Origin of the sequence: Bacillus sp. RB3 (assembly GCF_030164735.1) — a bacterium.
In the GTDB taxonomy this organism is placed as follows: domain Bacteria; phylum Bacillota; class Bacilli; order Bacillales; family Bacillaceae_G; genus Bacillus_A; species Bacillus_A cereus.
In genome coordinates, this window is the sequence record NZ_JASNGE010000013.1 from 1 (window position 1) to 115343 (window position 115343).

Here is a 115343-nt window from a genome sequence, read left to right on the forward strand (position 1 = left end):
CCTAATGGTATCTTGAATTCCTCCTAAAAAGGGCTGCAGATACGACTGCATGCCCTTTTATTTACGTTGCTTCTCTATATTGAATAAAATAATTAAAAACTAAAAATGTAATATTACATATTTTTTCTGTTCAGATTATGTTAGGATTTACTTCATAGTCGAATTATGGTTTCGTATCTAATTCAGCAATATGTGAACTGTTTACCTAAAGAAAAGACACCCAAAAGGTGTCTTTTCTTCTTTTAATCTAAAAAACATTTTTTTTTCAGTAAGATCCAATTATCCCTCTAACCTAAACCTCATAATTAAAGGCAATTTAATCATGGTACTCAAGAGTTTTCATCCATTTCAATATACCTATAGCTTAATTTAAAATCACATTTCCAGCACTATATTTGCTTTCCTACAGATTTTCTGTCTTGTTCTTAATTCTGTCAAAATCCTCATGTAGCTATACAAAGAATATATGCTACTATGATATTAAGAAACTATGCGTTCCCTTAACCCTGTATCCGGCCCTGTATTTATTACAGGGTCTTTGTTTATTTTATTTACTTTTATTGGCTTATAAAGGTTAATACACAACCAATTTCAATTAAAACCGTTTAAATGTTAGTTAGAATTTGAAATAATATATCTATTAACTTTTTTAACAAATGTAATCTAATATTAAATTTCTAAATCTATACTGTACTATACACCAGTTAACACTATATAAATAGTATCAACTATCTTAATTGAATATTAGTAATAGTAAGTATAAACATTATCAATTTACTACATCTTACATTTATGTAAAAATAAATACATGTTAAGCTTTTTCAAAATCTTTCCCCTAATAAAGATTTGAAGTAGCATTTCATGATTCTCCTTACTGTTAATATGCCTTAAAAAAGAACCCTATAGGGTTCTTTTTCTTCTCATTATAACCTCAGTAAGTCCATGCAAAAAGGACTGCTAATTATTTGCAGCCCTTTTACACGTTAATATACACTTGTATTACATGCTTAAAACTTTATTGTATTAGGTATTTATACCAACTAAACATGCCATTATCATTTAGATATATAACACTTCAAAGTTTAGAAGTATACAATAACAAATCTTTCCCAACTTCCAGCTACATAACTAGTAGCTGTTAATTCTCTACCACCATTTGCTGATATATATCTACCATTACTTAGTGCTTGTAATACATATATCCTATTGTCTCCACCATTATATAAGATAAACTTTTCCCATGCACCAATTGATGTACGATCTGCTACTACTCTACCATTTGGCTCAAACAAAACATACTTCCCATTACTTTTAGTTTTTAAAGCGTACGTATATAATTCCCCAGTCGGAATTAATTCGAATTTCTCCCATTCATTAACTGCATTACGATTTGCTATTATATTTCCCGAAGGCTCAGCCGAAACATATTGTAAATTTGCTGCCTGTATAGCAACTGTCCAACTTCCATTTTACTTTAAAGGTTTAAACAATTGTGACCACATTTGTTTAAACCTCCACAATTTTTTCTAAGCTATTCTCTAAAAATCTTATTTTTCGTTGTAAATAAACCTGATTGGTACTCTTTATGCAAAAGAAAAGATGGAACCTTTAATTCAACTCCACCTTTTTTCGAAATAAAAAGCATCTAATTCTATTTGAATTAGATGCTTATATTTAGTCCTTAAACCTAATATTCTAAACTATTTACGCGTTTGTAAATCTTTTTTTATTACATCCCAGAGTGAATTATCTTGACGCATCGGTTTACCCTCTTCATCCCATTTTATTTTTTCTGTTCCCAATTCATAATTCATCCCTGTCCATGTGTCTTCACGGAATGCATAGAATGATTTATGCCATCCTTTTTGGTTAAAGATAGAAATAAGATCTTGCATGTATTGGGTAGCACCTGGAACAGTACGGTTAATTCCAAACTCCTCTGCAATAATTCGATTAGATGGTACATGATTTTTCTTAGACCATTGTTGAATTGGCTTCAAAAACTTCTCTAATCCCTGTCTATTCCACATTACAGGTTTCTCTAAATCCCCTACTTTTACTAATCCTGGATATTGATATTCCTTGTTTTGTTTTTCACCTTGGCTCGTTAATTCATATGGTTCATACATATGAAATGCGTATAGTGTTTTTTTATCCTCTACTGGTTTTAAATATTTAAAGGCCCATGGAGTAGCATATAAACCTGAATCTAAAATAATCGGTGTTTCTTTGTCCACTTCACGAATGGAGTTAATCACCTTTTCATAAAATCTGTTTAAATCAGCTGTCGTTCCTTTTACTTTTGCATACCATTTCTCGTAATCTTCCGTCCAAAAATCATTATATCTATTATTTTTAGCTGTTTCTGGATGTGGTTCATTTATAATATTATAACCAACCACCGCGGGGTGATCTTTTAGTTCCAGAGCGAGGTCCTTCCAAAATTGACTTGCTTGTTCTTGATACTTCTCTTCTTCCCACATTCTGTCGTCATTCTTATTATTATTAAATTGGCGCCATCGATCACCGGGTAAGGATAACATTGTAAGAACGACTTTCATTCCTTGTGATTGTGCGGCATCTAAATCCGCCTTTAATTTTTCTAGATCTTCCTTTACTAATCCCCGATAGTTATCTGCATTACCTATCAGAAAATCCTTTCCAGAAGTATCTGGTTTATCCTCAAATAGAAAATCTTTATCTTTTGCCCATTTATCAGGTGCTAAACGTACATATTCAATATTAGCTTCTTTTGCACTTTTATAGTTTTCAGGTAATGACGTACTATTCATGAAATTAGTACCCTTTCTTTTCGAATCCCAAAAACTAATTTTTGAATCGCCCTTGTGGTATGTATCAGCTCTTACATTCATTTCCTGTACTCCAAAACTCATCATGCCTAATAACGCAACAATTGGCAAAACTTTTTTCACAACTTTTCCTTCTTTCTCTTTATATTTAACACACATAACATACCTTTGTTTTGTTACAGGAATATGGCAATTTTCCAAAAATACCTTTTAAATTTATACATTGGTAGTTCATTCATAAAAAAAGAAAGAGATAATTAGAACGTTGCTTCATTTTAAAAGAAACAAAAAAGGAATCCTTTACGGATTCCTTTTTGCAATGCACTCTTTTTCAAATGGTACATTTTGCACCTACTTTTAGTATAACTTATAATTCCTATAAAATAAATAAGATTAACTGAAATTTACTTCAAATTGTGATAAAAAACATAATTAAGAAACGCAGATAACTAAATATCATCCCTTTATTAAATAAAAAAGATTAAATAATTCCCCCTCCAAACTAGGACCCCTTTGCACTTTTTTACAAATATTGTTATAATTAGATAAACTAAAGCATTATCCCATTAACAAAGGGACTCCATAATTGGAGTCCTTTTGTTAATTAGCTATTAAAAATGATAGCATGTGATTATTGTATAATTTCTTCCTTTTTTAGATCTGCATATTCTTCTACGAAATCCCATAAACCTTGCTTTTCGAAGTAAGAAATACTTTTTTCACTTCTTCTAAGAGTTTAATTGCTTCATCTTCATTAAGAGAACGTAAAATATTGAAATGATATACATACTCTTCATTTCCTAATTCCATACAAACTGCTAATCCTTTTTCAATAAGTTCTTTTACAATATTTGTTTTTCTTAGCTTATAGTGTTCACGCGCTTGTAAGAACACTGCTTTAAAATGGGCAATATTCTTCTCTGTGACTTCTGATAAATGACGAATTGCTAATTTAGATAAATTTTGAGTTGCATATAATAGTCCTAGATTATGCCTTACTATTAAAATCAATTTTTCTTCATTATGTTTTTGCAAAAGGTCAATGGAACGATTGAAATGTTCTTCCGCTTTTTCAAATTGCTTTAAGAATATACGAGCTGTCCCTAATGCGGTTTCACAAGAAGCAACTTTCACCTCATATCCCATTAGCCCTAAATACAAGGAATATAGATACTTATTTTACTTTCAAAGGCTGAAACCTTGCTGCATAACTACTGAAAATAAAGTGAAAAGACGTTCAAATCCATATGGATAGATCGTCTTTTCACTTTATTTCATACATATACTGATTTTTCACTTATTCATTTTGTATTGTACTTAAAAAACCAATAAATTCATCTTCATTTACAGGTTTACTGTAGTAATAGCCCTGAATTAGATAACATGCATTACGTTGTAACACTGTTAATTGTTCCTTCGTTTCTACCCCTTCCGCTATCACTTTCATGTTTAAAGTATGAGCAAGTGAAATAATGGTTTGTATAATTTCATCTCCATCAGTAGAAGTTCCAATCCTATTAACAAATTCTCTTGGAATTTTCAAAGTATCAATTGGATAAAGAGGCAGATACGCTAATGAAGAATAACCTGTACCAAAATCGTCAATTGATAAATGTACACCATATGATTTTAATGCTTTTAACTTCGATAAGGTTTCCTTTTCATCTACCATTGCTATTCGCTCTGTTAATTCCAAATCAATCGAATTAGCAGGTACTCCTATCTCTTCTATGGTAGATATAATGGTTTGAACAAAATCTTTCTGTTCAAACTCTATAGCTGATAAATTTATCCCCATCTTTAGATTTGAAAAGCCCGCAGAATGCCATTCTTTCAGTTGTTGACACGCTTTCTGTAACGTCCACTTCCCAATTGAAATAATCTGCGCCGTTTCTTCTGCGATAGGTATAAACTCAAAAGGAGAAATCAGTCCAAGCTCTGGATGTTGCCAACGTATTAAAGCCTCTGCACCAATAACCTTACCTGCCTTACTATCAATTTGTGGTTGATACAATAAAAACAACTCATTATTTTCAATTGCATTTGGTAAATCCTGTTCTAATCGTAATCGACGAGTTACTTTTTGAGATAATGTCTCGTCATACATACAAACAGCATTGTTACCTTTTTCCTTTGCGCTATACATAGCGATATCAGCGTGTTGTAAAAGTGTAGTAGTATTTATTCCTCCAAATGGATACACTGCTATTCCTATACTAAGAGATAAGTAAAAACTATGCTGATTTACTACAAATGGTTCTTCAGTTATACGAAATAGAGTTTTACACAAATCCAATAGCTGTTGCTCTGTTTGGTTATGGACAATGATTGCAAACTCATCACCACCTATTCTTGCTAGAGGAATAGTCGGTGACAGACATGTCCTAAAACGTTTGGCAACTTCTTTTAAAACCTTGTCACCAATCGAATGACCCAATGTATCATTAATAGTCTTAAAGCGATTTAAATCAATATACAGGAGCCCAAACTTATCCTGTGTTTTTTGTGCACGCTTAATAGATCTATCTAATTCTTGTTGGAAGAATATACGATTTCCAATCTCCGTCACTGTATCATGGAATGCAAGGTAATTTATCTCTTCCTGTTGTTGTTTCATCCTTGTTATGTCTTTTACCATTACATAGCTCCCAAAGGTTTGTCCTTCTATCATAATAGGAACTATAGTGACATACCAAAAGAGTATATCCTTCTCATTGTTATTTTTCACACGTAACTGTAGTGAAGATGAACTACATCGTTTCCCTTTCTTTATAGCTGCTTCCAATTCAGATTTATCTTCATCTAAAAAAATAGAGAAGCACTCTTTCCCTATCAATACAGCACTTTCTTTTCCTAATAACATACTTCCAGCCTGGTTTATATTTAATACGATACCGTTTGAATCAATCGTTAAAATAGGATCCGGATGATACTCATATAATGACTTAAATCTCTCTTGATTTTTTACTAAATCATTAGATTTGTTTATTAAATCCCTTGTTCTTTGAGATATTGTTTGTTCTAATTGGTTATTAAACACTTTTAATGTTTCAGTTAAATCTTTGTTTTGCATTCGTACGATTGTATGACGAATCAGTACAAATACAAAAGCAATACAATTTCCCGTAATTAATGTAGCTGAAGAAGTTTGCTCTTTCAAAGTAAAGCCAATTAAGACTGCAACTGCAAGATAAGGGAATATACCAAGAAGTTTCTCTCCAAATGTCGGATTAATAATAAAATAATTTCTTTTAGAAGAAGTATTCTTTGGGATTGTAGCAGCAATAGCGATAAATAATAGGAAAACTCTATACAAACACCTTAAAAATATAACTGAACGCTCTGACAAATCACCTTGTAAGTAAAAATACAAATAGTCCGTAATAGCCAATCCAGTTAATACTAGGATAAAAATAAACAATTTACTTTTTGCATTGAAAATAGCAGGTCGAAAGATCAGTGTAACTCCAAGTAATAGAAGCAATAAATCTATAATCGGAAAAATAAATGAGAGAAACACATCTCCAATTGATAAGAATAAAATATTTGCAGATGGTTTATTAAATAGGTACCACTCTAATGTAAAAATAGCAGTAACAACAATGCATAAATCACAAAGTAAATACGCTTTCTCCCATTTGTTACATTCCATCATAATTTTATAAAAGAACGCAAAAAGAAAGAAGAATAAGAAAAACAGTAGAAATACATCAGAAATATTAAAATTTTGTATTGGTAATTCTACATTAAGTACTTGAAAAGCGGATATGAAATTTCCTATCAAAAAACACCCTATTGCAATAGTAATGCAAACCCAGAATACTCCTAACTTAATTTTTTGGGATAATATAGAATACAGTAATGAGATAAATACAGTAGTTTCAACGACTAAAGATGATAGTCGGATATTAAAATCTGATACGAAATAATGATTCGGAAAAACAAATAAAAATATAAAGCAAAAGCTTATATAAGTTATTAAAGCCAATATCAATACATAAAATTGCACATATACATGTTTACGCAATGGATTCACCTTCTTGATTTTTCTATACTTTTATTAAAAAATGGCTTGATGGTGGCACAAGTCCTACTAATTAAAATGTGTGCTACCTATTATCCATATTATGACCTTTTTAAAAGATTTCTTTCTACACACAACAATCTTATTAACTTTTTGTAGATGTTTACAATTATCAATACTGAGGATTCTAAAAAGGATAAGCTGAAAAATGTAATTTTTTAAGTATTTGAGCATCGTAAATTTGGCGGGTACAACTTATCTACTCTTTACATATGAGATAGAATCTACTCCTCTATTGGATTATAGTTGCTATCTGTCACACTTAAAAAGGAATGAAAATATACTATCATTAAAATAGAAATTCAAATTAGTTTACGAAACTAACTGTAACTATTATAGTTACACAAAAAGTTGATGTCAATTTCATATCCTCCCTTTTTAACGGACAAAAGACATGACCTATTGAACAAAAATGTGATGTTTATAAAAAGGGCGGTAAAGTTTTATCTCCTTACTCAAAGAATTATAAATGATTTAGAATTAGATGAAATTGAAGCTAATATTGCATCTCCCTAAAAAGAATGTTACTCTAAAAATAGAATTATGAAAGGAATGATGGATGAATAATGATTAACTAATTTATATTTTAAGTTGAATTTTATAACTTCAAACTACAAAATATAGGGTTAGTCTATCCATTTTTAAAATTCAGTTCATACTTTATTTGTCATGATTCAAATGATTAATAAGTACTTATTAAGTATAGACGAAAGACTAATCCTTCCGATTACAAATTGGGGGATTTTTTTATTCCCGTTTGTCTTAGTTGAAACTTACTAATTGTTAAATGTACTTCACAAATAAAGGAGCGAGAAAAATGAGTACTTCAGATACTATTGTTACACATGTAATGCTCTATATAAGTCGTTAATATCCATCAAACTTATATAGAGGAATTAAAAAATGGATGGATGTTCCGACTTTATATGAAACGTTTCGATATATAAAGGAGGAATTATTATGTCAATGATAAAGGTCCAAGACTTAACTTTTTCATACCCAGGTAGCTTTGATAATATTTTTGAAAGTGTAAACTTCCAAATAGATACGGATTGGAAGCTAGGATTTATTGGTAGAAACGGACGAGGTAAAACGACATTCTTTAATTTATTGTTAGGGAATTATGAGTATAGCGGGAAAATCCTTGCTTCAGTAGAATTCAATTACTTCCCCTACTCTGTTTCAGATAAGAACAAATTCACTCATGAAATCCTTGAAGAAATTTGTCCCCAAGCCGCAGATTGGGAACTTCTACGTGAGATATCCTATTTAAATGTTGATGCTGAGGTCATGTACAGACCATTTAAAACATTATCAAATGGGGAACAAACAAAAGTGTTGCTTGCTGCACTGTTTTTAAATGCGGGTCAATTTCTATTAATTGATGAGCCAACAAATCACTTAGATACAGATGCACGAAAGATAGTCTCCGATTATCTAAGGAAGAAAAAAGGATTTATTTTAATTTCACATGACAGAATCTTTTTAGATGGGTGCGTTGACCATATCCTATCTATTAATAGAGCAAATATTGAAGTTCAAAGTGGTAACTATTCTTCTTGGAAGTTAAATTTTGATAGACAGCAAGAACACGAGAAGGCTACAAATGAGCGTCTACAAAAAGACATAGGGCGATTAAAACAGTCTTCCAAACGTTCAGCAAGTTGGTCTAATGACGTAGAAGCTTCAAAAAATGGAACGAGGAATTCAGGTTCTAAGTTGGATAAGGGGTTTGTAGGACATAAAGCAGCCAAGATGATGAAAAGAGCAAAAAACCTTGAATCAAGGCAACAAAAAGCTATTGAGGAAAAATCAAAATTACTAAAAAATGTGGAAAAAACTGAGTCATTAAAATTGGAACAATTGCAATTTAAATCAAATGAATTGGTTACTTTAGTTGACGTGTCCGTTAAGTACAATGATCAAATTGTGAATGAGCCGATTAGCTTCATAGTTGAACAAGGTGACCGAATTGTACTTGATGGAACGAATGGGAGCGGAAAAAGTAGTATCCTAAAACTAATTCTAGGACATCCGATACAGCATACAGGCTTAGTTACTTTAGGTACAGGACTCATAATTTCCTATGTCCAACAAGATACTTCTCATTTGAAGGGATCACTATCAGGCTTTATTGAAGAGCACAAGATTGATGAAACCTTATTTAAGTCCATCCTAAGTAAGATGGACTTTGACCGAATTCAATTTGAAAAAGATATATCTCATTATTCTGGTGGACAAAAGAAAAAACTGCTTATCGCTAAAAGTTTATGTGAAAAAGCTCATATATATATATGGGATGAACCACTAAATTTTATAGATATCTATTCCCGCATGCAGATTGAAGAACTTATTCAACAATTTAATCCCACAATGGTTATTGTTGAGCATGATAAAATATTTCAACAAACAGTTGCAACGAAAACTATATCTATGTAGCTCAAAACGAATACTTGAAAATATAATCATTAACTTGAGTCTTTGAATTATAAAAACTTTAATGAATTGATAAAAAAAGCCTAATTTCTCTACAATACATTGAGAAATTAGGCTTTAAATAGTAATAATAGAATTCATAAACACTGAATAATTTACACATTAGGTTTATCTGTTAATGCAGTAACAATCCTGTCCACTAAGTTTTCTGGCATCCATTCATGATTTGTATCATTCGTTTCATTTGGTCCTAAAAAATCAATAAACTTTTTAAACTTTGGAAATAAAACAATAGAAGTGATCCAATGTATTGTATGATTTATGGAGAAGAAATGAAAAACTCCTTGCTTTTCACCCTCCTGTAATATTTCTTTTAACTGTTCAAAATTACCTATAAAATATGGTTGCTATTTTAAATGCCATTCACGCTTAAATATAGGAGTCTTCTTGGCTAAAATGATAAAAATAAGCACATCTTGTTATAAAAACAGATGTGCTTATTTTTTAATTTCTATGCATTTTTACGTTTTAAGAAAATCACTCCACCAACAATTAACAGTAATGCTCCTGCAGCCATAGAGATCCAACTTGTAAGATTAGTACCTGTTTGCGGTAACCATCCAATTTTAGATTGAATTTCTTTCTTAAGTTGTGGTTGTTCTTTTACTTGCTCGTTAGGTTGCTCTGGTGTTGTCGTATTTTTACCTGAATTTGGCTGTTCTGGTTTTGGTTGTTCCGATTTTCCCTCTTTAAATTTCACTGTTTGTCCCTTATCTTCAATTTCAGCGTGAATAGCTACTAATATATTATCTTGATACAGTTCTTCAAATACTACTACTTCTTTACCTTGTAATGCAGAAGCATTGAAAGTGAAGTCTAATGTGATAGAACCATTCTTCTCTTTAGCAGTAAACTTAGATTCTACTGTTACTTCTTTACCATCAACTAATAATGGCTTGTTTGTTGCTTTATCCACTAGTTTACCTTTTACTACGTACTCTTTACCCACGATTAAGTCTTTGTATTCCACTTTATCTTGGATTGTTACAGATTTAGAAGCATCTAACTCTTTAGAACCATCAGCTTTGTTTGTTGCTGTCGTTTTAATAAAAGGTTCTACAAATCGAACTGTTTGACCTACATCGTTAATGTCAGCATGAGTTGCAATTACTTGCCCTTCATGTAATAAGTCTTCGAACACAACTACTTCTCTTCCTTGCTGTTCAGCACCAACAAAAGTAAAGTCTAATGTTACAAAACCGTTCTTTTCTTTTGCAGTAAATTTAGTCTCAGCTGTTACTTCTTTACCATCAATTAGTAATGGTTTGTTAATAGCTTTGTTCATTAATTTTCCTTTTACAGTGTACTCTTTACCAACAACTAAGTTAGTGTACTCCACTTTATCCTGGATTGTGATAGAATCCTTTGAATGAATCTCTTTTCCACCATCAGCTTTGTTTGTTGCTGTCGTTTTTACTGATGGCTTAACGAACTTAACTGTTTGACCTTTATCATTGATATCAGCATGTGTCGTAACAACTTTTCCGTCTTTCAGTAACTCTTCGAATACTACTACTTCTTTTTCTTCTAAACCAGTTGCATCAAAAGTGAAATCTAGTGTAATAGAACCATTTGCTTCTTTTGGTGTAAACTTCGTTTCAACAGTTACTTCTTTACCATTTACAACTAATGGTTTATTAGTCTCTTTATTCATTAATTTACCTTTTAAATTGTACTCTTTACCTACTTGTAGGTCTTTGTATTCCACTTTATCTTGGATTGTTACAGACTTAGACGTGTGCATTTCTTTTGTACCATCTGTTTTATCAGTAGCTGTTGTTTTTATTGAAGGAATCTTTTCATCTTTGACAATGTGTTTAATGATTTGACCATTCTCTTTAATTTCAAAAGAGAACGTTTCTTCATTTAATACATAACCTTTTGGTGCAACAGTTTCTTTATATGTGTATTTTCCAAATGGTAACTTTTCAAATTTAGCGATTCCTTTATCGTCTGTTTTTCCTTTTACTACTTCTTTTCCTGCTTCGTTATAAATCGTAAATTCTGCATTTGGAAGCTTGTTATTTCCATCAGCTACATCTACCTTTGTAATTTCTAGATCACCTTTGATAAGATGATTAACTGCCAATAACTCAATAACCTTTCCATGTTCCTTTATTTCGAACATAATCGGTTCTTTAACAAGAACGTAACCATTTGGAGAAGCCTTTTCTACAAATGAATATTTACCATACGCTAAATCTTTGACGTTAATCTCACCATTTTTATCTGTCTTATATTCCCCAACTACTTTTCCACTTGCATCTTTTAGCTCGAATGCTGCACCTTCTAATTTTTTACTAATATCTTCATTATCTACTTTTAGTAATTTTACACTACCTTTCACTTCGGTATTTTCCACTGTAAAATTAAGTGTTTTATTGTGCTCTTTAATTTCAAAAGGATACTTTGTTTTATTTCCAATATATCCATTAGGTGTTTTTGTCTCTAAGAAATAATATTTACCATACGTAAGATCTTCAACGTTTGCAATTCCATTTTCTTTTGTTACTACTTTTTTCACTTCTTTTCCATCTTCAGTGAAGACTGTGAATTCAACATTTGGTAAAATCTTTCCTGAATCACTAAGCTTTTTAATTTCGATGTTACCTTTTACTTTGTTATTTACTATTTGGACAGCTCCTGTTTCCCCTGTCTTAACTTCAATAGTTTGTGGTTTATCATCTGAAACATAGCCTGTTGGTGCTTTAATTTCTTTTAATGTGTAAGTACCAATTGGTAAGTTGTTTAATTCTGCCATACCATCAGCACCAGTCGTGATTTTTCCGACTGATTCATTATTTGCATTAAAGACCTCAAATACTGCACCAGCTAAAACTTCTCCATTTTCTCCAACCTTTTTAATTTTTAAAGAACCAGCTGCTTCCCAATTTACTGCAAGATCACTACTAAGCTTTTCTTCATTTCTCTCTAATAGTACTGTAGCATTCTGAACAGTATCCGTACCACGATAAGCAATTGCTTGAACTTTAGTTAAATTAGCAGCAACACTTAAATTAAATTCACCCGTTTTTGTATTCTTAGGAATTTGGATACGAAATTTTTCTCCAACTGAAAGCTGATCTTTCACTTCTCCATTTTCACTAACAATTCTAACTCCATTAGGTGCATTTTTCGCTACTACCTTATAAGAACCACTCTTAGCATTTGTTTGTACTGAATATAGATTTGTTTCGAAGAATTCACCCTTTAATTCTGCTTTTTGCTTTTCAGCAGGAATCACATTCATAAAAACATCTTGAGTCTCTTCACTATTGTTAGCATTACTAATAATAGCCTTAGCTGCTTTTTCAACATTTTTATTCTCATGTTTTAATTCATTTACATCGAGTTGACCTAATGCATTCCAAACCGCAAGTTGCGTTGCATAATGCGCTTCATTTTTATTAGCTACTCCCAGCTGTTCAGCACTTTTTTGCGGGAAACCATTTAATAAGACTCTATATACTACATTATCTGTTTTCCCCATTTCAGGAAGATCTTCACCATTTGGTGATTTTAATCCAAGGGTTAAGCAATAAGCAATTTGACCACTTGAATTTTTAATCATTTCAGTGCGAATGTACTTACCTAGACTATTACTATAACTCCAGTCCATTGAATATTTCTCATGCGTCATAACCTCTGCACTAGCCCTAGGTAAAAATACATTAAGGAATAATGCCAGTACTGATAATAATGTAAAAACTCTTATAATGACTCTCTTACCCAATTTTGTAACCTCCCTAGAATAAATTAATCCGAGTATATATCGCAATATCTAAAACATTCACGATCGACCCAATTATCATTATAAAACAATAAATTACAAATATTAAATAATTTTAATAAAATAGTCAAAAAATTTACACATTTTATTATTTATCAAGTTTTTTAACGAATTTACTATATACAAATTCTAAAACACGCCTACAATTTAAAAGACAAATATGTATGTTAAATATATAAATAGCAATTCCTTTACTCCAGTTATTAAGCTTTCCCCTATTAAAAATAGCCTTTTCATTTTCTTGTTAACCTGAGTAATTTATACACCTCTTTTAATCTATTACACTCCTCCATTTAAATATAAAGGTGACTTCTCGTTCAAATAATAAAGCGAAACTTTAATCCGCCCGATTCCCACCTAACTTCTTTGCTTTCATTGAATTTTTGGGCGGGAGTCTTACTGCCCAAAAATAACGGGATATATTATGCAATATTGCATTTGATAATCTTTTTCATTGTAACTATAATGATTACAGGGTTACTATTAATCTAATATTCTACATGGAGGTTTTATTATGTTTAAAAAAATTATTGTATCTTCTATGGCGCTTACTATGTTCGGTGGAGCTGCAACTATGCTAGAGGCACCTACTGCTCAAGCAGCTTCTTATAACTCAACGTCATCCTCTTACTTTGATGTCACTCCTGAAGAGGCCGTGGCTTTCTATCAATCTCAAGACTATAAAAAATTAAAAGTATTTTTGGATGACTTTGAAGCTAGAAACCCTTATACTCCAGGTGGAGGCTACGCTCAAGGGAGTGTACGTATGCAAAAATTCAACGATGCTCTTAGAGATGCCAAATTAACAAATGTCTACCAAGAATTTATTAGAATCTCATACTACAATCATTATCCAGAACCAAAATAATAACAACGGATTAAATGTTTATTATTTCTATAACTTAGCCTAATTTTAAATGTATAACCTAAAAATAATTACTAAAAACCACTCATATAAGGGTGGTTTTTCTATTTCCCCATATAATTTAGCGGAATGTTACATCATCTTTATTTTAATATCTTTTATAGTAGACATTCTCTCGTTGACACAATCTAGTAGGTTAGCAATGGGGATATCAAAATATATTTATAATTATTTTCTGTTTAATAGCAAAAAACGAACACCCTCTCACAACTAGATAAGGTGCTCGTTTTCATTTTTATCGGTAATTCTCAATTCATTTTAGCTTCTTTCCAATAAGCAAAGATTAAATTAACTTAAAAACAAAGCGTTTTAAATTTAATTCATAGATCTTACTGAAACTTGGAATTGCCCCTTAGAACCATCATCATTTGAAACGTAAATTTTATATGTTCCATTCGGTAATGGAGATAAAGCATTCCGTACATTTGTAACATTAATTTGTTGTTCTCCAGGTTTTATATAACCACCAACAATTAGCTCTGTATTTGGACCTTTTACACTATATCCCATTGTATTTTGACCATTATTTTTCATAGAGAAGCTTAAGTCAGTACTCCCATCATATACGAAAGAAGTTACAGCCTCGCCACTATAATTCATTGTTTGGGTTAATAATAAGTCTGCAGAAACATGTTCAACTACATGAATTGGATCATTCGTTTTGTGTACTTCTTCAGCATAAGTATTATTCCCTAACACACCAAGTGTTAATGCTGAAACTACTCCACAACTAAGCACTAGTTTATTTAACTTCATTTTAAGTTCCCCCTTGATGTTTGTATTCTATTACCATCATACATCCTTTTTTAAGTGCGTTTTTATGTAATAATTCATATCTATAAACCTATATATTTTAACTTTTCGCCTTAATAGTTATTGAGAAAGCCACATAGATAAAGCTACAATATTACACTTCATAAAAAACATGTAAATTTTAAAGTCTTTTTCTAACAAAGTTTTATACGAGTAAGTACCAAAATACTCAAATAAATAGCATTTCTATTTCAGATAAAATGTACTAATAAAATTTTTCTAAAATTTCACTTTGTAATTTGATATATTCCATGTTAATATAACGAAGGCTACAAAACAGGAGTCACCACGCATATCATTTTCACAGAATATTCATGCTTAAAAAGACTTATTTTATCAGTAACTCAATCCAAATTTCACCTATACAAAAGTTAGTTTATGATTTCATATGTACATAAATTTAAATAGATTTTTTATCTATTATTTTTTTCTATTTTCCTTATCAATTTTAATACGAGTAATATAACAGCACTTTTCAAGTACCCTTCCTTTTTTAGATAAAAAGTCTACTAATACTAAACATCTATGTCCAACTCATACATAATTCTACTTACAAACTATCGGAGATGCAAAACTATGGGAATTTCTACTCTTTTATTAAATACCTTTATTATAATAATTTGTATCCTTAGCTATCACGTATTTTGGCTAGAGTTTAAAGAGAAAATAACATGTAATAATATGTTATTTTCTATCCTTTCCTCCATTGCTATTATTTTTTGTATGACTTTTCCTTTTCATTTACATGTGGGATTTATTTATGATTTACGTTTTATTCCTATAATATTAGTTTTTCTATATGGAAATACAAAAAACATTGTTTTTATAGGAATTTTATATCTTTCTTACCGGTTTTACTTAGGCGGAAATGGCGTTCTTCCATCATTTATTATCTTTACTATCATTTCTGTTATAACAATGCTCTTTCGTTACTTATTACCTATGTATTTTAAAGAAAAAAAGATATTATTAAGCTTACTTCTTATTTTAGCATGTACAGCTTCCCTTTCTATTTGCGGTATTGTAACTCAAATAAATACAGGAGGTAAAATAGACTCTACTCTCATAGAATTTTTATTAAATTATATAGTCATTAATATTTTCACAGTATTATTATCAGTTTATTTTATAGAGGAAATGATTGAGAAATATAAAATGAAAGAAAAACTGCAACGGGCTGAAAAATTTTATATAGCTAGCGAACTAGCAGCGTCAATTGCACACGAAATCCACAATCCACTAACCACGGTACATGGATTCACTCAATTATTAAATGAAAAACATGCCTCTAAGCTATCTCAGGATCAATACTTAGAAATCATGTTAATTGAAATGCAGCAAATACAATCTACTATTAATAACTATTTATCTTTAACCAAACCACAGAATACCCTAAAAGAAAAAATAGATATTAATCACATTTTAAATCAGGTGAAAGATACTATTTCACCACTCGCTCTATCATACAAAGTTGAAATCAAACAAAATAGTACAGATTCCTTTTATATAAATGGGGACCCCGAAAAATTCAAACTCTGTCTAAACAACATCATCCAAAACGGAATTGAGGCTATGAAAAATGGTGGATTATTACAAATAAATATACAAAAAGTAAAAGGAAATATCATAATTGATATTATTGATTCAGGAATTGGGATGTCATCTCAACAAATAAAACGAATTGCTTTGCCATTCTATTCAACAACAGAAAAAGGAACTGGGCTTGGTACTATGATTGCTTATAGTATTATTAGAGAATTAAACGGAGATATAGAAATAGAGAGTGAATTAGGTAAAGGGACACGCTTTTCTATTAGTATCCCTTGCTAATGTGATAACAATTTTCTGTTTAGTTAATTACATAAATGAATTTTAAGAATCCCGCTAGCTAGCTTACTTATTAATTATCTTAAATTCATATGCGTTAATTAAATATAATAAGGATCAGAGCCTATCTATTGTTACAGATACACTCTGATCCTTTAGTTTAATTCAATTAAAAACACTTAATATTTATAACTTTTCTTACATCGTGATGAAATACTAGTTCATCGATTTTATCTTATTTACTGATTAGATTGGTTTAATATAAATATAACATCTCGCGACACTTAATTTGTTATTATCATTAGAGACATTGCCTGCAGTTGTTTTTTCATTAAAGTACAGACCTTTTTCCATTCATTGAACAAGATAACTCCCCTTTTACTACTTCACTTCCACCGTATAATTCCCTGTCCCCCCGCCATACTGATACACATGTAAATAATACTTCCCTGGATACGTATAGTAGCTACCTACTAGTTTATTCCCTTGTTGCTGAGCATACGTAACATAATTATTTAAATCTGCTTCAGAATAAAGTACCCAGTTCATTCCAATATTATTTTCATTCGTTACGTTAATTTGAAGGTTTTTAGCAGTCTCCACATTAATTTCAAAGAAATCAATTGTATCGCCATTTCCTAAACTAGCACGTAAAACTTGATTTAACTGCAATTTGTTTGCTGTTTGGAATGAGTTATTCGGTTCTTTTTCTACACTGTTATCTTCTTTCTTTTGAACAGTTACAGTCGCTGTAGCAGTATTAGTTGCTCCTTTATCGTCTGTTACCGTTAATTTCGTCGTATACGTTCCTTCTTTTGTATATACGTGAGTTGGATTTTGCTCATTACTTACTGCTCCATCACCAAACTCCCATTTATACGAAGTAATTTTCCCGTCTTCATCTTTTGATCCGTCGCTTGTAAATGAAATTGCTTCATTTACATTTCCGCTATACGGACCGTTTATAACTGCAACTGGTGCTTTATTCTCTGCACCTTCTTCTGTATTAATACCGTGGAACACAACATCATATTCAAATTGTCCTGATGTATTCACGCGATAATTTACAAAGTATGCTGTTACTGTTTTATAGCCTGTCCATTCCTTTGCACTTAAACGTTTTAACGTATCATTAACGTTTTGTGTAATTGTTTTCCAATCTTCATATTCTCCTTTTGCTGCAGTTCCTGTATATGTTCCTTGTAGTGTGAATGTATTAAAGAACTGTGATTTATTTTTCTTCACTGATACATTTTTCAATTTTGCTTCCGCTGTTATTTCTGCTGCAATATCTGAAACTGGCTTCGATGCATGATTCGCTAAATAATCGTCTGATACTAATGGCACATTATATTTCTCACGATTATCAACTAGCATTTGCATATAGTCCTGATATTCTTTATTTAAATTCGCATCTTTACTTAATGTAGAGCGATATGCATCATATACTGTTACATCATTTTTCCTAATAAGATCATGTATTTTATCGAACATATCATATCTCTTATTGTACATATACGATTGTAAAGCAAAGGAATAATTATAGAAATCCCACGTTCCATACTTTGCATTTAACGTTCGCTCTGCCGTATAACGCTCTGCTGGATTTGAAGATAATCCTCCTATAATACTCTTTCTCGGTACAACATTATCCGTTCTCGTTGCCCCTGCAAAAAATTCAGCATTTCCTTCTTCAAACCAAGATAATCTTTCATTTTCATATATTTTCCCTTGTCCCCATAACCCTGGTACTTCATATCTACCTTGTAAATAATGCGTGAACTCGTGTCTGAATAATTCTTCTAAACTATAAATACTTTCTTCTGGCGTACGCTCATAAGTAAAGAACGTACCTGTTCCTTCTATATAAAGACCACCGTTATTCGTTTCATAACCGTACAATTGACGATTAAATTGATATTCTGCTGGGCTATTATAAATAACCATCGTTAATACATCATCAGGATTTCCTTTTTCTAAAGGTTGATCACTTTCAACCGTACGATGGAATTGTGCCTTTACTTCTTTTGCCGCCCAATATAAACGTTTTACTTTTTCTTCTGTCACTTTATCTCCAGCTTTTAAAACAATTGCCCCATCATCAAACGTATACGTTTTTGGCAAATATTTTTTCTTTCCATCTTCTCTTATTTGATCTAAATTCACCACTTTACCATTTGCATCTTTTCCGCCATAATTCGTTGCAATTTGCTCAGCAGCTACGAAATATTGCTCCCCTAAATACGGATACATTTTCATCGCATCTGTTACAACTTGTAACCCTTTAGTTCCTGTACTATGGAACATACCGAGTCTACCTGTATAATAAATGCCATTATTAATAAGCCAACCGTTTTTTGCTGTAATCGTTCCCATTAATGCAAAACGACTTAATTCATTAATATAACTATCTATTTTCTGATACCATACTGTATCTTTCGGTGCTTTCCTCGTATCGTACAAATACGATTGAATGTCGTAATCAACACCTTGCATAATATCGTAAATAGCATTTCCAGCTGAAAGATTATCTACTAATGTAGAAAAATTATCATTATATTGTTTAAAAATCTTTGCAGCCGATGTTATCGTTTCCACATCACTCGAAGCGTTTCCTATTAACTTTCCGTATGATGATACCACTCTATTTTGCTCTAATGTACCCAGCTTAAAATTTGAATTGTTAGCCATCGCTTTTAATGCAGGTAAGCATTTATCATGATAACTCCGTTCATTTAATTTACTAAGTTCCGAATTATAAAATCCTAAATAAAATCCTGAACGTAATACCTCTACTAATGTCTCAATCCCTTTTGAATCATCCTTCGTATAGGCTTGTCCTTGCTGCTTCAATTTATCAATAATCGTCTGCATCCTACTATCATTTTGATAGAATGCTAGACTGTCTGTATTAAACTGAAATAGCCCCGTAATTTGCTCCCAATCAATTGTTACAAGTAAATCTACTAACTGCTGATTGCTTAATTGATTTAATTCGGCAATTGTATAAGTTTTCGCTACAGCTAATTGCTTACTTTCTTTTTTCACCTCAGGTGGTCTTTGTGATAAATCGGCAAATTGTAACCTTTTCTCAAAAGACTTGCTTTCGAGCACTTTCGATGAATGAGCTAATTCTTGTACTGGTAGTTGTACACCGACTGGCTCCATTTTGAGCACATTTCGATAAGAAACTTGCTCTCCCTTAGTATCTTCTGCCAAACTTACCCCTTGAAAACTCCCTAACATTAAACTAGCAAAACTTACCCCTACTAACATTTTCTTTGAATAGCCTTTCATGCTCTCCCCTACCTTACATTTTTAGTGTCCCGCTCCATTATTTTACTATTTTTACTTTTTGTCCTGTATTGAGAAAAAATAAGGTAACGTTCACACATGTATCCATTCCATATAAAATTAACGCTTGACTTTCCGTGCATTTTATATCAAAAAAGATAGATAATAGCAAAATTCCTGCTACATCTATCCTCATTTTCAACACTATGATTTTAACTTTATAAATGTAACTTCCGGTAATGTTTGCATGTGCTGAATAAACTCATTCTTTTCTTCTGACGATATATTTTTCAGTTGCATCCCTACCTTATAAACAGTTTCTGTACTTTGCTGTGAAGCTTCCACCTCATATGAGAGTATTGGGATGCCTTTCACTTGTAGTGTTTCTAATATTTGTTGTACCGCTTCATGTTTATTTACAAACATTTGCACTGTTATATTTTGTGGAAATAAAAATTGCACCTTAAAAATACGACTTACAATTTCTAAACCAATTAAAACGAGAATCGTCGCTCCAATACCTACTACATACATTCCCGCTCCAATTGCTAATCCTATGCCGGCAGTAGCCCATAAACCAGCCGCGGTCGTTAATCCTTTCACCGCCTGCTTTTGAATAATAATTGTGCCTGCACCTAAAAAACCAACTCCACTAACGACTTGTGCTGCAATACGACTTGGGTCTAGAGACATATGCTCTTCAAACACAATATCTGAAAAGGCATATTTCGAAACAACCATTATTAACGCACTTCCTACCGCTACGAGGAAATGAGTCTTTAATCCAGCTTCTTTCGATCGAATTTCTCTTTCAATACCAATCATTGCTCCTAACAAGCCAGCAACACCGATTCGTATAATAAAATCAAAATCTACACTCACGGGCACTTCCCCCTTTCATTCATTATAGATAGATAAAACAAAAATTATCACAAACATCCTTTTATTTACATATAGGGGTACCGCTAAAATATACTTAATACTCCGACCGTTTTATGTTAATATTTAAAATATTAACATAAAATAAATAACTTCTAATTTTAAACCTTCACTAATTTTCTAAAAAATCAAAGATGAATTACGCGAAATTAGGTTGAGAAACTATGGAAAACGCTTTCACTTTGTATCGTAATTTTTTATAAAAACTATATAAATAAAGGAGCTTACTAACAATGAACGTCTCATTACTCACACCTACTACTGATTTACAAGAAGAATACTTAGATTTCTATAACGAATGGAAAGATAGCGGTGAAACAATGATCCCGTGGGTTATCTCAAAAAATCCTGCCAACTTCCCAGCTATGGTTCAAGAACTTCTCGATGCGCATAACGGAATAAATATCCCTGAAACTTGGGTACCAGACTCTACATATTGGCTTGTTACAGATGAAAATAAAATTGTGGGAGCTGTTAATATACGTCATAGTTTAACGAAACATTTATTTAACGCTGGCGGTCACATTGGTTATGGCATTCGCCCTTCTGAAAGAAGAAAAGGTTATGCTACGAAGTTACTAGCATTATCATTAGAAAAAACGAAGGAGTTAGACATCACGAAAGTACTTGTCGTTTGCGACGCTGTGAATACCGCTTCTGAAAAAACGATTTTGCATAACGGCGGGATTCGTGATGATGATTTCACTGAGGAAGATGGGAATATAGTAAGAAGATATTGGATTGAGCTATGAATAATCACAAATAAGCGAGAAAGTGATTATACACTTTCTCGCTTATTTTACACTGCTTCTATTTCAAACTGCACTGTAATACCACTTGGATCTACCACCACAAACCCATTTGTAGTTTCATTTATTTCATGTTGTTTTTCTATTAATCTTTCTTTCACTTCGTCTAACGCTTCTTTATGCGGTAGTACAATAGCATATACCTTTAGTCCAGTTGCATATACTGGTGGGTGTGGATTGTTTACTCCGTTCCACGTATTTGCACCAATATGGTGATGATATCCCCCTGCTGAAATAAATAAGCAATCCTCTTCACGCTGTTGTACTTCAAAACCTACTGTTTCCACATAAAATTCATGTGATTTCTCTACATCAGCTATTCGTAAATGTACGTGCCCAACGACAGTATTAGCAGGCAAACCATCAAACTCATAATCAACGAGTGTCGCCAATTCTTTTAAATCAAGTGGTGTACTTCCTCCTGACCCTTCTCCCCATTGATCACGCGGACGGTCTGCATAAATTTCAATACCATTCCCCTCTAAATCTTGCAAATAAAAAGCTTCGCTATATGTATGATCACTTGCACTATTAAACCTTGAAATTGGTAAAATTTCATTTGAATATGTATAACGCCCTTCTTGCTCATCCGGGCTGTCAATTACATTCTTATTACGAAGAACCCCAAATAGCGCAGAAGCAAAAGCTTCACGAGTCGGAACTAAAAAGGCTACATGATATATACCAGTCGTACGCGGTTCTTGCAGTACCCCGTCCTCTAACTTTTCAAGAACAAGTAACGCGTTCTTTCCACCTTTTCCAGATAAATATGCTTTATTCCCCTCTTGCTTAATTACCTCTAATCCTACAACATTCTCATAAAAAGCAATTTGACGCTCTAAGTCTTTCACTTTAAATTCAACATGACCAATACGTGTTTTCGGATGAATTTGTACCATGAATAACTCCATCTCCTTATCCCTATATTTTTCCATTACATATAACCGTTACTATGAAGGATACAACTAAAATCATCCTATGTAAATAAGAAAAGTCAGAATTTACATACATTTTTATTTTCATAATAAAAATGCCACCTTTTCTAAATTTCAGAAAAGGTGGCTTTATAACTCTTATCTCATTTTATGTACTTCAGCAACTAGCTTTCCACCCTGAATGCCCATATAAAGCTTCACAGGTGCATCATTCGTATTTTCAAATACTAAATCTAAATATGGATATGCAATTGTAGCATCTCTTCCTTGTGGAACATAACCTACCGTTTTAGAATGTGTAGTTCTCTCCACCATTTTCAGGCCAGCTTGATCTGCTGCATTGTATAAAGTTGAAGATGTTTGACAAACACCACCGCCATATCCATCTACTAATTTACCATCAACTATTTCTTTCCCTAATTGATATCCTTTATCTGGTGTTGTATCACCGATTAATGAATTAAAAGAGAAACGGTCTCCTTTTGCTAACACAACTCCATTTATGCTCGCTGCTGACAAACGAATATTCTCAATACGGCCACCTGTTGAACCACCTAAGTTCGTTTCATATCTACCAATTACCGTACCATTTCCTTGCGCATCACTTAATGTTGCGACTGGTTTTTTCTCCACGATCGGCAACTGATACGTAGCATCCCACATACCAACATTTAACAATTTATCTACTAATTCTTTTTCCATTAATTCATAAGAAGGTTTTCCTTCTTGCCAACTTCCATCAGGTGCTATACGTGAAGGAACCATTTTTTTGTCGACGCTTTTTCCAATCTCACCAACAACCTTTGTGACAGACTTTTTAAATTTCGCTTCATCTTCAAAATAGCCTAAACTAGATAAATCTAATTTTTTCACTTCAGTACCAGTTCGACCATCAACTAAACTAATAGTATCCTGTACTTCTGCTTTAGCCTCTACAGTGTGCCCACCAATATCACTTACCAATGCAACATCACTTACTTTTGCACCACAGCCACCCATTATAGCTACACATAACACCCCAACTAATATACCCTTTACTTTACGGAACAATATACTCTCTCCCTTTCCCCAACATCACTATTATGTATTTATTTCATTTTTATGTATGTTTTGTTACAATCATTTTACAATATGTTTATAAAATGTTACAAGTTATTTTTCACTCTATATAAATTACTCTTTTCTTTTATAAATGTCTATACATATTTACATAAAAGTTTGAGTTTGATAGAATTGTAACTTTTATGTAAACTCTCCCTTTTATCCAGTATATACCATTACACAAAAGAAATACAAATCAAAAACCCCCAAGCTATTTTTTATAAAGTGAAACTGTAATCAGTGGGGGTCTTATTGCCCAGCAAATAGTGGGATAAAGAGAAATCCCGTCAACATAAATAGGTATTTGCCGTGCCACCGCTCCGCTTTTGCACATACATTATGGTGAATTCAACCTATTTTAAAGAAATGGAGGATGTTATTATGTATCCCTACAATCCATATGATCCATATAATCAATATGCGTACCAACAACCACAGTATGACTTACAAACACAATATCAATCTTATATAGATCAAGCAGAGCACACGAATCCATATGACCAAAATAGACAATTCCAACTTCCAATCTCTTTTCCTGGCACTGGAAATCGTCAATTAGAAAGACGCGTAAATGAGCTTGAACAAAGAGTTCGTCAACTAGAAAATACAGTTGAGCGCCATACACGTAGACTAAACCGCTTAAACCAACGTTTACGCACAGTAGAAAACAGACTAAACATTCCATTCGCAGCATTAGAAGACGGATTTTAATTGAGAAAATAAAGATTATATAAAGGAAGGGGCTTCCCCTTCCTTATATAAATTGACGAAAGTTTTTTCCATCTCTATACTGATAAGAGTTAATGAAATGAAACAAGGTGATAAATATGGATTTTGAAATAAATTATCTTTCCTTTTATGTTGTACAAGTAGAAGGAAAAGGTGAAGCAGTTGATAAACGCTACAAACATTTTCAAACTTTAGACGCTGAAGAATATGAAGATAGTTCCTTAAAAGAATTTTTGAATGGTGAGTTATTAAAAATATCGAAGCGAAAAGTAGAACGTCATGCAAAAACAGAACAAGCCCCAACAAAAATTGGTCGCTTTATTGTAGAAGAAGGGCACGAACTTGATTCAAACCCTCATTACAACCTTTTTAATCGTATTCGCTTTGCAGAAACAAAAGAAAACTTTAAAGATATGAGCGAACCTCTCGTTTATACATATCTTGACACAAGCGCTGTACGTGGTGGTGTATTTTTAATTGCTCAGGCAAAACTACGCAAATACTTTGATGATCCATTCGTATTCGTAATGAAATGCGACTTTGAACCAAAGGTTGCTTCTATTTCTGATGAATCAACACTGATTCGTAACGTTGAAATGGCCATCACAACAAAGAATATGAAATCTATCCAATATCCGTACATGCCTGAAGAAGGAATGGTTGAAGTAGGCGAACTAAAAATACATCAAGCATCACATGCCCGCTACTTTGAAGACTTCTTAAAATTCGTCGAATATGAACGCTCTATGCCTGAAATTATGAAAACACAAGTAATGGACATGGTATACGACCAAATTGAAGATGTATTTGAAGAAGGTACGGAAGAACGCGAACAATTCGACCAAGCGATGGAAGTATGGGCTGCCAGTCCGAAACGCGAAATTATGGAACAATTTTCAACTGAAGAAGTAATGGAAGCAACCGCTCAAATCGTCGAGCATGCTCCTGAAGTGGAATTAAAACTAAAAGCCGATCATATCTCTGTGAAGGCGTTGCTTGCGGATTTTGGGGATCAAATACATATTGCGAAGGTAAATGATCGATATGTACTTATGATTGAAGCAGACACACTTACATTTGAAAAAGGCTTCTCTCCTATTGAGTTTCTGAAGCCAGATGAGCTGCAAGATGTGATTGAGCGGATTGAGAATAAGCAGCAGTATTCGTTTGATCCGAGCGGTATTGAATAAAGTGAAACTTTAATCAGTGGGGTTTTGTTCATCCCCCACTAATTATTAGCCCTCACCAATCGGGCTTTTACGGGATAAATACTTCCATATAACTGTTGTTACTGGGCGCTTTTAATAAGCGCTCTTTTATTTATATTAAAAACCGATTCTACTAAGAATCGATTTTTCTGCTTTATAATAAAACATGTTTATTTTCAAATTTTTTTGATGCAAGATGACATTTGTTGCAGAATCAAATATATCCCTTCCTTGTTATACAGGCTTATTTCCATTAGAAATATCTACTTCAATATTTCTAGTTGACCAAGTCCTTCTATAAGTTGTTAAAATGCAAATTTCACTTTACTACCTCAAATTTATTGTACTCGTAAAAAGATAATTGAAAACGATATTCCGGATGTTCTCTCACCCAATCGTAGGCTTCTTCTAAAATTTCCATTTTGTTTTGCAAGTCATTAAGTTCACTACATTCGTCCCTTTTCTGTTTGCACAGAGGGCAGAATCCATTCACTATTTCCGCACTCGTCGCCCTAATAGTTTTACTTTCTAAATCAACTACTAGACGAAGGATAACAGAATGCTCTTCTTTTGTAGTCACCTTCATTTCAGCAATCCTATCCTCATTCCAAAAGACACCGTTTAATTCCATCTTTACTGTGACATCTTTAATATCCAAGTCTACCACTATCATACCTCCCTTGTACAAAACTCAATCTTACTCTTCTATTTTAAACTTTAATACACCACAACTTAAAGAGATATTAAGTTTTTTCCAATTCTTCTTTACTATGAAAGAAAGTGTAGTTAATGCTAATTGTGTGGTAAATATTATCCCAAAAACTAAAACAGTTAAAATGTTAAAGATTGTTTCCATTAAACTACACTCTTTTCTTTATATATATTTTTATTTTATTAATACAGTTTAAAACTCTTATTACGTCTTAACACTCCCAAAGCAATTATAATGCACAATCACAACAACAAGTTGATGCCTATTTAATATCAATACGCTGTTATTACATGTATGTAGTTAGAGATGGAGGAGCAATTCATTTAACCTCTGTATTCTCCTCCATCTCAGCCAAATACCTAATCTGCCGTTCCGCTTTTCTCACTGCTGTACGAAAATGTTTTTTCAGGAGTTCTACTGTATTTTCACTTATATAATATCTTTCCGTTATACTTTCCCACGTGTCACCACTTTCAAATGTACTCCATTCAAAAGGGCGTTTTGTATTTTTCTTTAGTTCTTTAAACACCCATTTCCGCATCTTTTTTTTCGCTTTTTCTGTTAGTTTTCCGTTTTTTACAAGTTCAAGTTCACCATGTCTTTTGTATCGCTTATTAATATCTCTCTCGCTATACACTTTAAGAAGTATATTTGCTGTATTTTCAGCATCTGCTAAAGCACGGTGCTGTTTTCCTTCCCACGTTAAAGCGAGCTGTTCTACCGCAAATTGTAAACTTGGCGTATGTTCAAACAATTCCTCATATGCTTGGAAAACAAATTTTTGCAAATCAATTCTATTTTCTTTTTCTATACTTGGGCATTCAACACCATATAATGTACAATCATGAGATAGAAAGCGATAATCTTCTTTTCCCCATGAAACAAATATAGAACCTTCGCCGATGAACTGAATAAATTTCTCTATAATTTGAGGGAATTTTTCTACACCCATTAAATCTTTTTTCGTAATACCGGTTAATTTTGTTGTATGACGAGTTAATCGTGCACTTGGTTTTACTAACTCCGAAAATTCTTCAATTATCTTCATTGTACCTATTTCTATTTTTACAGCTCCGATATCAACTATTTCTGATGGATCTTCTGATTTATACGGTCTGAAATTCCTTTCAATATCAAACACAATGAAATGTGTAGCGTTTTTCAATTTATTTACCTCTTTCTAAATTCCTTTTCACACAAACACTTTATTTTCAGTATTTATTTATTCATGTACTTTATACAAAAATACTCCGAATAAATAAATGAAAATTCAGTCTTGTTATGATATGTAAGTAGGAGGACATCTATAAAAGTGCAAAAAAAAAGAAGGGCGAGCCCTTCTTTTTTCAAAAATTACTTCTTGTTTACGTTAGTAGCTTGAGGTCCACGGTTACCTTGTTCTACTTCGAAAGTAACTTCTTGACCTTCTTCTAAAGTTTTGAAGCCTTCGCCTTGGATAGCTGAGAAATGAACGAATACGTCTTCTCCGCCTTCAACTTCGATGAAACCGAAACCTTTTTCTGAGTTAAACCATTTTACTTTACCGTTTTGCATGAAAAAAATCCTCCTACAATGTACCTATATGTACATATTCATTTTCAACCACCTTACAATAATAAGCCAGATATTAAAAAACTGCAACCCCTGAGGAGATTTAACATTGCTATCCTCCTCGGAAGTTACAGCTCATTTAAATCTCTATATTATTAAAAGTAAAATGGTTTAAACATACTATATCATATCAATATAATAAAAGTAAAGTTTTTTCTTAAATTATTTTTTGTTCCCACTGCATTGCTTTTAATTCACCTGATCCGGCTACTACATAACCCTCTTTTTGATTAACAATACGCCATCCGTGCCCTTTAACTGAATCACATACTGTAACAATACCTTCTTCAAGAAGCACACGGCACACACTACTAATACCCGCCTTATTTTGCGTTGAAGTTGTATATAAAACATGTTGATCTACACTTAAGTCTAAATAACTACTTGCTTTCTGCTCACTTTGACATGTGTGCCAATATATTTTTTCACTTGCAATACTTTCATCTATTTTACAATAAGAAATATTCCCTCTAACTCCCTTGCACGATCCACTTGCCGCTACTAAATAAGAATTGTGTAAAGTCAACGCGGAGATCATTTGATTCATCGCAATTTTAATCCTCTTTAATTTACGTGTCTTCAAATCAAAGAGCCAAACACCACTATATTTAGCATGTATTTTCGTACCAATAAATAAGTAATGTTTATATAAAAATAACGATCGAATAGACGGTGCCGCACTGCCATACTCAAGAAACGGATGAATAGTTTCCCATGTCGAACCGAAATTATTAGAAAGATACAGCGTTTTTTCTCCATGAGCAACAACAGTTCCTTGTACATTGCTACATACATTCCAACTCGTTGCTTTTGTTGGAAAACGCTGAATTGTCCAGTTCTCTCCACCATTCATACTACGAATAAAAATCCCTTCGTCACCTACACCATAAACTACATTATCTTCGCTATGTAAATCCCTAATTCGTTTTTGAAAACCATTTAAAATTCGTTTCCATTCTCCGTCTTGTTCAACAAATAAGCCATTATATGTAGTAGCTAACAACAGTTTTCCATCTCTTAACTTTGTAATAGCAGTTGCACTTAACATTGTCTCCACGTTGACACTCCCATTCTTAGAACTTCTCAGCAAATGCAATTGCAAAATTACTGCATTTTTCAACATCCTCTTCATCTTCTGGAGCTAATTCAATTTTTAGCCCTTCTTGTACAAGCTCTGCACCGCGCTCTACAAGACGTTCTTCAAATATCGTTACCGCTTCACAAAACAGTTCATACGCTGTATCACCCGATCCGAACACCGCTACCTTTTTCCCAGCTAAATCTATATTTTCTAAGTCATCATGAAAATCTTCCGCTTCAAATGGTAATTCACCATCGCCCCACGTATAAGATCCTAAAATGATTCCATCATAAGCTAATAATTCTTCAGCATCCATGCCTTCCATTTCTTGCAATACTACTTCATGATCAAAAGCATCTAAACTAACTTTAATTAAATCAGCAATACTCTCTGTATTTCCTGACATACTTGCATAAGCTATTAAAATTTTTGCCACTTTGGCATCCCCCCTCTAAAAATAAATGATTCTCATTCTCATTATATTAATAATGAGAATCAATTTCAATTGATTTTTTCTACTTTTATTTACATTTCACATTACTTATTTCAAATAAAGTGAAACTTTAATCATTGGGGTATTCATCCCCCACATAACTTCTTTGTTCCGCTGAATTTTGAGGCGGGGGGCTTACTGTCCGGCAAATAGCGGGATAAAGTGAAAGTTTAATGAGACCTCACCAATCAAGCTTTTTCAGACAGCCCACAAAGAGCGGAATAAATAAAAAAGCACAGATGACTATACAATCATCTGTGCTTTTTTATTACTTTTTAAAAATACCAAACGGCTTTCCAACTGGTAAAACAACTTTTCCAAAGTGTGTGTTTAACACTGCTGCTGCTGAACCATAGAAAGATAATAATGAAATAAGAAGTTCAGAATATGCTGCTAAATTATGCATTGCATGCGGCATAACACCTAAAGTACTTAATGAAAGACCGATAAATAAGAAATCAATAAGGACGAAAATCATAAATAATACTTTATGTGTTTCCATTGCACCAATTGTCATAAAGATTGTGAAAATCAAATATCCGATAAAGGCTACACCAAGCTGTTTTGAATCTGCAGCTTGTGCTAATTTTTCGCCAAATACTCCAAGTTGAATTAACCAAGTCATTCCAACACCTAGCCAAAATAGACCGTACGCACCGAATGCTGTTGTACCGAATGTATTGTTATGCTTTGCATCATGAATGCAAGCAAAGATTTGCGCAAATCCTCCTAAAAAGATTGCCCACGGTAATACAAGTGAAACACCATCTGTTAAGCCTAACTTTTGAGATGATGCTACAAGTGTTACCATCGCTAATCCAAATAGACCAATTCCAGATGGATCTGCTGTTGTCATTTTCACATGATGTGTAGTAGTTTGATTGCTCATATAAACCTCCTGATTATAAACATACTCGAATACAATACTTAAATCAGAAGCCTATGTCAATGGTTTTTTTTGTATGTTGTCAGACGTTATATTTTATAATGGTTAAATATATTTCCGACCACTTCATAAGGTTTTATATTCACTTTTTCCAACTCATTTATCGGTAGCCATAACGGAATATAACTTCCTCTATCTTCCCACTGAAATTCCTCAGCTGTTCCACTTCCGAACACTCCGACTGTAATATAGGCAGCATAATAATATTCATTTCCTTTATATTTTACCTTTGCAATAAGGTGCTCCACTTTTACATGTACCCCTAATTCTTCGTATACCTCTCTTTTCGTTGCCTCTTCAGGCGTTTCACCTTCCTCAACCCCTCCGCCAGGAAACACATAATATGTTTCCTCTTCTCGAATACGTTTTATAAGAGCGATTTTTCCTTCCTGTACAATGATAGCCGCTCCGCGATTTCTTATCATTTTATTACCTCAATACGAATCGCAACTGTTCCCCACTCTTTTTCTTGTTCTTTCGTATATATTTTGTATGTACTTTCTAACATTTCCTCTAAACTATCATTTTCACAATCCAATAATTTTTTATCGATTTGTTCATACATGGCTTTAAAGCTCTCGTATCGCTTTATTTCCGTTACTTTTACCGTCATCATTTCTTTTGTCGTAAGATTCGTAAATACGATTTCATCGCCTTTGTTTATTAGTTGACGTTTTTCATCGTATAGGCGTACTTCATATACTTTTTTTCCTGATTGAATTGACTGAAACGGTTTATTATATAGACCCATTTCGTATCGCATACATCCCACTTCCTTTTGTTCATTTCACCTATTAATACAGTTCACATTACTACATCTTGCATATAATATTCCATACGTATCACTTAATTGAGAAAGGAGGCTGAAGAAGCATGTTATATTTAAATCAAAAACCTGAATATAATAAATATGATATTGGTGATTATACTTATAGTAAAGTAGGGCCAACCATTTTTTCTTGGAACGATGAAACAAAATTAAAAATAGGTAAGTTTTGTTCATTAGCAGAAGAAGTCGTTTTCATACTTGGCGGTGAACATCGCGCAGACTGGATAACAACTTATCCATTTAATGCACTTTTTGATGAAGGAGCACATATTACTGGTCACCCTTCTTCAAAAGGTGATATCGTAGTCGGCAATGATGTATGGATTGGTTATCAATCCTGCATTTTATCTGGTGTTACAATTGGTAACGGGGCCATTATCGGCGCCAGGAGCATTGTTACAAAAGATGTACCCCCGTATGCAATTGTAGCTGGTAATCCTGCAAAATTTGTTCGATATCGTTTCCCGCAAGAAACGATTGACAAACTAGAGAATCTCGCATGGTGGGACTGGGACATTTCTGTTATAAAAGGAGCCATTCCATTACTACTCTCCGACAAAATCGACGAATTTTTCACCTCACCCGAAAAAGAATCTACATGATAAATACAGAAAGAGCATCCTTTTTTCCGGATGCTCTTTCTGTATTTATTTTTTATTTATTTGCAAATGATTACACGGAGAACATTGAAAAGGAATTTTCCCTAAGCAATTAAGATTCGTTTCACAAATTTGTTCTATCGTTGGAACAAATGGAATGACAACTATGTTACTTTCTACCATTTGTGTAACAGGTGGCAATACTGTCCCTACTTGATGTTCGAAACGAATACTCGCTTGATTTATATAATTTCCTGAACCATTTGGCGCGCTCTGCACTACTACTTGGAACGAAACTGTCCGTGCTTCACCTGGATTTAAATTTCCTATAATAAAACCTGATACTGGGTTTACATTTGGCACTGGCGTATTATCAATCGTTACAGTTCCAAGGACAAATTGAACACTACTATCTAACATATCTTGAAAACGAATATTTTGTATTGCTGTATCCCCCGTATTTGTAATAACTGTCGTAAACGTAATAACATCGCCAATTGTTGCTGCCTGTAAATTTGCCGTTTTTACGACTGTCGTTGAGACATTTTGAGAAATAAACGGGATAACAACTGTATTGCTATCACCTTCAACTACTACTGGCGGCTCATTCGGATTTACAGTTGCGAGCCCATTTGCTATAGCAGTATTTGTAACTAAATTATTTATTTGTCCTCCTGTTATTACAACTTGGAAATTAATAATTGCTGCGTCATTTGGCTGAAAATCACCTAACGGAATACCGGTATTCGGATTAGCAAATGGAAGAGGTACATCATTTACCGTTACCGTGCCATTTATAAATAAAGTATTCGGATCAATGATATCTGTTAAAACAATATTCGTCACAGGAACTGTACTGTCATTTATAACGGCAATTCCATAAGTGACAACATCTCCTACCATCGCTACTTCAAAGTTTGCTCCTTTTGCAACAAATAAGATTGCAGTATTTACCGTCACTATAACTGTATTGCTCGTATCCATCACTGTAACTGGAGGCTCCCCTGGTACTAAAATATATTCTGCTAACGCCCCAGCAACGTTCACTACTGTACCACCATCTGGAAAGCTCGTAATCGTAGCTTCATATGTTACAATCGCCGTCTCACCAACTGGAATGTCTACAATCGTAAATCCAACCTGCGGATTTACTCCCGGACGAGCTACTCCATTTACAGTTACACTATTTGGTACAAAAACAGCTTCCGGAGATAGGACATCGATAAATTGAATATTCATCGCATCAGCAGTACCAGTATTTAATATTCGAACCGTATACTTTACTGTTTCTCCTACTCCAACAATTGAATGATCTACTTCTTTTTGCATATCTAAACTGCCTCTATTTACTGGTGTGACTGTCGTATTACTTGAATTCGTAATTGTAAACGGAGGTTCTCCTGGAATTAATTCAAAATCACCCGTTACTCTTGCTGTATTCATAATGCTACTAGAAGGCGGAACTGCGATTACATTTACTTCAAATGTAATTAATACGCTCTCCCCTACTGCAAGATTAGGCAATGCAAAGCCTACAAATGGATCTAAACCTACTTGCGGAATCCCATTTATTTGTACACTTCCAGGAACGAATTCTAAACTAGGTGATGGAACATCGCTAAACTGAACGTTCGTCGCTGTTACCGTTCCCGTATTTGTAACTTGCACACTATACGTTAACGTATCTCCTAATCGTGTCGCTTCTTTATTTACAGATTTTATAACGCTGAATCGTCCTCTGTTCACTCTAGTTATCGTCGTATTACTCGGCTCTGTTACTACAACCGGTGGCTCTCCTGGCACTAAAGTAAAGCTTCCTGTTATATTTGCAACGTTCGTAATTGTTCCTGATGACGGGATGTTTGTAACTGTCGCTTGAAACGTCACTATAACTGTTTCACCAACTGGGATATCTCCAACTCCAAATCCAGTAATCGGATTTAAGTTTGGTTGCGGGGCTCCATTTATCGTTACACTATTTGGTACAAATGACGCACCTGTTGAAATCGTATCAATAAACTGAACATTGTTAGCTGTTACTGTTCCTGTATTCGTTATTTGCACTGTATACGTCAATACATCTCCAACTAGAGTAGCGGCTCTATTTACTTGTTTAATAACATTAAAGCGTCCTCTATTTACAGTTGTGAGTGTTGTATTACTTGGCTGATTTACTATAACTGGTGGTTCTCCTGGTACTAAAATAAAGCTTCCGGTAACATTTGCCGTATTGGCAATTGTTCCGTTTGACGGAACGCTAACAACTGTTACTTGGAATGTGACTTCTACACTTTCACCTGGAGTTATATCCGGAAGTGAGAAGCCAGTGTTAGGATCTAATCCAGGCTGTAACACACCGTTTATCGTTACACTATTCGGTACGAATGTTATAGAGGATGGTAATACATCACTATATTGAACATTCGTCGCTATCACTGTTCCCGTATTTTGAACTACTGTTGTATATGTGATTGTATCGCCTACTGCAACAACCGGCTGACTTACTGATTTTAAAACATTCAAACCAGATTCATTTATTTCTGTTAATGTCGTGTTACTTGTCGTCGTTTCAGTAATAGGCGGCTCTGTTTCACTTACAGCAAACGTAGCCGTAACGTCCACAAAGTTAACAACTGTTCCACCTTGAGGTATGCTCGTTACCATCTCTTGGTATGTGACAAGTACAAAATCACCTACAGGTATATCTGGAACTGCAAAGCCTATGAACGGATCTAATCCTGGTTCTGGCACTCCGTTTATACTCACACTTCCTGGAACAAATGCTACACCACTCGTACTAGAATCAAGAAATTGGACATTCGTTGCCGGTACCGTTCCAAAGTTAAAAATTAGTACATCATAGGTTAATATTTCCCCAACCGTCGCTGCCTCTTTATCTACTATTTTTACTGGAAAAATTGAAGCTATATTAATTGTCGTAACGACTAAATTCGTTAATATCGTTTGCGTAATCGGTGGCTCCTGCGGATTCGGTTGTGAAGTAAATGTAACGTCAGCATCATTTAATATGACTTCATTATCAGGAATTTCCGTAATGGTCACTTGGAACGTTACAGAAATACTCGCACCAGCATTTAATAACGGACTAACTGTAAAGCCTATTTCTGGATTTAATCCAGGTTGCTGTATTCCACCTATCGTTACACTGTTGTCAACAAACGTCGTCCCTTCTGGAATGACATCTTGGAAGAGTACATCTGTAACAGGGATAATTCCTACATTCGTTATTAGCACTGTATACGTTAATACATCCCCAACAGCCCCAGTTGCAATATTTACTGTTTTTATTGCTGTCACTTCACCAGGAGGAGGTAACGGTATTGTAACTACCGTTGTATTACTTGAGTTCGTTGTTGTTACAGGTGGTTGTAAAGGATTCAATAAGAAAGTAGCTGTAGCAGACGCTGTGTTTAGAACTGCCCCAAGCGTTGATGGTGCAACAACTATCACTTGGAATGTTACTGTCAATGATGTGCCAGCTGCAATATTAGGAAGCGGGAAACCAATATTTGGATCAAATCCAGGTTGAGGCGTTCCATTTATCGTTACACTATTTGCTACAAATGTTGTTTCTGGAGCAATCGTGTCAATGAAAGAAATATTTGTAGCTGCAACTGTACCTGTATTTCGTATAACAACAGAATATGTGTAAGTCTCTCCAAGTGCTGCTTGTTGTACAGATGAAGATTTTTGTATAGTTAGTCTCGCTGTATTTACTTGTGTTACTACAAAATTACTATTTGTAGTAGTCGTTATAGGAGGTCCTGCCGGATTTATAAGGAAATTTGCAGTAACATTCGATTGATTTCTTATATTTCCACCACTCGGAACGCTTGTCACTGTCACTTGGAACGTAATTGTAGCAGTTTGCCCAACTGGAATATTTGTAACAGGAAAACCCACTATAGGATTCGCACCTTGCTGAACGACTCCATTAATCGTTACACTATTCGCTACAAATGTAGCTCCAGATGGGATTGGATCTTGAAAAATAATATTCGTTGCGGGGACAGTTCCTGTATTTTGAATAAGAATCGTATACGTTAACGTATCTCCTACACCTGCTTGTGGTGTATTTACACTTTTTATTACATTAATTGATCCTACATTCACTCGCGTCACAACAATATTACTAATCGTTACAATTGTAATTGGTGGCTGGAGAGGACTTACTTGGAAATCAGCAGTTACATTCGCATTATTCGGAAGAACTCTATTTGGTGGTACACTCGTGATTGCCACTTGGAAAGTAACTGTTACTATACCTCCTACTGGAATATTAGCAAGTGGAAATCCAGTTGTCGGGTTTAAACCTGGTTGAGGTGTCCCGTTTATTGTTACACTATTCGCTACAAAAGTGGTTCCAACTGGAATCGGATCAAGGAATGATACATTTGTCGCTACTACCGTTCCACTATTTTGTATAGCAACTGTATATGTTAGTGTATCTCCTACACCTGCTTCAGTAGCGCTTACACTCTTCATTACATTTAGTCCTGAGGAATTAACAACTGTCATAACAGTATTACTTGGAACCGTCACAGTAATTGGTGGCTCTGTTGGATTTACAAGAAAATCTCCAGTTACATTCGCGTTATTTACAACATTATTCCCTGGCGGAATTTCATCAATTAATACTTCAAATGAAATAATTACACTCGCGCCAGTAGGTAAATCATTTAATGGGAATCCTAGTCCTGGATCTGCCCCCTCTTGTAAAACACCATTAACCAATACACTATTTTCAATAAATAATGTCCCTGGCGGAATTGAATCTTGGAAAAATACACTTGTAGCTGGTACACTACCTGCATTTATAACTTCGATTGTATATACTAAAACATCTCCTACCGTTGCCACATTCGTATTCACTGCTTTCACAACTTCAAAGTTCCCTGATTGTACTGTCGTATTCACAACGTTACTCGGTACATTGATTGTTACTGGTGGTTCATTCGGATTCACTTGAAAGCTTGCTGTTACATTTGCTTGATTTAAAATATCTTCATTTTCTGGATTCTGTACAATTACTACGTCAAATGTGACTACAACCGTTTGAGCCGCAGGAATATTCGGAAGAGAGAATCCTGTATTCGGATTTAGTCCACTTTGCTGTACTCCATTAATTGTTACAGAATTTGCAACGAAGGAAACAGCGGAAGAAATAGTGTCTTGAAATAACACATTTGTTAGCGGAACGTTTCCTGTATTTTGAACGGCAATCGTATATGTTAAAGTATCTCCTACTGCTGCTTGTGTTGTATTCACTTCTTTTATTACATTTAAACCGCCTGTATTAACTTGTGTCACAACTGTATTCGTTTGTCTATTAATCGTTATTGGCGGCTGATTCGGAATAACGACGAAATTAGCAGACACATTTCCGCGATTCGGAATCGTACCTCCTGATGGCGTAGAAGTTACTCGTACTTGAAATGTAACTGTCCTAGTCCCACCTGGAGATATGTTAGCAACTGTAAAGCCAGTTGCCGGATTTGCCCCAGGTTGCGAAATTCCATCTACAGTTACACTATTTGTGATAAAAGTCGTTCCAGTTGGGATTGGATCTTGAAAAATAACATTCGTCGCAAGTACATTTCCTGTATTTTGAATTGTTACCGTGTACGTAAGAACGTCGTTAACCGTTGCAAAAGCTTTATCCACTGTTTTTCTCGTTGTTATATCAGCTATATTAATTGTCGTAACTACAGTATTGCTTGTCGCTTGCCCTGAAACTGGTGGTTGACCAGGTACTGGAGTAAAGTTAAATGTTACACTCGCACGGTTTGGAATTGGATTGACAAGAGGGTTTGATGTCACTCGAACTTGAAAGCGCACTACAGTCGTTTGCGATGCATTAATACTTCCAAGATTAATACTACTTGCTGGATTCGCTCCTGGACGTGCTACCCCGTTTACCGTAACGCTATTTGCGACAAATGTTGTTCCAGCAGGGATACTATCAACAAAAATAACATTGTTTGCAGTGATGTTTCCATTATTCGTTACATTAACCGTGTACGTTAATACATCATTAATTGTTGCCGTCTGTAGATCTACAGACTTTTGCATACTTATAGTTGCTTGATTCACTGTCGTTTGTACTGTATTTGAAGAAGACGTACTTGCAATAGGAAGGCTACCAACGAAAGGACGAAATTGGTAAGACACCATTGCACGATTTGAAATAGGATTTGGATTTGGAAACGATGTAATTCTTACTTGGAATGTAACGATTCTTTGAGCATTATTTGGTATCGTTCCTAAATTAATTCCACTAGCTGGATTCGCACTTGGTTGTGTTACTCCACCAACCGTTACACTACCAGCTATAAATGCTGTGCCGTTCGGAATACTATCTTGTAATATAACGTTGTCCGCACTTCCTGTTCCTGTATTCGGAACTGTAATCGTATAAGTGATAATATCTCCTATACCTGCAACTGCTTTATCAACAGATTTGACAGGATTTATAATCGGTCCCGTCGCATCAATTTGAACACCAAAACCAGCCGCTGCATAACCATCACCATTTGTAACGAACCGAACGGTTGCTGACGTTTGATTATTTACTAATGATGATGAAGCATCTACGTTTGTAATATCCCATCCTTGTCTTCGAACAGCCAAAGCTATCCCTAATGGCTGATTCAAATCTCCAAACGTTCCGGTTGTATCTAATTCCCCAAAGTCATTACAAATTTGAGATTGAAAGAAATTATTTGCCGGATTTCTCGGTCCGAATAATGCAACTGTAGCATTTGGGTTTGGTCCAAAGCGAAGTTGATCTCCAGAAATGTTGGAATCTCCCTCTTGAACAGTTACGAGTACTCTTCCTGTAACAGCTCCTGTAGCTGGAGTAGCAAATCCTGAAATAGTAGCATCAACAGGCTGGGATGAAGCATCAATAATTTCTTGGCCTGCATAAACTGACAAATTCCGAAGAGGTAAACTTGCATTTTGATATACAACCTCAAGCGTCCAGCCAGCTGAACGACTGATTGTTGGATCAGCTGAAGTTCTTGCAGCGGGCACAGCACCTGTTGTATATGTGCCTGCCCCACCTGCACTAACAAGATTCGTTACATTAGCAGAGCGAGCATAATAAAACTGATTTCCTACTGAACCTTGCTGCGCGGTAGCGGGATCTGGCGTAACAGCAAACGTCCCTGATGGTGTTGTAAATGTAATATCATCATTTAAAAATGGTAAAACATCTTCCGTATCAGTCCGAAAAGTACCAGCCCAAACTAACTCTGCATATAGCACACTACTCCCCGCCGGAAGATTTAAAATTGCACTTGAAGAATTCAATTGCCATTCATCCGTCGTTCCTGCTGGGAACCCTGGTACTTGCAGCGCTGTATTTACCGTAGTAAATACAGCAAGTGTACCAAAAATATTACCTGGCGCAGGTGATGTAGGGCTAAGCCCTAACGTGTTCCCAGTGAACGTGACGGCACCAGGTACTGTTGTTGTAAAACGGTTTATAAAAGGCACACAATCATCTCATTTCATTTATAGTAAAAAGTGCTCTATACTATAAAATGTAGACAAACTATGCAATGTACGTTGTCCAACAAAATTCCGCACATACGAGAGGAGTTTATAAAACTATGCGCTACGTTATCATAACAGGAACTTCACAAGGTTTAGGTGAGGCTATTGCCACTCAATTGTTAGAAGAAAGTACAACTGTCATCTCTATTTCTAGAAGAGAAAATAAAGAACTTACTAAACTTGCAGAGCAATATAACAGCAATTGCATTTTTCATTCCTTAGATCTTCAAGATGTACATAACTTAGAAACTAACTTTAAAGAAATCATTTCATCCATTAAAGAAGACAATGTATCCTCTATTCATTTAATTAATAATGCAGGTACAGTTGCACCTATGAAGCCGATTGAAAAAGCAGAAAGTGAACAATTCATTACGAACGTTCACATTAATTTACTTGCACCTATGATTCTTACATCTACGTTTATGAAACATACGAAAGAATGGAAAGTAGATAAACGCGTTATAAATATTTCATCTGGTGCAGGAAAAAATCCTTATTTCGGATGGGGCGCTTATTGTACGACGAAAGCTGGTGTAAATATGTTTACACAATGCGTAGCAACTGAAGAATGGGAAAAAGAATATCCAGTAAAAATCGTCGCTTTTGCCCCCGGTGTTGTTGATACAAATATGCAAGCACAAATTCGTGAAACAGCTAAAGAAGACTTCACAAATTTAGACCGCTTCATTGCATTAAAAGAAGAAGGAAAGCTATTATCACCTGAATATGTTGCGAAAGCTATTCGTAACTTACTAGAAACTGAGGAATTCCCTCAAGGCGAGGTTATTAGAATTGATGAATAACAAAAAGGCGTGCTAAAATAGCACGCCTTTTTGTTTTACTTCTCTAAAAATATGAGCACAGATTCCGCAATTTGTTCATAACCAATTTCTTGATAAATTTTATTAGATGTCGGATTCGCTAGATCAGTATATAACGTAGTCGTCTGATAGCCTTCATCTAACATACGTTGACTAAGTGCTGCTACACAATGAGATGCATACCCTTTTTTCCTTGCTTCTTTCGGCGTATATACGAAATTGACTGTTATATTATTTTTAGTTGGTCTCGTTTTTGCAGCTACAGAAACGAGTTTCCCATCCACTTCCAAACCAAACAGTCGATTTGTAGTTATTAATGTATACGCAGTTTGTTTTGCTTCTTCTTTCGTAGTAGGAAGCTTTACGTCTTCACAAAATTGATATATCCACTGTTCTATTAATGGTAATTCATCATTATTTACCGCTCGGAAAAGTCCATTCGCATTACACTTCTTCTTTACTCTGTTCAGCTCATACACACCTTGCTCCATTGCAACATTCGTTTTTTTATTTTCTAATACGGCAATCTCTTCCGCTAATTTCTGTACAATTTTCTTATTACCGATCAATCCAGGAATATCCGGATATACTTTCGTTAATTCTTTTGCAAGTTCCTCAATAGTTACTCCCGCAATTTCAGAAGTTGCAACAATGATTTGTTTCTTCTCTTCTGTTTGCAGAAATACAACCGCAATTTCTTCTCCTTGTTTCGCTATCCCCATAAATATCGGTTCTTGGACCATTTGTAATACACCTAATATGAGATTGTTTTCCTGCTCATTCTTTTCTAGAAATGGTGTAACATCTTCTTTAAAATGAAAAATCTCTTCATATACATGTAATTGAATCATCGACAATCTCTTCTCTCTATTCATAGTTTAATTAAGTATTGGCGATTAATTCATCAAATCCCTCTTTTACGATTCAATAATATTCAAAGCTAATGTATTCAAAGCATTTTCAGCTTGTAAAATTCTCTGTTTTTCCTTTTCAAATACATCTTCTTCTTTTTGAAATGACTCTTTTCGATTTTTGATCATGCGCTCCATCTCTTTTTTACTCGGTCCACCGTATACATTTCTTTTTTGAATAAAAGCTTCTGGCGATATAATTTCTTTCCACTCTTTTTCTAATAAATTTATTTTAAAATGTTCTTGCAAGTACATATTTACCTCTTTGAAGTGTAATTCATGTAGTTCTTTTTTCTGCTCCAATGACATATTTGCAATAGCACTTGCTGCATGATGAGCATGCCGAAATGGAATTTCATAGTTTTTTGTTAAAACATCGGCGAAATCCGTTATCGTTATTGCATGTTTATAGGAACGACTTTTTAACGTTTCTTCTTCTACTTTCATCGTTCGAATCACTGCATTCATCATACAAAAAACACGAATTGCCTTTTCAATCCCTTTATATAAATATGGCTGCAAGTCATCTTCCGTATCGACAATATCACCAAATGGTGTATTATGAATCATTTGAAATACTGTAAATGCTTCTCCTAAAGCACTACTCGTAATTGCACGAGCATGTTCAATTGAAACCGGGTTTCGTTTTTGCGGCATAATACTACTGATTTGTACATATGACTTTGCAACAGTAATACCGTCATATTCTTTCGTTGCTAACAACAAAAAGTCATGAATCCATCTACTCGTATTCGTCATCATTACCATAAGTAGCGAGCTAACTTCTAATAAATAATCCGCTCCAGCAACAGCATCATATGAGTTCTCAATTACATTTGTAAATCCAAGTAGATGAGCAACTCGTTCTCGTTTAATCGGGAAACTTGTTGTAGAGAGTGCAGCCGCCCCCATTGGAGACTGATTTAAAAGCTGGTACGTTTTTTTCATTCGTTCTAAATCTCTTTGCATCGTATCATAAATTGCTAACGTATAATGACCAAATGTTGTTGGCTGTGCTGGTTGTGTATGTGTATAAGCTGGCATGATCGTTTCCTTATGATCAGCAGCAAGTTGCAGTACACTTTCTTGCAATAACAAATGATGTTCTATTAATCGTAATACATATCGCCTTAAACTCATGCGATACATCGTTACGCCCATATCATTTCTACTTCTACCAATATGCATATTACTTACAAAATCGCATTTCGCTTCTTGAGAAATTAAATGTTCGACTAAAAAAAAGAGATCTTCATGCTGCTCTGTATAGAGCAATTGCTCTTCTGGAATTCCCTCTACCTTTTTTAATGCGTGTAATATAACTTTAGCTTCTTCCTTTTTCATTAAATTTTCTTCCGTCAGCATCGTAATATGTGCTTTATGCACTTGAAACATATCTTTCAATAAGTAATTTCGTTGAAAATCAAATACATGTTGTAATACACAATCCACATATGTTTTCCCAGGGAAATCAGCGCCTTCACTCTTTATAAACTCTTCTTTACTTTGTTTCATCACCTTTTCCCCTCTCACCTAAGTATTACTACCCATCATACCCAGAGATAGAAAAAAAGTGCTTGTACATAAAAATAAACTCGGTGCTCTCTGCACCGAGTTTATTTAATAAAAGTCGCATCATACTTATCACTTTGCAACACTTGGAAATGCAAGTTTGCTAAATGTTTCCGTATTTCTGCACTATCGTCTTCATTTAAATTATTCGCCAAAAACACAATTTCTGTACAGTTTCCACGTTTATCCATAGCATAAACTGCTTTTGTAACCGTCCATGGTGTGTAACCATTCTTTTGCCCCGCATGTCTGAATGTTTTACGGTATTTCTTGGCACTCATGTCTGTTTCAACGATATTTGCCCACACTTTTTCTTCAGCCTCTGTCAAGCCACCTTTATGGTTTGCCTTTTGAAGTAATACCATATAATCATTTGCAGAAGCTGCTGGTAATCTATCTGACCAAATTTTGTCGTAACGTTCCTCTAAATAAAGCGGAATTTCCTTCTGTAATAATGGTCCCTTCTTCTTTAAGCGTTCATGAATAATCATCGCATATTCACGATATTGCTCTTGAGACATTTCTTTTAACTTTTTCTCTATTTTATATTTTGGAACATGTAATTCTTTATGCAAATATCCCGGGATATACAAAGATGAAACGATTGGAAATAGTGGTTGATGTGCAGGAAGTGATAAACTTTGTAAATTTCGATTGATGTTATCTAATCCTAACAATTCCATTAAGTATTCAGCATTTGCATTCGAACTAAACTTAACCATTCCTTTTGCCACTTCTTCTAAAGAAACCGCTCCTTCAGTTATCTTGCCCGTCTTCTCCAAATACTTTTGCCATCTATCTTGTGCACCACCATCTGTATTCGGCACATAATAACGATTCACATCATTAATCGACACGAAACTAGAAGAATCAATTTTCCCTTCAGTAACTTGTTTCGTATATTCAAGCGCCACAATTAATTTCATCGTACTAGCAACTGGCAATACAACATTTGGGTTTACAGAATAAACAACTTTATCATTTCTCTTTACTAGAAGCGCACTATTTTTTTCATCTTTATGTTCTTCAATAAAAGATGCAATATACTGTGCATCATCATTATTTGAACTCCACACTTTTTTCACTAAAAAGTTACCCGATATTAGCAAAACAAAAATACCCACAATTACTGCGCATACTATAGTTTTTTTCAAGTAAAATTCCTCTCCTATTGTGTAACTCTTCTCTATTTATCATTTAAAAACAAAATAATGGAGATGGTCATTTAAATAACCATCTCCATTATTTTAACTTGTATGCTCCTATTATGTCTACGTCATAAATTTCACAAAATCCTCAAGAAACTTTTTATAATGTAACGACCAACCAATTCGCACCCAATTTTTTAATGCTTTTGCATCAGGTTGAGGCCGAAAATCAGCAATACTCTCTCCTTTTGCAATTCCAACTGTATCTACATCGACACGACGATATACATAATCTAAAAGGGATGGATTTGCCGCAACCATCATTGTAACGACGTCATGTACTGGACTTCCTTTTATTTTCGGATTTAACTTTCTATAAGCTTTATAATAGTACGTAAATATCGGCTCGATTAACTTATTAAAACTCGTTTTAGAGTGTTTCGTAATATATTTTACCATTTCCGGTGTAATAATTGCTTCAGATGTAACGTTAAGTGGCACTAATGTTACATTTTTGGCATTTTGCATAACTAATTGTGACGCAATGGGATCACCATGAAAATTCGCCTCTGCGACTGGTGTTACATTGCCAGGCATTAAGAAAGCACCGCCCATTATATAATATTCTTTCACATACTTCATCATCGGCTTTTCTAAAATAAATGCTGTCGCTAATGTTGTTGATCTACCAGCATCGACTATTATTAATTCTCCTTTATATTTTTCAAGAAGATCAAAAAATGTACAAAAAGGCTTTATATTTGGTGAAAAAGTTTTTGGAGGTTTAATTGGCCCTAAACCGTCTGTCCCATGAATTTCTGGATAATACGTCGTAATATCTCCGGATAAAGGAATTTTCGCACCATTAATAACAGGTATATCTTCCCGTCCTGCCATTTGCAATAAATATGCGGCATTACTTGTCGCCTTTTCTTGTGTTACATTTCCATATCCCGTTACTACACCAACAATATCAATATCAGGATGCAACAATCCATACATAATTGCTAAAGAGTCATCAATGCCTGGGTCTCCTAAAAATAATACTTTTTTCATCGACCTCAACTCCATCCCCTCAGTTGTTATTAATTTATGAATAACCGTAGATATACAGAATAAAAAATGAACAAATTCACACAAAAAAACGCAGTCTTATAAGGACTACGTTTCTTCAGCTAACCTATACTGTTTTTTTTACAGCACTCATACTTCCAATGATGTAAGCGATAAACGCAAAACAAATCGGGAAGACAACTGTATGTATACCGAACGGATTTGGATAGAAAAGATGAATACACATATATGAGCCTACCCCAACTAAAATAGACGCAAGCGCTCCTGTAGCATTTCCTTTCCTCCAATATAACCCTAATACGATTGGCCAAATGAATGCTGCTTCTAATCCACCGAAAGAAAATAAATTTAGCCATATTAAAAAATCTGGTGGTTTAATTGCCGCTGCATAAACGAGTAGTCCTACAATACCCGTAATCCACAAACTTCCTTTTTTTATCGTACTGTCTGCTGCATCTTTATTTATGTAATTTACGTATATATCTTTAATAATTGACGAGCTTACAAGTAATAATAAAGAGTTTACTGTAGACATAATCGCTGCCATCGGTGCAGCTAAGAAAACTCCAGCTAACCAAGGTGGCAACACTTCCATCGCAAGTAGCGGCATTACTTTATCTGGTACCGTTATACCTGGAAGTACTACTCTTGCAAATACACCTGTTAAATGCATACCGATCATAATTGTGCCAACGACAACGGTTCCAATTATTAAAGCTTGGTGCATCGCTTTTGAATTTTTATAAGACATGGCACGCACGCTAATTTGCGGTAAACCGACAACGCCAATTCCAATTAAAATCCAAAATGATGTAACATATGATTTCGTTAAACTGCCATCTGCTCCGAATGGTGTAATTAACTTTGGATTAATTTGAACAAGTTCCTGCATAATCTTTTCAATTCCACCACCAGCAATGACAGTAGCAATTAAAATGATTGTTGTTCCAACTAACATAATGATTCCTAATAATGTATCTGATAGAGCAACTGCACGAAATCCACCAATTAATACGTACACAAGTACAGAAAAAGTAAATAAAAATAGTGCTGTTGTATACGATAGCCCCGTTAGTGACTCGATTAATCGTCCACCACCGACCCACTGGGCTACTGTCGCTGAAAATAAAAAGATAATAATACATAACGCAGAAAGTATAACAACTGCTTTATTATTGTATCTCCCTTTTAAATAATCGATAAGAGTAATTGCTTCCATCTTCCTAGCGATAATTGCAAACTTTTTACCGATAACCGTTAAAACGATATACCCTGTTACAACTTGAATCGCAGATAACAGTACCCATCCAAGACCCATATTGTAAGCAATACCAGGGCCACCAATAAAGCTACTTGCACTACCGTACGTAGCAATCATTGTCATCGCTAATAATAAACCGCCTAGCTCACGCCCACCAAGAAAATATTCTTGCAAAAATTTATTATGAGCAGTTGCTTGCACGCGTCTTGAAGCATATACACCAATTAAAAATACAACGATAAACGAAATTATCATTGGAATGATTACATACCAATTCATCTATTATTCCTCACTTTTTTCTTCCTCATCGAGTGAAATATCTTGAAATACAAAACGAACAACTAAACTAAGTAAAATAACCATAACGATAAATCCAACGATACAGCTATAAAAAAACCATGCGGGAAAACCTAATACATATGTATATTCATTCGGATTTTTACTACCAAGCCCATAAGCAAATCCGTACCAAATTATAAAATTAATAATAGCAAGTCCAAGACCAATTAACGCTTCTCTATGGGCTATTCGAAAGCGTGGATCATCATGATAATCTTTCATTTTTACCCCTCCTCTCACGATGTATTATTGTACCATTGTTCTTCTAGTTTTTCCTACTAGAAAGCAAAAACAAGCAGGATTTTTTTATAATCATATAGAAGATTCTCTTACATTACATATTTTTTACAATTGTAACACAAATGAAATTTGAATTTTCAGTATTTCTTAATTATGATTTTAATTAGAGGCTTTCCATCTAGTTTCCACATCCTTGATTTCGGAATAAGCGCCGTCTCGTACTGCGTTTACATTATATTTTCAAGGGGGTTATACAATGAGTCAACTAGCTGTAAATCTTCATGAAAAGGTAGAGAAGTTTCTTCAAGGTACAAAAAAGTTATATGTGAATGGATCTTTCATTGAAAGCGCTTCCGGTAAAACATTTAAAACACCTAACCCAGCAACTGGTGAAACACTTGCCGTCGTTTCTGAAGCTGGTCGCGAAGATATTCATAAAGCTGTAGTCGCAGCTCGTATGGCTTTTGACGAAGGTCCTTGGTCTCGTATGAGCACTGCTGAGCGAAGCCGTCTCATGTACAAGTTAGCTGATTTAATGGAAGAACATAAAGAAGAGCTCGCACAGCTCGAAACATTAGATAACGGAAAGCCAATCCGTGAAACAATGGCAGCAGACATCCCACTTGCAATTGAGCATATGCGCTATTACGCTGGCTGGGCTACGAAAATCGTTGGTCAAACAATTCCTGTTTCCGGTGATTACTTTAACTATACACGCCATGAAGCTGTTGGTGTCGTTGGTCAAATTATTCCTTGGAACTTCCCGCTTCTTATGGCAATGTGGAAAATGGGAGCAGCGCTTGCTACAGGATGTACAATCGTTTTAAAACCTGCAGAACAAACTCCACTATCTGCTCTATACTTAGCTGAATTAATTGAAGAAGCTGGATTCCCGAAAGGTGTTATTAATATCGTACCTGGATTCGGTGAATCAGCTGGACAAGCTCTCGTTAATCATCCACTCGTTGATAAAATTGCATTTACCGGTTCTACTCCTGTCGGTAAACAAATTATGCGACAAGCATCCGAATCATTAAAACGCGTTACACTTGAGTTAGGCGGTAAATCACCAAATATCATCTTGCCGGATGCTGATTTATCTCGCGCGATTCCTGGTGCACTTTCTGGTGTTATGTTTAACCAAGGACAAGTATGCTCTGCTGGATCACGCTTATTTGTTCCGAAGAAAATGTATGATAATGTCATGGCTGATCTCGTCCTCTATTCTAAAAAACTAAATCAAGGTGTCGGTCTTAACCCTGAAACAACAATTGGTCCTCTCGTTTCTGAAGAACAACAAAAACGTGTAATGGGCTACATTGAAAAAGGGATTGAAGAAGGCGCTGAAGTACTTTGCGGAGGAAGTAATCCATTCGATCAAGGCTACTTCGTTTCTCCTACAGTATTCGCTGACGTAAATGATGAAATGACGATCGCAAAAGAAGAAATTTTCGGTCCAGTTATTTCTGCAATACCATTTAACGATATTGATGAAGTAATTGAACGTGCAAATAAATCACAATTCGGCTTAGCGGCTGGTGTGTGGACAGAAAATGTTAAAACAGCACACTATGTTGCAAGTAAAGTACGTGCAGGTACAGTGTGGGTAAACTGTTATAACGTGTTTGATGCAGCATCTCCATTTGGAGGATTTAAACAATCTGGTCTTGGCCGTGAAATGGGATCTTATGCATTAAATAACTATACAGAAGTAAAGAGCGTTTGGCTTAACTTAAATTAATGAAAAGAACCTGACCTATCCGGTCAGGTTCTTTTCATTATGTATTCCTTTAAACTTGCAGTCCTCCGCTCACATTTAGTACTTCACCTGTAATATAAGATGCGTATTCTGATGCTAAAAAGGCTGCTGCGTTCGCAATATCTTCTGGCGTTCCAATTCTACCAACTGGAATAGCGCCAACCATCTTTTCTTTCACTTTATCTGGTATCGTTTTGGTCATATCTGTATCCATAACCCCCGGACAAATCGCATTACAAGTAATACCGAAACTTCCAACTTCTTTCGCTGCTGTTTTTGTTAATCCTACAACTCCAGCTTTCGTTGCAGCATAATTTGCCTGTCCAATATTCCCCTCTCTACTTATAGAAGAAATATTAATAATTCTTCCATATCCTTGTTGTCTCATATAAAGAAGTGCTGGTTGCATACAATAAAAAACACCAGTTAAATTCACTTGTAATACTTGTTCCCAAGCAGATTTCTCCATTTTATGTAACATTGCGTCTCTTGTAATTCCAGCATTATTCACCAAAATATGTAATGTACCAAATTTTTGAACTGCATATTCAATTAACGACTTTGCTTCATTTTGATTACTCACATCACATCGATATGAGCACACTTCATATCCTTCATCTGATAACTCACGTGTCGTTTTTTGTAGCTTCTCTTCATTTACATCGCTAATTAATACTTTCGCCCCTAGCTTTGCATAAACCCTTGCAATCTCTTTTCCAATTCCCTGTGCAGCTCCTGTTACAACAGCTGTTTTCCCATTTAAAAACTCCATTCCTATCCCCCATTTCTATTACTTATACTGTATATTTCGGCTTTTTACTTTCCAACTCCTCTTTGTATAAAAAAGTCTATTTGTGTCAAACTAACTTTGCAACGTCGCATAAAGTGAAACTTTAATTAGTGGGAAGTTTGTTCATCCCCCACTGATTATCAGCCCTCACCAATCGGGCAGTTACGGGCAGTTAATCTCCCACCTAGCTTCTTTGTTCCATCTGAGTTTTAAGGTTGGAGTTTTACTACCCGTTATGCGGGATAAAGTGCAAGGAGATTGTGTCGAATGAATAAAAAGAATTTCAAACAAAGCAAAGCAACGGATGGCATTGATGTTGAGTTCTCTCGCGAACTCGCTGACCACAATGACTTAGAAGCAAACGCACGTGCAAATGCCGCTGATGCACGTCAAAAGCGCCAACCAACCGAAAAATAAGGTACATCACAACCTTATTCTTTTCAAAAGGGACCTACTACCCAACAAAATAAACCGAGAGACATCTCTCGGTTTATTTTCTATATTTTTTTGCATAATGAGCCAAAGTAAGCAACGGATATATATGAGCATAACTATGATAACGAATATAAAACCCACCTGGTAAACCTGTTCCAGTAGGATATTTTTCATTTATATAAGGGTTGGAGAGCAAATATGAAATACCTTTTCGAATAACTGGCGTTTCTTTATCATAGTAAGAAATGAGGGCATCTAACGCCCATGCTGTTTGGGATGGTGTACTAAATGGCAAAGTAACAAATCTTTTTTCTACACTACTTTGGCAAGATTCTCCCCAGCCACCATCTTCATGCTGTATATGTTCAAGCCATAAAGCTGCTCGTTTCAATGATGGATCGCTAGATGGTATTCCTAGTGACCGTAAACCAGTCAACACTGCCCACGTACCATATATATAACAAATTCCCCATTTCCCATACCACGATCCATTTTCCTCTTGTACATTCATTAACCAATTTATCGCACTTTGTTTTTGTTTCTCGGGCAATTCATTTTGCGTATACGTTCCGAAAAATTCTAACACTCTTCCTGTAATATCTGGTGTAGAAGGGTCTGTAATCATATCACTTGCATTTTCGATTGGTAAATTTGCTAATATACGGCTCGTTACCCCTTTTTCAAAAGCCCCCCAACCACCATCATTATTTTGCAATCCTTTAACCCAATTAACCGCTCGCTTCCAAGCATTATCTACATGTTCGTTCCCTCTACTTCGCGCCAATGCTCTTAACACAGCAGTTGTATCATCAATATCTGGAATCGTCGTATTCACATCCGAAAAGCCCCAACCACCCGGGAAGAGATCCGGTGCATGTACACTCCAATCTACTTTCTTCCTTTGCTGTTTTCTTAGTAAATATGCTGATGCATTTTGAATCACTTTACTTGCTTTCGGAACTTGAGCTTCTTGCAAAGCATAACTGAGTAAAGCTGTATCCCATATAGTTGATGGAGAGTTTTGCAAATGGCTCCCTCTCTCCACCTTCCATATATAAGATGTAATTCCCATTATAGCCTTCTCAATAATTGGTGATTGAATAGAATGTCCTAATGCAAGTAAAGCATAAATCATATAAAACGAGGCAGTTGCGTAGCTATATAATGTTCCATTTTCATCAATACGCTCTTTCATAAAACGTTCTACTTCCTCATATCCTTTATGATGCAAAGAAAGTGGATACGTTATAATTTTCTTCACGTCACTTACTAACGTTTGAAAAACTGGAGACCGATCCTCTCGAAACCATTCTCCGCCCCCGCCTGCAATGTGATTTAAATTTGGCAATAACTTTTTCCCTACTCGAAATCTTTTATTTAAACACAACATCATCGGAATTAAATGAATACGTGCTGAGCTACTCAATTCAAATATACTGAGAGGGGAATCATTCTGCAGAAACATAATTGGTGTTGGCAAATGAAAAAGAGAAGGATATTCATATTCTCCATGAATCGCTAATAAAAACTTCGTCATAAAATGAGCACGTGCTACCCCACCGCGCTCATTTATAAACATTTCCGCTCGCTTCATATTCGCATCTTCTTTTGTGTATTTTTCCGATGCAAGTAAGGCGGCATAAGATTGAATGGTAGCTGATAAATTACCTCCCACCTCATCTTCATACAATTTCCATGTTCCTTCATTTGTTTGAAGTGATGCTAATCTTTTCACAAACGGTTCTATCTCTTTATCTCTACCTAATAATTTTAATAAAAAAATCATATGGCAATCTGTTAATGGAGCTCCTTCAAAACAAAACCGCCACGTACCATCTTGCCGTTGCATTGTTTGAAGTGCAGTTGTTCTTCTCGCTATTTCTTCATGCACTTTTTCATATAATAACAAGTTACTCACCCACCCTTTCGAAATCCGTATAACGATATTCAAAAAGGTAGCTGAATATGTATAAAAACAAAGAAAAGCAGAACATATAAAATGTTCTGCTCATAAACAATACCCTACTCCGACAATAATTCCTAATAAAGCACCGACTACTACTTCATACGGTGTATGCCCAACAAGTTCATTTAACTTCTTATATTCTGTTTCTCTACCGTGAAAAAAGTCATTCAATATTTTTGCTTGTTTACTTACTGCAAGCCTTACTCCTGAAGCATCATACATAACAATAATGGCAAAAATAGTAGCAACCGCAAACATCGAGCTTTCCACACCTTCCACTACTCCAACTCCTGTAGCAAGCGCTGTAACTGTTGAAGCATGAGAACTTGGCATCCCACCTGAAGCAAAAAACTTTGCAAAATCAAATTCACCTGTTTTAACTAATTTAAAGACTACTTTCGTTAATTGTGCTAAAAACCATGAAATTACAGCTGCCATAAGCGGATCATTATGTAAAATTGTTTCCATGTTCTCAGCTCCTTACTAGCTATAATGGAAATCCTATATAGTATCAGTATAAAGAAAAATGCGTAGAAAATACTACGCATTATGATACTTTTGCTGATTTATTTTTTATAAATTTCGGTTGTTTCTGCACTAAAAACTTAGTCTTCGCTACCGAGAATACAAATAATGCAACCCATATACAGAAAAATGCAATCATATGAGTAGATGTGAAATGTTCACCAAATACGAATACACCTAAAATTAAGCTAATTGTTGGTGCAATATATTGTAAAAAACCTACCATATAAAGCGGAATAAGTTGGGCTCCTTTTGCAAAATAAAAAAGTGGTAGAGCTGTAACAATACCCGCTCCTATTAATAGTAATGTCGATAACATTGAGATAGAGCCAAATGAGCCGAAACCATGTACTCCTGTCATTACTAGATAAATAATCGCAAACGGCGTTACTAACATCGTTTCCATCGTAAGTCCAATTGTAGCATCATAGTTTAACAATTTTTTCGTTAATCCGTATAATCCAAATGAAAAGGCAAGTGAAAGAGAAACCCACGGAATAGATCCGAAACGTACTGTTAAAATGATAACCCCCACTCCAGCTAAACCAACTGCAACATATTGCCAGAAGTTTAACTTTTCCTTTAAAACGACTGTACCAAGTAAAATACTAATAAGCGGATTAATATAATAGCCAAGACTCGCTTCAATAACATGATTATGATTAACGGCCCATATGTAAACAAACCAGTTTCCGCTAATCAAGACTGAAGCTATTGTTAATGACATTAATAATTTAGGTCGTTTAAAAAGATTCACAAATTCCCCAATAAACTGGCGAAACCTCTTCGTAACACCTAATACGAGTAACATAAAAACAAACGCCCAAACGATGCGGTGTGCTAATATTTCATCTGCTGGAACTTCCTCAACCCATTTCCAATAAATCGGTAGGATTCCCCACATCGTGTAAGCACCAGCCGCATATAGTATCCCTTTTTTTTGCTCTGCTGATTGACTCCCCATCTTCCTTTTTCTCCTCTTCTCATTTTTTCTCCATTATACGGTCTCACATGCTCACTTTACCAATAATCAATCTGGATTTCTTTCGACATTTCTCATACAACGAATAATAAACATACCGTTATTACAACAAGTAACGGTATGCCGAAAACAAATTTCTTTTTATGAGTTTTATGATGAAACATATACATGCCAATCCAAGCTCCAACTGCTCCCCCAGCTGCCGCTGATAAAAACAACGTACTTTCTGGCGTTCTCCACTGTTTCTTCTTCGCTTTTCGTTTATCAAGCCCCATAAGGCTAAAAGCTATAATGTTAATAATAAGAAAATAAATCCATTTCATCGCTTTCTCTCCTTATGAAAAATTCGCTTAATGGTAACACGAAAAAACGACGGAAACAACTGAAGAACTCTTTTTATCCAACTAGTTTCATTCCTTTTTCTTAATTAGTTACCTTCATATTTACATAACCAACTAAAATCGCAGTTAAAGCATTTAATATAGAAAAATGTTATGAGCAGAATCCTATATTTCATTACATTCATCCACTACCATATCATCAAAAAAATTGCTCTCAATCACTTTCTCATCAAAACGAAGAACTACAATTAGCCCTACATATAAACAAACAAAATTTAGAAACCATTCCCCATTCTCATCTTTCTTAGCTAAGCATTTAAATATCTCTTGAAATTGCATACGCTCATCTGTCGCAACAACCGGTCGCACGCCAAAATATTTCAATACAAGATGTAGGTTGAGCTGCACGGATAATGATAAAATATACTTTAATAACTCGGTATAATGAGCAACATTTTTTTGACTATATAACTTCACAAGCTCTTGATGTAAAGTAGAAATTGATAATTCTTCTTTAGTCACTTTTGTTGCTTCTATCATTTCAATCATCTTTTTCATATCCATTCCATTTACCCCTCCTGTTACAAAACAAAAGCCAAAGTATACTTATTTTATAATCAACAATAATTGATTATTTCTCGTCTCTCTTTCTTCTTCACTTACTAAGTCATACTTTTTTAAAAGATGAAATACATCATTTAATATTTCTTGTGAGTGATTACCTTGTAAAAAATTTTTTAACCCTTTAAAAATCTCTTCTGATAAAAAACTCTTTTGACTTTCAAGCTTATTCATCACATCTTCAATAGAATGATCAATGTTACATGCCATACTAAACTTCCCCCTCTATCCTCTATAAATAATATCCTCAGCTAACGATGTAAACACTTCTCCAACAAGAGAATCTTCATCATATACAGATGAACCATTATTTTCTTCACGTTTCGCAAAAGGTATTTGAGCAATTACTTCTGTTTGCAATTGTTCTGCAAGCATTTCGCCGCCGCCTTCTCCGAAGAGATAATTTTTCGATCCATCTTGTTCTTCATAATAAGCCATATTTTCCACAATACCTAAAATCTCATGCTTCGTATGTTTTGCCATTACACCGACTCTTGAAGCAACGAATGAAGCTACATTGTGCGGAGTTGTAACAATTATTTCTTTCGCTTGCGGAATCATCGCTGCAACATCGATCGCAACATCTCCTGTACCTGGTGGTAAATCAAGTAATAAATAATCTAATTCTCCCCAGTGCGTATTCGCAAGAAAATTTTGAATCCATTTATTTAGCATCGGTCCGCGCCACATAACTGGGTTATTTCCTTCTGTAAAAAATCCCATCGACATGATTTTAACACCGTGACTAATGACTGGAATTGCCGTTTGATCAATCATCGTTGGTTTCTTATTCGTTTCCATCATAGCTGGAATACTAAAACCATATATATCTGCATCTAATATCCCCACTTTTTTGCCCATACGCGCTAGTGCAGTTGCAAGATTAATTGTCACCGTTGATTTTCCAACTCCGCCTTTTCCGCTCGTTACAGTAATAAAACGTACTCCTGAATCCGGACGAAGCATGCTCGGCATACCAGTTTCTGTTCTAGTATTTTTCTTTAATTTCTCTGTTAAAGCTGTACGTTCTTCTTGTGTCATAGAACCAAATGTTACCTCCACTTTAGAGGCACCAATTGCGTGAAGTGATTCTTCAATATCTTGTTGAATTTTTGCTTTTAACGGACAACCTTGGATTGTTAGTACTACTTCAAGTTTAACCTCTGTTCCGTTCATTTGTATATTTCTAACCATATTTAATTCTACAACACTTTTGTGTAACTCTGGATCCTCTACATGTTTTAATGCATTCATTATTTGTTCTTGAGTAAGCATAGAACTCATCCCTTCTCTTATTCTAATTTATATACAACATTTTCTTGGCGCTTCATCTGGTGAAAAAGCTTATCATCCACCGCTAACAGGCGGAATTAATGCGACTATATCTCCAACTTTTATCATCTCTTCATTCATTACAAACTCTTCGTTAACAGCGACCATCACTTTATCCAACGATTGTAAACAATAGCTGGCTTTGAGCCATTCTTTTAATTGTTGCACTGTCATTTCTTGCTTTTCTGAAATCACTAATCGATCCGATCCAACTTCCTCACGCAAATTTGCAAACAATAAAATTATAATCATTTTCTCATTCTTCCTTCTTTGGTTTTCCTTCTGGATATGGTGTATTTTCAAGTTGATCTCCAATCCACATCGTTCCATCTTCCCAAAATTCTTTTTTCCAAATTGGAACAATTCGTTTTATACGTTCAATCGCGTACTCATTCGCTTCATAAGCTACTTTACGATGCGGTGATGAAACTGCAATGACTACCGCAATATCCATTATTTCTAGCCGCCCTACACGGTGCGTAATTGCTACTTTTGTATCCGGCCATCTTTCACTAATTTCTTCTCCAATTCTCATAAGTTGTTTTACTGCCATCGGTTTATATGCTTCATACTCTAAATGTAGCGTTCGTTTTCCTTTTGTTAATTCTCTCACCGTACCAATAAATGTTGTAATCGCACCTGCTTCTCTTCTTCCGACTTTATTCGTTACTTCTTCAACTAAAATCGGATTATCTACAATCTCAAATAGCACTTGTTCCATTAAAACCACCTCTCACTTTATGAAATGTCCAAGGCCATTCACTACCTTCGTTATCTTCTAATAAAAGAACATCGACAAACATATCTTTTTTATATCCTCTTGTCCCGCCCGGCAATACGATAAACGCGTTGGATTTTGCCAATGAAGAAACTGAGCTAGATTTATCAAACCCTGATGGATAAGCGATTAATTTCCCCTCATCATATTGCAATTTTGCTCGTACAAATCTTGTAAATGGATTCGGTTTTAGAAAATCTTCTCCTAATAACGCTTTTTCTCTTTTTAAATGTACTTTTTCACTAAACATATACGTCCGAATACACGGTCTTACGAATAATTCAAACCCTACGTAACAAGCTGATGGATTTCCTGATAAACCAAATAATAACTTGCCATTTAATTGTGCTACAGTCGTAACACTTCCTGGTCGCATTGCAACTTTATTAAAAAGAGCAGATGCACCTAACTTTTCGTAAATAGCTGGTAAATAATCATAATCTCCTACTGATACACCGCCCGTTGTAATTAACATATCTACTTGGCCAAGCGCTTCTTTCACAGCTGTAAAACACGTATTAAAATCATCACTAAACTTCCCAAAATATTTTACTCTTCCGCCCGCTCTTCGAATTTGAGACAATATCATGTACGTATTACTGTTTCGGATTTTCCCTGGCTGTAATGAATCATTGACATCCAGTAATTCACTCCCAGTCGCTAACAGTCCAATTACAGGCTTTCTCGCAACTGGTACTTCACTATAACCGAATGTAGCAAGAAGAGCTGAAATACCTGGATTAATGTACGATCCTTTCTTTGCAAGAACCGTTCCTTTACGAGCATCTTCACCTTGAAAAGAAATATTGTCGCCCTTTTTGAATGATCGCTTCACTTCCATATAATTGTTGCCATTCTTCTCATATTGACGAGTCAGCTCTAACATAACAACCGCATCACACCCATTCGGAATTTGTGCTCCCGTCATAATTCGAACTGCTTGAAACGGAGCTACTTTCTCATGGAATAGCGATCCTGCACCAATTTCACCCACTACTTCAAATACAATTGGCGTTTCATAACTTGCTAAATTAGTATCTTCTGCTCGAATAGCAAATCCGTCATATGGCGAACGATTAAATGACGGTACATCATGGTCAGCTACTAAATCCTCTGCTAATATACGTCCATAAGCTAATTCAATTGGTAATAGCTCCTTTAAGCCTTTATCAGCAAATCCCATCACTTTACGAACAGCTTCTTCAACCGTAATTGGCACTCTTCTTTCCATTGTTGACACCCTCTCTATTAACCGAATACGCGATAATATAGTTGTTTCGCTTTCGAAATATCATTTGTACCATGAATAAAAACACGACCATCTCGAAAAACAACCACGCGGTAATCATCGAATTGGCAAGATAGTAAATACGGATTCCGATCTACTTTCCCCAGTTTTTGTAATACTTTTTCTATATCATCAAAATTGTATTTCCTATTGTCTACTGTTCTAATTTGAACTGTATTTCTTCCGCATAAAACAGCTGCTTTCGTTTGATTTTCGTATGATAAATAAGGATAAGTTCGATTCAAACCGCATGAGAGACAAGCGTCTGTTTTTATTTTCCCTAATTTTATAAAATGATTTTGATTACTCCATATATCAAACATGAAAAATGTTTTTCTAATTGCTGAGAAATCTTCCACTAAAATTTTGAGTGCTTCTGCCACTTGATATGCTGCGACGATTTGAACAGTCGGGCTAATAATTCCAGCGGTATCACATGTCACACCTGTAACAGGAATATTTTTCAGCATACAATGTAAACACGGTGTCTCTTGCGGAATAATTGTATAACTCATACCATACGATCCAACGCAAGAACCATATACCCAAGGAATATTATGTTTTTGTGATAAATCATTTATTACAAATCGAATATCAAAATTATCTGCTGCATCAATGATTACATCTACATTTTTTAATAGACCTTCCATATTTTCTGAAGTTGCATCCATTACGAAAGCATGTATTTGTACTTCCGAATTAATTTGTTCTAACCGATTTTTTGCAGCAATTGCTTTCGGCATTTTCTCTCTCGCATTTTGTTCAGAGTACAATTGTTGCCTTTGTAAATTACTCCATTCAACGTAGTCACGATCAATAATCGTCAACTTGCCAACACCTGCACGTACGAAACTTTCGGCACTTGCACTTCCTAATGCGCCTGCCCCTACAATTAACACATGTTTATTTCGAATTTTTTCTTGTCCTTTACTCCCAATTGGTTTGAACAACTGTTGTCGTGAATACCGATCAGCCATTACATACCCTTCCTCTCAAGAACTCTATTTCATATTAGAATGTTGTTTCTGATAACAAGCAAAGTAAGCAAAACCAACAAACCCAGCTCCTCCAATTACATTTCCGATAAAAACAGGAACAAAATTTTTAGCCAAATCCATCCACGTTAGATGACCAGCAAAAATAACAGCGGAAATGACAAACATATTTGCTACTACTTGCTGAAATCCAATCACTACAAATGCCATAATTGGAATCCAAATTCCGATGATTTTTCCGACAAAATCACTCGTCCCGTAAGCGAGCCAAAGAGCAAGACAAACGAGCCAATTACAACCAATTGCTAAAATTAAAGTTCTCCCAAATGATTCATGTAACTTCCCTTCCGCTATCGCTACCGTTTTATTTAAATACTCTCCCTCTGTTAATCCGCCAAGATGCCCAAAGCAATACGCAACGAAAATTGCCCCAATAAAATTCATGAGAGTAATCCAAACCCAGTTATTCAGTACACTTATCAATGTAATTTTCTTTGCATAAAGCGCCATAGACAGTGACATCATATTTCCCGTAATTAATTCTCCTCCTGCTAATACTACGAGCATGAGTCCAACAGGAAATACTGCTCCTCCTAAAACATTCACTAGACTTCCCCAGCGCTCAGGTAAATTCCCTAAAACTCGAATGTTAAGTAAAAAACCTATCGCAATAAACGCTCCTCCTAAAAAACCGAGAATAAGCATCGCTGGCAATGTCTGTCTTACTTTTTGAACACCGGCCTCAATGACAAGCTCAGCAATTTGTTCCGGCTTATGAAATGCCATTACCCATTCCTCCATTTTCTCCAAATAAAAAAGCAGCTTCAAAAAACCTCCTCAAAATAAAGGTTTTTGAATGCTGCTTAATTTCTCTGCACATCTTTTACAGAGATATCAATCATCACTTTTACTATAAAATAGAAAATCCACAACTCTTGTAAATTTTCCATTTTTCACTATGAAGCTAGCTTTATATATTAACCACCGATATGTGACATTTCAATTTTAGGTATTGTTTTCTTATTTGTATGATTTAAGCGTTCATCTGAATAACGATCTTCCCTATTATTCCATATATCGCGTACTACATCTGTAATGTCCTCATCTGTATGTTCAGAACGAAGCAATTCTCTTAAATCATTTCCTTTAGAAGCAAATAAGCAAGTATATAATTTTCCTTCTGCAGAAATACGAGCTCTCGTACATGATGAGCAAAAAGAATCTGTTACTGATGAAATAATACCTATTTCCTCATCGCTTCCTATATAACGATACCTAGTAGCCACTTCACCAGAATAATTTGCTTCTATCCGTTCTAACGGCATAACTTGATGAATCGTATCTACTATTTCTTGTTTAGAGACGACCTCTTTTAAATCCCAACCATTATAATTTCCAACATCCATATACTCAATAAAACGAAGAATATGCTTATTTTCCTTAAAATATTGCGCCATCTGCAAAATGTCCTGTTCGTTTTTTCCCTTTTGAACGACCATGTTTATTTTAATTTTCATTCCAACTTCAGCTGCAGCCTGTATTCCTTCCAGAACCCTTTGCACTTTGCTCCTATTACCATTTAAATAGAAAAACCGCTCTTCTTCTAAGGAATCTAAGCTAACTGTTACACGTGATAGTCCCGCCTTATATAAATCAGGAGCAAACTTTTTAAGTAACGATCCATTGGTTGTTAAACCGATATCTTCTACACCATCAATTTTATTAAGGCGCTCAATAAGCTTTGGAAGCCCTCTTCGAAGTAACGGTTCTCCGCCCGTAATCCGTAATTTTCTCACACCTAAAGAAACGAAAATACGTGTTATCCTTTCAATTTCATCAAAAGATAAAATTTTATCATTAGACAAAAACGAGTAATCAGGACCAAATATTTCTTCTGGCATACAATATCGACAGCGAAAATTACAGCGATCAGTAACTGAAATACGTAAATCCTTTAACGGACGTTGCAACTTGTCTAATGTAACTGATTTCATCTTCATTGCCTCACTTTTATTTTATATTTAAAACACGTTCTGGATGGGTATATACATTTAAGGAGTGATTACGAATAAATCCTATTGTCGTAATACCTAAATCTTCCGCTAGTTGCAAAGCTAACTCAGTTGGAGCTGATTTTGATAGTATAATTTCACAACCGATTTTTGCAACTTTCAATAATATTTCCGAAGAAATACGACCACTAAAAACAATGATTTTATCTTTTATAGAAATATCGTTTCTTAAACAATAACCGTAAATTTTGTCTAATGCATTATGCCTACCAATATCCATTCGACTTAAAATAATACCATTCACATCACATAAAGCTGCATTATGAACCCCACCAGTATGATGAAACGTATCCGCAGATTGCTGCATTTCTTTCATTAACCGAAAACAATCCTCTGCAGCAACCTGTACATGGACACCCTTCATTTTTTTTGCACTTAGTGCATCATTTGCAAAAACAAACCCTTGCCTACTCATACCACAACAAGACGTAATATAGCGTTTATTTTGCATTTGTTCATAATACGGATTTACTTTTGTCGTTGTTACATGCACAAATCCTTCTTTCTCCTGCACCCATACACTATCAATATCTTCATACTTCCGAATGATTCCTTCAGACGCTAAGAAGCCTATTACCATATCTTCTATATATTCTGGAGTACTAACCATTGTAACAAACTCCTGTCCGTTCATTTTAATGGTGACAGGAAACTCTGTTACAATGCTGTCCTCTATATGTTTAAATGCTCCTTGTTCATAACGAAAGATTTCTCTTTCTACCTGTATCGGTTTCACGATCAGTATCCTTCTCTCACGTTATATTTTTATCAAAAACAAATACAGAAACTGCAATATCTTCTTCTACTTTCATATCTGAAAACAAATTCACTAATTTCGCTCCAACAAGTTCCTCCAAATGTTCACGTGAATTCACAGCATACACCTCTTGAATCATTTTCGTTCTAGCCATATGAACCATTTCCGCACCGTCCATCGTACTTGAAATAAATTTTTCAGTAGGTGTTAAGTTTCCATAAAGAGTCGCTATAGCCATATTTTCTGCAAAAACAGTATGAATTCGTTCTGGTCCTTTTCCGAAAAGTTCTTTTCGAAGTTTTCGTATCATATCATTAAATTCATGTACTTTTTTTGACATACAATCATACCTCCCAAAAGCCTCATTTTACTTTATTATATATTTTACCAAAATGAGCCTTCCGCCCAAACTATTTCGTACAAATATTTAGGCGGAAAGGTTCACTTCATGAAGTTTATTCGTCTTTTAACCCTTTCCCCATACCTTTTAAGAAATGAAGCCCAAACCCGATAGCACGGTTAATATCTGGGTCTTTCAATACTTTCATAAGATCGAATACCCCTACTTTTTTATTACTTTCTAGATGTTCATTACCTTCTTCTAGCCCGACTAATAAACTACCTATAAGCTTTTTCGTAAGTTCTGGGTCAAGTTCAGTTAACGCCCCTGCAGCACCCATCATATTATTAATTAAATTTGTAACAGGCTCACGAGTTACTTGACCTAGAACGATCTTTGCAATTGGTTCTTTCGCTTTCAGCATAGAATTTGCAGCTTCTAGCATTCCAATGTCATTTAATTCCCCTACTATATTAAACATCTGATTTAGAGCTTCTTCATTATTAGTTAAAAGCTCCTTTAAATCATCTAATTTTTGCTGTTTTATTTCTTCCTCAGTTAATTCTTGTTTTTGAATCATTTTTATAGGTGCAGCCATAGTTTTCTCCTCCTACTTATCCGTTAAATGCACATACCCTGGACGTGCCCACTTACGATGTACCTCAATTCCAGCTTGAGGGTGACGTTTTTTATTGCGTGGGTTCGCTTTTGGCATCGGATTTTCGCCATCAACTTCTAACACTTCCATACGCACTTTCGTTTGTTTATACGCAGGTGTATTCGTACGTACATCCACAGCAGGACCTGTTAAGAAATTAATTGCCGTTTCGTTATCTGTAGAGTTCATCGGTAAATATAACTCATTCGCTTTTACACGATCTGTAACGAGTGCACGTAATTTTAATGCTCCAAAAGGAGAGACAAGACGAACTAACGAACCTGTTTTTACGCCACGTTCTTTTGCAAGGTCTGGAGAGATTTCAACGAAAACACCAGGTACTTTCGTTTGAATACCTGTTGATTTATTTGTCATATTCCCTTCATGGAAATGCTCAAGCATACGACCGTTGTTAATGTGAAGGTCGAACTCAGCTGGAAATTCAGCTGGACGTACCCAGTCAGCAATCGCAAAACGAGCTTTTTTATCTGGGAAGTTAAATCCATCTTGGAACAGAAGTGGTGTATTTGTTCCATCAAAACTTCCCCAATGGAAACTGTTCCATCCTTCAAGCACTTCATAGTTCGCTTGCGAGAATAATGGTGATAAACTTGCCATTTCAGCAAAGATTTCACTTGGGTGGCTATAATTCCAGTTTGCCCCTAGTTTATTCGCAACCTCCTGGACGATCCACCAGTCTGGTTTCGCATCTCCTAGCGTAGGAAGCACTTGATATAATCTTTGGACACGGCGCTCTGTATTTGTGAAAGTACCTTCTTTCTCAAGAGATGGCGCTGCTGGTAATACAACATCTGCATATTGAGCAGTTTTAGAAAGGAAAACATCTTGCACAACGAAGAAATCAAGGCTCGACAACACTTCATGTACATGATTTGCATTAGAATCTACAAGAGCCATATCTTCTCCGACAAGATACATTGCTTTCATTTTTCCTTCGTCAATTGCGTGAAGCATTTCAATATTATTAAGACCTGGTTCACTATCAATTTTCACTCCGTAAGCAGTTTCAAATTTCGCACGTTCCATTTCGTTAGTAACGTGCTGATATCCTGGAAGCCATCCTGGTAAAGTACCCATATCACAAGCACCTTGTACGTTATTGTGACCTCGAAGTGGGTATGCACCTGCTCCTGGACGACGATAGTTCCCTGTTGCAAGAAGTAAGTTTGAAATTGCAGCGGAAGTATCAGAACCACCTGTATTTTGCGTTACCCCCATACCCCAAAGGATACATGTACCATCTGCATCACGAATCATTTCAGCCATTTGAATAAGTGTTTCTTTTGAAATACCTGTTACTTCTTCTGCATATTCAAGTGTATATTCTTCTAGGCTCTCTTTGAAATCTTCAAAGAAGTTTACATTCTCATTAATAAATTCCTGATCATGCCAACCTTGATCGATCATATATTTCGTAACAGCCATTAACCATACTTGATCTGTTCCTTGTTTTGGACTAATAAAGACATCTGATCGCTCTGCCATTTCGGTTTTACGAAGATCAGCTACAATTAACTTTTGTCCGTGTAATTTATGTGCACGTTTAATGCGTGTAGCTAGAACAGGATGACCTTCTGTCGGATTACATCCCACAATAATAACAAGACCAGATTGCGCAATATCTTTAATCGTTCCGGCATCACCGCCCATACCAATTGTACGGAACAAACCATCCGTTGCTGGTGATTGGCAATAACGTGAGCAGTTATCAATATTATTCGTTCCAAATACTTGTCGAGCTAATTTTTGAATTACATAATTGTCTTCATTTGTAATTTTAGAGGAAGAAATAAATCCAATAGAACCTTTACCGTACTCTTCTTTAATAGCGCCTAATTTATTTGCAACTACATTCAGTGCTTCCTCCCATGTAGATTCAACAAACGTTCCATTTTTACGAATTAAAGGTTTTGTTATTCGTTCTTTAGAATTTACGAAATCCCAACCAAATTTCCCTTTTACACAAGTGGAAATTGCGTTAACTGGTGCATCTGAAGATGGCTGTACTTTAAGGATTTTACGCCCCTTCGTCCACACTTCAAACGAACAACCTACACCACAAAATGTACATACTGTTTTCGTTTTCTTCGTACGAGTATCACGCATGGCCGCTTCCACTTCTGATACCGCAAAAATACCGCTATACCCAGGCTCAACTTCTTTAATTAAATCTACCATCGGTTCAAGAATATCTGGTTTTAATCCCGTCATAAATCCAGCTTCACCGAGCATCGTTTTCTCCATTAAAGCGTTACAAGGACAAATCGTTACACATTGACCACAGCTAACGCATGAAGAATCATTAATATTTACTCCTTCATCCCAAATAACTCGTGGGCGTTCCGCTTCCCAGTCTATCGATAACGTTTCATTTACTTGTAAGTTTTGACACACCTCAACGCATTGACCGCATGCAATACATTGATTAGGATCATAGCGATAAAACGGATGCGTCATATCAACTTCACTTACATCTACTTTCGGTTCATACGGATATTTTTGATGTTCAATTTCCATTAATTCTGCTGTATTATGGAGTTTACAGTTCCCATTGTTGTTGTCACATACTGTACAGTATAATAAATGATTTTCTAGTAACCGATCCATCGCCTCCGTTTGTGCTTCTTTTGCGCGAACAGAAGCACGTTCAATGTTCATACCTTCCATCACTACTGTCGAACAAGATCGCATTAACTTTCCGTCAACTTCTACAATACAAGTGTCACATGTTTGAATAGGATCTACTTCTGGCACGTAACAAATTTGCGGATGTTCAATCCCGTTCTCATTAATAACACCCAATATCGTTGAACCGGGCTCCGCTGTATACTTTTTTCCGTCAATTGTAATATGAACCATGTTGTTATTCATGGTCTTTCCCCCTTTTTGAGAATAAAAAAACTCCACCACGAAAATATACGCACCACATTTCGGCACGTTATTATCATGGTGGAGTAGTTTATTAGCACATCTTGCTAAAATACCAATCCATTTATTCATAAATAAAACGATAGAGTCATAACAGGTCATATCACGATTCCATCTTTAACACTATAATTATAGCGTTAAAGTTAAAAATATACAATATAAAATTTAAACTACGCATATGTCAGCTTGTAACTATCCATAATAATCCATATAAAACATAACAAGGAGTAAGCGAACAAATGGGGTCTTTTAATAAATGGATTCGTGGTGAAAAATCTTTTTCTACCCAAGAGCAAGCTAATCACACATTAAATAAATCTATCTCTTCTTCCCTTTCCCTTAATTTAAAGCACTTGTCCAAACTGTTTAGCGGTATTCCAGAATTAATAACACGCACTTTTCCATTAAAAAACGGACAGGAAGCTGCACTTATATATATGGAAGGACTTGTAGACAAAACTGTTATTAACGTAAACATTCTTCGTCCTCTCTTATTTAAAGAGTGGAATGAAGACGATTTTTGGGAAGCCTCTGTTTCTATCGGAAATATTAAAAAAGTTCAACAGTGGACAGACATTGAACAATCTCTTTTACACGGCAAAAGTATTTTATTTATAAACGGGCAACTATCCGCTTTAGAGCTTGATACGCAAGCGGCACCAAAAAGGAGCATTGAAGAACCTACAACAGAGAGCTCCATAAAAAGCTCACACGAAGGATTTAATGAGGTAGCGAGCGACAGCCTTGCACTTATTCGTCGATATATTCCAAATCGCGAATTGAAAGTGAAGGAATTCACTGTTGGTGAACGAGCTACTTCAAAGGTTTTTTTGCTTTATCTAGCAGATGTTGCGAACGAAAATGTCGTAAAAGAAATGGCATCCCGTATCGAGTCAGTAAAAGTTGATGCGATTCTTACTACTGGTGAATTAGAGGGATTTGTTGAAGATAATTCCTTTACTCTCTTTCCGCAATTATCAATAACTGAACGTCCTGACACAACAGCACATCATATTCTAGATGGGCGAATTGCCGTTATTGTAGATCGCTCACCAGGCGTATTAATAGGACCTATGACCTTTTCATCCTTTTTTCAGACGATAGATGATTACAGCTTCAGACCTATGATTCCATCTTTTATACGACTCCTTCGTTTCACTGGACTATTTATTGCAATATTTGCTCCTGCTCTTTATATTGCTATGATTTCCTTTCATTATGAAGTAATTCCACTTAAATTATTGTTAACAATTGGAGAATCTCGAGCCAAAATTCCTTTTCCGCCTATATTAGAAGCACTTTTGATGGAATTAGTACTTGAAATGCTACGCGAAGCTGCAGTTCGACTTCCCGGTCCCGTCGGACAAACAATTGGCGTCGTAGGAGGGATTGTCATTGGACAAGCTGCAGTTCAAGCAGGAATCGTAAGTAATGTTATGGTTATCGTCGTATCTATTACCGCAGTCGCTTCTTTTATCATTCCCAATCTGGAAATGTCAGCAGGAGTTCGGATTCTTCGCTTTCCAATGATGATAATCGCTTCTTTATTCGGAGTCATTGGAATTATGGTTGGAATGTCAGTTATCATCATCCATATTCTTTCTATGGAATCACTTGGTGTTCCTTACGGTAGTCCTTTTTCTCCATCATTTGCTACGGATTTAAAAGACGTTCTTGTGCGTTTGCCATGGAAACTAATGAAGAAACGACCACTATCCCTTAACTTAAAACAAGAAAATCGACAACCGGATATAGAAGAAAAGGAGGAAGATAAGTGACAAAGCGTGTAAAGAGGGAGATTAGTTTATTTCAATACATTTTAACGATTAGTGGTGTTCAAGTAGGATTCGGTGTACTTACACTGCCACGTGAAGTGGCCCAAGGGGCGAATACAGATGGCTGGATGTCTATTATTATAGGATGCGCTATCACTACTTTAGTCAGTCTATGTATTGTAAAAATCATGGAGAAGCATCCTGGTTACCATTTACTTGATGTGCTAACTCGTTATCTTGGAAAATGGTTAGGAAGAGTAGGAATGATTTTTTGGATTTTATATGCTGTTCTTGCAGCGGTTTCTTTAATTTTTTCCCTCTTATACGTTATTCACATTTGGATTTTGCCTAGATCTCCAATGTTTTTAATCATGATGCTATTATCTATTCCAATGGTAATGCTCGCATGTAAAGGTGTTCTTATTATTAGCCGCTATGCTGTTTTTACTGTCTTATTTACACTCTGGATGCCATTACTATTATTTATCCCACTTAAAGATGGGCATTGGATCTATCTTCTTCCTCTCCTTAAAGAGGGATGGATACCAGTTTTCAACACAGTAAAATCAACTATTATTGCCTTTCTCGGATTTGAGTTTGCATTCGTCCTTTATCCTTACCTCAGTAATAAATCATCTGCAAAAAAAGGGATTGTTATTGCAAATATGATTACTTTATTCGTTTACCTGCAAGTGACGTTCGTTTCTTTCCTTTATTTTAGCCCAGATGGTATAACTAAGTTTTTATGGCCTACCCTTTCTCTCGTTACACCATTTCACTTTTCTTTTCTGGAACGATTTGAAATTATCTTTTTGTCATTTTATCTCTTTATCATTTTTGATTCCTGTATTCCTTATATTTTCACTGCTTCAGATGGAATTAATCAATTACTTAACAAAAAAAGCAGTTCATTACCTATTTATGGTTTATTATTCGGGTGTATCTTCATCTTATTCTTTTATATCCCTTCCTCTTACCAAATAAGTGCGTTGCGAGAATTTTGGGGAACTGCAAGTTATTTTATCGTTTTTCTATTCCCGGTCGTATTTCTCTTATACATGACACTTTATCAGCATTGGAAAAGGAGAAGAGTTTAAATGAGGCGCTTTATTCATTTCACTATACTTTACTTTCTCATAACCTTTTTAACAGGCTGTGGAGATCGACTCGACTTAGAAAAACAATCGATTTCATTAATTTACGGCTTTGATGCAAAAGCAAAAGGAAAATTAATTGTGTACCACGTAAATCCTATTTTTAATGAAGACGTAGAAAAAAAGTACGAAACACATGAAGCTAAAGTACGTACACCTCGAGAAGCAAAAGCAACGTTTAATAGTTCAAGTGGCGGTTTAGTATCTACAGAAAAGTTACAGCTCATTTTATTTAGCACAAATTTTTTAAAACAAGAAGGGGCTATGCCTTACCTTGATGTTTGGTATCGTGATCCTAAAAACACTGGAAACATGCGCATGGTTGCAGTAGACGGTCCAATTTCTTCAGTTATATATAATAACTTTAAAGATAAGCCTGCCCTTCCCGAGTATTTAACAGATTTAATTAATACGAACAAACTGTACAATCGGACCGTTTTTACGACATTCCATGAATTTCACAGGCAAACGTTTAATAAAGGTATAACACCTGCTATTTCAGAAATAAAAAAAGGTAAAAAGGATGTTATCGTTACTGGTTCCGCGCTATTAACTTCTCGCGGAATTTATAAAATGTCATTAAATCGTTATGAAAGCGCCCTTCTTCTTTTGTTACAAAAGAAAGCGAATACACCGGTTTCGCTTACATTGAAAATCCCTTCTACTTCAGTTGAAAGTAATAGTGATTTAAAAGATACCGATGGCGGCGATTTCGTAACAATAAATGTTCTTAGCATGGATCGTGATATCCATACAGATTATAGCGATAACCACTTCAAATTTCATGTTAAAATGGATTTGAAAATTGCTGTCTCTGAACTTACATTCAATATGGATATAGACAAAGATAGAAAGAAATTAACTTCTCTTATTACAAAACAACTAAACAAAGATTTGAACGATTTAATCCACAACATTCAAAAACAGCAACTTGATCCATTCGGATTTGGTGATTATGCGAGAGCGTTTCAATATAAAGAATGGAAACAAGTCGAAGATGATTGGCCGAGTGCCTTTTCAAAAGCTAATGTGAAAGTGGCACCAACTATTAAAATTTTAGAAAATGGGATTATTAAATAGAAAAAACACGCTACTTGTTCTTATATGAATAAGTAGCGTGTTTTCATTTCCATTACAAGTATTATTTCAATGGACTATACTTTATTTCTATTTCTAACATTACTATGTTTTTTAGCATATACAAAATATATGAAAACCCCTATTATAATCCATGCCACAAAACTAATTAAAGTAAGCTTAGAAAGGTTCAATGCCAAATATATACAACTTACTATTGAAACGATAGGTAAAAAAGGTACTAGAGGGGCACGGAATGGCCTCTTCATATTAGGATGTGTCTTTCTTAATACAATGACAGCTATAGATACAAACACAAATGCTGTTATCGTTCCCATATTCACTAAATTAGCTAATAAATTCAAATCCACTAATCCCGCTAATAAAGCTGCTAGTATACCTGTAACCCACGTATTAAAAAATGGAGTTTGTAAACGTTTATGGACACTTGAAAGTCTTTTTGGTAACAGTCCATCTCGACTCATCGAGTAAGATACACGAACAAATGCAAACATAGCTACTAACAGAACTGTTGTTAGCCCTGCTATCGCTCCCACCGATAACAACCCAGCAATTCTATCTTCTCCTACAGTGCGCAACGCATATGCAACCGGATCAGCAACATTTAATTCCGTAAACGGAACCATTCCAGTTAGCACGAATGAAACACCTACATATAGAACGGTACAAATGAACAAGGAAACAAGTAGCCCAATTGGCACGTTACGTTGTGGACGCTTCACTTCCTCTGCGGCTGTTGCAACTGCATCAAATCCTAAAAAAGCAAAAAATACAGTAGCAGCGCCCCCTACCACACCGTGAAAACCAAACGGTAGAAATGGTTGCCAATTCTCTGGTCTTACATATTGTGTCCCTACAACAATAAATCCTACAATAACAGCCAGTTTAATAATAACCATTATATTATTAATTCGTGCACTTTCTTTTGCACCACGGCTTAATAAAAATGTAACAACTAAAATAATAAGAACTGCTGGTAAATCAATGATTCCACCCTTCCCCATTCCTGGTGCCGAAGCAAAAACCGTAGGAATGTGAATATTAAAACCTAGTAGCAATGACTGAAAATATGCTGACCAGCCTGCTGCAACCGCAGAAGTCGCTAATAAATACTCCAGCATAACACACCAGCCAACTATAAATGCAAAAATCTCACCTAGTGTCATATATGTATATGAATATACACTTCCCGAAACTGGAACTGTAGATGCAAATTCAGCATAACAGAAAGCTACACATGCACATATAATTGCCGCTAATACAAAAGATAATACAATCGCCGGACCAGCATGTTTCGCTGCTACAATACCAGTTAATACGAAAATACCTGTACCAATAATTGCTCCAATACCTAAAAGAGTTAAATCAATCGCTCCTAAAGTTTGATTCAATACTTTTTTCTTTTCTTCATCCATTGCTTTCTTTATGAAAAGACTCATTCTTTGAAACCTCTTTTTCAAGTTTATCTCTTACTTGTTACATTCTTTATTACTGTTCTATTTTAAAAATAAAAATATACATAGTTCACTTCCCCTATAGACTTAGTAACCCGTCTCAATAAAAACAGAAAAATCAATCTCTTTATACCGTATTGAATTTTCAAAATATTAACCATACCAAAAAACCATTAAGAATGCTGATTGAATTTATCATACAATTAATTATATTGTCAATAATAAATCACTCAAAAATAATCGGCTGATTATGTATCAAATGTTATTTTTATACATAATTATTTTCTCAAAAACATTGTTGTTTTCCACCTTAATATTCATATGCATTTTATTACATTGATTTTCATACAATTTTCATTACATACAATGTAATGAAAATCATAATAACCTCAAATGAATTATTATTCAAAAATAATAATTCACTTGAGGTTATTTCACCATTTTAATACTAACAAAAAAGTGCAGATTTTCATCTGCACTTTTTTTTATTCTTCCACTTCAGCTTCTGCACTACTATTTTCAAGATGCTCCTTCTGAGCTTCCTCTTGCAACTCTGCTGAAATCATCCCATAATAAAGTTCCGGATATAACCCAAATATTTGATATACACTTCCTAAAAACGGCATCAGAATCCCTCTTTTCTAAAGTTGTATTGCCACTTTTAAGGATTCCCTTTTCATTCACTATACATTCGTTTTTGGCGTTTCTTCTTCATCTTGAATACTTAATAAATTTTGCCATTTTTTATACGGAGCGCTATTTGGATCTACATATCCTTTCGCATGCGAGCGATCCCACAATTGTTTAATAAACATTTCTTTCTCTTTCTTTGCAACCATATCAGCACCTGTGCCGTAATAGTTCTGGAAATACAACTCGATTTCATCAAGGAATAGTCTTAATAATTCATCTGATGTTTCTTCTAACGTCGGATCATACTTCGCTTCACGGTCATACATTAAAATCATGTCTAAAAGATTGTGGACATGTTCTTTTCTAAGCCATCTTACATCTTGGGCTCCTAATACGAACGGATGTGTATATAAATGTCCACCTTGTATCATCGCCTTTTCTTGCTCTTCTTCAAATCGTGACAAGATGTTTTCATAAATAAACGGATTATGAAGCAATGCTCTGTGTAATTTATAACTTTCGCTTGAAATATTTTTTCCCATCGACTGAATTAAAAAGCTACGTCCCACACCGTTATATTGATACACAAACTGTCCATCAACAGCAACTAAACTAATCCAGCGATACATATATGCGTATAGTAATGCACGATTACATTTATCATAATCTAATTTTGTTTGAGTCGCGTTTAAATCTGGCATAAAGGCTGGTAAGTGCCAATACTTATCTAAATGCGGCGTTAAACTAGATTTTTTACTATTTAATTTATTTACACGGCGATAATACGATTGGAAATAGTCACCTTTATCATTCATAAATCCGTTTGAAATATGTCCTGATGATAATTTAGGAAAATCTTGCAGCGATAAGCCGTAATGCGCTCGATAACAGATTACTTCAAATGGCGAAAAGGCTTCATGTACTGTATCTTTTTCTTTAAACATTTCTTGAATTAATTCCTCTTGCAGCTCTTTCTTTAAAGAAGGATGTATACCCCAATATTGTAATTCCCTATGATGAGCAACTTTCGGAACGAATGGACTCGCTAAATGGAACAGGTCTTCAATTTTTTCACGAACGTATTCATCGCGATCACGTTTCTTATAATCTGCTTCTTTTCGCAACGCTTCAATGATATTCAGTTCTAATTTATCACGATAGCGTACTTGCAGTTCGTCATAACAATAGCTCAGTATATGTTCTCGGTAGAAATCCTCTACCTTTTTCGACTGAATCTCTTCTGTTTTCGCATCACGACAATATTCCCCGTACAAACTCATATAAATTTCCGCTGATATATCTTTCGGTAGTACACCTAAATTTAAATGTTGCTGCATATCTTGCCATATCTTTTCTTGCAGCTGTTCCTCAGCTAATACATATACATTCGTCGGGTTTGTTTTCCCTTCAAATTCCTTACTGCGCTTTTGGATTTCAAACAGTAAATTTTCACGTGTTTCATGTAAATTATCAAAAAATCTTTCCCAATATTGAATCATTTTATTAACTGCTTGATATAGCGATTGATATACAAGTTCTAATAGCATTTCTTTTCGATATTCATTTAATTTGTGTACATATTGCGTTATAATGTCTTCAAATTCTCTTTTGAATAAACGTTGCTGATTATTAATCATTTTTCCAAACCAGCCTTGTTGTTGAGCAATTTCTACTCGGCGTACAGCCGTTACCGTTCCATCGATATTACCCACATTAAATTTTTTATCGTAGTTTTGAATTACATTTCGCTTTTGTTCATTATTTTCATGTAGTCGATTCATTTTTTCCACTAACTGCTTTCGAATTTCATATAACATAAAACGTGCTGCTACTGGGTGAACTGGATCTGTTTTCTTTAAAAACCATGTATTTAATTGATAGGACTGCCCTTCAGAACCACTTGGTGAAAAGCGGTCTGATTCAATCATGTCATATAAAAGTGTCGTTACATGTTCATGTACACGGCTCGGAATCGCATACGCATATAAACGAACCGCATGATCCACTCTTGCCACTTCACCTTTCATTTGTTCCATCATTTTCAGTTTCGCAGCTGAAATTTTACACTCATGTTGCAGACGATTTAATTCCTCATCTTTTTGCACCGTTCGTTGTACATAACTTTCTACAGCTTCTAAAAACAGTTTTGATTTCGCAACTCCGAGCTTACCACCCTCTGCTCCTTCACGTGTTTCATTGTACATTTGTCTATAGAAAATATGAGCTTGCTCTGGACGGGTAGCAAGATGTTCCAAGTCCTCTAAATAACTTTTACCTCTCTCCGGCTTTTCACGCTGCATCCCACGTTTTACATCTTGGTCATATCTTTGCTTCTTCTCTTGAAACAGTTGATCTAAATGAAGCCACGATTCATCTAAACCTTGCACAGCCCATTTTAAAGCACAATATTTTAACACATGCTCATACGGATAAATGAGTTTTGCCGTTCCTGCCCCGCAATATCGTCCTTTTCCGCTTGATTCTGCTAATTGCTGAATTTGATTGTCTTCTTGTGCAAAATGACTTGTGGACATCGGGCTAAATAACTGTAAATAAATTGTATTTGCCATCTGTTCCATATAATCTAATAAATTGTGTAAATGGTGTCCATGTAGGTTTTCATAATCGTATAAGAAACAATAATTGTACGGTAAATGATGTTGTTTAATTGTATGATTCGTTCTTCCGTCTTCATCTACTTGATCAGGGCGATACTCTAATTCAATTGTTACACCGCCGCGTTTTGATAATTCTCCAGTAGAACCGAGCGTAATAGCATGTAATTCTTTTAACGATGCATAGCCATTTGCTTGCACCGTTTCAAATTCTTTCGCGCTAACTGTTCTCGTCTTTACTAAAACATCCGGCATTAAAAACGCACCGCGTATTAAAATGTTATGATGCTGCAATTTCTTCCGAAGCATTTCACGTAAATATAATGCAATTTGCAGAAACATCCCTGAACCTGTTCCGCCTGCTAGTGATGTTACTATAATGACACGCACACCATATTCCGTTTGATCACTTGTAACCGGAAAAATTTTCTCGATTTCTTGCCAAAAAGACGTCAATTTATCTTCTTTCATCGCAGCACGTAACGCTAAACGTGAAATAACGCGTAACTGTCCTGCTCCTTCTGTTAATGGCTTATCAAGTATAGTCGGATCCATCGGAAACCACTCTGGGATCGTTGGATCTCCTGCAATATACTCCCTAGGCGTTTTACTAGAACTTGTTTGTGTCTTAAACTTTCGAATATGATCAAATTTACTTAATGTATTCACATCTGTATCAAATACGTGCATTGCTACCTTTTTTCGGCGCTCTTCAGGCAGTTTTTCATATATTTGATGCGTCACAGTACTACCGATTCCACCTAAACCAATTAATATTGTTGGAACTTGTAATGTCATGTGAACCACCTTCCTATTCTTGCTTGTTTGAAAAAAGGGAAAGAGAATGAATACTCCATCCCCTTCTTATCCCTACCTACTATTCACATTCGTACTTGTAAATCTCCTTACCATATCCTCTATCAATTAGTAAAAGTTCATTTGGATATAGTGTCTTATGTTCCATTCCTACTTCATCCTCTGTTATAAACATTCCATCAATAATCATTCCAACTACTTGTGATTCTTTCGCTACAAAGACAGATTTCGAACCTTTCTTCGCTATAAATGTAACGGATTGCACAGTTTTTCTTTCTGCTCTAAATGGGATCCCAAAATAATGGTTCCACCATTTATTTCGAAGTAATTCTGGTTCAGATTGATATAGCCAATCTTTCGCTACCTCTTGATCCCATTCATAATACAGTAGTGCTTTCCGGTGAAATCTTGGCCGAACAATCCATCCTAAAACAATGATTCCTACTACTAACAGTAATAAAGTGATAGGAATGACAAACTTAAAAATAAGCGCATATTTTTCATAAAACGGAGCATCTTGAATATGGAATGTTATGTTTTTCTTTACTTCTTGTAACTTTGAATCCTGCATTACGATGGTAGCTTCTACGGTGCCGGTATCTGTAAAATTAAATGTGTCGGAGTAATAGGGACGAGGATAAACATAGATTTGATTTCCATGTTGCTTTATTTCATAGTTGATTGATTGTTTAGATGTGACACCAGTAGATTTTAATAGTTTCTTTACAGCCTCTTCTGTCATCGGCTTACCATCTAACTGTGGTTGTATAATAAACGGTTTACTATTCTCTAAATTTGTTACTTTTTCTTCATAATCTTTCGTAATCGTTTGTAGTGATAATTTTGGTTTTTCCGTTACTTCGATTTTAAATTCTTTCGTCTGTCTGTAAAATCCCTTTATGTTCATATGAACTTTCCCACGCACTAGCCCTTTAGCAATCTTCATTTCGTAGTAAAATACATGTTTTTTATCGTCCCACTTCATCGGGTACTGTTTTCCTTCTATTTCTAATTCTGCCTGAAAGTAAGAAGACTGAACTGGCAACTCCGTAGGCTTTGCTTCAATAACAGCAGTAACACCTTCATACATTTTCTCTACATTTTTTTGACTACTATCATCTTTGGCATAAGTAGAAACCGTATAATTAAGCGCTGGTTCAACTAGTACTTGTAGTCCTTCTTTCTCAATGTCCTGGTCCACTTCTATCGTATAAGTTCCTGGTTTAATAACTTCCTCATTTTCCGTACTTATATGAACTATATTTCCGAACAATTTTGCTTCTCCTGGTGCATGTATGGAAAAAGAAGATTGTAATTGTAATGGTTTAGAAATTTGTGTGACCTGATAATCGGGCAGAGAAGACGATTGTCGTACAAGCGTCATACGCTTTAACGGAAACGGTGTTGTAATCTCTACTCTTTTCCCCACTACTTTCGTTTTTACAATCGATTCAACAGAGGAGAATGGATCACGATTTGCAACTAATGCTGCCACTTGATTTACACTTTTTACAATGCCATCTTCTCCGCTTGACGGCATCGTAACACCATTTATCTCTTTCTTCCATATTTCCTTGAACGTATTTAGTTTTTCTTTTTCTTGTTGTCCTAAATCTTCTTCCATCGTAATTAAGACTGGATGTAACGATATCTTTTTTGCATCCATTTCTTTCTTAAACTGGGCTAATTTCTGCAAAATTTGTTCTTTTCCGCCAACCTTATCTTTCTCTAAATCATTAAATGCCCCGTCAGTTAATACAATAAGCCAAAATTCACGTTTTCCATCTATATCTGCTTCCTTTTTTATAGATTGTATCGCCGTTTCTACCGCGCTAAATGGAGTATTTAAATACGTTTTCCATGCTCCAATTCCCTCAATTTCTGTTTGCCTTTTATCCTTCGTTAACGAAATGTTTAATGGCTCATTCGGCTTACTCATTGGAACGTAAGAAAATTTATCTTTTTCATCCAATAGCGCAACTAAACTTTGCAAAGCATAATTGGCATATTTCCAGCGATCGTTATTTCTCATGCTGCCCGAATCGTCATATACAAGTGAAACGACCCTTTCCTTTGCCTCCTCTCCTTTTGCAAAAGCTGATAAAGGTAAACATATAAATAGAAACAACATGAACGTGGCACAAATTCGGATTTTCATGATGAGGCTTCGCCACCTTTGTAGACAAATTCCTATGTTTAAATTTATGAGAGGAAACAAGATATATGACTTGTATTTTAGGACAACGAACCCAGCATAATTTTATTATGTAAACAGTTATAAGAACTGAATATTATTCCTTCTAGCGTTTCCTATCCGATACTATAAGTAAAAAAGCCTGTTTAAGCTCCACACTTAAAACAGACTTTTCCTACTTTTTATTTTAAAAACACATAACAAAAAGTTTGATTTTTGACTTAACACATCACTTCTATTGTAAATCCACCAGGTGCTTCAACATAAAACGTATACGCATGGACATGCTTAGGAGGCTCGACCAAAAATCCATCTTCCTTCAATCTTTGATTTATCTTATCTACTTGTTCTTCACTTTCTTGTGGAAATCCTACGTGAAATGTTTTTGGATACTGAACTTCTTTTCCTTTCATTAAAGTTAGTATAAATCCATCATTATCACGCATAACTGCAAAGCCATTTCCCCTTGTTCCACTACAAATTAGACCAAAATACTTCTCTAAAAACTCTCTAGCTGCTGTTACATCTGTAACTGTTAAATTAAGATGTTTAATTCCCAATCCTTCACCTTATTTCTCAATTTTCTAACATTTTATCATACAAATAAAAAACACGCCTTCCACAGCGTGTTTCATTGCTTTACATACACTTCAACAATCGGATTCTCTTTATTATCCGCATGCAAGCGTATATTCTCTTCACTTGTATTATAAATACTAGCTAATAACATTATCGTTAACACATTAGGTGTCTTCGCATCACTTCCGTATTTTCTCTCAAGCGCTTCCTTATATTCAAAATCTAAATCCCCCTGCACATATGTATACACTTCAAAACCATCTTCTAAATTGCAAACTACTGTATCAATAATATCTGTCCCTACTTGCTTCTTCATTTCCTCTCGTAACGCTTCAATAAAATCTTTCCATGGTACTTCGTATGTCTGAAACTGATCTGTAGATTTCATGCCTTTTCCTCCTTATATATCCTCTTCTTATATTTCCCCTTTCCTATAACAATTATGATAGATAGGGCATTCGTACAAGCCGCACTTGTCCCCCTTACATATCGTATTACTGTAATGCGGAAGGAGGAAAGAATATGCATAGACAAAAATGTTATGATACATGCCAACGTTATTTCGGAAAAGTTGTTCGGATTGAAGACCGTGATGGCCGTATACATTTAGGTAAAATAATCGATGTGACACAAAACTCTGTATGGATCGAACCGGTGCAACAGCGCTCATCTTTTGATTCAGGGTTCGGATACTACGACGCTTATGCAAACGGTGGTTGTGACCTTTGTGGAGGCCTTAGCAGGTGTGATAGTTGTGGATTCGGATGCGGTGGTGGATTCAGCAGCTGCGGATGTGGTGGTCGTGGTTGTAGTAGTTGTGGTTGCGGCGGTGGTGGCTGGGGTGTTGAACTCGGATTTGGTTTCATCTTCGGAATTACATTAGCTGCATTATTTTTCATTTAACATAGTAAAGAGTTGGCTACCTTTAGCCAACTCTTTTTCTTTATTTTTCACATATAAAAATACGATGCCCTAAAATGTGTTGGTACATAAGCCGTACATTTTCATGCTGTGCCCACGCCTCATATAACTCATTCGGAATATGTGAGGATACATTCCATTCTGGCTCTTCTACATAGCCAGAGATTGTTTCTGCAATCGTGCCACCACCCGCAATTGTAATTCTTTTAAAATTTGCTTTCTGAAATAATTGTACCCACTCATTCTCAGTTAACAGTTCTTTCATGCCATATAATTGGGCGATTTTTTCTTCCTCACCCTTATCAATGTGCCTATCAATAATCATTTCAATGACAACAAGCTTACCGTCCTGCTGTAATACACGATAACACTCCGAGATAACCCTTTCTTTGTCTGTAAAAGCGATGATTGATTCTCCAAGTACGAACTCAAATGAGTTATTCAAACACGGTAAATGCTCTACATTTCCTTCAATTAATTGTATATCTAACCCTTCAAACAACCATCTATCTTTTGCCTTTTGAATCATAATTTCATTCTTTTCAACCGTTGTTACTTTATAGCCAAATTCCCTTGTCATATACGCCGCTGTTTTCCCCGTACCACAACCTATCTCAAGGACATTCGCTCCATATTTAAAAGGCAGTTGTGCTAACAATTGTTTTGTTAACGTAAAGCCACCAGGATGAGCACTTCCTATTCCGTAATAAGCTAGGAAATCGATGTATGTGTTTCGTTTCATGGGATTCTCCCTTTTTTATTTTATATATTCGAGCACGGAAGAAAAGTGCATAGAAAAAAGGGCGTATTGTACGCCCCTCATCTTACTTATCCTCTGTAATATATGCCCATTTATAGCTGTAGTCTCCACCAACCGGATGGTGAACAATACCTTTTACTTTCTGTCTTTGAACGATAGCATCACCACGTTGATATAATGGTGCAATTACAGCATCATCAAGTAATATTTTCTCAGCTTTTAGTAAGCTATCCCAACGTTCTTTCGTTTTCGTTAATAGCTCGCCTTTACCTTTTTCTACAATTTCATCATATTTTGGATTTGAATATCCAGTTTGGTTATGAGGACCATTTGTAACGAACATATCAATGAATGTCATTGGATCTAAGTAATCAGGGCCCCAACCAGCGTAAGATAAATCATAATCTAAATCTGATTCTAATTTTAACTTTTGTTTAAACGGTTGATTTTTCAAGTTCACTGTTAACCCTGGTAAGTTTTTCTCAAGTTCTCCTTTTAAGAACTCTCCTACTTTTTTCGCATTATCGCTATCGTAGTTTAATAGCTCAATCGTTACTTGCTCTTTTCCAAGTTCTTTTTTCGCTTTTTCCCAATGCTCTTTTGCTTTTTTCACATCTGTTTTTAAAATATCTCCGTTATCTTTACGGAAGTCTTTTCCATCTGGACTCTTCGCAAATTCTTTTGGTACTAAGTAATCTGCCGGTGTAGATCCGTCATTTAAAATTACATTCGTTAAACCTTTTTTATCGTACGCTTTTGCAATCGCTAAACGTAGATCTTTGCTCTTTAACACTGTATCTTGCCCACCACGTTTTTGGTTTAAACGTAAGAAGAACGTTGATGGTGTTTTTTGTGTATAGAAGTCTGGATTTGATTTATATTTGTCAACCATTTCAGATGTAAGTCCCGCACGATCGATTTGTCCACTTTCATATAAGTTTACACGTGTACCGCTATCTTTTACTACGTTAAAGTTGATTTCATCTAACTTCACTGTTTTATTATCCCAATATTGTGCATTTTTCTTTAATTTCCATCCTTCTTCATGTTTCCAGTCTGTCAATGTAAACGGTCCGTTGTATAACGTTGTATCTGCTTCTAAACCAAATTTTTCACCTTTTTCTTTTACGAATTTTTCATTTAACGGATAGAATGTTCCGAATGAAGTTAATTCTACAAAGTAAGGAACTGGATTTTCTAATTCTACCTCTAATGTGTAATCATCTACAGCTTTTACACCTAACGTATCAAGTGGTGCTTTCCCATCATTAATTGCTTTTGCGTTCTTTAAATCAAACATAATGTATGCATATTCTGCTGCTGTATTTTTATCTACCGCACGTTTCCAAGCAAACACGAAATCTTTCGCTGTTACAGGCTCTCCATTTGACCATTTTGCATTTTTATTTAATGTAAATGTATACTTTTTACCATCTTCACTCTTTTTATATGATTCAGCAACTCCTGGTGTTGCTTTATTATCTTTATCAAGTCGATATAAACCTTCCATTACGTTGTTTAAAGCTAGAAACGATACTTGGTCTGTCGCTTTAGCAGAGTCCATAGATGGAATCTCTTGAGACTCTGTTAAATTAAGCACTTGCTTCGCCGCTAGCTTTCCGCCTTCTTTTTCACCGCTTTTTGGTGTTGTGCTTGCCTTCTCTTTATCTCCTGATCCAGAGCAAGCTGTTAATGCCATACTCATTACTAAAACTGGTGCTACGACCGCTGTCAATTTTTTCATCTTTTTTCTCTTCATTTTTTTGTACCCTCCCCAATTATATGTACGATATTAACATTTAGAAATTCTCTACTAACTTTCGTTATCAGAAAATTCTTATTAATTAATATTCTACTGTTTTTTTAAATTTTGTAAAGTATTTTTGTAAATTTTCTAAATATTTATTTTTTTATTATAGTAACTTGTTGTTTTAACTACTATATGAATTATCCCCCGTCTACTATATGTAAACATCCCTCCCCTTATTCCACTCTATTACTACGTTCTATATTTTTCTTATTAGCATGAGGTCTCTTACTATCATCTGTCTTACTACTTACTGACCTCTCTAAATTCCTCCGATAGAACCTTCCTAATTATCTACCCGATTCTCAATAGGCTAACGAGATTTATTCCCTTATACATACTAAAAAGCATTTCAAAAGCAGCTCAGCCACTTTTGAAATGCTTTCACTTTATTTTTTTCCGCCATCCTCAGTTACATACGCCCACTTAAAGCTATATTCTGGACTGATGTTATGTTTCACAATTCCTTTTACATTCGGTTTCATTACGTACGATCTCCCTGTTTGATATAAAGGAACTAACCCTGCATCTTCTTCAAGGAATAATTTTTCAGCTTTCCCTAACGTTTCCCAGCGTTTTTTCGCATCACTCATTAATTCATTACCTGCTTTCCCTACCATTTCATCGTATTTTGGGTTTGAATAACTCATTTGGTTGTACGGGCTCTTCGATTCAAACATATCAATAAATGTCATTGGATCCGCATAGTCTGGACTCCAACCTGCATAAGAAATTTCATAATCTTGCGCAGTTTCTAATTTTAATTTTTGTTTGAACGGCTGAATTTTCGTATTAATCGTTACACCTTTTAGATTTTTCTCAATTTGATCTTTTACATAGTCAGCAATCTTTTTCGCAGTTCCATCATCATAGCTTAGCAATTCAATTGTAACTTGATCTTTTCCAAGTTCTTTTTTCGCTTCTTCCCACGCTGCTGCTCCTTTTTTCGGATTATATTTCAGACCATTTTTAAATGTATCTTGATAATCTTTACCATCTGGCCCTGTCGCAAGTCCTTTTGGAACCAATTGATCTGTTGCTTTTGATCCATTATTTAAAATTACATTCGCCAATCCTTTTTTATCAACTGATAATGCAATTGCTTCACGAAGTTTTTTGCTCTTTAAAGGCGTATCTTGTCCGTTACGTTTTTGATTTAAACGTAAGAAGAATGTACTTGATTCAGCATACTCACCATATTCTTCTTTGTTCGATTTATATTTATCTACAAACTCTCCTGATAGTAATGTAAAATCAATTGATCCTGTATCATATAAGTTTACTTTCGTTGCAACCTCTTTTACTACACTATAGTTAATTTCTTCTAATTTCACAGTCTTTTTATCCCAGTACTTATCATTTTTCTTCAGCTGCCAACCTTGTTCATGTTTCCATGAAGACATAACGAATGGACCATTATACACAGTTGTATCTGCTTCTAAACCGTACTTATCACCTTTTTCTTTTACGAATTTTTCATTTAATGGATAGTATGATGGGAATGCTAATAAATTTAAGAAATACGGTACCGGTTTTTCTAATTCTACTTCTAGCGTGTAATCATCTACCGCCTTCGCTCCTAATTCAGTTACAGGTTTTTCTCCTTTATTAATCGCTTCTGCATTTTTAATATAGTAAGCAATAAATGCATATTCTGCCGCAGTATTCTTATCAAGTAAGCGCTTCCATGCAAAAACGAAATCTTTCGCTGTTACAGGATCACCATTTGACCATTTTGCATCTTTTCGCAGTTTAAACGTATACTTTTTACCATCTTCACTTTTCGTACTAGACTCTGCCGCAGCAGGAATTGGCTTATTATCTTTATCAAGGCGATATAGGCCTTCCATCGTGTTCCCTAAAATTTGCGAACCTAATGTATCAGTAGATTTAGAAGTATCCATCGTCGGAATTTCTTGGTTTTCCGTACGATTTAATACTTGTTTCGCTGCATATTTAATATCAGATTTTTTTTCTTCCCCACTATTTGATGTAGTAGTCGTTTTCTTTTCCCCACCTGCCCCAGAACATGCTGTCAATGCAACACTCATCGCTAAGACTGGTACTACAACTGCCGTTAACTTTTTCAGCTTTTTTCTCTTCATTTTTATACCCTCCCTAATTATATGTACATTACCAATCCTTGAGAGACCCCTTACTAAAGATTCGTTTTTCAGAAAATTACAACTAATGTTATTCTACTCTTTTTTTCGTATTTGTAAATAGTTTAATTTTAAATATTCTGATTTTTTTAATTTAGTATGATTTATCCCCCATCTACTATATGTACATACTATACACCTTATTCTCTTCTATTTAACCACACTAAAAATTAGTATTTTAAGCTCACAAAAAAAGCATTTAAAAGTAGCTAAGCCACTTTTAAATGCTTTTTCAACTCTATTATTTTTCAGTCACATATGCCCACTTAAAGCTAAATTCTGGACTGATATTATGTTTTACTACTCCCTTTACATTTGGTTGTAAAACATAAGAATCTCCTCGTTGATATAAAGGTACAATCGCTACATCTTCTTCAAGTAATGTTTTTTCAGCTTTTCCTAACTCTTCCCAACGTTTTTTCGCATCGCTCATTAATTCCGTTCCAGCTTTTTTCACCATGCCGTCATATTTAGGGTCAGAGAAGCTCATTTGGTTATGAGAATGTCCAGTCTCAAACATATCTAAGAACGTCATTGGATCTGCATAATCCGGATTCCATCCGCCATACGAAATATCATATTGTTGTTCAGTTTCTAATTTTAGTTTTTGCTTAAATGGTTGAAGTTTAATATTAACTGTTACACCTTTTAAGTTTTTCTCAATCTGATCTTTAATATATTCGCCAACTTTTTTCGCATTACCAGTATCGTAGTTTAAGAATTCAATCGTAACTTGGTCTTTTCCAAGTTCTTTTTTCGCTTCTTCCCAAGCTGCAGCCGCTTTTTTAGCATTTGGTTTCAAACCGTTTTTAAACGTCTCTTGGAAATCTTTACCATCCGGTCCAGTTGCTAATCCTTTTGGCACTAAGAAGTCAGCTTCTTTTGATCCATCATTTAAAATTACATTTGCTAAATTCTTTTTATCAATTGATAACGCAATTGCTTCACGTAATTTTTTGCTCTTTAATGGCGTGTCTTGTCCATCACGTTTTTGGTTCATACGAATGAAATACGTACTTACTTGTGAATATGTGCCAAATTCATCTTTCTTGCTTCTATATTTATCAACGAACTCTCCATTTAATAAAGCAAAGTCAACTTGACCGCTATCATATAGATTGACTAAAGTCGCAGCCTCTTTAACAACACTAAAGTTAACTTCTTCCAGTTTCACAGTCTTTTTATCCCAATATTGATCATTTTTCTTTAATTGCCATCCTTGTTCATGCTTCCAATCTTTAAGAACGAACGGTCCGTTATAGACAGTTGTATCAGACTCTAAACCGAACTTCTCGCCCTTTTCTTTAACGAACTTTTCGTTTAATGGATAATATGATGGGAATGCTACTAAGTTTAAGAAGTACGGTACTGCTTGCTCTAACTCAACTTCAAGCGTAAGATCATCTACTGCTTTTACTCCTAATTCAGTTACAGGTTTTTCTCCTTTATTTACTACTTCTGCATTTTTAATCGGGAATGCGATAAATGCATACTCAGCAGCTGTTTTTGGATCTAATAGACGTTGCCAAGCGTATACGAAATCTTTCGCAGTTACTGGATCTCCATTTGACCATTTTGCATCTTTGCGTAGTTTGAACGTATATTTTTTACCATCTTCACTTTTCGTGCTAGATTCTGCTGCTGCTGGAATCGGCTTATTGTCTTTATCAAGACGATATAACCCTTCCATCGTATTACCTAGCATTTGTGAAGATACTGTATCAGTTGATTTTGAAGAGTCCATCGTCGGAATCTCTTGTGTTACTGTTCGATTTAGCACTTGTTTTGCTGCTAATTTTCCCTCTGACTTGCTATCTCCACTTGAATTTGTGCTTGTCTTCTTATCTCCACCTGATGTAGAACATGCTGTTAACGCCATGCTCATTGCTAAAACCGGTGCTACAACTGCTGTTAGTTTTTTCATTTGTTTCTTTTTCATTTTGTACCCTCCCTAATTCTTAACGATAGCTATTAAAGAATTTTCTGATAATTCTGTTTTTCTCTATATATTTATCAGACGATTCTTACTAATTCTTATTCTACTAATTTTTTAATTTTTGTAAAGTATTATTATTGAAAATTTTTAAAAAATTATTTTTTTACAGTAATATTCATAAAAATGCCATATGTTGTTCAAACCTTATTTTGCATTCGTACATATTCGTTGTTTTAATCACTTCCATCTCATTTACCGCTTGAATACTTGTTAATTATTGCTAATAAATAATGCATATATCTAAAAACATCTTTTCTACAAAAATAAAAAAGCAGACATTTCGTCTGCTTTAATTCTCCTCAATTTGCTTTTCACTTAATCCTAGATGTGTTCTAAGAGTATTACTCAAACTCTGTAGATCTTTTTTATTAGGATTATAATAATATACACGTTGCCCGTTTGGGCCATTAGGTAGGTATAAATCATCACCAGCTAATTGTATTTTTTCAACTGAACCGTTTAAACCGTATTTATAAAAAGATAAAATATCATCCATTACTAAATTTGTTTTAAAATCACCATCAACCGCCTCAACTATTTTTTCTAACTTCGTAATCGATCCTACACTTTTTAATTTACTTAAAATCGCTTCAATAACAAGTTGTTGGCGTTGTCCTCTCATTGCATCACTATCAATATGGCGCGTTCTTGCTAGTGCAAGTGCTTCTTCCCCATTTAATTTTTGTAATCCTTTTTTCAAATGAATCGCATCAGGTTCATCTTTACTATTTTGCTCCGTAAATTCAACTGGGACATCCACTTCAATACCATCTAACCCATCAACAATTTTAGTAAAGGAACCAAAATTAAATTTCACAAAATAATCAACAGGCACCTGTAACAATTTTTCTACCGCTTCCACAGAAGCTTGCGGTCCTCCATCTTTACCATTTTTAACGAAACCACTTCCATATGCATGGGTTATTTTATCTTTTTTCTTTTCAACTGGAACATATGTATATGTATCACGCGGTATGCTTGTTAATTTCACTGTTTTATCGTCTTTATTAAAAGTCGCTAACAATAATGCATCTGTATGAAATGCACCATTATATTCCTTTTGTCGTTCTTGATTTTCATCAATTCCCATAATTAAAAGTGAAACATGATTTGCAATTGGCTTTACAGATTTCTCACGTAAATTGGATTTTTCACCTCGTGCTAAATTCAAATTAGATTTTTGTACAAGACTAGAAGTTTTCATATATACATAGGCTCCATAGCCAATTCCACCAAATAGTAATACCGCCAGTAGTAAACTTATTATCTTTTTCTTTTTATATTTTTGCTTATTTTTCTCTTCTCTTAAAGATGAATGATTCCCCATTTACTCTCCTCCTGTTTCTATTGATCCAATATGTTTTTCATTTTTTCATATTTAGCGCTATCCTTTTGAAACATACTTTCTTTCAATCCCTTATCTATTTGTATCCATTCAGTCGTAACTGAATATTGAATCAAGCCTTCTTGAAAACTAAGAAATTTCAACATAATCCCTGTATTTTTCTCCACAACCATTTCGAATTTCCCTCTTAAATCTTCAGAGGTGCTAACAGGCATCTCTATGTTTATAACTCCTTCAATTTTGTAACAATCTAATCCAAGATATTTCGTTTCTTTATAATTCCAATCTTTATATCGAATTAATAAATCTGCGAATTCTGATTGAATACTATATTTAGCTAGCCCTACATATTCATCATCATATCTCTTTTTCTCATCTGATTTTCTCACTAACCTTTCAGTAGGATTTAATTTTAATAGTTTATTGTTTCTTTCTTTCGGGTTCCATTTTGTCTCTTTATAGGTATACTTCTCATCATCAAACTCTTTTTTCTTGCCCTCGTTATATATAATTGTTCGTTTTTTGGCTAGTTTATCTTCTTTCGAAGAGATACCTCTTTGTTTCTCCGTATCAATCGCATACTTATATGTTGTAGCAATTCTTGATGAGCTAGAATATTCCTCAAATTGTCCTGAAATATTTTTAAAATAATCAATAGAATCTAGCATTTTTTGATGAATCTTTTCTTTATCTGGATAATGTACATTCGATTTTATTTCTTCTTCATTTTCATAATCAGAAAACGCTTTTTTCTTTACATATTCAAATACTCCACCATTTTGCGCAAAACTTTGTATAGAAAACTCAGACATAGATACCACTGAAAGTATACAAACCGCTGCACTAATTATCATCATATGAATTTTGTAACTCTTCTTTTTTACCTTAAGATTATGTAGCGTACCATTAATCTTTTCATTTAACTCTGGAGGTACTATAACATTTTCATCTTTTATTCTCTTTTTTAATTTCTCATCAAATAATTTTTCATTATCCATCCTTTACACCCCCTATTCCATCTTTAATCGTTTTTGTAGTTGTTCCCTCGCGCGTGATAATCTTGATTTCACTGTTCCTTTCGGTATTTCTAACAGCTTTGCTATACTCTCTTGATTCATGTCTTCATAGTAATAAAGCACCGTAACAGCTCTTAATTCTTCATGTAACGATTGAATCGCATTACACAAATCTATATCTTCATACTGATCACACGCACTCATATTGTAATCATTCTCTTCTGTCACAATTACATTTTTATACGCTCTAATAATATTGTTACACTCATTTATTAGTATTCGAATTAACCAAGTTTGAAAAAATTCTTCTTTTTTTAATTTTTTTATATTTTCATAGGCTTTTAAAATTGTTGTCTGTATCGCATCCTCTATATTTGTCTCATCACGTAACATCGCCTTTGCTATTCGATACATCTTCACTTTTTCTGTATGTATAAGCGCTATAAAGGCTTCATGATCACCTTTTTTCGCTAAAGAAACATCCGTTTCTTCTTTTATAATCATTTTATATAAAGGGATTACTTTCACAATCGCTCCTCCTGTTTCATCCTCACTTCATCACTTCCAATTTAACTTTACATATATTAGACGTATGAACCTAGAAAAAGGTTCACTTTTTTGAATATTTTTTTAATTAAAAAGATAAATATCCTTTATAAGGATGCAATAAACATACTAGTTTAAATTTACAAATAAAAAAAGCCCACTTTCTCAGTGGACTTTCTACTCTATAACGGTAAATCCCTCTTCCTAAATACTACAATCGCTACGATAAAAATACAAAGCGCTACAGCAGTTAAACTTATACTTACCGGCCATATATTATATGATCCTTCAGCAATTTCTTTCGGACGAAACAGCGTGAATAATGATAGGTTTTTCATCCATTCTAACTTATCACTTAACTTCCCTACCATATCCAATACGAAAAATAAGATAGTTAAACTCGCTGAATAACTTAGTGCTTTTCTTTCGTCATTACATATACAAGAAAAGAAAAATGAATAGGCACTAACGACTAAAAATATGAGCCCTCCGACTACATTTATCTTCAAAAATAATTCTTTATTTAAGTTATTATCCTCTAAAAACCATTCAGCACCTACTATACCCGCTACATACGTAACCGCTACAATAATCAGTAGTCCTAATATAAGAATAGCCGCTTGCGTAATTGCGATTCGTACTCTAGATACAGGCGTTGCTAGCAAGTATGCCATTGCTCCTTTATCTACATGACGAGCAATTAAATGTGTCGCAACTGTTACGCAAAAAATTGTTAAAATGATAATAAACAATAGACTATAGTATTCGCCCGCTAGAAAATCCATTACGTTTTGAATCGGACTTTCCATACCAACGATTTTTTTCACACTATCAGGCATGGCACCTATTAATTCATTTAGCCCTTTTGCTGATACCATTGACGGGAATATCCAAATTAATAACCACAGATATAAAGCTGCACCAGACGCATAGCTCAAAATACTTTTTTGTGTTTCTTTCAAACTAGCTAAAAATAATTGCTTATTCATGCGTTATTCCTTCTTTCTTATCGTAATAATGCATAAATAAATGTTCTAAATCCATCGCTCTCGTTTGAAGTGCCGTTACATTGTAGTTTGAAAGTGTTTGTAAAACAGTTTGATAGTTTCCTTGTACAATGATAGATGCCTCTCTGCCTTTTACCGCTTCAAATTGCAAATTACACTTTGTAAGAGACTCAATCTCTTCTTGTGATGATACTGTTACATCTATCACCTGTCTTCTCATACTTTGTAAATCGTGAATATTTTCAACCGTTACGAGTCGACCATCTTTAATAATAGCTACTCTGTCACAAGTTCTCTCAATTTCAGTGAAAATATGCGAAGACATAAGAATTGTTTTTCCTCTTTGCTTTTCCTCTAATATTAAATCTATAAACACTTGCTGCATAAGTGGATCAAGTCCAGATGTTGGCTCATCTAAAATTAACACCTCTGGATCGTGCATAAATGCAGCAACTATCCCTACTTTTTGCTTCATTCCTTTAGACATTTTGCGAATCTGTGTTTTCACATCAAATTGCAGACGCTCTATTAGTTCATCTCGTCTTTTTGTATCCTTTAATCCACGCATTCCTTGCATTAATTTTAAAAACTCTAATCCGTTCATTCCTTCAATAAAAGAAATTTCACCCGGTAGATAACCAACTTCCCTTTGAATTTTCGCTGCTTCATTCCAACAATCTAATCCAAAAATTGTCGCTTTACCAGCTGTCGGTTTTATAAATCCCATTAAATTACGAATCGTCGTTGATTTTCCGGCACCATTCGGTCCTAAATAACCAAATACTTCTCCCTCTTTTACATCAAATGTAATATGAAACAAACCTTTTCCATTCGAAAACTGTTTTGTGACATCTTGAACTGAAATCATAATTCCACCTCATTTTTTGAAATATTTAATATGTGATATTTCAAAATTATTGTACTCCTCATCTTCCATATTCGCAACAACTTTTTGAAATATTTATTAGTTCATATTTCAAAATTATTGTTTTCCATTATTTTTTCTTGTATATTTTAAGTGAGGTGATTGCATTGAACGGCTTTGAAAGAGTAAAAGAAAAGAAAAAGCGTGCCATTAAAGAAGCAGCATTCTTATTATTTTCAGAACGTGGATTTAATGAAGTGAAAATAGAACATATCGCAAAAGAAGCAAACGTTTCTCAAGTTACAATTTATAATCATTTCGGAAGTAAAGATGCGTTATTTAGGGAGCTTATACAAGAATTTATCATATCTGAATTTCAATATTATAAAGAGCTTGCAGAAGAAAAATTACCTTTTCATGATATGATGCAAAAAATGATTGTAAGAAAAATGAATACTGGCGGATTATTTCAACCTGATATGTTACTACAAATGATGCAAAGGGACGAAGAACTCCGTAAGTTTATTTATAGTTATCAAAATGAAAAAATCCTACCCTGGTATTTAGAAATATTAGAACGAGCTCAGCGCAAAAACGAAATTAATCCACACCTTACTAAAGAAATGATGTTACTTTACATTCAAATGTTTACAAAATTAGGTGATGAATTTGGAGCACAACTTCTTGAAGGAGATCGGGAAAAACATATAAAAGATATCGTTACGATGTTCTTCTATGGTCTTTCTGTTCCACAAAAGTAATTTTTCTAAAGAACAAATAAAATCACCAAAAAGCCCTTTGGATATTTAAATCGCAAGGGCTTTTTCATATCAAAAAATGACTAAAACTAACTTTATCTTAAAGAAGTTAAATGCTGCTTTATAGATAACACCTTATTATAGATTAACTCTTTTAACATCACAGGCTGAATTGAAATAATCGTTTCACCAAAATTTAGAAAATAACTTGAAATAAACTCAACTTCTTGCTTGTTAAAATAGCCTGTTATACTATAATTTTCATTTTCTTTTTGTATCCTCATGGAAGGGTAATTCTCTTTATCAAAAATATCTTTTCCTTTTTGATTAACAATGACACTAAAATCAATTGCATCAGGTTTTCTGTGAAAGTTTGTAAGATAACTTAATAGTTCTTCAAGATTTTTTGAATTCGTGTTGCTTGTTTCCTCAATAGAAAGAATTTTATCACATCTAATTATTTGAACACCATTTGTCTCAAAATTAAAGATTTTAGCATACCACTGGCCAAATTTAGATTCGATTCGAATAAATTGGGCGACCAATACTTTCTCCTCATCTTTTTTTAAATATGTTAAATAATAAACTCGCTCAGCAAAAATTCCCTGTAAAATTTCTTTTAAGAACGGACTAAAATTACTATGATTTGTTACTTCAAAGGAAAGCGTTCGTTCCATAATTGAAATGTTTTTACTCACATTATCAGGTAATACATGTTTAAATTTATTTTCAAGCGCAATACTTTCTATATTAAATGGTTTTGTCTTGTATCCATTTAGTGTAAGAATCGAAAAGTATAACGCATACATTTCATCCACACTAAAATAAATTGGCGATAACACACTATTTTCTATAATTTTATAACTTCCATTTCTACCTAGTTCAGAATATATGGGTACACCTATTTCTTCCAATGATTGAATATCTCGTAAAGCTGTACTTTTAGAAATATCATATCTAACCATTAAATCTTTTAAATTAAAATTTCTTTTATTATTTAAGAAAATAAGCATATCATTTATTCGTTCCGTTTTTTTCATATTTACCTCCCGAAAGGTGTCATGTATTGAAACCTTTTTAGTCTATATTATAATTATTAACTAATAAAGGAGTTGTGAATTTATGACATTAGAAATAGCTATTTTTATCTCAATGAATGGGCAAGCAAAGGAGGCAATTAACTTTTATACACGTAATTTAGAAGCCAAAAAATTAATGGTTGTTACGTATGAAGAACTGGCGAAAAGAGATCGTTCTTTTAAAATTACAAGTGAAAATAAAGAACATATTGCTCACTCTGTTTTACAAATTGGGAATACAAAGCTAATGATAGCAGAAGATACAATGAATACTAATGAACGTTATAACGCTGGAAATAACATGTCACTTTGCATTCAAAGCGCTAATTTAGAAGAAATACAAAGGTTTTATTATAATTTAATTTCCGATAAGCATGTGAAAATAATCTCTCCGCTAGAAAAAAATATATTTAGTGAAGCATATGGTATTATTGAAGATCCTTATGGCATACAAATCCAATTAATGTATGATAAACGACTAAACTAAACTAAATAATTAATCATATTCACATATTCCTAATAAAAAAGACACGAATTTCGTGTCTTTTTATTTTATAGAAATGACTCTACCTTTTTCACTGCTTTCAATCGCTAATTGAATCAGTTTAATAACATCTAAACCTTCTTTTGCTGTTACAGGTAGTTTCTCACCATTTAATATACTATCTCGCACACCTTTATAATAATTGTCATAACAACCGACTTCTGTTGGAATACGCTCTAAGTTTTCTTCTGTTTCTAAAGTAGCAAAATTCTCTTCATCGTCTACTCCATAACCGTTATCACCTGGCTTCATTCCATTTTTTAATTGCTCTTCCTGCGAATCCATACCGTACTTCACGATAGAACCTTTCTCTCCATGCACTATAAAATGCGGTCCAGCTTTTTTCACATAACTGCTACTACGTAAAATGACACGTTTAACTCCGTAATGAAGTACTATGTGGAAATAATCATCCACCTCTGCACCTGGTCGTTGTTTTATTACATCTGCACTTATCGCATCTGGTTTCCCGAATATTGATAACGCTTGGTCAATTAAATGCGACCCTAAATCGTATAATATACCGGAGCCTGGTAGATTTTTTTCTCTCCATCGATCACGTACATGTGGACGGAAACGATCAAAATTCGATTCATATGCGTATACATTCCCTACTCTGTTTTCTCCTAACAATTTCTTAATTGTTAAGAAATCATTATCAAAACGACGATTATGATATACGCTTAACATTACATTATGCTGCTCTGCTAATGAAATAAGCTTTTCCCCTTCTTCAATTGAGACAACAAATGGTTTTTCTACAACAACATGCTTACCGTTTAAAATTGCTTCTTTTACATATGGAAAATGAGTTGTATTAGGTGATGTAATAACAACTAAGTCAACATCAGCTCGCTTCACCAATTCATCAATTGTACTAACAACATTAGCATTTGGTAATGTTTCTTTTACTACCTCTTCTTTTGAGGATAATACAGCACGAATATCATATTCTTCTATCGTTTGTAATAGTGGGATATGAAATGTCGTACTAGAAAAACCAAATCCTACAATCCCTACACCTATTTTTTTCATGTTGCCCCTCCATTTGTCCCGCTTTAACAGGCAGTAAGATTCCTAACCAAAAATTCAGCGAAAGCTAAGGAATTAGGTGAGAAATCAACTGCTTGTTAAAGCCCGATTGGTTCAACTAATAATCAGTGTGGATAAAGAAAATCCCCATTGATTAAAGTTTCACTTTATGAGAACGATTTCATTCAGTTATTATAACAAGATTATTATTATTTACATAATAAATTGCCTAGAAAAAAGCATCTTGCTATTATTCATAGCAAGATGCCCTCTTTATTCTGGTCTTTTCTTCGTCCACGTTTCTACTACTTCACCAGTATCATTAACATCTAGCACTAGGCTACCATTACTATACCGGTCTTTATTTCGATACGCTTTCGGATCAATCTCTTCTACAATGTTTTTCTCTGTCTTCATGTAAACTAATTCATCGTCCCGAACAATTTCAATACCGACAATGCGGTACGGATTACGTTTTAATTCTTTGAAAATAACAAGACCTCGTTTCGCCCTCGTTGATTTTTCAATTTCTGATGCTTTTAGACGTTTTACAGCACCGCGCTGTGTTACGAGAATAAGTTGATCTTTGTCACCATTTAACGGTTTACCAGAAGCGACATAGTCATCTTCTTTTAAATTAATTGCTTTCACGCCAGCAGCTCTTACACCGACTGGACTTACTTCATCTTCATGGAAAATAAGTGCATATGCACCGTGTGTAGCAAGAACGATATCACTCGTTCCATCTGTCGCAAATATATCGACAACTTCATCATCTTTTTTCAAGTTTACAGCAACGAATGCCCTTGAATAACGCTGAACTTTATATTGATTTAATTCTGTTTTCTTTATCATACCATTTCTTGTTACAAATACGATAAATCGTTTTTCTTCCTCAAAGTTCTGTACAACCGTTGCCCAAATGATTGTTTCATCCCGGTCGAGTGAAACGATATTAGCAACGTGCTGACCTAAATCTTTCCAACGAATATCTGGCATTTCGTATACTGGCAGATATATATAGTTTCCTTTATTCGTAAATAAGAGGACTGTCTCTGTCGTATTCGTATCGAATCGTTCAAGTAAGATGTCACCCTCTTTCATACCGAAGTCTTTGCCGTTTGAGGCATTGTGTGAGCGCCATCCAGTACGTTTCACATACCCTTCTTTCGTTACAGTAACGATGACATCTTCTTGTGGGATCATCACTTCTACATCGATTTTAATTTCCTCGATTTGATCTTCAATAATTGCGCGTCGATCATCACTATATGTTTTCTTAACTCTCTTTAAATCTGTTTTAATTACTTGAAGTAATCTTTTTTCACTTTGTAAAATTGCCTGTAGCTCAATAATTTTCTTATTAAGCTCATCTGCTTCTTCTTGTAACGCCGTAATGTCTGTATTCGTTAAGCGATATAATTGCAAGGAAACAATTGCTTCTGCCTGTGCTTCTGTAAAGCCAAATTTTGCACTTAAATTATCTTTCGCGTTACGTTTATCTTTTGAAGCTCGAATTGTTTCAATTACTTGGTCTAAAATCGATAATGCTTTCTTTAAACCTTCTACAATATGTTGACGATTTTCTGCTTTTCTTAATTCATATTGCGAACGTCTCGTAATAACCTCTTTTTGATGTCCAATATAAGCATCTAAAATTTTCGGTAATGTCATAAGTGTTGGACGACGATTATTGATCGCTACCATATTAAAGTTATATGGAATTTGCAAATCTGTATTTTTATATAAATAATTTAAAATACCTTCGGCGTTTGCTTCTTTCTTTAATTCAACAACAATTCGTAAACCAGTACGATCTGTCTCATCACGCACTTCAGCAATACCATCTAACTTTTTATCTAGACGTAATTCATCCATTTTCTTTACAAGATTTGCCTTATTCACTTCGTAAGGAATTTCAGTGATTACAATTTGTTGTTTCCCACCGCGCACTGTTTCAACTTCTGCTTTTCCGCGAATAATAATTTTACCTTTACCTGTTTCATACGCCTTTTTAATACCATCAATCCCCTGAATAATACCGCCTGTTGGGAAATCTGGTCCTTTCATAACTGTTAATAAATCATCAACAGTACTATTTGGCTTATCAATACGCATCATTGTAGCATCAATAACTTCTCCAAGATGATGCGGAGGAATTTCTGTTGCATAACCAGCGGAAATCCCTGTAGATCCGTTCACTAATAAATTCGGGAACGCTGCTGGTAATACAACCGGTTCTTCACTCGTATCATCAAAGTTTGACACGAATTCAACTGTTTCTTTATCAAGATCACGTAATAATTCAGATGCGATTGGTGATAAACGAGCTTCCGTATAACGCATCGCTGCCGCTGGGTCCCCATCAACACTACCGTTATTACCATGCATTTCAACTAAAACATTACGTACTTTCCAAGTTTGGCTTAAGCGTACCATTGCTTCATATACAGAGGAATCTCCATGTGGATGATAATTACCGATAACATTACCTACTGTTTTAGCTGATTTACGAAACGCTTTATCATGTACATTACCTTCTACATACATAGAATATAAAATACGTCTTTGTACTGGCTTTAAGCCATCACGTGCATCTGGAAGTGCACGATCTTGAATAATATATTTACTATAACGTGCAAAGCGATCACCTAACACGTCTTCAAGCGGGAGGTCATGAAACTTCTCTGCTTGCATGTTATTCCACCTCCGTCTCCATAATCATTTCATTTTCTAAAATATTTCCTTCTTCTTGCATACCAAACTGTACATTACGTTCAATCCATTTACGGCGCGGTTCTACTTTATCGCCCATTAATGTTGTAACGCGACGCTCTGCTCTTGCTGCATCATCAATTTTCACGCGAATTAATGTACGCGTTTCAGGATTCATTGTTGTTTCCCATAATTGATCCGCATTCATTTCACCAAGTCCTTTATAACGTTGTAGCATATAGCCTTTTCCAACTTTTTTCGTTACACCGTCTAATTCCTCGTCTGACCAAGCGTATTCAATTACCTCACTCTTACCTTTTCCTTTACTTACTTTGTATAAAGGAGGAAGCGCGATAAACACTTTACCAGCTTCGATAAGTGGCTTCATATATCTGTAGAAGAACGTTAATAACAATACTTGAATATGAGCCCCATCCGTATCGGCATCGGTCATAATTACAACTTTATCGTAGTTAATATCTTCAACATCAAATTCATTTCCTACACCGCCGCCAATCGCATAAATGATTGTATTAATCTCTTCATTTTTAAAGATATCAGCAAGCTTTGCTTTTTCTGTATTAATTACTTTACCACGTAACGGTAATACGGCCTGGAAACGTCGGTCTCGTCCTTGTTTCGCAGAACCACCGGCAGAGTCACCCTCTACTAGGTACAGTTCATTTTTTTGCGGGTTACGTGATTGTGCAGGTGTTAATTTCCCGCTTAACGTACCTTCTGATTTTTTCTTTTTCTTACCACTACGCGCTTCTTCTCTTGCTTTACGGGCTGCTTCACGGGCTTGTGCTGCTTTAATTGCTTTTCTCACAAGAAGTGTAGCTACATCAGGATTTTCTTCTAAAAAGTATGCTAAATGCTCAGATACAATGGCATCAATTGAAGAACGCGCTTCACTTGTACCTAGTTTCCCTTTCGTTTGCCCTTCAAACTGAAGCACTTCTTCTGGTACACGTACCGAAACGATAGCCGCTACACCTTCACGAATATCTGTGCCTTCTAAGTTTTTATCTTTTTCTTTTAATAGTGCTACTTTACGAGCATACTCGTTAAACACACGCGTCATCGCTGTTTTAAATCCAGCTTCGTGTGTTCCACCATCTTTTGTACGTACGTTATTTACAAACGATAAAATGTTTTCTGAGTAGCCATCGTTAAATTGAAATGCTAGTTCTGCTTCAATTCCATTTTGTTCACCAGTGAAATATACAACTGGATGAATGGAATCTTTTTCTTCGTTTAAATATGAAACGAAAGCTTCAATTCCCGTTTCATAATGAAATACATCCTCTAAATCATTTCGTTCATCTTTTATCGAGATTTTCATTCCTTTTAATAAGAATGCAGATTCACGTAATCTCTCACATAATGTTTCATAATTATAATTTGTTGTGCTGAAAATCGTTGTATCTGGTTTGAAATGCATCGTAGTACCAGACTCTTTCGTCTTCCCGATTTTCTCAAGCGTCGTTACAGGAACACCGCCATTTTCAAAGCGTTGTTCGTAAATATTTCCGTCACGCTTAATCGTTACGACTAACCATTCTGATAAGGCATTTACAACCGATGCCCCAACACCGTGCAAACCACCACTCGTTTTGTAACCACCTTGACCAAACTTACCACCGGCATGAAGTACAGTTAAAATAACTTCAGGTGTAGGTTTCCCAAGTTTATGCATTCCCGTAGGCATTCCTCGCCCTTTATCTATAACGCTAATACTATTATCTTTATGTATTACGACTGAAATTTCGTCGCCAAATCCCGCTAACGCTTCGTCAACGGAGTTATCTACTATTTCATATACTAAATGATGCAATCCACGGCTGTCCGTGCTCCCGATATACATACCCGGGCGTTTTCGAACGGCTTCAAGTCCTTCTAACACTTGAATCGCATCTTCATTATATTGGAACTGATGCTTCGCCAAACTCCTTGCCCCTTTCCTAATCCAAAATCAGAACATATGTTTCTATTATAGAATAACGCCTCGACTATAGTTTTGGCAAGTTATCTTATCTCTTTTATATACCATTTTCAATAGAAAAATCCTTGTTTTCTCACAAGGATTCCTCTAGGCTACTATTTCAGAAAAATAATCGTTTGTCAACGAGAAATGGATATGTATTCCAAGATTACACATTCCAAACCTTTATTATGATCCAAATGATCAAGATCCAAAATGGGATTACAAATAACAACCCCCAAAAACAGCCTTTAAAAAATCTCATGATGAACACCTCGTTCATCGGCCCTACTTATCTATAATGAGGGCTGAATCAATCTTTCTACCTTTAAATCTATACTATTTTGTCATCGCATGTTCTACTTTAATACAACGATCCATTATTACAGTATAGTCTTTTTCTTTTAAAAATTTGTATGTATCCTCATCTTGTACTCCTAATTGTGCCCAAAAAACATCTGCATCAATCTCTACAAATTCTTTTGCAACATCCATTAAAAACTCTGAGCGACGAAATACATTTACTATGTCAACGTGTTCCTTAATATCCTTTAGTGAAGAAACTGCCTTTTCTCCAAGCACCTCATCTACTGTTGGATTAACTGGAATAATGCGGTATCCAGCATCTTGCATTGCTTTTGAAACCATATACGATGTACGTTCTGGCTTATCTGATAATCCAACAACCGCAATTGTTTTGCTTTTCTTTAACACTTCACCAATTTCCGTACGAGTTGGGTTTTCAATTGTCATAATTAATCCCTCCTATTCCTTTAGTATAGCCGATAAAGAAAGTCTCTTTCAATATGAAAGAGACTTTCTTTTATTTCGATTATTGATTCTTTGTAGCTGAATTATCTGCTAAAGTAGCCGATTTCGTCATTTTTTGACCGTTACGGTAGAATGTAACTTCTACTTTCTCGCCTACTTTTTTCTTTTCATATAAATATTTACGGAATTGAAGAGCATTCTCTACTTTTTGATTATCTAATGCTACTACAATATCATATTGCTCTAAACCAGCTTTTTCAGCCGGTGATATTGGGTAAATTTTACCTAATACAACACCATTCGTTACTTCTTTCGGTACTTTCAATTGATTGACTGCATAAGCTTGCACATCTTCTAATGAAACGACACCTACTCCAAGGGCTGGACGTTTCACTACTCCGTCTTTTTCAAGTGATTCAATAACTGGCTTTGCAATATTAATTGGAATAGCAAAGCCAATTCCTTCAACTTCTTGTTGTGCAATTTTACTTGAATTAATCCCAATTATTTCACCATTTTGGTTAAATAATGCACCACCACTGTTACCAGGGTTAATCGCTGCATCTGTTTGAATAACTTGTGCTTGCCAATCTGGTCGTTTATCGCCATCAATATCAACTGGAATTTCACGTTCTTTACTACTGATTATACCTTCCGTTACACTTCCATCAAAACCTAGTGGGTTACCGATTGCAATTGCTTTTTCACCCGCGCGGATTTTACTTGAGTCACCTAAAGTTGCAACTTTATTCACATTAGCCCCGTCAATTTCAACAACAGCTAAGTCTAACCAAGGATCTTTCCCTACTAACTTTGCATCTACCTTTTTACCATCACTTAGTTTTACAGCAAGTTTATTTGCACCATCTACTACGTGGTTGTTTGTTACGATATATGCTTTATTCCCTGCTTTTTTATAAATAACACCTGATCCTGAACCAGCTTGTTGTTCTTGACCTGTCGGTTGCATTGCAAATGGATCAACACTTTGTTGCATATTAATAACACCTACAACAACATCTTTCGCCCCTTCAATCATACCAGGTAAATCAGTTTCATTTTTCGCTTTATTTACAACAGGAACTACAGTACCTTCTACTTTTGAATCCGAACTAAATGATGATACTGGCGCTCCATTATTTTGAGCCCATGGCATATATGGTGCTGCAAAACTAATCGAAACCGCTCCGACTACAGCCCCCACTAAACCTGTGAAGAAATAGCCTTTTTTACTACCTGATTTTCTCACTTCTCTCGTTTCACTATGCTCTTCATTTAAATTTGGTCCGTCGTAATATCCCATGTTTTATTTCCCCTCTCTGGTGAATTCGTATTTTCAGTATAGTCACGTTTTGTGTCCTTCTTGTGAACTCATCGTGAAATCTAATTAAAAAAATACTCCTATCTAACATTGTAGACAAAAAAAGTATTTTTTGTACATTCTACCTTCAAAAGAGAGTATAAAATCGCCATTTCCCTAGGCTAAATTACACAAATCGTTCTAGATTATTCTTCAAATTTATAACCAACTCGAATAACAGTACCGATATGCTTCGCTTTATCTCCTAGCTTATTTCGAAGTTTTTTAATATGGGTATCAACCGTTCTGTCATCACCGTAATAGTCATATCCCCATAACTGATCTAATAAATGTTGACGTGATAACACGATTCCTTTGTTCTCCATTAAATACACAAGAAGTTCAAATTCTTTATGTGTCAATATAATTTCTTCTCCATCTACTAAAACAGTTCTAGATAGACGATTTACTTCTATTCCAGCTAAAGACATAGCATTTTCTTCCGCTACTCCTACCGCACCATCCGCACGTTTCAATAACGTCTTTGCGCGAGCTACTAATACTTTCGGGCTAAATGGTTTCGTTACATACTCGTCTGCACCTAATTCGAAACCTAGCAATGTATCATCCTCATCCGAACGTGCTGTCAACATAATAATTGGTACTGCTGATTCTTTTCTAATTCTTCTACAAACAGACCATCCATCTATTTCCGGTAACATAATATCTAACATAATTAAATCAATTTCATGCTCTGCAAATAACTCTAACGCTTTTTTTCCATCTTCTGCTTCGATTACTTCAAAGCCTTCATTACGAAAATAATCACTAACAATTTCACGTAATCTTCTTTCATCTTCAACAAGCAATACTGTTTTATTCATATAATCTATCCCGCCTTTTTACTCTTTCAATCGAATAATACGTTGATTGGAGCTTCCGCGAAATGGAAGTGTTAAATCTTTTTTCTCAATTTCAAACCTTCCATCGACTAAAACATCCCCATAATGTAACAACTCTATCATATCATTATTTTGAGAACTCTGTATCTCTTCTAACGTATAACCTGTATACATCCATAGGTTTTTTTTCAAATCTTTCACGATTTTTGCTACCTTTTTCACTTCAGCAGCTTGAAAAAATGGATCTCCACCTGAAAATGTTACATCAGTTAATGGATTATTTGCAATCTCTTTCACAATTTCTTCTACTGTCATTTCCGTTCCATTGCAAATATTCCACGATTTCGGATTATGGCAACCAACGCAACGATGCGGACAGCCCGCAAAAAACACGACTGTCCGCAATCCTTCTCCATCTACTACACTATCATGAATAATATTCATCACTTTCATTTATGTTTCACCCGATCTATCTCTTCACTACGTTTCGCACTATTCCACTTCGACATATCTCCTACAAGATAGCCTGTTATACGGCGAATTCTTTCTATATTAGCCTCATCTTTATTCCCGCAACTTGGACATTCATTCCCAATAACCCCGTGATAACTACAGCACTTACAACGGTCAACAGGATGATTAATTGAACCGTATCCAACGCCATGTTCTGCCATGGCTTGTACAATTTGTTTTAATGCCTTTTTGTTATGCATTGCTGCTCCATCTAGTTCAATATAAGTAATGTGTCCTCCATTACAGAGAGCGTGGAACGGGCCTTCTAAACGAATTTTATTTATCGCTTGAATGTTATAATAAACTGGAATATGGAATGAATTCGTATAGTAATTATGGTTCGTTATACCGTTAATTTCACCAAATTCTTCTCTATCTTTTTTCACAAACTTCCCTGATAATCCTTCTGCTGGAGTTGCAATTACTGAGAAATTCAGTTGATGTTCTTCTGTCGCTTTATCCATTCTATCTCTCATAAAGGAAATAATTTCATACCCAAGTTTCCATGATTTTCCATCTTCCCCATGATGCTTTCCTGTTAAAGCTACTAAACATTCCGCAAGACCGATAAAACCAATACTTAACGTCCCTTGTTTTAAAATCGAGGCTACGGAGTCTTCAGGCTGCAACGTTTCTCCACCACGCCATACACCTTGTGAATATAAAAACTGAAAATCTCTTGCTCGCTTCGTACATTGATACGCATATCTTTCTAATAGCTGCTTAATTCCTAAATCTAAATAATAGTTTAGCGCTTCAAAAAACGCTTCTTTTGAACCACTAATTAACGCTAATTTCACTAAATTAATAGACGTAAATGATAAATTCCCTCTACCAATCGCTGTTTCTTCTCCATGTATATTAGACATAACACGGGTACGACATCCCATGTAACATACTTCACTTTCTGGTCTTCCATCATAATGTACTGCATTAAACGGAGCATCTAAAAATGAAAAGTTAGGGAACAATCGTTCAGCCGTTGTCTCTAATGCTAATTCAAATAAATCGTAGTTCGGATCACTTTCTTCAAAATTCACACCTTTTTTCATCTTGAAAATTTGAATCGGAAAAATCGGTGTCTCTCCTTTACCAAGTCCAGCTTGTGTCGCTTTTAAAAGTTGTTTAATTAACATTCTTCCTTCTTTTGATGTATCTGTTCCGTAATTAATAGAAATAAACGGTACTTGTCCTCCGCCCCTACTATGCATACTATTCGAATTATGAACGAAAGCCTCACACGCTTGATACGTATCATTTTCCGTTTCTTTCCATGCGAATTCTTCTATTTGTTCTTTCGTAAGCGGATATGATTGTAATCGTTTTTTATGTCTCTCAATTGTTTTTCGTACATAAGGTGCTAAATCAATATCAAAGAGTGCAAACGATTGACCACCATGCTGCATATTTTGATTCGCTTGAAAAATAATAGACGAAAGAGCCAATGCACTTTTAATGTCTTGCGGTTGTCTCATATGTCCATGTCCAGTATGAAAACCGTTAGCAAGCATTTGTGCTAACGGAATTTGTGAACAAGTCGTCGTTCCTGTCGCATAAAAATCTAAATCATGTGGATATAATATATTTTCATTTATCGCTTTTTTCACTTGATCTGACAATAAATTCTCAACAGCATAATATTTTGCACTCTCAGATGCGAACGTTCCCATTACGCCCATTGGAGAGCGGCCGTCTACATTTGCATTTTCTTGCATCAAATCTTGTTCATTGCCGTGGACTATTGTCTCAAACACTTTCATTAATTCTTCTTCTCCACGTGTATTATTTTGTAACATTTATAACCCTCCACCAATATGTTGTTATCTTTTGATTAAAATGTTACTACATATAGTCTTACTGTTTCTGTGAGAAATGTAACATTACTGTGAAATTTTTTTCACGAAATAATGAATTTTTCATCTACAAAAAAGAAATGTGCTCTTTACAAATGTATGGTACAATATACGGGAAAAACTCTTTTTACCCTTTATCAACACATTTGAATAAAGGAGACTGAACTTATGGTTACTACATATCTTTTATTTATCGTTGCCTACTTACTTGGCTCGATTCCATTTGCACTAGTTGTTGGAAAAATCGGCTACGGAATCGATATTCGTGAGCACGGGAGCGGTAATCTAGGCGGAACAAACACATTCCGCACATTAGGGAAAAAAGCAGGTTTTATCGTTACAATTGCTGACATTTTAAAAGGGACATTAGCAACAAGTCTACCAATGATTTTCGGATTAGATATTCATCCACTATGGTTCGGGTTAGCGGCTGTTCTTGGACATGTCTATCCAATCTTCGCGAAATTCCGCGGTGGTAAAGCAGTTGCAACTTCTGCTGGGGTGCTATTATGCTATTCACCAGTTGTTTTTGCAATATTGGCTGTTGTATTTTTCACCCTTTTATTTACAACAAGATACGTATCACTTTCTTCTATGGTAACAGCAGTTGTTGCTGTTATTGCATCCATTGTTAGCGGGGATAAAATCTTCATTATTGCGATGTGTTTATTAGCAGGTATGGTTATTTATAAACACCGTGCAAATATCGGACGAATTATAAATAAAACTGAACCAAAAGCAAACTTTTCAAAAAAGCAAAAATAAGATCGTAACCCACATAACGCAAAAAGAAAACGTGAAGCATATTAATAGCGTCTTTTTGCGTTATTTTTTATACTAAAGAAAAAGCAACATAATTTGGAGGAACTATACATGAATCTTTCCGTAACAAAAGAAGCAGCACAATGGTATAAAAATGAATTAAACTTACAATCAAATGAAACACTACGCTTTTTCGTACAATACGGTGGTTGCAGTACTGTGCAAAAAGGACTTTCTTTAGGGATTCGTAAAGATGATCCTGCACATCCTGCTGTTCAAATTCAAGAAGAAGGTATTAACTTCTTTATTGAAGGCGATGATGAATGGTTCTTCGATGGACATAATTTATCTGTTACACTTAACGAAGGTGACGACTTCCCACAATTTAATTATGAAAAATAAAAAAACGTGGCTTCTGCCACGCTTTTTTATTTTTTCTTAATTTCCTCATATTTCGCATACCACTCAGGATATAACTTTTTAAATGATACAGGGCGGAACCCTTCTTTTTTCGCACAAATATTCGTCGTACTTGCAGTAATACAAAGTTCACCATCACCATTATATATTTCATATCCATATACAACGCGAAGTGGGCTCACAGTATCTACCCATGTTTTTACGATTGCTTTTTCTCCGTAACGCATCGCTTTACGGTATGAAATTTGTAAATCTAACACAGGAGAAATAATTCCTTCTTTCTCCATTTCAACATATGAAAAACCTAAATCTTGTATAAGTTTCGTGCGACCTAACTCAAGCCACACTAAGTAGTTTGAATGGTAAACAACACCCATTTGATCTGTTTCCGCATAACGGATTTCAACTTCATGTTCTGCTACAAACATATGTATATTCGCCTTCTTTCACTTCTGCTACCTTGCATACATTTAATCATAATACAGTGACATCAAAAATAAAATAAAAATAGTGAATCTTTTCCCGAAAGGAGCAAGCATATGATTCAAATTGTAACGGTTCGTAGCGGTGATAGCGTATATAGCTTGGCATCAAAATATGGATCAACACCTGACGAAATAGTAAAAGACAATGGACTAAATCCCGCTGAAACGCTCGTTGTTGGTCAGGCACTTATCGTTAATACGAAAGGAAATAATTATTATGTACAGCCTGGTGACAGCCTCTATCGGATTTCTCAAACATATAATGTCCCCCTCGCTAGTTTAGCTAAAGTTAATAATTTATCTTTAAAATCTATTCTCCATGTCGGACAACAATTATATGTACCAAAAGGCACAAAACGAGCTGTAGAATCCATCGCTTATTTACAACCTTCCACTATACCGATTAAAGAGAGTTTAGTTAATGCTACACGTGCCATCAATCCATTTTTAACATATTTAGCTTATTTTAGTTTTGAGGCAAAAAGAGATGGCACATTAAAAGAACCTACTGAAACAGCTAAAATTGCTAATATTGCAACGCAAGGGCAAACAATCCCTATGCTCGTTATTACAAATATTGAAAATGGTAATTTCAGTGCAGATCTAACATCGGTTATTTTACGCGACGCAACGATTCAAAACAAATTTATTACTAACATTTTGCAAACAGCTGAAAAATATGGCATGCGAGACATTCATTTCGATTTCGAGAGTGTAGCACCCGAAGACCGCGAGGCCTATAATCGCTTTTTACGAAATGTAAAAACACGCTTACCTAGCGGGTACACATTAAGCACAACTCTCGTACCGAAAACAAGTTCAAATCAAAAGGGAAAATTTTTCGAAGCCCATGATTATAAAGCGCAAGGGCAAATTGTTGATTTCGTCGTCATTATGACATATGACTGGGGTTGGCAGGGCGGGCCACCAATGGCAATCTCTCCTATTGGTCCTGTAAAAGAAGTACTTCAATACGCAAAATCTCAAATGCCTCCCCAAAAAATTATGATGGGGCAAAACTTATACGGATTCGATTGGAAACTTCCGTTCAAACAAGGGAATCCACCAGCAAAAGCAGTTAGCTCTGTCGCAGCTGTTGCACTTGCTCGTAAATATAATGTTCCTATCCGCTATGATTTCACAGCTCAAGCTCCACATTTTAATTACTTTGACGAAAATGGCGTACAACATGAAGTTTGGTTTGAAGATGCGAGGTCTATTCAAAGTAAATTCAATTTAATGAAAGAGCAGGGCATTGGCGGTATTAGTTATTGGAAGATTGGCTTGCCATTTCCACAAAATTGGCGTTTACTTGTTGAAAACTTTACGATTACGAAAAAGGGCTGACAAAAGTCAGCCCTTTTTGTACATTTTGTTAAGATTCATCTTTGATTTCACTTTTTAATGAGTCAATACTTTCTAAACGTCTTTGATTTTTTGCTTCAATAGCAGCACGATCTTTTTCATTAGAAAGTTCCGCTGTTTCTTTTGCTTCATTAAAGTTATCAACTGTATTTTGCACCATTTCTTGTAACTTTTCAGCGTTGTCACTTCGATTATCTGGATTTGGCATGTACTTCCCTCCTAATATTGTATATACACACCATCTTAAATTACCTATCTTTCCTCAAATTTATACATAAAAAAGGAGAATGTAATATTCTCCTTTTCTTTAACCATTATCAACAATCGGTTGTTTACCTGTTTGATCTTGCATTTGCTTTCCTTTATTTCCACCAGCTTTTTTTGATTGTGTTCCAATATGATTCGGTGCAAAGTCTTTTGAATTTTTTTTCGGATTACCCATTACTATCGCCTCCTTAACACTAGTATCGTACTAGTGTTAAGAATTATTCAGCTTGCTTAAAAAGTTTCATTTCATAACGTTTTTCAATGCGCTCTTCAATGCGATCAATTGCCTCACGATCGCTTAATAATTGTTGTTTATTTTCATTTACAAGTTCTTCAAACGATTTACGGCGACTTCTTCTCATGTTGTTCACCCTCTCTCCTTCGCTTTCTTATTACATAGTATGAGCAAACAAAAAACTCTTTAATCAGATTTGCAAGAAAATTTTATGTTTTAGTACTCCTAAAAAAACTCCGTGTACAATATATTGCACACGGAGTTTTTTATACCATAATATTTAAATACTCTTTCAACTTTTCATCTGCATTCATTTCATTTTCTTTAAAATCATGAAGCGCCTGTAATACAAAATCATACTGCTCTAAAATATAACTTTCTAATTTCATAACATCCTCTAAGCTATTAAGCATAATTCTCGTATTACCAACTTCACTTTTTAACGCCGGTTCACATTTTAAACTTGTACATATTTCTTTCACATCTTCTTCTAATATCTCTGTTAATACATATTTCTTTCGCCCTTTTACCTTTAATCTCATAACTGGATAAAAAGCTTTTATATCTAAATAACTTCCTACGTTCATACAACGTAGCCATTCTACATTACGTTTATTACATGCAAGTATTTCTTTCACCGCTTCATATACCGCAGTTTCATCAAGCATAGCCTTATTTACTTTTCGTTTCCCTTCTTCTTCAATAGCTGCACACTTTTGATAAACAGCAGCACACGTAATGCAATCGTCAAATGCATTATGAGAGCTTAAACGAATTCCAAGCATTCGTTTTAACGTTTCAAGTTTATGATTAGGCGCATGCTTCATGTATTTCTTTGCTAAAAATACAGTATCAATTACTTTATTTTTAGGTTCAGGCAACCCAAGCATATTTACATTACTTTTCAAAAAGCGCATATCAAAAGAAGCATTATGGGCCACAATAACATTTGTATGTAAAAATGCTAAAAATAAAGGTAACACTTCTTCAATCGTCGGTGCATCTGAAACGCGATAATTAGTAATACCTGTTAAACTCGTTATTCGGTCCGGAATTGGCCGCTCTGGATTCACGTATGAAACAAATTGATCTACTAATTCATGATTACGATATTTCACTGCTGCAACTTGAATAATTTTATCATTATAAGGGTTAAATCCTGTTGTTTCAAAATCAATTACAACATAATCTAACGGTAAGGATACATTCCCCACTCCATACACTCCTTTATCTCTAAACGGTTATATTTCTTACATCATATCATGAAGTGATTACTACTTGAAAAAGAAAAGGCAGAAATGGGAACTCTCCATCTCTACCTTTTCACCATTATTTTAATTTAGCAACTCTTTTCTCCATCTCTTTTTGTGTCATCGGCCCAATAAACTTATCTTGAATGACACCTTTTGTATCTATAAAATACGAAGTTGGAATCGTAATTACTTTATAAGCTGTTGTCACATCAATGTTCTTGTCCAATAAAATAGGAAAAGTAATTCCTTTTTCTTTAGCAAAATTGCTTACCTTCTCTTCCCCCCCACCTTTTTCTGAAGGCGTATAATTGACCGCTAAAATTTCTACGTTCTCTTTATGTTCTTTATAGAAAGCCTCCATATCAGGCATTTCTTGCTGACATGGTCCACACCACGTAGCCCAAAAGTTTAAAATTACTTTCTTTCCTTTTAAATCCGATAACTTTACATTTGTCCCATCTAACTTCGTTAATGTAAAGTCCGGTGCACTCTTCCCTATCTCAATACCATTCCTTGCGATAATCTCTTTCATCGCAGCTTCACTTTTTTCTTGCTTCACTTTTACCGCCTGCTCTTTATGACCAAACTGTTCATAAGCTGCATATCCCGCTAAACAAAGTAACACTACAATAATCGTAAGCTTCCGCCACATTTTATATCACCCTAACGTATTATCTTCTTTTAATACATTCATCAAAATACTATATACCTTATTTTAGCTTATACGGACAAGCTTGGAAATATTCACATTCTAAATAATCAGAATTTTTATAACTAAGATGAAATATTTACCTTTTAATCATATAATTAGAAATACATAGAACATTTTACAATGAAAGGAGCCCTCATGAATTTATTTAAAAAAATACTTCTATATATTCTTAGTTTTATATTTTCCCCAATCGGAATTATCACATGGATTATCTCACTATTTAGTAAAGATCCTGAAAAAAAAACAGTTGGACATATTTGTCTCTATATCGCATTAATCTCATTTATCCTTTTGGCAGGCCTCGGCATTATTACTTTTTTCACGATGACTACCATTACTACTATAGAATAGCTATAGAAAGGATGATTGTTTTGGGAGAACACCCTATCACCAAAGAGCTACGCTATATACGAATATGCTTAGTTATTTTAGTAATCGTTCTTTTATTTTTCAGCAGTGAAAAAGTCGTTGAAATTTCTACAAATCATGATTCCATAGAAAATGTTCCCACCAGTAATATGACACAAATCGCGGAAAATACATTCGCTATTCAAGAATATAATCCATTACTAAGTAGCGAACATACAATTAAGATTTTCAAATATAATCCAGATACAAATCAACTTACTCTCGTCAAAGAAGTTAATTCTAGTGATTCGAATTCTTATACTTATCAACTTAATGAGACCGAATAAAGTGAAACTTTAATCAGCCCTCACCAATCGGACTGCCCGGCAAATAGCGGAATAAAGATAAGAGCATTACATATCTCTTATCTTTTTGTTTGCAACTCTTTGTACAATGAGTTGCAATTTAATAATTCTCTAGGATTCCCACATTCCACAATAGTCCCATTCTTTATGACAACAACACAATCTGCTATCATCGCTCTCTCTACATCATGTGTTGCCACAATTCTCGTTACATCTCTTCCTATCCCTTCAATCATATTCCAAACCAGTTCTTGATTGCCCGGATCTAACCCAGCCGTCGGTTCATCTAAAATAATAAGAGTTGGATTTGATACAATCGCGCGCAATAATGCAAGACGTTTTCTTTCGCCTCCCGAAAACTCTTCACCGCTTTTATGTAGCACAGTTTGACTCCCTTCAGGTAACCCTCTAATAATCGGCGTTGCATTTATAAGTTCACTATTTTTTTCTAACTGATTTTCTAAACCCTCTTCCCCGAAATACATATTCTCTGTTACCGTCGTTCGGAAAAAACGTGGTTCTTGCCACACTGTAGTCATACGAGCTTCATTACCATAATAAGCAATGCTACCGTTAGATGGTTTATACAAGCCCGTTATTAACTTTAAAAGCGTTGTTTTTCCTGCACCGCTTTCTCCCACAATCATAACGAGTTCACCAGGACGAATTTGCAAATCAATATTATGAATTCTGCATTTCTCTTCGTCATTCTCCTGAAATGAAACATTTGTTATCCTGATCCCCATCGCTCTTTCTACATTGCTATCTGCTGCTCGTTTATTTAAAAAGCAAAAAGCTCTATTTGCCGAAGCGACTGCAACTTGTGTCATTATTAATAAATCGCCCACATAACGGACAGGGAAAAAGAGCATCTCAATTGTCGCTAACACTGCAATGAGTGAACCAACTTCTATTTCTCCCCTCATTATTTTTTGTGCACCTATAATGAGAACAACAATATATGCTCCTGTTTCAATCACCGTTCCAACTACTCCAATGCAATGTTGCATCATCGTCTTCTTTACTTCTGATTTATACGATTGTGCCGTTACTTCTTTAAATAAGCGAATTGCCCATTTTTCTTTTTGTAAACTCCGCAAATCTTGTATCCCCTTTACAAACTGTGACACCATCTCTACAACACTTGAGTGATTTTTTTGAGAAACGCTTGCAATATCTCTTACCTTTTCTCCCATCAGTATTGGAACAATTGTACTTAAAAATAAAAACGGAGTTACCCACAATATAAACTGTATATCTATATGTTGTAGTGCTATGAAAGCTCCAATAAATTGGGCAATAGCGTGTATATATTCTATTAATATAGAGCCATATAATCTGACCCAGTTCGGAATATCAGACACGACCAAAGTTTCTAACTCTCCTTGCTTAATCTTCTCACTCTCTTCAAACGGTAATGAGAAATAGTGACGCAATAATTCTATACGTTTCGTTTGTAATATACGTTGACTCGCTTTTGAACTTATATAATCAAATAAAAGATTGTTCGCCCACATTAAAAAGTGACTACCCGCAAACAAAGCTATATATACATACGCACCTTTTAGCTCCCTTTGAATAAGATTGTCTACAATTAATCCCATGAAAATTGGGCGAGATAAATTTAAAATGGCAGCAATTATCCCACTACATACAGCTGCTATTACTAATATTTTTTCTTTCTGTAACGGTAACAGAATTCTTTTATATTCTTTCATGACGTTTCCTCCATTTTTCGTAGTAAAAAGAAAGGGATGAAACCAAATGGTTTCATCCCTTTCCATAAAATAAGGAAGCTAACTATTGTTAGCTTCCTTATTGTTCATTTCAATTATTTAGTTCGACACTTTAGACTCTTCAATTTTCTCACGAAGAACCATTTGCAGAATACCACCGTGACGGTAGTAGTCAATTTCTACTTCACTATCGAAACGAGCTACTACTTCAAATTGTTTTTCATTGCCATCTGCATCAGTTGCAACTACTTTCACAAGATCGCGTGGTCTAACTGTTTTGTCGATTTGAATTTCAAATGACTCGTTACCAACAAGACCTAACGTTTCAGCACTTTCGCCATCTTTAAATTGAAGTGGTAGTACACCCATTAACACTAAGTTACTGCGGTGAATACGCTCAAAGCTTTCTGCAATTACTGCTTTAATACCTAGTAAGTTTGTTCCTTTCGCAGCCCAGTCACGAGAACTTCCCATACCGTAATCTTTACCAGCAACAACTAGAAGGCCTGTGCCATCTTCTTTATATTTCATAGCAGCATCATAGATAGACGTTACTTCACCTGTTGGCCAATATGTTGTATATCCGCCTTCTGTTCCTGGTGCGATTTGGTTTTTAATACGGATGTTCGCGAATGTACCACGCATCATAACTTCATGGTTACCACGACGAGAACCGTAAGAATTGAAGTCAACTGGTTGTACGCCGTTTTCTAATAAGTAGCGTCCAGCTGGTGTATGCTTACCGATTGAACCTGCTGGTGAAATGTGGTCTGTCGTTACAGAGTCACCAAATTTACCAACTACGCGTAGGCCTGATAATGTTTCAACTTCACCTGGCTCTTTAGATAATCCTTCAAAGAATGGTGGGTTTTGAATGTATGTTGAATCATTATCCCAAGTATATAACGCTTCATTTGAAGTTTGGATTTCATTCCAACGCTCATTGCTGTTAAATACTTGTGCATATTCTTTCTTGAACAGTTCAGATGTAACAACACTTTGAACTACATCTTCAATTTCTTTAGCTGATGGCCAAATATCGTTGAAGTAAACAGCATTGCCATTTGCATCTTTACCGATTTCATCATTTTTCAGGTCAATATCAACAGTACCTGCAAGTGCATATGCCACAACTAGTGGTGGTGATGCTAAGTAGTTTGCTTTTACAAGTGGGTGGATACGCCCTTCAAAGTTACGGTTACCAGATAAAACAGATGTTACTAGTAAGTCGTTTGCTGCGATTGCTTCTTCTAATTCTGGCGCTAATGGACCAGAGTTACCGATACAAGTCGTACAACCGTAACCAACTGTTTGGAAACCTAATTGATCTAAATATGTTGTTAAACCAGACTTATCTAAGTACTCAGTAACAACTTTAGATCCTGGTGCTAATGATGTTTTTACATACTCAGGTACTACAAGTCCTTTTTCAATTGCTTTCTTCGCAACTAGACCTGCTCCAATTAATACGTATGGGTTTGATGTATTTGTACAGCTTGTAATTGCAGCGATTGCAATTGCACCTGTTTTCATCGTTACTTCTTTATCTTCTAATGTAACCTTCACTTCTTTATCGAACTCTTGCTCATTAAATCCAAGTCCTTGTGTTCCAACTGGTGCTAAAACAGCTTTGTGGAACGCATCTTTCATATCTGAAAGTGGAATTAAATCTTGTGGGCGTTTCGGTCCAGAAAGGTTAGATTCGATTGTATTTAAATCAATTTCTACAAGATCAGTGTAGATTGGATCTTTACTGTCTGCTGTATAGAATAAACCGTTCGCTTTACAGTATTCTTCAACAACGCGAATTTGTTCTTCATCTCTACCTGTTAAACGTAAGTATTCTAATGAAATATCATCGATTGGGAAGAATCCACAAGTTGCGCCGTATTCTGGTGCCATATTTGAAATTGTTGCACGGTCAGCTAAAGGCATGCTCTTTAGTCCATTACCGAAGAACTCAACGAATTTACCAACTACACCTTTTTGACGTAATACTTGCGTTACTTTTAAGGCAACGTCAGTTGCTGTAGTACCACTTGGAAGTGTACCTGTTAATTTCACACCGATTACTTCAGGTACTGGGAAGTATGAAGGCTGTCCAAGCATTCCTGCTTCTGCTTCAATACCACCAACACCCCATCCAAGAACGCCGATACCATTAATCATTGTTGTATGTGAGTCTGTTCCAACTAATGAATCTGGGTATGCAACTAAGTCACCTTCAGCATTTTTCACAGCATGAACAACTGGTGCTAAATATTCAAGGTTTACTTGGTGTACAATACCTGTAGCTGGTGGAACTGCACGATAGTTATCAAATGATTTTTGTGCCCAGCTTAAAAATTTATAACGTTCTTCATTACGTTTAAACTCTAAGTCCATGTTGAATGCAAGCGCGTCTGCCGTACCCGCTCTATCAACCTGTACAGAGTGATCAATTACAAGGTCTACAGTAATTTCTGGATTGATTTTATCAGGATCTCCACCCATGTCTGCCATTGCTTTACGAAGCGAAGCCAAATCAACAACAGCTGGTACACCAGTGAAATCTTGTAAAATTACACGAGATGGTTTAAATGGAACATCGATATCTTGCACATCTTTCGTTCCCCATTTCGCTAAATTTGTAACATGCTCTTCTGTAATTACACGTCCGTCTACTTGACGAAGTACTGATTCAAGTAAAACTTTCACGGAATATGGTAATTGAGATACGTTGCCAACCCCTGCATTTTCAAGCGCTTTCAAATCATAATAATGATACGTTTTTCCATCTACTTCAAAAGTTGCACGTGATTGAAATGGATTATGTTTGACCATTATGTTTCCCCCCTGTTAAACGTGACTAAGTTGTCTGAATATAAAATGTAGACAAACTTTTCAATACCTTACGATAATATCTTATTACAACTTTCTAAATAAGTAAATAATAAGAAACTTATAGATTATCATAAGTTTTCTTTATGTTTCTAAATTTGAATAGTGTTCATGCTCCTTATGAATACTATTACCATAAAGTAAAGTGCTCTATTAGCGCTTTACTTATAGTTCATACACACTATGAACTGCTCATCATTCAACATACAAAAAAATGTTATAGAGGTGAAATAAAATGGGTAAAAGAAAAGCAAATCATACTATTTCAGGAATGAATGCAGCATCCGCACAAGGACAAGGTACTGGTTATGACGAAGAGTTTGCAAATGAAAACTTAACTCCTGCAGAAAGACAAAATAATAAGAAACGCAAAAAGAACCAGTAACGAAAAATCCCAAAAGGAACATTCACCTTTTGGGATTTTTTCTAATGTTTATAACGTAACAATTCTGAAACCGTTACAAATCGATAGCCTTGTTTTTTTAGCTCAGGTAAAATTTTTGCTAGTGCTGCTACCGTTTGACTACGATCATTTCCTCCATCATGTAACAATACAATATCGCCACTTTTAGCATTTTTCACTACATGATTTACGATAGATTCCACCCCTGGATTTGCCCAATCACGTGGGTCTTGATGCCACGACCATAGAACGGTTTGATAACCTGCTTCTTTTGCTGTTTTAAATACAGCATCGTTAATATATCCACCAGGAGGACGGAATAGCAACGGTTCTTTCACCCATTTTTCGA

The 115343-nt window shown here is 35.0% G+C and carries 97 protein-coding genes and 2 pseudogenes (1 of these 99 running past the window's edge); 22 read left to right on the top strand and 77 right to left on the bottom strand.

What is annotated here, in order from left to right; all coding sequences use genetic code 11:
* Nucleotides 1–1082: 1082 nt before the first annotated feature.
* The 4 genes and pseudogenes from QO049_RS17360 to QO049_RS17375 form a co-directional block, all read right to left on the bottom strand.
* Nucleotides 1083–1469 (bottom strand): annotated as a pseudogene (locus QO049_RS17360) (fascin domain-containing protein); the annotation flags it as partial.
* Nucleotides 1470–1700: 231 nt separating this feature from the next.
* A complete protein-coding gene (locus QO049_RS17365; protein ID WP_033667422.1) occupies nt 1701–2969 on the bottom strand; it encodes a glycoside hydrolase family 5 protein in 1269 nt (422 codons plus the stop codon).
* Between the two features lie 513 nt (nt 2970–3482).
* On the bottom strand, nt 3483–3956 hold the full coding sequence (locus QO049_RS17370) for a tetratricopeptide repeat protein (protein WP_002026151.1): 474 nt from the start codon (nt 3954–3956) through the stop codon (nt 3483–3485).
* A gap of 151 nt (nt 3957–4107) precedes the next feature.
* Nucleotides 4108–6837 carry a sensor domain-containing protein gene (locus tag QO049_RS17375; protein ID WP_246960814.1) on the bottom strand — a complete coding sequence of 910 codons (2730 nt, stop codon included), beginning with the start codon at nt 6835–6837 and terminating at the stop codon, nt 4108–4110.
* Between the two features lie 1017 nt (nt 6838–7854).
* Here QO049_RS17375 and QO049_RS17380 point away from each other — a divergent pair.
* Nucleotides 7855–9333, top strand: a complete 1479-nt coding sequence (locus tag QO049_RS17380; protein WP_000061799.1) for an Lsa family ABC-F type ribosomal protection protein — start codon at nt 7855–7857, stop codon at nt 9331–9333.
* 152 nt (nt 9334–9485) lie between these two features.
* Here QO049_RS17380 and QO049_RS17385 read toward each other — a convergent pair.
* Nucleotides 9486–9737, bottom strand: a pseudogene (locus QO049_RS17385) (TetR/AcrR family transcriptional regulator); the annotation flags it as partial.
* Between the two features lie 104 nt (nt 9738–9841).
* Nucleotides 9842–13123 (bottom strand): VaFE repeat-containing surface-anchored protein, encoded by a 3282-nt coding sequence (locus QO049_RS17390; RefSeq protein WP_284489362.1) that lies wholly within the window; start codon nt 13121–13123, stop codon nt 9842–9844.
* A 571-nt stretch (nt 13124–13694) separates the two neighbouring features.
* On the opposite strand from QO049_RS17390, the gene QO049_RS17395 reads away from it, so the two are divergent.
* The gene (locus tag QO049_RS17395; protein WP_000473483.1) at nt 13695–14048 is read left to right on the top strand and encodes a hypothetical protein; all 354 of its coding nucleotides are present in this window, start codon (nt 13695–13697) and stop codon (nt 14046–14048) included.
* A gap of 372 nt (nt 14049–14420) precedes the next feature.
* Here the strand turns inward: QO049_RS17395 and QO049_RS17400 are convergent, their stop codons facing one another.
* The gene (locus QO049_RS17400; protein WP_000773525.1) at nt 14421–14861 is read right to left on the bottom strand and encodes a hypothetical protein; all 441 of its coding nucleotides are present in this window, start codon (nt 14859–14861) and stop codon (nt 14421–14423) included.
* Nucleotides 14862–15494: 633 nt separating this feature from the next.
* On the opposite strand from QO049_RS17400, the gene QO049_RS17405 reads away from it, so the two are divergent.
* Nucleotides 15495–16748, top strand: a complete 1254-nt coding sequence (locus tag QO049_RS17405; RefSeq protein WP_246960824.1) for a sensor histidine kinase — start codon at nt 15495–15497, stop codon at nt 16746–16748.
* 378 nt (nt 16749–17126) lie between these two features.
* Here the strand turns inward: QO049_RS17405 and colA are convergent, their stop codons facing one another.
* Nucleotides 17127–20042: a collagenase ColA gene (gene colA / locus QO049_RS17410; RefSeq protein WP_246960843.1), complete on the bottom strand. Its 2916-nt coding sequence runs from the start codon at nt 20040–20042 to the stop codon at nt 17127–17129.
* 201 nt (nt 20043–20243) lie between these two features.
* Nucleotides 20244–20921, bottom strand: a complete 678-nt coding sequence (locus tag QO049_RS17415) for an MgtC/SapB family protein (protein WP_000109721.1) — start codon at nt 20919–20921, stop codon at nt 20244–20246.
* 290 nt (nt 20922–21211) lie between these two features.
* On the opposite strand from QO049_RS17415, the gene QO049_RS17420 reads away from it, so the two are divergent.
* On the top strand, nt 21212–21730 hold the full coding sequence (locus QO049_RS17420; RefSeq protein ID WP_001103121.1) for a GNAT family N-acetyltransferase: 519 nt from the start codon (nt 21212–21214) through the stop codon (nt 21728–21730).
* 47 nt (nt 21731–21777) lie between these two features.
* On the opposite strand, the gene QO049_RS17425 is transcribed toward QO049_RS17420, so the two are convergent.
* Complete coding sequence (locus QO049_RS17425) at nt 21778–22686, bottom strand: VOC family protein (protein ID WP_000249877.1); 909 nt, start codon at nt 22684–22686, stop codon at nt 21778–21780.
* 174 nt (nt 22687–22860) lie between these two features.
* Nucleotides 22861–23772 carry a VanW family protein gene (locus QO049_RS17430; protein ID WP_246960846.1) on the bottom strand — a complete coding sequence of 304 codons (912 nt, stop codon included), beginning with the start codon at nt 23770–23772 and terminating at the stop codon, nt 22861–22863.
* Nucleotides 23773–24204: 432 nt separating this feature from the next.
* Between QO049_RS17430 and QO049_RS17435 the strand changes: the two genes are divergently transcribed.
* Complete coding sequence (locus QO049_RS17435; RefSeq protein WP_000283715.1) at nt 24205–24534, top strand: hypothetical protein; 330 nt, start codon at nt 24205–24207, stop codon at nt 24532–24534.
* 116 nt (nt 24535–24650) lie between these two features.
* A complete protein-coding gene (locus tag QO049_RS17440) occupies nt 24651–25742 on the top strand; it encodes a DUF3900 domain-containing protein (RefSeq protein ID WP_000345046.1) in 1092 nt (363 codons plus the stop codon).
* Nucleotides 25743–26079: 337 nt separating this feature from the next.
* On the opposite strand, the gene QO049_RS17445 is transcribed toward QO049_RS17440, so the two are convergent.
* The 8 genes from QO049_RS17445 to QO049_RS17480 form a co-directional block, all read right to left on the bottom strand.
* Entirely contained in the window at nt 26080–26427 is a 348-nt protein-coding gene (locus QO049_RS17445; protein ID WP_000227983.1) for a hypothetical protein, read from the bottom strand.
* A 364-nt stretch (nt 26428–26791) separates the two neighbouring features.
* Complete coding sequence (locus QO049_RS17450) at nt 26792–27637, bottom strand: exonuclease (protein WP_246960849.1); 846 nt, start codon at nt 27635–27637, stop codon at nt 26792–26794.
* Between the two features lie 188 nt (nt 27638–27825).
* Nucleotides 27826–28026 (bottom strand): cold shock-like protein CspB, encoded by a 201-nt coding sequence (cspB, locus tag QO049_RS17455; RefSeq protein ID WP_001179150.1) that lies wholly within the window; start codon nt 28024–28026, stop codon nt 27826–27828.
* 214 nt (nt 28027–28240) lie between these two features.
* Nucleotides 28241–29140 (bottom strand): WD40/YVTN/BNR-like repeat-containing protein, encoded by a 900-nt coding sequence (locus QO049_RS17460; RefSeq protein ID WP_246960853.1) that lies wholly within the window; start codon nt 29138–29140, stop codon nt 28241–28243.
* Nucleotides 29141–29156: 16 nt separating this feature from the next.
* The gene (locus QO049_RS17465) at nt 29157–29600 is read right to left on the bottom strand and encodes a flavodoxin (protein WP_001062752.1); all 444 of its coding nucleotides are present in this window, start codon (nt 29598–29600) and stop codon (nt 29157–29159) included.
* Nucleotides 29601–29925: 325 nt separating this feature from the next.
* On the bottom strand, nt 29926–30546 hold the full coding sequence (locus tag QO049_RS17470) for an acetate uptake transporter (protein ID WP_000070938.1): 621 nt from the start codon (nt 30544–30546) through the stop codon (nt 29926–29928).
* Nucleotides 30547–30632: 86 nt separating this feature from the next.
* Entirely contained in the window at nt 30633–31028 is a 396-nt protein-coding gene (locus tag QO049_RS17475; protein WP_246960879.1) for an NUDIX hydrolase, read from the bottom strand.
* Complete coding sequence (locus QO049_RS17480) at nt 31025–31366, bottom strand: ASCH domain-containing protein (protein ID WP_001268348.1); 342 nt, start codon at nt 31364–31366, stop codon at nt 31025–31027. The genes QO049_RS17475 and QO049_RS17480 overlap by 4 nt, the downstream gene beginning before the upstream one ends.
* Before the next feature lie 110 nt (nt 31367–31476).
* Here QO049_RS17480 and QO049_RS17485 point away from each other — a divergent pair, with 110 nt between their 5' ends.
* Nucleotides 31477–32034, top strand: coding sequence for a CatB-related O-acetyltransferase (locus tag QO049_RS17485; protein ID WP_000966305.1), 558 nt, complete (start codon nt 31477–31479; stop codon nt 32032–32034).
* 45 nt (nt 32035–32079) lie between these two features.
* Here the strand turns inward: QO049_RS17485 and QO049_RS17490 are convergent, their stop codons facing one another.
* Complete coding sequence (locus QO049_RS17490) at nt 32080–39552, bottom strand: DUF7507 domain-containing protein (RefSeq protein ID WP_246960883.1); 7473 nt, start codon at nt 39550–39552, stop codon at nt 32080–32082.
* 116 nt (nt 39553–39668) lie between these two features.
* Here QO049_RS17490 and QO049_RS17495 point away from each other — a divergent pair, with 116 nt between their 5' ends.
* Entirely contained in the window at nt 39669–40418 is a 750-nt protein-coding gene (locus QO049_RS17495) for a (S)-benzoin forming benzil reductase (RefSeq protein WP_001271048.1), read from the top strand.
* A gap of 35 nt (nt 40419–40453) precedes the next feature.
* On the opposite strand, the gene QO049_RS17500 is transcribed toward QO049_RS17495, so the two are convergent.
* The 6 genes from QO049_RS17500 to QO049_RS17525 form a co-directional block, all read right to left on the bottom strand.
* A complete protein-coding gene (locus tag QO049_RS17500; RefSeq protein WP_000615376.1) occupies nt 40454–41287 on the bottom strand; it encodes a GNAT family N-acetyltransferase in 834 nt (277 codons plus the stop codon).
* 66 nt (nt 41288–41353) lie between these two features.
* Nucleotides 41354–42862: an argininosuccinate lyase gene (gene argH, locus QO049_RS17505; protein ID WP_000813961.1), complete on the bottom strand. Its 1509-nt coding sequence runs from the start codon at nt 42860–42862 to the stop codon at nt 41354–41356.
* Nucleotides 42863–42963: 101 nt separating this feature from the next.
* A complete protein-coding gene (locus QO049_RS17510) occupies nt 42964–44073 on the bottom strand; it encodes a serine hydrolase (protein WP_000751366.1) in 1110 nt (369 codons plus the stop codon).
* 117 nt (nt 44074–44190) lie between these two features.
* A complete protein-coding gene (locus QO049_RS17515; RefSeq protein WP_000756459.1) occupies nt 44191–45123 on the bottom strand; it encodes a nucleoside hydrolase in 933 nt (310 codons plus the stop codon).
* 124 nt (nt 45124–45247) lie between these two features.
* Nucleotides 45248–46681, bottom strand: coding sequence for a sodium/pantothenate symporter (gene panF, locus QO049_RS17520; protein ID WP_001104819.1), 1434 nt, complete (start codon nt 46679–46681; stop codon nt 45248–45250).
* 3 nt (nt 46682–46684) lie between these two features.
* Nucleotides 46685–46963 carry a YhdT family protein gene (locus QO049_RS17525; protein WP_000656239.1) on the bottom strand — a complete coding sequence of 93 codons (279 nt, stop codon included), beginning with the start codon at nt 46961–46963 and terminating at the stop codon, nt 46685–46687.
* Between the two features lie 274 nt (nt 46964–47237).
* Between QO049_RS17525 and dhaS the strand changes: the two genes are divergently transcribed.
* Nucleotides 47238–48722 (top strand): aldehyde dehydrogenase DhaS, encoded by a 1485-nt coding sequence (dhaS, locus tag QO049_RS17530; RefSeq protein WP_000080279.1) that lies wholly within the window; start codon nt 47238–47240, stop codon nt 48720–48722.
* Nucleotides 48723–48771: 49 nt separating this feature from the next.
* On the opposite strand, the gene fabG is transcribed toward dhaS, so the two are convergent.
* Nucleotides 48772–49512: a 3-oxoacyl-ACP reductase FabG gene (fabG, locus tag QO049_RS17535; protein ID WP_016111397.1), complete on the bottom strand. Its 741-nt coding sequence runs from the start codon at nt 49510–49512 to the stop codon at nt 48772–48774.
* A 285-nt stretch (nt 49513–49797) separates the two neighbouring features.
* Here fabG and QO049_RS17540 point away from each other — a divergent pair, with 285 nt between their 5' ends.
* Nucleotides 49798–49947 (top strand): YfhD family protein, encoded by a 150-nt coding sequence (locus QO049_RS17540; protein ID WP_001035813.1) that lies wholly within the window; start codon nt 49798–49800, stop codon nt 49945–49947.
* A gap of 73 nt (nt 49948–50020) precedes the next feature.
* Here QO049_RS17540 and QO049_RS17545 read toward each other — a convergent pair whose 3' ends face one another.
* From QO049_RS17545 to fdhF, 17 genes are all read right to left on the bottom strand, one after another.
* Entirely contained in the window at nt 50021–51874 is a 1854-nt protein-coding gene (locus QO049_RS17545) for a terpene cyclase/mutase family protein (protein WP_246960888.1), read from the bottom strand.
* Between the two features lie 99 nt (nt 51875–51973).
* Nucleotides 51974–52399, bottom strand: coding sequence for a divergent PAP2 family protein (locus QO049_RS17550; protein ID WP_000447820.1), 426 nt, complete (start codon nt 52397–52399; stop codon nt 51974–51976).
* A 79-nt stretch (nt 52400–52478) separates the two neighbouring features.
* Nucleotides 52479–53420 carry an EamA family transporter RarD gene (rarD, locus tag QO049_RS17555; protein WP_000535538.1) on the bottom strand — a complete coding sequence of 314 codons (942 nt, stop codon included), beginning with the start codon at nt 53418–53420 and terminating at the stop codon, nt 52479–52481.
* A gap of 92 nt (nt 53421–53512) precedes the next feature.
* Entirely contained in the window at nt 53513–53761 is a 249-nt protein-coding gene (locus tag QO049_RS17560; RefSeq protein WP_000871346.1) for a DUF1294 domain-containing protein, read from the bottom strand.
* A gap of 183 nt (nt 53762–53944) precedes the next feature.
* Entirely contained in the window at nt 53945–54343 is a 399-nt protein-coding gene (locus QO049_RS17565) for a hypothetical protein (RefSeq protein ID WP_246960891.1), read from the bottom strand.
* A 42-nt stretch (nt 54344–54385) separates the two neighbouring features.
* Nucleotides 54386–54610 (bottom strand): hypothetical protein, encoded by a 225-nt coding sequence (locus QO049_RS17570; RefSeq protein ID WP_000752383.1) that lies wholly within the window; start codon nt 54608–54610, stop codon nt 54386–54388.
* Between the two features lie 15 nt (nt 54611–54625).
* Complete coding sequence (locus QO049_RS17575; protein WP_246960894.1) at nt 54626–55675, bottom strand: P-loop NTPase; 1050 nt, start codon at nt 55673–55675, stop codon at nt 54626–54628.
* A 72-nt stretch (nt 55676–55747) separates the two neighbouring features.
* Nucleotides 55748–55984, bottom strand: a complete 237-nt coding sequence (gene moaD, locus QO049_RS17580) for a molybdopterin converting factor subunit 1 (RefSeq protein ID WP_098542656.1) — start codon at nt 55982–55984, stop codon at nt 55748–55750.
* 4 nt (nt 55985–55988) lie between these two features.
* The gene (gene moaE, locus QO049_RS17585; RefSeq protein WP_246960896.1) at nt 55989–56453 is read right to left on the bottom strand and encodes a molybdopterin synthase catalytic subunit MoaE; all 465 of its coding nucleotides are present in this window, start codon (nt 56451–56453) and stop codon (nt 55989–55991) included.
* A complete protein-coding gene (locus QO049_RS17590; protein ID WP_246960899.1) occupies nt 56434–57741 on the bottom strand; it encodes a molybdopterin molybdotransferase MoeA in 1308 nt (435 codons plus the stop codon). Before QO049_RS17590 ends, moaE begins: the two co-directional genes overlap by 20 nt.
* A 17-nt stretch (nt 57742–57758) precedes the next feature.
* The gene (locus QO049_RS17595) at nt 57759–58775 is read right to left on the bottom strand and encodes a molybdopterin-synthase adenylyltransferase MoeB (RefSeq protein ID WP_053513939.1); all 1017 of its coding nucleotides are present in this window, start codon (nt 58773–58775) and stop codon (nt 57759–57761) included.
* Nucleotides 58776–58799: 24 nt separating this feature from the next.
* Nucleotides 58800–59579 carry a formate channel gene (locus QO049_RS17600; RefSeq protein ID WP_000863998.1) on the bottom strand — a complete coding sequence of 260 codons (780 nt, stop codon included), beginning with the start codon at nt 59577–59579 and terminating at the stop codon, nt 58800–58802.
* A gap of 191 nt (nt 59580–59770) precedes the next feature.
* Nucleotides 59771–60787 carry a GTP 3',8-cyclase MoaA gene (moaA, locus tag QO049_RS17605; RefSeq protein ID WP_000844124.1) on the bottom strand — a complete coding sequence of 339 codons (1017 nt, stop codon included), beginning with the start codon at nt 60785–60787 and terminating at the stop codon, nt 59771–59773.
* A gap of 16 nt (nt 60788–60803) precedes the next feature.
* Entirely contained in the window at nt 60804–61601 is a 798-nt protein-coding gene (fdhD, locus tag QO049_RS17610; RefSeq protein WP_000802689.1) for a formate dehydrogenase accessory sulfurtransferase FdhD, read from the bottom strand.
* A 16-nt stretch (nt 61602–61617) separates the two neighbouring features.
* Nucleotides 61618–61962 (bottom strand): Na-translocating system protein MpsC family protein, encoded by a 345-nt coding sequence (locus QO049_RS17615; protein ID WP_000039583.1) that lies wholly within the window; start codon nt 61960–61962, stop codon nt 61618–61620.
* A 115-nt stretch (nt 61963–62077) separates the two neighbouring features.
* A complete protein-coding gene (locus tag QO049_RS17620) occupies nt 62078–62560 on the bottom strand; it encodes a helical membrane plugin domain-containing protein (RefSeq protein WP_000729897.1) in 483 nt (160 codons plus the stop codon).
* A gap of 12 nt (nt 62561–62572) precedes the next feature.
* Nucleotides 62573–65512 carry a formate dehydrogenase subunit alpha gene (gene fdhF, locus QO049_RS17625; protein WP_001063653.1) on the bottom strand — a complete coding sequence of 980 codons (2940 nt, stop codon included), beginning with the start codon at nt 65510–65512 and terminating at the stop codon, nt 62573–62575.
* A 296-nt stretch (nt 65513–65808) separates the two neighbouring features.
* On the opposite strand from fdhF, the gene QO049_RS17630 reads away from it, so the two are divergent.
* From QO049_RS17630 to gerSC, 3 genes are read left to right on the top strand one after another with little or no spacing between them, the layout of a single operon-like run.
* Complete coding sequence (locus QO049_RS17630; RefSeq protein ID WP_087875637.1) at nt 65809–67347, top strand: spore germination protein; 1539 nt, start codon at nt 65809–65811, stop codon at nt 67345–67347.
* Nucleotides 67344–68441, top strand: a complete 1098-nt coding sequence (locus QO049_RS17635) for an endospore germination permease (RefSeq protein WP_061655791.1) — start codon at nt 67344–67346, stop codon at nt 68439–68441. The genes QO049_RS17630 and QO049_RS17635 overlap by 4 nt, the downstream gene beginning before the upstream one ends.
* A complete protein-coding gene (gerSC, locus tag QO049_RS17640) occupies nt 68442–69578 on the top strand; it encodes a spore germination protein GerSC (protein WP_001252211.1) in 1137 nt (378 codons plus the stop codon). It abuts the gene before it with no gap.
* A 74-nt stretch (nt 69579–69652) separates the two neighbouring features.
* Here gerSC and QO049_RS17645 read toward each other — a convergent pair whose 3' ends face one another.
* From QO049_RS17645 to QO049_RS17670, 6 genes are all read right to left on the bottom strand, one after another.
* The gene (locus QO049_RS17645; protein ID WP_000051665.1) at nt 69653–71035 is read right to left on the bottom strand and encodes an APC family permease; all 1383 of its coding nucleotides are present in this window, start codon (nt 71033–71035) and stop codon (nt 69653–69655) included.
* 500 nt (nt 71036–71535) lie between these two features.
* Nucleotides 71536–71676 (bottom strand): hypothetical protein, encoded by a 141-nt coding sequence (locus tag QO049_RS17650; RefSeq protein ID WP_001116193.1) that lies wholly within the window; start codon nt 71674–71676, stop codon nt 71536–71538.
* Between the two features lie 57 nt (nt 71677–71733).
* Entirely contained in the window at nt 71734–75096 is a 3363-nt protein-coding gene (locus QO049_RS17655) for a tubulin-like doman-containing protein (protein ID WP_246960901.1), read from the bottom strand.
* 79 nt (nt 75097–75175) lie between these two features.
* Nucleotides 75176–77272, bottom strand: coding sequence for a vWA domain-containing protein (locus tag QO049_RS17660; RefSeq protein WP_284489363.1), 2097 nt, complete (start codon nt 77270–77272; stop codon nt 75176–75178).
* Between the two features lie 257 nt (nt 77273–77529).
* Nucleotides 77530–77868, bottom strand: coding sequence for a VOC family protein (locus QO049_RS17665; RefSeq protein WP_000511520.1), 339 nt, complete (start codon nt 77866–77868; stop codon nt 77530–77532).
* A 71-nt stretch (nt 77869–77939) separates the two neighbouring features.
* Nucleotides 77940–78275: a hypothetical protein gene (locus tag QO049_RS17670; protein WP_000842914.1), complete on the bottom strand. Its 336-nt coding sequence runs from the start codon at nt 78273–78275 to the stop codon at nt 77940–77942.
* A gap of 134 nt (nt 78276–78409) precedes the next feature.
* On the opposite strand from QO049_RS17670, the gene QO049_RS17675 reads away from it, so the two are divergent.
* Entirely contained in the window at nt 78410–78790 is a 381-nt protein-coding gene (locus QO049_RS17675) for a hypothetical protein (RefSeq protein WP_000554976.1), read from the top strand.
* Nucleotides 78791–78830: 40 nt separating this feature from the next.
* Here the strand turns inward: QO049_RS17675 and QO049_RS17680 are convergent, their stop codons facing one another.
* The 9 genes from QO049_RS17680 to QO049_RS17720 form a co-directional block, all read right to left on the bottom strand.
* On the bottom strand, nt 78831–79550 hold the full coding sequence (locus tag QO049_RS17680; RefSeq protein WP_000828247.1) for a class I SAM-dependent methyltransferase: 720 nt from the start codon (nt 79548–79550) through the stop codon (nt 78831–78833).
* A gap of 82 nt (nt 79551–79632) precedes the next feature.
* Nucleotides 79633–81327, bottom strand: coding sequence for a peptide ABC transporter substrate-binding protein (locus QO049_RS17685; protein WP_000823449.1), 1695 nt, complete (start codon nt 81325–81327; stop codon nt 79633–79635).
* 437 nt (nt 81328–81764) lie between these two features.
* Nucleotides 81765–83480 carry a peptide ABC transporter substrate-binding protein gene (locus QO049_RS17690; protein WP_000823428.1) on the bottom strand — a complete coding sequence of 572 codons (1716 nt, stop codon included), beginning with the start codon at nt 83478–83480 and terminating at the stop codon, nt 81765–81767.
* A gap of 298 nt (nt 83481–83778) precedes the next feature.
* The gene (locus QO049_RS17695; RefSeq protein ID WP_000730153.1) at nt 83779–85476 is read right to left on the bottom strand and encodes a peptide ABC transporter substrate-binding protein; all 1698 of its coding nucleotides are present in this window, start codon (nt 85474–85476) and stop codon (nt 83779–83781) included.
* A gap of 346 nt (nt 85477–85822) precedes the next feature.
* Nucleotides 85823–86860: an LCP family protein gene (locus QO049_RS17700; protein ID WP_000526726.1), complete on the bottom strand. Its 1038-nt coding sequence runs from the start codon at nt 86858–86860 to the stop codon at nt 85823–85825.
* 17 nt (nt 86861–86877) lie between these two features.
* Complete coding sequence (locus QO049_RS17705; protein ID WP_246960904.1) at nt 86878–87876, bottom strand: anti-sigma factor; 999 nt, start codon at nt 87874–87876, stop codon at nt 86878–86880.
* Between the two features lie 12 nt (nt 87877–87888).
* The gene (locus tag QO049_RS17710; RefSeq protein ID WP_000864723.1) at nt 87889–88422 is read right to left on the bottom strand and encodes an RNA polymerase sigma factor; all 534 of its coding nucleotides are present in this window, start codon (nt 88420–88422) and stop codon (nt 87889–87891) included.
* A gap of 200 nt (nt 88423–88622) precedes the next feature.
* Complete coding sequence (locus tag QO049_RS17715) at nt 88623–89429, bottom strand: ABC transporter permease subunit (RefSeq protein WP_001041436.1); 807 nt, start codon at nt 89427–89429, stop codon at nt 88623–88625.
* Complete coding sequence (locus QO049_RS17720) at nt 89422–90315, bottom strand: ABC transporter ATP-binding protein (protein ID WP_000626570.1); 894 nt, start codon at nt 90313–90315, stop codon at nt 89422–89424. The genes QO049_RS17715 and QO049_RS17720 overlap by 8 nt, the downstream gene beginning before the upstream one ends.
* A gap of 155 nt (nt 90316–90470) precedes the next feature.
* On the opposite strand from QO049_RS17720, the gene QO049_RS17725 reads away from it, so the two are divergent.
* Nucleotides 90471–91073: a TetR/AcrR family transcriptional regulator gene (locus QO049_RS17725; protein ID WP_002005560.1), complete on the top strand. Its 603-nt coding sequence runs from the start codon at nt 90471–90473 to the stop codon at nt 91071–91073.
* A gap of 92 nt (nt 91074–91165) precedes the next feature.
* Here the strand turns inward: QO049_RS17725 and QO049_RS17730 are convergent, their stop codons facing one another.
* Nucleotides 91166–92110 carry a helix-turn-helix transcriptional regulator gene (locus QO049_RS17730; RefSeq protein WP_000750566.1) on the bottom strand — a complete coding sequence of 315 codons (945 nt, stop codon included), beginning with the start codon at nt 92108–92110 and terminating at the stop codon, nt 91166–91168.
* An 82-nt stretch (nt 92111–92192) separates the two neighbouring features.
* Between QO049_RS17730 and QO049_RS17735 the strand changes: the two genes are divergently transcribed.
* The gene (locus QO049_RS17735; protein WP_246960906.1) at nt 92193–92636 is read left to right on the top strand and encodes a VOC family protein; all 444 of its coding nucleotides are present in this window, start codon (nt 92193–92195) and stop codon (nt 92634–92636) included.
* Nucleotides 92637–92696: 60 nt separating this feature from the next.
* Here QO049_RS17735 and QO049_RS17740 read toward each other — a convergent pair whose 3' ends face one another.
* The 8 genes from QO049_RS17740 to QO049_RS17775 all read right to left on the bottom strand — a co-directional run bounded on the left by QO049_RS17740 (nt 92697) and on the right by QO049_RS17775 (nt 103706).
* Nucleotides 92697–93728, bottom strand: a complete 1032-nt coding sequence (locus QO049_RS17740) for an oxidoreductase (protein ID WP_000719773.1) — start codon at nt 93726–93728, stop codon at nt 92697–92699.
* Nucleotides 93729–93998: 270 nt separating this feature from the next.
* Nucleotides 93999–96422, bottom strand: coding sequence for a DNA topoisomerase IV subunit A (parC, locus tag QO049_RS17745; RefSeq protein ID WP_001147465.1), 2424 nt, complete (start codon nt 96420–96422; stop codon nt 93999–94001).
* Nucleotide 96423: 1 nt separating this feature from the next.
* Nucleotides 96424–98388: a DNA topoisomerase IV subunit B gene (gene parE / locus QO049_RS17750; protein WP_001062202.1), complete on the bottom strand. Its 1965-nt coding sequence runs from the start codon at nt 98386–98388 to the stop codon at nt 96424–96426.
* Between the two features lie 375 nt (nt 98389–98763).
* Nucleotides 98764–99177, bottom strand: a complete 414-nt coding sequence (locus tag QO049_RS17755; protein ID WP_000151387.1) for a CoA-binding protein — start codon at nt 99175–99177, stop codon at nt 98764–98766.
* A gap of 79 nt (nt 99178–99256) precedes the next feature.
* Complete coding sequence (locus QO049_RS17760) at nt 99257–100498, bottom strand: S1C family serine protease (RefSeq protein ID WP_000542641.1); 1242 nt, start codon at nt 100496–100498, stop codon at nt 99257–99259.
* Between the two features lie 203 nt (nt 100499–100701).
* On the bottom strand, nt 100702–101379 hold the full coding sequence (locus tag QO049_RS17765) for a response regulator transcription factor (protein WP_001044679.1): 678 nt from the start codon (nt 101377–101379) through the stop codon (nt 100702–100704).
* Nucleotides 101380–101397: 18 nt separating this feature from the next.
* On the bottom strand, nt 101398–101850 hold the full coding sequence (nrdG, locus tag QO049_RS17770) for an anaerobic ribonucleoside-triphosphate reductase activating protein (protein WP_000867073.1): 453 nt from the start codon (nt 101848–101850) through the stop codon (nt 101398–101400).
* Nucleotides 101847–103706 carry an anaerobic ribonucleoside triphosphate reductase gene (locus QO049_RS17775; RefSeq protein WP_097863037.1) on the bottom strand — a complete coding sequence of 620 codons (1860 nt, stop codon included), beginning with the start codon at nt 103704–103706 and terminating at the stop codon, nt 101847–101849. Before QO049_RS17775 ends, nrdG begins: the two co-directional genes overlap by 4 nt.
* 225 nt (nt 103707–103931) lie before the next feature.
* On the opposite strand from QO049_RS17775, the gene plsY reads away from it, so the two are divergent.
* The gene (plsY, locus tag QO049_RS17780; protein WP_078403743.1) at nt 103932–104528 is read left to right on the top strand and encodes a glycerol-3-phosphate 1-O-acyltransferase PlsY; all 597 of its coding nucleotides are present in this window, start codon (nt 103932–103934) and stop codon (nt 104526–104528) included.
* 108 nt (nt 104529–104636) lie between these two features.
* The gene (locus tag QO049_RS17785) at nt 104637–104927 is read left to right on the top strand and encodes a HesB/YadR/YfhF family protein (protein ID WP_001054453.1); all 291 of its coding nucleotides are present in this window, start codon (nt 104637–104639) and stop codon (nt 104925–104927) included.
* 26 nt (nt 104928–104953) lie between these two features.
* Here the strand turns inward: QO049_RS17785 and QO049_RS17790 are convergent, their stop codons facing one another.
* Nucleotides 104954–105373 (bottom strand): acyl-CoA thioesterase, encoded by a 420-nt coding sequence (locus QO049_RS17790; RefSeq protein WP_000495812.1) that lies wholly within the window; start codon nt 105371–105373, stop codon nt 104954–104956.
* A gap of 111 nt (nt 105374–105484) precedes the next feature.
* Here QO049_RS17790 and QO049_RS17795 point away from each other — a divergent pair, with 111 nt between their 5' ends.
* The gene (locus QO049_RS17795) at nt 105485–106777 is read left to right on the top strand and encodes a glycoside hydrolase family 18 protein (protein ID WP_000614862.1); all 1293 of its coding nucleotides are present in this window, start codon (nt 105485–105487) and stop codon (nt 106775–106777) included.
* A gap of 28 nt (nt 106778–106805) precedes the next feature.
* Here the strand turns inward: QO049_RS17795 and tlp are convergent, their stop codons facing one another.
* From tlp to QO049_RS17820, 5 genes are all read right to left on the bottom strand, one after another.
* Nucleotides 106806–107003 (bottom strand): small acid-soluble spore protein Tlp, encoded by a 198-nt coding sequence (gene tlp / locus QO049_RS17800; protein ID WP_001133511.1) that lies wholly within the window; start codon nt 107001–107003, stop codon nt 106806–106808.
* A gap of 99 nt (nt 107004–107102) precedes the next feature.
* The gene (gene sspN, locus QO049_RS17805; protein ID WP_000527987.1) at nt 107103–107237 is read right to left on the bottom strand and encodes an acid-soluble spore protein SspN; all 135 of its coding nucleotides are present in this window, start codon (nt 107235–107237) and stop codon (nt 107103–107105) included.
* Nucleotides 107238–107280: 43 nt separating this feature from the next.
* Nucleotides 107281–107424, bottom strand: coding sequence for an FbpB family small basic protein (locus tag QO049_RS17810; RefSeq protein ID WP_001254703.1), 144 nt, complete (start codon nt 107422–107424; stop codon nt 107281–107283).
* A 139-nt stretch (nt 107425–107563) separates the two neighbouring features.
* The gene (locus QO049_RS17815) at nt 107564–108511 is read right to left on the bottom strand and encodes a 3'-5' exonuclease (RefSeq protein WP_284489364.1); all 948 of its coding nucleotides are present in this window, start codon (nt 108509–108511) and stop codon (nt 107564–107566) included.
* A gap of 115 nt (nt 108512–108626) precedes the next feature.
* Nucleotides 108627–109202 (bottom strand): redoxin domain-containing protein, encoded by a 576-nt coding sequence (locus QO049_RS17820; RefSeq protein WP_000269054.1) that lies wholly within the window; start codon nt 109200–109202, stop codon nt 108627–108629.
* 195 nt (nt 109203–109397) lie between these two features.
* Here QO049_RS17820 and QO049_RS17825 point away from each other — a divergent pair, with 195 nt between their 5' ends.
* Together QO049_RS17825 and QO049_RS17830 are read left to right on the top strand one after the other, a co-directional pair.
* Nucleotides 109398–109613, top strand: coding sequence for a hypothetical protein (locus QO049_RS17825; protein ID WP_246960909.1), 216 nt, complete (start codon nt 109398–109400; stop codon nt 109611–109613).
* An 11-nt stretch (nt 109614–109624) separates the two neighbouring features.
* On the top strand, nt 109625–109957 hold the full coding sequence (locus QO049_RS17830) for a YmzC family protein (protein WP_246960911.1): 333 nt from the start codon (nt 109625–109627) through the stop codon (nt 109955–109957).
* Between the two features lie 77 nt (nt 109958–110034).
* On the opposite strand, the gene QO049_RS17835 is transcribed toward QO049_RS17830, so the two are convergent.
* Both QO049_RS17835 and acnA read right to left on the bottom strand, forming a co-directional pair.
* Complete coding sequence (locus tag QO049_RS17835; RefSeq protein WP_000666360.1) at nt 110035–111693, bottom strand: ABC transporter ATP-binding protein; 1659 nt, start codon at nt 111691–111693, stop codon at nt 110035–110037.
* A 117-nt stretch (nt 111694–111810) separates the two neighbouring features.
* Nucleotides 111811–114534, bottom strand: coding sequence for an aconitate hydratase AcnA (gene acnA / locus QO049_RS17840; protein ID WP_000238558.1), 2724 nt, complete (start codon nt 114532–114534; stop codon nt 111811–111813).
* Nucleotides 114535–114826: 292 nt separating this feature from the next.
* Between acnA and sspO the strand changes: the two genes are divergently transcribed.
* On the top strand, nt 114827–114976 hold the full coding sequence (gene sspO, locus QO049_RS17845; RefSeq protein WP_246960914.1) for an acid-soluble spore protein SspO: 150 nt from the start codon (nt 114827–114829) through the stop codon (nt 114974–114976).
* A 41-nt stretch (nt 114977–115017) separates the two neighbouring features.
* On the opposite strand, the gene pdaB is transcribed toward sspO, so the two are convergent.
* Nucleotides 115018–115343, bottom strand: partial view of a polysaccharide deacetylase family sporulation protein PdaB gene (pdaB, locus tag QO049_RS17850; protein WP_003284976.1) — the end only. The gene runs 400 nt beyond the window's last position; only the last 326 of its 726 coding nucleotides appear in the window; the start codon falls outside the window, past its right edge — the gene reads right to left on this strand; the stop codon is at nt 115018–115020.

What these genes read in the sequence shown, in the direction of transcription:
- QO049_RS17515 (WP_000756459.1), bottom strand. Translation starts at nt 45,123, where the DNA reads ATGAAAAAAGTATTATTTTTAGGAGACCCAGGCATTGATGACTCTTTA.
- moaD (WP_098542656.1), bottom strand. Translation starts at nt 55,984, where the DNA reads ATGATTATAATTTTATTGTTTGCAAATTTGCGTGAGGAAGTTGGATCG.
- colA (WP_246960843.1), bottom strand. Translation starts at nt 20,042, where the DNA reads ATGAAAGGCTATTCAAAGAAAATGTTAGTAGGGGTAAGTTTTGCTAGT.
- QO049_RS17730 (WP_000750566.1), bottom strand. Translation starts at nt 92,110, where the DNA reads ATGAAAAAAACGGAACGAATAAATGATATGCTTATTTTCTTAAATAAT.
- QO049_RS17590 (WP_246960899.1), bottom strand. Translation starts at nt 57,741, where the DNA reads ATGGAAAGAAGAGTGCCAATTACGGTTGAAGAAGCTGTTCGTAAAGTG.
- QO049_RS17775 (WP_097863037.1), bottom strand. Translation starts at nt 103,706, where the DNA reads ATGTTACAAAATAATACACGTGGAGAAGAAGAATTAATGAAAGTGTTT.
- QO049_RS17470 (WP_000070938.1), bottom strand. Translation starts at nt 30,546, where the DNA reads ATGAGCAATCAAACTACTACACATCATGTGAAAATGACAACAGCAGAT.
- QO049_RS17680 (WP_000828247.1), bottom strand. Translation starts at nt 79,550, where the DNA reads ATGAAACGAAACACATACATCGATTTCCTAGCTTATTACGGAATAGGA.
- QO049_RS17575 (WP_246960894.1), bottom strand. Translation starts at nt 55,675, where the DNA reads ATGCTTACTCAAGAACAAATAATGAATGCATTAAAACATGTAGAGGAT.
- QO049_RS17570 (WP_000752383.1), bottom strand. Translation starts at nt 54,610, where the DNA reads ATGGCATGTAACATTGATCATTCTATTGAAGATGTGATGAATAAGCTT.
- argH (WP_000813961.1), bottom strand. Translation starts at nt 42,862, where the DNA reads ATGAAACAAAGTAAAGAAGAGTTTATAAAGAGTGAAGGCGCTGATTTC.
- fdhF (WP_001063653.1), bottom strand. Translation starts at nt 65,512, where the DNA reads ATGAATAACAACATGGTTCATATTACAATTGACGGAAAAAAGTATACA.
- QO049_RS17790 (WP_000495812.1), bottom strand. Translation starts at nt 105,373, where the DNA reads ATGTTTGTAGCAGAACATGAAGTTGAAATCCGTTATGCGGAAACAGAT.
- QO049_RS17420 (WP_001103121.1), top strand. Translation starts at nt 21,212, where the DNA reads ATGAACGTCTCATTACTCACACCTACTACTGATTTACAAGAAGAATAC.
- QO049_RS17405 (WP_246960824.1), top strand. Translation starts at nt 15,495, where the DNA reads ATGGGAATTTCTACTCTTTTATTAAATACCTTTATTATAATAATTTGT.
- QO049_RS17700 (WP_000526726.1), bottom strand. Translation starts at nt 86,860, where the DNA reads ATGGGGAATCATTCATCTTTAAGAGAAGAGAAAAATAAGCAAAAATAT.
- QO049_RS17655 (WP_246960901.1), bottom strand. Translation starts at nt 75,096, where the DNA reads ATGACATTACAAGTTCCAACAATATTAATTGGTTTAGGTGGAATCGGT.
- QO049_RS17765 (WP_001044679.1), bottom strand. Translation starts at nt 101,379, where the DNA reads ATGAATAAAACAGTATTGCTTGTTGAAGATGAAAGAAGATTACGTGAA.
- moaA (WP_000844124.1), bottom strand. Translation starts at nt 60,787, where the DNA reads ATGAAATCAGTTACATTAGACAAGTTGCAACGTCCGTTAAAGGATTTA.
- QO049_RS17595 (WP_053513939.1), bottom strand. Translation starts at nt 58,775, where the DNA reads ATGGCTGATCGGTATTCACGACAACAGTTGTTCAAACCAATTGGGAGT.
- QO049_RS17565 (WP_246960891.1), bottom strand. Translation starts at nt 54,343, where the DNA reads ATGGATATGAAAAAGATGATTGAAATGATAGAAGCAACAAAAGTGACT.
- moaE (WP_246960896.1), bottom strand. Translation starts at nt 56,453, where the DNA reads ATGGAACAAGTGCTATTTGAGATTGTAGATAATCCGATTTTAGTTGAA.
- QO049_RS17365 (WP_033667422.1), bottom strand. Translation starts at nt 2,969, where the DNA reads ATGTGTGTTAAATATAAAGAGAAAGAAGGAAAAGTTGTGAAAAAAGTT.
- QO049_RS17550 (WP_000447820.1), bottom strand. Translation starts at nt 52,399, where the DNA reads ATGGAAACAATTTTACATAATGATCCGCTTATGGCAGCTGTAATTTCA.
- sspN (WP_000527987.1), bottom strand. Translation starts at nt 107,237, where the DNA reads ATGGGTAATCCGAAAAAAAATTCAAAAGACTTTGCACCGAATCATATT.
- parC (WP_001147465.1), bottom strand. Translation starts at nt 96,422, where the DNA reads ATGCAAGCAGAGAAGTTTCATGACCTCCCGCTTGAAGACGTGTTAGGT.
- tlp (WP_001133511.1), bottom strand. Translation starts at nt 107,003, where the DNA reads ATGCCAAATCCAGATAATCGAAGTGACAACGCTGAAAAGTTACAAGAA.
- QO049_RS17425 (WP_000249877.1), bottom strand. Translation starts at nt 22,686, where the DNA reads ATGGTACAAATTCATCCGAAAACACGTATTGGTCATGTTGAATTTAAA.
- fabG (WP_016111397.1), bottom strand. Translation starts at nt 49,512, where the DNA reads ATGGAGTTTTTAAATGGGAAAACAGCTGTTGTAACAGGAGCTGCACAG.
- QO049_RS17650 (WP_001116193.1), bottom strand. Translation starts at nt 71,676, where the DNA reads ATGCCGTTTTTAGGAAGTGTATATCAAATATTTGGGTTATATCCGGAA.
- QO049_RS17630 (WP_087875637.1), top strand. Translation starts at nt 65,809, where the DNA reads ATGGGGTCTTTTAATAAATGGATTCGTGGTGAAAAATCTTTTTCTACC.
- QO049_RS17660 (WP_284489363.1), bottom strand. Translation starts at nt 77,272, where the DNA reads ATGAAAATCCGAATTTGTGCCACGTTCATGTTGTTTCTATTTATATGT.
- QO049_RS17685 (WP_000823449.1), bottom strand. Translation starts at nt 81,327, where the DNA reads ATGAAGAGAAAAAAGATGAAAAAATTGACAGCGGTCGTAGCACCAGTT.
- sspO (WP_246960914.1), top strand. Translation starts at nt 114,827, where the DNA reads ATGGGTAAAAGAAAAGCAAATCATACTATTTCAGGAATGAATGCAGCA.
- QO049_RS17735 (WP_246960906.1), top strand. Translation starts at nt 92,193, where the DNA reads ATGACATTAGAAATAGCTATTTTTATCTCAATGAATGGGCAAGCAAAG.
- QO049_RS17755 (WP_000151387.1), bottom strand. Translation starts at nt 99,177, where the DNA reads ATGACAATTGAAAACCCAACTCGTACGGAAATTGGTGAAGTGTTAAAG.
- QO049_RS17500 (WP_000615376.1), bottom strand. Translation starts at nt 41,287, where the DNA reads ATGATTCAATTACATGTATATGAAGAGATTTTTCATTTTAAAGAAGAT.
- panF (WP_001104819.1), bottom strand. Translation starts at nt 46,681, where the DNA reads ATGAATTGGTATGTAATCATTCCAATGATAATTTCGTTTATCGTTGTA.
- QO049_RS17395 (WP_000473483.1), top strand. Translation starts at nt 13,695, where the DNA reads ATGTTTAAAAAAATTATTGTATCTTCTATGGCGCTTACTATGTTCGGT.
- rarD (WP_000535538.1), bottom strand. Translation starts at nt 53,420, where the DNA reads ATGGGGAGTCAATCAGCAGAGCAAAAAAAAGGGATACTATATGCGGCT.
- QO049_RS17370 (WP_002026151.1), bottom strand. Translation starts at nt 3,956, where the DNA reads ATGGGATATGAGGTGAAAGTTGCTTCTTGTGAAACCGCATTAGGGACA.
- plsY (WP_078403743.1), top strand. Translation starts at nt 103,932, where the DNA reads ATGGTTACTACATATCTTTTATTTATCGTTGCCTACTTACTTGGCTCG.
- QO049_RS17615 (WP_000039583.1), bottom strand. Translation starts at nt 61,962, where the DNA reads ATGTCAAAAAAAGTACATGAATTTAATGATATGATACGAAAACTTCGA.
- QO049_RS17795 (WP_000614862.1), top strand. Translation starts at nt 105,485, where the DNA reads ATGATTCAAATTGTAACGGTTCGTAGCGGTGATAGCGTATATAGCTTG.
- QO049_RS17485 (WP_000966305.1), top strand. Translation starts at nt 31,477, where the DNA reads ATGTTATATTTAAATCAAAAACCTGAATATAATAAATATGATATTGGT.
- nrdG (WP_000867073.1), bottom strand. Translation starts at nt 101,850, where the DNA reads ATGAAAGTGATGAATATTATTCATGATAGTGTAGTAGATGGAGAAGGA.
- QO049_RS17705 (WP_246960904.1), bottom strand. Translation starts at nt 87,876, where the DNA reads ATGGATAATGAAAAATTATTTGATGAGAAATTAAAAAAGAGAATAAAA.
- QO049_RS17540 (WP_001035813.1), top strand. Translation starts at nt 49,798, where the DNA reads ATGAATAAAAAGAATTTCAAACAAAGCAAAGCAACGGATGGCATTGAT.
- QO049_RS17495 (WP_001271048.1), top strand. Translation starts at nt 39,669, where the DNA reads ATGCGCTACGTTATCATAACAGGAACTTCACAAGGTTTAGGTGAGGCT.
- QO049_RS17820 (WP_000269054.1), bottom strand. Translation starts at nt 109,202, where the DNA reads ATGTGGCGGAAGCTTACGATTATTGTAGTGTTACTTTGTTTAGCGGGA.
- QO049_RS17825 (WP_246960909.1), top strand. Translation starts at nt 109,398, where the DNA reads ATGAATTTATTTAAAAAAATACTTCTATATATTCTTAGTTTTATATTT.
- QO049_RS17600 (WP_000863998.1), bottom strand. Translation starts at nt 59,579, where the DNA reads ATGGCATTTCATAAGCCGGAACAAATTGCTGAGCTTGTCATTGAGGCC.
- QO049_RS17620 (WP_000729897.1), bottom strand. Translation starts at nt 62,560, where the DNA reads ATGGCTGCACCTATAAAAATGATTCAAAAACAAGAATTAACTGAGGAA.
- acnA (WP_000238558.1), bottom strand. Translation starts at nt 114,534, where the DNA reads ATGGTCAAACATAATCCATTTCAATCACGTGCAACTTTTGAAGTAGAT.
- QO049_RS17715 (WP_001041436.1), bottom strand. Translation starts at nt 89,429, where the DNA reads ATGAATAAGCAATTATTTTTAGCTAGTTTGAAAGAAACACAAAAAAGT.
- QO049_RS17720 (WP_000626570.1), bottom strand. Translation starts at nt 90,315, where the DNA reads ATGATTTCAGTTCAAGATGTCACAAAACAGTTTTCGAATGGAAAAGGT.
- cspB (WP_001179150.1), bottom strand. Translation starts at nt 28,026, where the DNA reads ATGCAAAACGGTAAAGTAAAATGGTTTAACTCAGAAAAAGGTTTCGGT.
- QO049_RS17675 (WP_000554976.1), top strand. Translation starts at nt 78,410, where the DNA reads ATGCATAGACAAAAATGTTATGATACATGCCAACGTTATTTCGGAAAA.
- QO049_RS17830 (WP_246960911.1), top strand. Translation starts at nt 109,625, where the DNA reads ATGATTGTTTTGGGAGAACACCCTATCACCAAAGAGCTACGCTATATA.
- QO049_RS17480 (WP_001268348.1), bottom strand. Translation starts at nt 31,366, where the DNA reads ATGCGATACGAAATGGGTCTATATAATAAACCGTTTCAGTCAATTCAA.
- QO049_RS17760 (WP_000542641.1), bottom strand. Translation starts at nt 100,498, where the DNA reads ATGGGATATTACGACGGACCAAATTTAAATGAAGAGCATAGTGAAACG.
- QO049_RS17670 (WP_000842914.1), bottom strand. Translation starts at nt 78,275, where the DNA reads ATGAAATCTACAGATCAGTTTCAGACATACGAAGTACCATGGAAAGAT.
- QO049_RS17475 (WP_246960879.1), bottom strand. Translation starts at nt 31,028, where the DNA reads ATGATAAGAAATCGCGGAGCGGCTATCATTGTACAGGAAGGAAAAATC.
- QO049_RS17690 (WP_000823428.1), bottom strand. Translation starts at nt 83,480, where the DNA reads ATGAAGAGAAAAAAGCTGAAAAAGTTAACGGCAGTTGTAGTACCAGTC.
- gerSC (WP_001252211.1), top strand. Translation starts at nt 68,442, where the DNA reads ATGAGGCGCTTTATTCATTTCACTATACTTTACTTTCTCATAACCTTT.
- QO049_RS17645 (WP_000051665.1), bottom strand. Translation starts at nt 71,035, where the DNA reads ATGAGTCTTTTCATAAAGAAAGCAATGGATGAAGAAAAGAAAAAAGTA.
- QO049_RS17835 (WP_000666360.1), bottom strand. Translation starts at nt 111,693, where the DNA reads ATGAAAGAATATAAAAGAATTCTGTTACCGTTACAGAAAGAAAAAATA.
- QO049_RS17525 (WP_000656239.1), bottom strand. Translation starts at nt 46,963, where the DNA reads ATGAAAGATTATCATGATGATCCACGCTTTCGAATAGCCCATAGAGAA.
- QO049_RS17400 (WP_000773525.1), bottom strand. Translation starts at nt 14,861, where the DNA reads ATGAAGTTAAATAAACTAGTGCTTAGTTGTGGAGTAGTTTCAGCATTA.
- QO049_RS17695 (WP_000730153.1), bottom strand. Translation starts at nt 85,476, where the DNA reads ATGAAAAAGAAACAAATGAAAAAACTAACAGCAGTTGTAGCACCGGTT.
- QO049_RS17785 (WP_001054453.1), top strand. Translation starts at nt 104,637, where the DNA reads ATGAATCTTTCCGTAACAAAAGAAGCAGCACAATGGTATAAAAATGAA.
- QO049_RS17435 (WP_000283715.1), top strand. Translation starts at nt 24,205, where the DNA reads ATGTATCCCTACAATCCATATGATCCATATAATCAATATGCGTACCAA.
- dhaS (WP_000080279.1), top strand. Translation starts at nt 47,238, where the DNA reads ATGAGTCAACTAGCTGTAAATCTTCATGAAAAGGTAGAGAAGTTTCTT.
- QO049_RS17560 (WP_000871346.1), bottom strand. Translation starts at nt 53,761, where the DNA reads ATGAAATGGATTTATTTTCTTATTATTAACATTATAGCTTTTAGCCTT.
- QO049_RS17440 (WP_000345046.1), top strand. Translation starts at nt 24,651, where the DNA reads ATGGATTTTGAAATAAATTATCTTTCCTTTTATGTTGTACAAGTAGAA.
- QO049_RS17380 (WP_000061799.1), top strand. Translation starts at nt 7,855, where the DNA reads ATGTCAATGATAAAGGTCCAAGACTTAACTTTTTCATACCCAGGTAGC.
- QO049_RS17740 (WP_000719773.1), bottom strand. Translation starts at nt 93,728, where the DNA reads ATGAAAAAAATAGGTGTAGGGATTGTAGGATTTGGTTTTTCTAGTACG.
- QO049_RS17810 (WP_001254703.1), bottom strand. Translation starts at nt 107,424, where the DNA reads ATGAGAAGAAGTCGCCGTAAATCGTTTGAAGAACTTGTAAATGAAAAT.